The sequence below is a fragment of the Streptomyces sp. NPDC034103 genome, assembly GCF_055575395.1.
Map to the genome: position 1 here is coordinate 131957 of NZ_JBVISS010000006.1, position 110781 is coordinate 242737.

Sequence of the window (110781 nt, forward strand, 5' to 3'; positions counted from 1 at the left end):
CCACGGGCACCCTCATGGGCGTCGGCCGCTACCTGCGCGAGCACAAGCCGGACGTCAGGATCGTCGCCGCCGAACCGCGCTACGACGACCTGGTGTACGGCCTGCGCAACCTCGACGAGGGCTTCGTCCCCGAGCTCTACGACGCCTCGGTCCTGACCACCCGCTTCTCGGTCGGCTCGGCGGACGCGGTGACCCGCACCCGCGAACTCCTCCAGCAGGAGGGCATCTTCGCGGGCGTCTCGACGGGCGCCGCCCTGCACGCCGCGATCGGCGTCGGCAACAAGGCGCTCAAGGCGGGGGAGAGCGCGGACATCGTCTTCGTCGTGGCCGACGGCGGCTGGAAGTACCTCTCGACGGGCGTCTACACCGCGGCGACGACGGAAGAGGCCATCGAGACCCTCCAGGGCCAGCTCTGGGCATGAGCGACCGGACCACGCTCCAGAGCCAGAGCCCGGCCGTGGTCGAAACCTAGCTCGCCAGGTGTCGGACCTGGTCCCACAGGACCGGGTCCACCACCCCCACCCTGCGCCGGAAGTCCCACACCGGGACCTCGCGCAGCTCGTCCGTCTCCAGGAAGCTCGCGCGGCCGTGGGCGTCGCCCACCGAACCCGGGGGCAGCGGGATCACCCCGGCCCGCTCGTCGTGGTACTTGCTGGTGATCTTCGCGACGACCGCGCGCTTCCCGCGCACCGCGAGCACCAGACAGGGCCGGTCCTTGGCCCCCGGCCCGTCCTCGAAGGGCACGTTCGCCCACCAGATCTCCGCGGCCCGCGGCCGCGCCACGGTTCCGCGCCGCTCCGGACGCCCGGGCGGCCGCGTCCTGCGCCCGCCCGGCCGGCTCCCGCGCCCCCACCCGTCCACGAGCGTGGCGACGAGCGCGAGCAACACCACCGCCGCGAGCGCCAACCACCAGGACGTGTCCATGAGGACGACGTTACCGGCGCGCGATGTCCACCGCGCGCCTTCTCTTCAGCCTCATGCGCCCCCGGTCCAGCCGAACCGGTGACAGCACAGGTGAGTTCGCCCACAACAGCCCTTGGCGGAGGAGCGACAGGGGGTTTTGCGCCTTACGCTCGACGGACCGCACGACCCCCGAGTCCCCCCTTCCCGACCTTCTGGATTCCTGGTTTTCCCGGACCACCGCCAGCGGAGGTTTCTGCTTTATGAAGCTCACCGTCGTCGGCTGCTCGGGGTCGTTCCCGTCCGCGGAATCGGCCTGCTCGAGCTACCTCGTAGAGGCCGACGGCTTCCGGCTGCTTCTCGACATGGGCAACGGTGCCCTGGGCGAGTTGCAGCGCCACTGCGGTCTCTACGACCTCGACGCGATCTTCCTCAGCCATCTGCACGCCGACCACTGCATCGACATGTGCGCGTACTTCGTCGCACGCTACTACCGCCACGAGGGCGGCCGCTGCGACCCCCTCCCGGTCTACGGCCCCGAGGGCACCGAACACCGCCTGACCACGGCCTACGCCGACACCCCCTCCGCCTCCTCCATGAGCGAGGTCTTCGACTTCCACACGGTCAAGCCGTCCACCTTCGAGGTCGGCCCCTTCACCGTGCACACCGAGCGCGTGGCGCACCCGGTCGAGGCGTACGGCATCCGCGTCGAGCACGGCGGCAGGTCGCTGACGTACTCCGGCGACACGGGTGCCACCCCCGCGCTGGACGAACTCGCCCGGGACACCGACCTGTTCCTGTGCGAGGCCGCGTTCACGCACGGCAAGGAGGACATCCCCGACCTGCACCTCAACGGCCGCGAGGCGGGAGAGACCGCGGCCCGGGCAGGCGCCCGCCGCCTGGTCCTCACCCACATCCCCCCGTGGACCGACCCGCAGGTCAACCTCACCGACGCCCGCGCGGTCTACGACGGGCCGGTGGAACTGGCGACGCCCAGGGTGTCGTACGACATCTGACTCCCCGTACGTGCGCGAAGGCCCCGGAACCATCCCGGTTCCGGGGCCTTCGTCATGCCGTACGGCGGTCGGGACTCACGCCTTCGTGAGGTCCTCGACCTCCTCCTCGGGCTCGCGGCCCGGGGTGGGGAGGTTCCACCTGGTGATGGCGAAGCGGAAGACGAAGTAGTAGATCGCTCCGAAGACCAGGCCGATCGGAATGATCAGCCACGGCTTCGTGGCGAGGTTCCAGTTCAGCGCGTAGTCGATGAAACCGGCGGAGAAGTTGAAGCCGGCGTGGACTCCCAGCCCCCAGGTGACCGCCATGGAGATGGCGGTGAGCAGCGCGTGGATGCCGTAGAGGATCGGGGCGATGAACATGAACGAGAACTCGATCGGCTCGGTCACACCGGTCACGAACGAGGTCAGCGCGAGCGAGATCATCATGCCCATCACGGCCTTGCGGCGCTCGGGACGAGCGGTGTGAGCGATGGCGATCGCGGCGGCGGGCAGACCGAACATCATGATCGGGAAGAAGCCCGACATGAACATTCCGGCGGTCGGGTCACCGGCCAGGAAGCGGCTGTAGTCGCCGTGGACGACCTCGCCCGCCGCGTTCGTGAAGTCGCCGAGCTGGAACCAGGCCACCGTGTTCACGAACTGGTGCATGCCGATGGGGATCAGGGCACGGTTGATCAGACCGAAGAGGGCGGCACCGAACGAGCCGAGACCGGTCATCCACTCGCCGAAGTTGCCGATGCCCTCGCCGATCGGCTCCCAGACCAGCCCGAAGAAGACACCGACGAAGACGCCGACGAAGGCCATGATGATCGGGACGAGGCGGCGGCCGTTGAAGAAGCCGAGCCAGTCCACGAGCTTCTTGCGGTGGTACCGCTGCCACAGGACTGCGGAGAGCAGACCCATGATGATGCCGCCGAGGACACCGGGGTTGTTGTAGGTCGCGGCTATGTCCGCGCCCGCCTGAACCTTGGCCTCGGTGACCGGGAAGGCTTCCAGGACCTTGCTGTAGACCAGGAAGCCGACCAGGGCGGCGAGGGCGGTCGAGCCGTCGGACTTCTTGGCGAAGCCGATGGCGACGCCGATGCAGAAGAGCAGGGGCAGGCTGCCGGTGATGGCGCCGCCCGCCTTGTCGAAGACCAGGGCGACCTTGTCCCAGCCGAGGCCGTCGGCCCCGAACACGTCGGGCTGGCCGAGCCGCACCATCAGGCCCGCCGCCGGCAACACGGCGATCGGAAGCTGCAGGCTGCGGCCGACCTTCTGCAGGCCCTGGAAAAGACCGGATCCCCGCTTCTTTGCGGGGGCCGCCGTGTCGGTGGCGGTACTCATACGTCCTCCATCGGGTGGTGGTCTACACCACTCAGTGGTGTAGACCTGTTGTAGCACGATGAAGGCGACGTAAGGAACCCACGATTCCGTGACGGGAACCGTGGGTTCTGTAACCGCGTTGAAAGGGGTCTTCGGCCTCAGACCTTCGTCACGTCCTCGACCTCGTCCTCGGGCTCACGCCCCGGCGTCTTGAGGTCGAACTTTGTGATCGCGAACCGGAAGATCACGTAATAGAGGGCCGCGAAACACAGCCCGATCGGGATGATCGCCCACGGTTTCGTCGCCAGGTTCCAGTTGATGACGTAGTCGATCAACCCGGCCGAGAAGCTGAACCCGTCGTGCACCCCGAGCCCCCACGTCACCGCCATCGACACACCCGTCAGCAGCGCGTGCACCGCGTACAGCAGCGGCGCGATGAAGAGGAACGAGTACTCGATCGGCTCGGTGATGCCGGTGACGAACGACGTCAGGGCGACGGAGAGCATGAGACCGCCGACCTCCTTGCGGCGGCCCGGCCTCGCGCAGTGCGTGATCGCCAGCGCCGCCGCCGGCAGGGCGAACATCATGATCGGGAAGAACCCGGACGTGAACTGCCCCGCGTTCGGGTCGCCCGCCAGGAACATGCTGATGTCACCGTGCACCTCGGTACCGTCCGGCTTGGTGTACGAGCCGAACTGGAACCAGATGGGCACGTTCAGGAACTGGTGCAACCCGATCACCAGCAGCGCCCGGTTCGCGATACCGAAGATGCCCGCACCCCACGCGCCCGCGTCGGTCAGCCAGTCACTGAAGTTCTCCAGCCCGTCGCCGATCGGCGGCCAGACCCACAGACACAGCGCCGCGAACACGATCGCCACGAACGCCATGATGATCGGCACCAGCCGGCGCCCGTTGAAGAAGCCGAGCCAGTCCACCAGCTTCGTACGGTGATAACGCGCCCAGAAGAACGCCGCCAGCAGACCCATCACGATGCCGCCGAAGACACCCGGGTTCTGGAACGTGAACGCCGCCACCGTCCCGTCCGCCGACGCCTGGCAGCCGATACCGGTCACCGCCTTCGCCCCGTCGGGACAGTCCTCCGGGAACTGACGCAGCACCGTGTAGTAGACAAGGAACCCGACCACCGCCGCCAGCGCCGTCGAACCGTCCGACTTCTTCGCCATGCCGATCGCCACGCCGATGCAGAACAGCAGCGGCAGCCCGAGCTGGCCGTCCAGCAGCGCGCCACCCGCACCCGCCATCACCTTGGCGACGTTCGTCCAGCCCAACCCGTCGTCCCCGAACACGTCCGGCTGCCCCAGCCGGTTGAGGATGCCCGCGGCCGGCAGAACGGCGATGGGGAGCTGAAGGCTGCGGCCCATCTTCTGCAACCCCTGGAACACCGACTGCCAGCGCCGGCGTGCGGGCGAGATCTCGGCCTCGGTCTCAGAACTCATGAGTTGGCGACCGCCTGTCAGGTGGTGTAGACCAGTTACGGACGATTGGGTTGCTGTGACGTCATCTTTCGGTACGTTCGGCGCAATCGCTCGCGAAGTTGGGCCAACTGTGCATGAGGAGACCGACATGGCCACCAAGGCAGAGAAGATCGTCGCCGGGCTCGGCGGCATCGACAACATCGAAGAGGTCGAGGGCTGCATCACCCGCCTGCGCACCGAGGTCAACGACGCGTCGCTCGTCGACGAGGCCGCCCTGAAGGCCGCCGGCGCCCACGGCGTCGTCAAGATGGGCACCGCGATCCAGGTCGTCATCGGCACCGACGCCGACCCCATCGCAGCGGAGATCGAAGACATGATGTGAGCCCCTGAGGCCACCTGCGCAAGGGGCTCCACCCACCGCGGGAGGAGCCCCTTCCGCATGTGCCGCTAGGCTCAGCGCCATGTCTCGAATCGACGGCCGCACCCCCGAACAGCTCCGCCCCGTCACCATCGAACGCGGCTGGAGCAAGCACGCCGAGGGCTCCGTCCTCGTCTCCTTCGGCGACACGAAGGTCTTCTGCACCGCCTCCGTCACCGAAGGCGTCCCCCGCTGGCGCAAGGGCAGCGGCGAGGGCTGGGTGACCGCCGAGTACTCCATGCTCCCCCGCGCCACCAACACCCGCGGCGACCGCGAGTCCGTCCGCGGCAAGATCGGCGGCCGCACCCACGAGATCAGCCGCCTCATCGGCCGCTCCCTGCGCGCGGTCATCGACTACAAGGCACTTGGCGAGAACACCATCGTCCTCGACTGCGACGTCCTCCAGGCCGACGGCGGCACCCGCACCGCCGCCATCACCGGCGCGTACGTGGCACTCGCCGACGCCGTCACCTGGGCCCAGGGCAAGAAGCTCATCAAGGCGGGCCGCCAGCCGCTGACCGGAACGGTCTCCGCGGTCTCGGTCGGCATCGTCGGCGGCGTACCGCTGCTGGACCTCTGCTACGAGGAGGACGTCCGCGCCGAGACCGACATGAACGTCGTCTGCACCGGCGACGGCCGCTTCGTCGAGGTCCAAGGCACCGCGGAGGCCGAGCCCTTCGCCCGCGACGAACTGAACTCCCTTCTGGACCTGGCCGTTTCGGGCTGCACGGAACTCGCTGTCCTCCAGCGCAACGCCCTTGATACCGTCCTCGAAAAGTAAAGGGCGCACCAAGAAAAAACCGGTCGAACGGGCAACCCGCCGGCCCGCCCTCGCGTCACTACGGGTACGGGCGCACGGCACACCACCGTGCGCCCGGCCAGTACACACACGGGGGCCCTTGGGGCTGAGCAAGGGAGGGCCATCACCATGGCCGAGAGCCGACGCCGTCGAGGTACCGCCATCGCCGCAGTGGTGGCGGCCGTCGGACTGACGGTAGGACTCACGACCGGCTGCGACGCGGTCAACAAGGCCCTGGACTGCGTCCAGACCGCCGAGGCCGTCGCCGACAGCGTGACCGACCTCCAGCAGGCCGTCGAGAACGCGTCCAACGACCCGACGCAGATCGAGGAGTCCCTCACCACCATCGACAACAACCTCGACGACCTCGGCGACAAGACCGACAACGCCGATGTGAACGCGGCCGTCGACGACCTCAACACCGCGGTCGGCAACGTCCGTACGGCGGTGAAGAACGGCGACGAGACACCCGACCTCACCCCCATCACGGACGCGGCGGGCGAACTGACGAAGGTCTGCACGTCGTAGGCGAGCGCCCGACGAGGCCGGGATACTGGACCCCATGACCCGCCTGATCCTCGCCACACGCAACGCCGGAAAAATCACCGAACTCCACGCCATCCTCGCCGACGCGGGCCTGCCCCACGACCTCGTCGGCGCGGACGCCTACCCGGACGTGCCGGACGTCAAAGAAACAGGCGTGACCTTCGCCGAGAACGCCCTCCTGAAGGCCCACGCCCTGGCCCAGGCAACCGGCCTGCCGGCGATCGCCGACGACTCGGGCCTGTGCGTAGACGTACTGAACGGCGCCCCGGGCATCTTCTCCGCCCGCTGGGCAGGCAGGCACGGGGACGACAAGGCGAACCTGCAACTCCTGCTCGCCCAGCTCTCCGACATCGCCGACGAACACCGAGGCGCCCACTTCGCCTGCGCCGCGGCCCTGGCCCTGCCGGACGGCACGGAGAGGGTGGTCGAAGGCCGGCTGAGGGGTGCGCTGCGCCACGCCCCCGTCGGCACCAACGGCTTCGGCTACGACCCGATCCTCCAACCGGAGGGCGAGTCGCGCACCTGTGCCGAGCTCACGGCCGAGGAGAAGAACGCGATCAGCCACCGAGGCCAGGCGTTCCGGGCGCTGGTGCCGGTGGTGCGGGAGCTGTTGGGCTGACGAACGGCGAAGGGCGCGGCGCCCCGTGGGGAACCGCGCCCTGAAGGTGGGGCCGACGAGACTCGAACTCGCACTGTCCACTACCTAAAAGTGGTGCCTCCTGCCAAATTGGGCTACGGCCCCACGTACAGCTTACTGGTACCCGGTCGCGGCCTGTTGCCTCCCCTGCACCAGGTACTGGTGATCGCGTGACAGTTGGGGCACAGCAACCGCAGGTTCTCCCGCCGGTCGTCGCTCCAGTCCCCGTTGATGTGATCGACCTCCAGGGTCATGGGCCTGCCGAGCCACTCGGGGGCGGTGCCGCACTCGGCGCACTCCTCGGGCACGCCCACTTCCAAGAGCGCTCGACGGAGCAGATGGGTCCTGGTCCGGCGCGTGCCGTCGTGTTGGACCAGGATGTCCCCGGCGCGCCTGACGGGCGTGGTCCCCGGTCCGCCGCGTTGGTGCGCCTGTCCCAGGAAGTGGGAGGTGTCGAGACCGTCCTCGGCCACCCAACAGCGCAGCTGGGCGCGCAGCCTGCTGTTGTAGGGCTCCATTCCCAGGGCGCGGAGCGTATCCGCGATGGAGGTTGCTCCCTCGACCGCTTGGCACAACTCGTCAGCGGTCGGTCTCGTGGGCGCAGCCATCATCGCCCGCCTTTGACGGGGCATGTGCGAGACGTCGATCCCGAAGTGCTCGAAGCGCCGGAACAGGTGGCGACGAAGTTGGCCGTACGGCCGGGTGCCGAAGAACGCGATGACCTCGTCGATGTCGGCACACCGCGCGGCGGCCTCGACCAGACGTTCCCGGGTGTACTGCACGCCGCTGCTCATGAAGCCCTGCCTTTCCCGCGCCCCCGGTAACTGTCCGTCGTCGAGTGGCAGTTCGGGCACAGAAACCGCAAGTTCTCGATGCGGTTGTCGCGCCAGTTGCCGTCGATGTGGTCGACCTCCAGGGGGAGCGGGTGGCCCCGCCAGACCGCGTTCATGCCGCACATGGCACAGCGCTCCGCCATGCCCGTGGTCGTCAGCGCCCACCTGAGCCGATCACTTGGGATGCGCCGCGCCTGACCGACCGGCTGCGCGACAAGCAGAGCCTCGGGCGTGCGGGGGCGCCAGACCTTGCCCCGCTGCGTCGGTACCTGGAAGTGCGAGACGTCGATGCCGTACGCCTTGATCCGGCGGCTGATGTGCGTGTGATGACCGCCGACCACCTCAAGCCCGAGATGCCGCAGCACCTCGCACATGTTCGTCGACGCCGAGACCGCCTCCTGAAGGAGTTCCCGCGTCCATCTCACCCCCTCCCGCTCGAAGTGCGAGACATCCACCCCAAGTCTCTTCATCCGCTCAAGCACGTACCGCCGCGTCGAGCTCTTCGGATCCACCCCCAACCTCTGGCACGCCTCCGTCAACGTCCGAGCCCCACGAGCTGCCTCCTCAAGCCGCTCCCTCGGATACGCGCTGGCCCCCATACCGGTCCCCTCCGTTCCCGGCCGCCTGTTCGCAGCCCGTACGGAGTAACGAACCGCTAATCGGACAGTCACGCTCGACCGGGAAGGAGTCAGGGCGCGCCGCACATGCGAAGCCTCCCGGAGCTGGACGGCTCGCCGCTCGGGAGGCTTGGTGGGGTGGGGTGGGGTGGGGTGGGGGCAGGTGCCCTGGGTGTCAGATGCCCAGGTCCTTGATGATCTTCGCTACGTGGCCCGTCGCCCGGACGTTGTAGAGGGCCCGTTCGACCTTGCCCTCCTCGTCCACGACGATCGTGGAGCGGATGACGCCCAGGTAGGTCTTGCCGTAGTTCTTCTTCTCGCCGAAGGCGCCGTAGGCGTCGAGGACCGTCTTGTCCTCGTCGGCCAGCAGCGTGATCCTCAGGGATTCCTTGTCGCGGAACTTGGCCAGCTTCTCGGGCTTGTCGGGGGAGATGCCGATGACGTCGTAGCCCGCGCCGGCCAGGACCTCCAGGTTGTCCGTGAAGTCGCACGCCTGCTTGGTGCAGCCTGGGGTCAGCGCCGCGGGGTAGAAGTAGACGATGACCTTGCGGCCCTTGTGGTCCGAGAGGGACACGTCATTGCCGTCGGCGTCGGGGAGGGTGAAGGCGGGGGCCACGTCCCCGGGCTGGAGTCGCTCGCTCATCGGACCAGCCTAACCGGGGGTGCTGACAGTGCGGTCGCCCGGCGAACTGACAGACTGTCCAGAACAAGCATCAGCAGACACCTCGGAGGCCGTACGGTGGCGGACACGTCGGACACCAGAACCCCGGCGCAGATCGAGGCGGACATCAAGCTCCGCCGCGTGAAGCTGGCCGAGACACTCGACGAGATCGGGGTGCGTGTGCACCCGAAGACGATCGTCGGCGACGCCAAGGCCAAGGTCGTGTCGAACATCGACCACACGCTCGGACGGGCCTACGTCGGCGTGAACCGGGCCGTCAGCAACACCAGGGCCCAGTTCGTCGACGGCGAGGGCGCCCCGCGTCTGGAGCGCATCGTGCCCGTGGCGCTCGTCGCCGTGGGCCTGGTGGGGCTGCTGGTCCTGGGCACCCGCCGTCGCAAGGGCTGACCCGGGCTCGGACGGATTCCCCTCAGGCAGGTAGGTTCTCAGCCGTGAGCGCCAACAGAAACAGCACCCAGGACGACAAGCTGCCCATCCGGATGCTGCACGACCGTGTACTCGTGCGGCAGGACACCGGTGAGGGGGAGCGGCGTTCCGGGGGCGGCATCCTGATTCCCGCCACCGCGGCCGTCGGCAAACGGCTGGCCTGGGCCGAGGTCGTCGCGGTCGGGCAGAACGTCCGGACGGTCGAACCGGGGGACCGGGTTCTGTACGACCCCGAGGACCGTGCGGAGGTCGAGGTGCGGGGCGTCGCGTATGTGCTCATGCGTGAGCGCGACCTGCACGCGGTGGCCGCGGACCGGTTCGAGGGGTCCGAGGATTCGACCGGCCTGTACCTGTAGTTCCAAGGCCGAAGGGGCTGGTGACCATCGTCACCGGCCCCTTCGGTCGCTCTGTTGCTACGTTTGAGACGTCATCCCGACGAGACGCGCCGTACCGGGAGGCCTGGGAAAGGGCCACGCAAAGACGACGCACCCCCGTTCAGAGAAACCTCCGGAGGTGCCCGTCATGGCCTGGGTTCTGCTTGTCGTCGCCGGTCTGCTCGAGGTCGGCTGGTCGGTCGGGATGAAGTACACCGACGGCTTCACCCGGCTCGTGCCGAGTCTGTTCACCGGCGCCGGGATCGTCGCCAGCATGCTGCTGCTGTCCTGTGCCGCCCGTTCCCTTCCCATCGGTACCGCCTACGGCGTCTGGGTCGGGATCGGGGCGGCCGGTGCGGCGGTGGTCGGCATGGTCGCGCTGGGGGAGCCGGCGACCGCCGCCCGGATCTTCTTCGTGTGCCTGCTGCTGGTCGCCGTCGTGGGGCTGAAGGCGACCAGCGGTCACTGAGGCGACCAACGAGACGCGGTCACTGAGGCGACCCGCGGCCCTCAGTCGTCGGTCGGTGGGTCGCCGCCCGCCGTCGTGCCGCCGGTGGTCTGGCCGGTGGTGGTGTTCCCGGTGCCGCCGCCCGTGGTGGTGCCGCCGGTCGTGCCCCCGGTCGTCGTGGTGTCGCCGCCGGTCGTCCCGCCGCCCGTGGTGGTGTCGCCGGTGGTGCCGCCGGTCGTGGTGGTGTCGCCGCCGGTCGTCCCGCCGCCCGTGGTGTCGCCGGTCGTGCCGCCGTCGGTCTCGCCCCCGGTGTCCTGGCCCCCGTCGGTCGTGCCGCCGTCGCCCTCGTCCTCGGTCTCCGCGGGCGGCTCCGCGCTCGGCTGCTGCGGCGGCGTCTCGACGACGTCGGCGCCCTCCTGGAGCTCGAGGTCGAAGTCGGCGGCCTGCTTGCCCTTCAGGGCGGTCCTGGTGAACTGGGCCCAGATCTCGGTGGGCGCCCCGCCGCCGTTGATGCGGGGCAGGCCCATCACGCCGTAGAGCGACTTGTGCTTGGCGGTGACCGGGTCCTGGCCCATCACCGAGACGACGGTGGCGAGGTCGGGGGTGTAGCCGGCGAACCAGGCGGCCTGGTCCTCCTCGGCGGTGCCGGTCTTGCCGGCGGCCGGGCGGCCCGCGGCCAGGGCGGCGGTGGCGGTGCCGTTGTCGACGACGCTCTGGAGGATCGACGTCGTGGTGTCGGCGGCCGCACGGCTGACGACCTGGGAGGTCTTGTGCTTCGGCAGCTCGACGACGTCCTTGCCGTCCTTGGTGAGGCTCTTGATCAGCGTGTACGTGCCGTGCTTGCCGTGGTTGGCGAGCGTGGCGTACGCCTCCGCCATGTCCAGCACGCTGGCGGTGTTCACGCCGAGCGCGATGGACGGCGACGCGGTCAGGTCCGGGGTGCCGGCGGGGATGCCGAGGTCGATCGCGGTCTGCTCGACCTTGTCGGAGCCGACGTCGACGGCCATCTGCGCGTACACCGAGTTCACCGACTTGTCCGTGGCGGTGCGCACGGTGATGTCGCCGTAGGAGACGTCGTCCTCGTTGGCGGGGGCGTAGCTGCCGCCGGTCCAGCCCTGGACGGGACGCTTGTTGGTGCCGTCGTAGATCGTGTTCGGGGTGATGGCGCGGCCGTCCTGGGTGGTGGACTCGTTCTCGACGGCCGCGGTGAACACGAAGGGCTTGAAGGTGGAGCCGACCTGGAAGTCCCGGCGGGTGGCGTTGTTGGTGTACTGCTTCACGTAGTCGATGCCGCCGTACATGGCGACGACCTGCCCGGTCCTGGGGTCGACGGCGGCGCCGCCCGCGCGGACGTAGGTGTCGACCTTGCGGTTCTTCTTGTCGAGCTTGTCCATCAGCTTGTCGTTGACGGCGTCGACGAAGGCGTCCTGCTTGCTCTTCTGGATGGTGGTGGTGATGCGGTAGCCGCCGGCGTCGAGCTCGTCCGCGGTGAGGATCTTGTTGTCGGCCAGGTAGTCCTTGACGGCGTTGACGAGGTAGCCGCGCTGTCCGGACATGCCGGTGGAGACGGTGGCCTCCTTCGGCATCGGGAACTCCAGGCCGGCCCGCTTCGACGCGCTGAGCCAGCCCTCCTTGACCATGCCGTCCAGGACGTAGTTCCAGCGGGCGACGGCGGCCGGCTTGTTCTGCGGGTGGGCGACGACGTCGTACTCGCTGGGCGCGTTCAGCAGGGCGGCGAGATAGGCGCCCTGGGCCGCGGAGAGGTCGGTGGCGTCCTTGCCGTAGTAGGCCTGGGCGGCGGCCTGGATGCCGTAGGAGTTGCGGCCGAAGTAGCTGGTGTTGAGGTAGCCCTCGAGGATCTCGCCCTTGGACTTCTCCCGGTCCAGCTTGATGGAGATGAAGAACTCCTTCACCTTGCGGGTGACGGTCTGCTCCTGGGCCAGGTAGTAGTTCTTCACGTACTGCTGGGTGATCGTCGAACCGGACTGGGTGCCCTTGCCGGTGGCGGTGTTCCAGCCGGCGCGCACCATCGCCTTGGGGTCGATCGCGGACTCGGAGTAGAAGTCGCGGTCCTCGGCGGCCAGTACGGCGTGCTGGGCGTCCTTGGAGACCTGGGCCAGGCCGACGCTCTCCCGGTTGACCTCGCCGTCGCGGGCGAGCTGGGAGCCGTCCGCGTACAGGTAGACGTTGGACTGCTTGATGGCCAGGGCGTTGGCGGGCGGGATCTTCACCAGGGAGTAGCCGAGGAAGAACAGGCCGAACAGCAGCAGTATCCCGATGACGAAGGTGCCGAGCACCATGCGCCAGGTGGGGATGATCCGCCGCCAGCCGGTGCGCTTGGGCCGCTTGGGCTTCTTCCCGCCGGGCTCTTCAGCCGCCTGGGTCTCATGGGGTGCCCAGCCCTGGTTCGGCTGCTGCGGCTGCGGCTCGTCGCTCATGTCGTGCACGGACTCCTGTTTTACGTCTTTACGCTTTACGTCGTACGTCGTCGTCGTACGCCCTCGTACGCCTTCTGCGTCCCCTGATGAAGACTCTCGCACCAGGCGTTCCGTTCCCGCGAAGCGGCACGCGTCTGCCCGGAAATCGGGTGGCGTGCCTCACCACCGGCGGATAGGCTCCTGCGCTTCGGTGTCCGGGCGGGCCGAGGAGGGCTGGGACTGATGGGTTCGGGGCGGTTGTACGTGGCCGTCGCGGCGGGGGGATTCAGACGGTACGCGACCTATCGGGCGGCCACCGCGGCCGGGGTCTTCACCAACACCGTGTTCGGGCTGATCCTCGTCTACACCTACACCGCGCTGTGGGACGAGAAGCCGCGTCTGGGCGGTTACGACCTGGCGCAGGCCCTCACCTACGTATGGCTCGGCCAGTCGCTGTTCAAGACGCTCGCCAACGGGGGCGGGGGTGTGGAGGGCGAGCTCATGGAGCGCATCCGCACCGGTGACATCGCGATCGACCTGTACCGTCCGGCCGATCTCCAGCTGTGGTGGCTCGCCGCCGACCTGGGCCGCGCCGGTTTCGAGCTGCTGGGGCGCGGGGTGATCCCCTTCGTGTTCGGGGCGCTGGTCTTCGACCTGGCGCTGCCGACGCGGGTGTCCGCGTGGGCGGCGTTCCTGGTCGCGGTGCTGCTGGCGATGCTGGTCAGCTTCGGCATCCGGTATCTGGTGGCGCTGAGCGCGTTCTGGCTGCTGGACGGCACCGGGGTGGCGCAGATGGTGATGTTCGCCGGGTGGTTCTGCTCGGGCATGATCCTGCCGCTGAACGTCTTCCCGGGCACGCTGGGCGAGGTCGTACGGGCGCTGCCCTGGTCGTCGCTGTTGCAGGCGCCCGCGGACGTGCTGATGGGGCACGCGGATCCGCTCGGAACGTACGCCTTCCAGGCGATGTGGGCGGTGGTGCTGCTGGCCGCCGGCCGGATGGTGCAGGGGGCCGCGACGCGCAGGGTGGTGGTGCAGGGTGGCTGAGACGAGCCGGGTCGTGGAGGGGCTGCGCGCCTACCGCCTGGTCTCCGCGATGTGGATCCGCTCCACGATGGCCTACCGTGCCTCCTTCGTCATGACCACGCTGGGGAACTTCACGGCGACCGCGCTGGACTTCGTCGCGATCATGCTGATGTTCTCCCGGGTCGACGCCCTCGGCGGCTACGACCTGTCCCAGGTCGCGTTCCTGTACGGCCTGGCAAGCACCGCGTTCGGGCTGGCCGATCTGCTGCTCGGCTCGATGGAGAAGCTGGGCCGGCGGGTGCGGGACGGCACGCTGGACACGCTGCTGGTGCGTCCGGCGCCGGTGCTCGCGCAGATGGCGGGGGACCAGTTCGGGCTGCGCCGGCTCGGCCGGATCACCCAGGGGGTGATGGTGCTGGGGTACGCGCTGGCCACGGTCGACATCGACTGGACGCCGCTGAAGCTGCTGCTGATGCCGGTGATGGTCGTGAGCGGTGCCGGGATCTTCGGCGCGGTGTTCATCGCGGGCGCGGCCTTCCAGTTCGTGGCGAAGGACGCCTCCGAGGTGCAGAACGCGTTCACGTACGGCGGGACGACGATGCTCCAGTACCCGCCGACCGTGTTCGCGACGGAACTGGTGCGCGGGGTGACGTTCGTGCTGCCGCTGGCCTTCGTGAACTGGCTGCCGGCCACCTATGTGCTGGGGCTGCCGCTGCCGCTCGGGCTGCCGCGCTGGGTGGCGTTCCTGTCGCCGCTGGTGGCGGTGGGGTGCTGCGCGCTGGCGGGGCTGAGCTGGCGGGCGGGCCTGCGGACGTATCAGAGCACGGGGAGCTGAGGGGTCATGGACGAGGGACGCGACGAGGCCTTCATCGAACTGGACGGCGTGGAGAAGGTCTTCGAGGTCCGCAAGAAAACCGGCTTCCTGAAGCGGGAGCGGCGCGAGGTGCGGGCGGTCGACTCGATCTCCTTCCGGGTGGCGCGCGGTGAGATGGTCGGCTACATCGGTCCGAACGGTGCGGGCAAGTCGACCACGATCAAGATGCTGACCGGCATCCTCACGCCGAGCGGCGGCCGACTGCGGGTGGCGGGCATCGACCCCTCCCGTGAGCGCTCGCGTCTGGCGCGCCGGATCGGCGTGGTCTTCGGCCAGCGCACGACCCTGTGGTGGGACCTGCCGCTGATCGACTCGTACCGGCTGATGCACCGCATGTACCGCATTCCCGACGCCCGTTACCGCGACAACCTCGACCGTTGTGTCGAACTCCTCGAACTGGCCGACCTGTTGGACGTCCCCGTGCGCCAGCTCTCCCTCGGCCAGCGGATGCGCGGCGACATCGCGGCGGCGCTGCTGCACGACCCCGAGGTGCTGTACCTGGACGAGCCGACGATCGGCCTGGACGTCATCTCCAAGGCCAAGGTCCGTGGTTTCCTGCGGGAGTTGAACACCGAGCGCGGTACGACGGTCCTGCTGACCACGCACGACCTTCAGGACATCGAGCAGCTGTGCTCCCGGGTGATGGTCATCGACCACGGCCGCCTGATGTACGACGGCCCGCTCGCCGGGTTGCACGAGGCGGGGGAGAGCGAGCGGACGCTGGTGGTGGACCTGGAGCGGGAGCTGCCGCCGATCGAGGCGCCGCCGGCGCGGGTGGTGCGGGTGGAGGGGCCGCGGCAGTGGCTGGCGTTCCCGGCGGGGCAGTCGGCGGCGCCGCTGGTGGCGCGGATCGCGGCGGAGTACCCGATGGTGGACCTGTCGGTGCGGGAGCCGGACATCGAGGCGGTGATCGCGAAGATGTATGCCGAGCAATCCGAGAAAGCGGTCTCGTAGCCGCTCGCGCCGGTAGCTCGTAGGCTGCTTCCATGACCGACGAACTCCCGGACCTTCGGGCCTCCGACACTGATCGTGAGCGGGTCGCCGAGATCCTGCGGGACGCCCTCGCGGAGGGCCGTCTCGACATGGAGGAGTTCGAGGAGCGCCTGGACGCGACGTACCGGGCGAAGACGTACGGCGAGCTGACCCCGATCACCCGTGACCTGCCGACCGCTCCGGGCGCGGCGTCGGTGAACCTGGTCAAAGGGCCGGTTGCGGACGGGAGTTGGGTCTCGCGGATCACGGGCGGCGAGGGTTCGTCGACGTGGGCCGCGGCCGTGATGTCCGGGTTCCAGCGCAAGGGCCGGTGGACGGTGCCGAGGCGGTTCACCTGCTTCGCGTTCTGGGGTGGCGGCGAGATCGATCTGCGTGAGGCGAACTTCGCGGACCGCGAGGTCGAGATCAACTGCGTGGCGATCATGGGCGGGGTGCAGGTGGTCGTGCCGCCCGGCGTCGAGGTCGTCGTGCGGGGCATCGGCATCATGGGCGGCTTCGACCACCGTGAGGACGGCGTGCCGGGCGATCCGGGCGCCCCGCGGGTGATCGTCACCGGGTTCGCCTTCTGGGGCGGCGTCGGCGTGGAGCGGAAGCTGACCCGGGCGGAGCGGCAGCGCCTGCGGGCGGAGCGCAAGCAGAGGAGGCCGGTCGGCGAGGAGTCCCGGCGCGAGCTGCACGAGTCCGCCCGTGACGACGTGTGGGACGCGCACCGCCGCCTGCTGGACGGCCACCGGGACCGCCACGATCACCGGGACCGGCGCGAGGAGTACTAGCCGCCGCCGGCTCCAGCCCCCGTCGGTCTAGAGCTCCGCCGGTGCCGACCCCTTCAGGTCCTCCAGGTCGAACACCTCCGCCATCCGCGCGTAGCCCCTGTCGCTGGGGTGCAGATGGTCCCCGGAGTCGTAGTCGGAGCGCAGCCTGCGCGGGTTGTACGGGTCCCGCAGCGCCTCGTCGAAGTCGACGACCGCGTCGTACACCTTGCCGTCGCGGATCTCGGCGTTGATCCGCTGCCGTACGTCCTCCCGCGGCCCGGTGTACCCGCGGTGGCCCTGGAAGGGCATCAGGGTGGCGCCGACGACCTTGATGCCGCGGGCGTGCGCCTGGCGGACCAGGGTGCGCAGGCCGTCGAGGATCCTGTCGGGGACGGCGAGCTCGGGGTTGCGGAGGATGTCGTTGACGCCGAGGTCGACGACGACCACCTTGACGTTGGTGCGGCCCAGCACGTCGCGCGGGAAGCGTCCGATGCCGCTCTGGTTGTCGGCGGGGCGGCCCAGCCCGTTGGCGAGGACCTGGTTGCCGCTGATGCCCTCGTTGACCACGCTGTAGCGGGGCAGGTCGCGGCCGGACTCGATCGCGGTGCGCAGCCGCTGCGCGAGGACGTCGGTCCAGCGCCGGTTGGCGCCCTGGGTGGAGGTGATGCCGTCGGTGAGGGAGTCGCCGAGCGCGACGACGGTCCCCTCGGCCTCGTTGCTGAGCACGTCCAGCGCGGTGAGGTAGCGCCAGTACGGGGTCTGTTCGGTGTACGCCGTCCCCGTGACGTCCTCGGTGAGGTCGCCGGCGGCGACGTAGGAGATCTGCTGGGCGTGCGGGTGGTAGGTGACCGGCCCGGACGGCGTGGGGGAGTAGGTGGTGACCAGGACGTCGCTGCCGTGGGCGATGGCGATCCGCACCGCGTCGCTCATGACCTGTCCGCCGGCCGGGACGACGACCGTGGTGCTGCCGCCGAAGGTGAGGCGCCGCATGCTGTCGCCGGCCGCGGCGGCCGTGTCCTCGCTCGCGGCGACGGCGATCGACGCGTGCGTGATGGTCAGCGGGGACTGACCGTAGAGGTTGGAGAGCGTGATGCGGGCACTCGTACCGCCGATGGCGGTGTGGACGACGTTGCGTACCGAGCGGCCCGCCATGCCCTCGGTCTCCGTGCCGGGCTCGGCGGCCGCCGGGGAGGTGGACCATGCGCCGACCCAGGTGCCGGTGGAGGCCGGGGCGGCGGGGTTGCGCGGGCCGGGGCCCTGGGCGAGTGTCTCGCGCTTGTCCGTGCTGCCGTCGTCGGCTGCGACACCGACGTACAGGGCGGCGGAAAGCATCACGATCAGGGCGACGATCGCGGACAGCAGGGCATAACCGTGACGCCTGGTCATGCGGTGCGGGTCTCCTCGGGCAGATGGGAGCCCCAGGCTCCGATGTGATCACCTCATGATGCGTCATGAGATGAGGGGTGTGTGAACAGACCCCCCATTGGGCCACCGGAGTTCAGCAGTGAGCTCCCCCCGACCTGACAGACGTCGGGAACTCCTGATCCGTTCCAGGAGTCGGTCAGGAAGGGACAATATGTGCGGGGGATCACGAACGGGTGGAGTGGATGGACAGCACGAAACCAGACGAGGCGGATAGCGCGGACGTGGGGCAGCATGCCCCTCCGGTCGCCGCCGGTAACCGCGCGATGACCGCGTTCAGCGCCGCCGACGAGGAGAAGCAGCGCGGCGTGCGCCGGATGAAGCTCACGGCGGCCGGGCTGCTGCTGTTCGTGGCGGTCGTGTACGTGCTCGCCGAGGTCGCCGCGCACCACGGCGCGGGCGCCTGGGCGGGGTATGTCGCCGCGGCCGCCGAGGCGGGCATGGTCGGCGCGCTCGCGGACTGGTTCGCGGTCACGGCGCTCTTCCGCCGGCCGCTTGGCCTGCCCATCCCGCACACCGCGATCATCCCGACGAAGAAGGACCAGCTCGGCGTGTCGCTGGGGGAGTTCGTCGGCGAGAACTTCCTCTCCGGGGACGTCGTACGGCAGCGGCTGCGCGCGGTCGGCATCGGCGGCAGGCTCGGCGCCTGGCTGGCGGAGCCCGAGCACGCCGACCGGGTCACGGCGGAGCTGTCGGCCGCCCTGCGCGGGGCGCTGACCGTGTTGCGGGACTCCGATGTGCAGGCCGTCGTGGGCGAGGCGATCACCCGGCGGGCCGACGCCCAGGAGATCGCGCCCGGCATCGGCAAGATGCTGGAGAAGATCGTCGCCGACGGCGGCCACCGGCGGGTGGTGGACCTGGTGGTGGCGCGGGCGCACGACTGGCTCGTCCTGCACGACGAACAGGTCATGGACGCCGTCCAGGGCGGCGCCCCCGGCTGGACCCCCCGGTTCGTCGACAAGAAGGTCGGCGAGCGCGTCTACCGGGAACTCCTGCGGTTCGTGACCGAGATGCGGGACATGCCCTCGCACCCGGCCCGGGGCGCGCTGGACCGCTTCCTGTCCGACTTCGCCTCCGACCTCCAGTCCGACACCGACACCCGCGCGCGCGTCGAGCGCCTCAAGGGCGAGGTGCTGGGCCGGGGCGAGGTCCAGGACCTGATCGCGTCCGCGTGGACCGCCGTACGCTCGATGATCGTCTCCGCCGCCGAGGACGAGCGCAGCGAACTGCGGCTGCGGGTACGGGCGTCGCTGCTGTCGCTCGGGGCGCGGATGGCGGTCGAGCCCCGGCTCCAGGCCAAGGTGGACGGCTGGGTCGAGGGCGCCGCGGTGTACGTGGTGTCGACGTACCGCCACGAGATCACCTCGCTGATCACGGACACGGTGGCCGGCTGGGACGCCGAGCACACCACCCGGAAGATCGAGGCCCACATCGGCCGGGACCTCCAGTTCATCCGGATCAACGGCACGGTGGTGGGCTCGCTGGCGGGCCTGCTGATCTACACGCTCGCCCGGGCGCTGGGGGCGTAGGGCCTGTGGTGAAAGGCCCTGGACGCGGGTTCGGGCGACGGGCGTACAACGGCTCCTTCCCGGGCACCCGAACCGGGTTCTCACTCGACGTGGAGGGGGCCCATGACCACCGCACAGGCCGGGACCGGCCGGACCGTGACATCGAACATCCCTGCGAGACTCGACCGCCTGCCGTGGTCGCGCTGGCACTGGACGATCGTCATCGGACTAGGAACCGTATGGATTCTCGACGGCCTCGAAGTGACGGTCGTCGGCAACATCGCGGGAAGGCTCTCGGAGCCGGGCAGCGGCCTGCCGATCTCCTCCGGTCAGGTGACCGGGCTGGCCGCGGCCCTGTATGTCGCGGGGGCGTGCGTGGGGGCACTCTTCTGGGGCCGGCTCACCGACACATGGGGCCGCAAAAAACTGTTCATGATCACCCTGGCCGTGTACCTGGCGGCCACGGCACTCACCGCGGTGTCCTTCTCGACCTGGTGGTTCCTCACCTTCCGCTTCCTGACGGGGTTCGGGATCGGCGGCGAGTACGCGGCGATCAACTCCGCCATCGACGAGCTGATCCCGGCGAAGTACCGCGGCCGCGTCGACCTCATGATCAACGGCAGCTTCTGGCTGGGCGCGGTGGGCGGCTCCCTGCTGTCGATCGTCGCGCTGGACACGTCCGTCCTGGCCAAGGACCTCGGCTGGCGCCTGACGTTCGCGCTGGGCGCGGTCCTGGCCCTGGTGATTCTCCTGGTACGCCGTCATGTCCCGGAAAGCCCACGGTGGTTGCTGATCCACGGCCGTGAGGAGGAGGCGGAGAAGATCGTCTCCTCGATCGAGCGGCAGGTGGAGTCGGAACGCGGCGAACGCCTCCCGGAGCCCTCGCCGGACGCCGAACTCACCATCCACCAGCGGGGCGGCGTGACGTTCGCGGAGATCGCCCGCACGGTCTTCTCCAAGTACCGCCGCCGCGCCATCCTCGGCTTCGCCCTCTTCATCGGCCAGGCGTTCCTCTACAACGCCATCACCTTCGGCTTCGGCGCGATCCTGACCAAGTTCTACGACGTGCCGACCGGCAGCACCGGCTACTACTTCGCGGTGATCGCGATCGGCAACTTCATGGGCCCGCTGCTGCTCGGCAAGCTCTTCGACACGGTGGGCCGCCGAGTGATGATCTCCTCGACCTACCTCCTGTCGGGCCTGTTCCTCTTCGGCACGGCCTGGCTCTTCGACCGCGGCGCCCTGGAAGCGACCACCCTGACGGCCTGCTGGTGCGCGGTCCTCTTCTTCGCCTCGGCCGGCGCGTCGAGCGCGTACCTGACGGTCTCCGAGATCTTCCCGATGGAGACCCGGGCCATGTCCATCGCCTTCTTCTACGCCCTCGGCACGGCGGCCGGCGGCATCAGCGGCCCGCTGATCTTCGCCGACCTCACCGAGACGGGGAAGGTCGGCGACACGGTCCTCGCCTTCCAGATCGGCGCGACGCTGATGTGCCTGGCGGGTCTCGTGGCGGCGTTCCTGGCCGTACGGGCAGAAGGCCGGTCCCTGGAGGACATCGCCCGCCCACTGACGGCGGCATCGCCCACCCGCTGACGGCAGGGACTTGGACGGCTTCCACTGTGGGGGCGCGGACCGGGGCGCCGGGGGCGAGAGGCTCCCGGCGCCCCCACGCGCCTCTGGCTCCGGAGGGTGCGGAGGCGCGAGGGTGGGAGGCCGGGGCGCGGACAACAGACAGCCGACGCCGACTGCGAGGAGGCACCACCCATGACCGTCCGCCGGATCGTGCCCGACTTCCAGGTCGACTCCGAGGAGGCGATGAAGGCGAGCACCGACTTCTACGGCCTGCTCGGCTTCCAGGAAGTCATGAACATGGGCTGGGTCGTCACCCTCGCCTCACCCACCAACCCCACTGCCCAGATCAGCTTCTTCACCGAGGAGCGCACCGCACCGGTCGTGCCCGACCTCAGCGTGGAGGTGGCGGACGTCGACGCGGTGTACGCGCAGCTCGTGGCGGCCGGCGCCGACGTCGTACGGGAGCTGCGGGACGAGGAGTGGGGCGTACGGCGCTTCTTCGTCCGGGATCCCAACGGGCGGATCGTGAACGTGCTGACGCACGGGGGGTAGGCGCGGGCGGGGGTGGACCGGGGTGGGGACCGGGGTGTGGGCCGGGCCCCGGTTGCGGTCGGTTTCCGGGGCGGGCCGGTTGCGGTCGGTTTTGGGGTGGGTGGGCTGCGGTCGGTTTCCGGGGCGGGCGGGCTGCGGTCGGGGTTTGGGGTGGGTGGGCTGCGGTCGGTTTCGGCACCGCGCGGCTAACCGCCGGCACGCCCCGCTCCGGCCCGACCGGCGGCACCGCGCGGCTAACCGCGGGCACGCCCCGATCCGGCCCGACCGGCGGCACCGCGCGGCTACCCGCCGGCACGCCCCGCTCCGGCCCGACCGCCCTCGGGCGCGGGCTCCCACTCCGGGCAGTACTCGACGTGCACCAGGGGCACCGTACGGTCCAACAGGCCCGAGGTCGGGTGCAGTTCGGCGCAGGCGTGGCCGTCGAAGCGGCGCAGGCGGCGGTCCCAGCCGGGCCCGGTGTCGGCGAGGTCGAGGAAGTCCGCGGCGGCGTCCGCGAAGGGCAGGGCGCTGCCGCTCAGCACGAGGGTGTCGGCGGCGGTGGTCAGCCGGAGGCGGTCGCGGAAACCGGCGTGGTGGGCGCCGGGGACGGCACGGTCGGTGTCCGAGGGGAAGTCGGCCCGCCGGAACTCGACGGTGTGCGGGCTGCCCTGCCCGAGCCGCCCGCGCACCTCCTTCCACCGGGAAGCCGGGAACTGCGCGGAGTGGTGCACCAGCAGCAGGTCGCGGGCCCGGTACGGCTCGGGCAGCGGTTGCCCGACCGGCCGCTCGTCGTGCCTGCGCAGCGGGAGGTGGACCAGTGAGCGCGGGGACCGGGCGGCCAGCAGCCAGGCCGCGGCCAGCTCGGCCGCCGCGGCCCGGTCCACCCTGAGGTCCAGCCAGTGCCCGGTGTCGTAGCAGAGCGCACGGCGCAGCCCCGTGGTGCGCAGCACCCGGTACTCGTCCGGCCCGAGCCGCCCCCGATGCTCGGTGACTCCCAGTCGCATCGCTCCCCGCCTCCCCACCACCCCGGGCTCCCGACGCTCAGCCCTGCCGGTCCGCCACCGCCCAGGAGGCGAGCGCGACGGCCCCCGCCACCCCGAACACGGCCGGCCACGCCCCCACCTTCTTGGCCAGCGGATGCGACCCGGCGAAGGCGGCGACATACGCGGCGGTCAGCGCGCCGGCCGCCCCGCCGCCGGCCTGCTGCCGCCACTGCCGCGCGGCCGCGGCCCCGGCGACGGCCAGCACGACCCCGCCCAGCTGCCGCTTCCTGGTCCAGCGCGCCACGCCGTACCCGCCGACGAGCCCGCCCGCCGCGACCACCGCGCTGGGAACCTTCGCCATGTCTGCCTCCTGCCGATCGTGACCACCGCGGCCCGCGAGCCTCGACCCTCGGGGTGTTTCCCGAGGTCCGGAGCTTCCGAGGCTAACCTCGGTCCCGCCCTCCGCCCCCGACTTGAGCCGGGGCTTGTCAAGTTTCCTCCTCCGAGTTATATAAGAAGGCGTCAGGGCATCGCACCCCAGTTCCTGAGGAGAGGAGTGACCTGTGATGCTCATGCGTACGGACCCCTTCCGCGAGTTCGACCGACTCGCGCAGCAGGTCTTCGGCGCCACCCGCCCGGCGGCCATGCCGATGGACGCCTACCGGTCGGGGGACGACTTCATCGTCCACTTCGACCTCCCCGGCATCGACCCCGAGACGATCGACCTGGACGTCGAACGCAACGTCCTCAACGTCCGCGCCGAGCGCCGTCCCCGCGCCCCCGAGGGCGCGGAGACGATCGTCGCCGAACGCCCGACCGGCACCTTCACGCGCCAGCTCTTCCTCGGCGACACCCTCGACACGGAACGCATCGACGCCTCGTACGAAGCCGGGGTCCTGACCCTGCGTATCCCCGTGGCCGAACAGGCCAAGCCGCGCCGCATCCAGATCTCCGGCGACGGCCAGGCACGCAAGCAGCTGAGCAACTGATCACACACACACCGGCGAGCGCCCCGCGGGCCACTCCGCGGGGCCGCCGCGCGGGGCGCTCCCAGGAGATGGACGGAGGAGAGACGGCCAGACATGGGCAGCTGGACTGAACTGGTGGAACTCGTAAGGGAATCGGGCCGTTACCCGACGGCGGAGGAAGCGGCACGCGTCACCCGCGTCGTCCTGTCGGCCCTCGGCGGCCATGTCACCGGCGACGAACGCGTCGACCTCGCCCGAGCCCTCCCGGAGCAGGCCGCGAGGATCGTCGCCGACCAGATCCCGGCCCATCGCCCGCTGCCGGCGGCACAGTTCGTGGAGTCGGTCGCGGCCCGCACCGAGGGCGCGACCCCGGCGACGGCCCGCTGGGACGTCAGCTCGGTGCTGAGCGTGCTGCCGGGGGTGGTGGGCGAGGAGCTGGTCGAGTGCATTCTCCACCAACTCCCGTCAGGCTATGCCTTGTTGTTCGGCAGGGCAGAGCTGGTCCAGGCGGCCTGACCAGCGGACGGCCCGGCCGGCGTGCCGCGGGCGCCAGTACGGCAGGACCGCACAACTCACCTCCAGGGAACCGCACTTGCCCCACCTCCCCCTGCCCGACGGCACGCGCCTGGCCTACCGCGACCACCGCCCACCCGGGCCACCGACCCGCACGGCCCTGCTCCTGCACGGCCTCGCGGGCCACATGGGCGAGTGGGACGCCCTCCTGCCGCTGCTCCTCGCTTCCGGGTTCCGCGTGGTCACGTACGACGCCCGGGCCCACGGCGCGAGCACCCGCCGCCCACCGACGGTGACACGCCGGTCCTACGTCGACGACGCGGCCACCCTCGTCGAGGAACTCGGCCTCACCCCCGTCACCCTGATCGGCCAGTCCCTGGGCGGTCATACGGCGATGCTGCTGGCGTCGGCCCGCCCGGAGCTGGTGGCCGCGCTGGTCCTCGTGGAGGCGGGACCGGCGGGCCCGAGCCCGGAGCTGCCCGCGCAGATCGGCGCCTGGCTGGACAGCTGGCCCACGCCCTTCCGGTCCCTGGCGGAGGCCGAGGACTTCCTCGGTCACGAGGGGTGGGCGAGAGGGCAGGAGAAACGCGCCGACGGCTGGTGGCCCCGCTTCGACCGGGACCGGATGGTCGAGTCCCTCACGGAACTCGCCGAGCACGCCTACTGGGCGGAATGGGCGCGCGTCACCTGCCCCACGCTCCTGGTCCAAGGAGAGAAGGGCACAATGCGCCCCACCGAGGCGGCCGACATGCGGGCGCTGCGCCCGGACACCCGCGTGACCGTCGTCCCGGGCGCCGGACATGACGTACACCTGGAACAGCCGGAGCGGCTGGCGTCGGCGCTGGACGAGTTCTTCGGGAGGATCCCATGACGACCCCCAGGTCTCCCTGACCACCGACGGACTCACCCCGCGCGCCGTCACCGACTCCCCGGCCCACACCGACGCCCTGTTCCCCCTGGACAACGACCCGGACGTCATGCGCTACCTCAACGGCAGCCGCCCGACGACCCGCGAGGCGATCCACGCCCAGACCCCGCCGCACCTCCTCCACGCCTACGCCTGCACCGGCACCCGAGGCTTCCGGGCGCAGGAACGCACGACGGCCGTCGAACTCGGCTACCGCCTCAACAAGGCCCGAGTGATGGAGAAGGCGGGCCTGAAGTACCTGCCGTTGTGAGCCGCATCGACGCGCGCCGTTCGCGTCCGGGATGCCAACTTGCACTGTAGGTAAAGGCGGTTGACATTCGTGATCAGTTCCGGTCCAGTGTGATCGCATGGGGAACGAGCGAGTAGTTGGCCACATCGTGGGTGTCAGTCCGGGCGAGACCTTCCCGAGGCGGAGGCAGCTGTTCGACGAGAAGATGCATGGCGACCTCCAGCGAGGCATTTCTCGCATAAAAGATGAAGACGGCAGCTGGGTTTCTGATGCCATTGTGCTGAATGGCGGGTACGAGGACGACGAAGACGAGTGGTATACGGTTCGGTATACCGGCGCCTCGCCTGATGAGGACAAGTACGAGGAAGGGCGCGTCAAGAAACTTAAGCGCAGTCAGTCCTGGGATTACCAAGATAACGACGCTCTAAAGTTGAGCTACGAGCGCGGATACCCGATTCGCGTCATTCGAGGGCATGGCGGAGATAAAAGATACTCCCCCGGGAACTGCTATCGGTATGACGGCCTGTACGAGATCACCGAGATCCGCACAGCAGTTGCCAAGTCGGCGGCACCGGACGGTTCGCTGATCGAGATCTGCCAATACGACCTGGCGCGGCTTCCTGACGATCTTCAGGAGATGACGAGTCTTGAGAGTCGTACGATCGCTGAGTTGCGGCGCAAGGCTGCCGAGGAAGAAGAGCGAGCTCAGGTAGAGAAGTTCCCGGAGAGGCGTCCCTCGCAGATCCAGCGAATAGTTCGCGACAATAAGCTCACTAGGCGCATTAAGAAGCTGTATGAAGATGAATGCCAGCTGTGTGGCCTTCGGTTGGTAGGGGCAGACGGTAAGCCGTACAGTGAAGGCGCCCACATAAAGCCGCTGGGTAACCCGCATGGCGGGCCCGACGTGGAGCCAAATATTCTCTGTCTCTGTCCTAACTGTCATGTGCGGCTCGATATTGGCGCGGTTGTGATAGAGGACGATTGGTCCATTGTTGCGCGGGCGGGATTGTTTGACCCGAATCTGCGAACGAAGCTCAAGAGGCATGGCTCTCACAAGGTGCACCCTGAGTACGTCAGGCATCATCGGGAGTGGTGGCAGCAGAGGGAGGCGTAACCTCTGGCGGCTGCCGGTATTCGGCGGAGAAGTCGCCCAGAAACAAAGGGGGTCCCACGAACCAACCGGTTCGCGGGACCCGTGGCGCCCGGGGGCGTGCTCAACTACCCCCGTGCGCCATGGCACTCGGCATAACCGCGCCCCGACCCGCACCAGCAGGACGCCCCCCGCTGCGGGGGCCATGCCACCGCTCGCCCCCGCGCCGCGAGGGTCGTTGCGTACTGGGGGAGCAGGGTGGCGTCGGCGGGGGAGGCGCTCTCGGAGGCTGCGAAGGCCTCGTAGGAGGGGACCGTGCCGGTCACGATGCCGAGGTTCGGTGTGCCGGAGGCGGCCAGTTCCCGCAGGGAGGCCTCTATCGTCGCCAGGTGCTCCTCGTGCGAGGGGTACTCGTCGGTCAGGGACGGGTACGCCTGCACCAGCTCCGCGAGTTCCGGCGCCGACCAGTGCAGCACCGCCACCGGGAAGGGGCGGGACAGGGCCTGGCGGTACGCGCCCAGCTCGGCGTGGAGCCGGGAGATCTCCGCGGCCAGCTCCGCCGGGTTGTCCGAGCCCAGCGACCAGACGCGCTTGGGGTCGTGGAGCTCGTCCAGGGAGACGGGGGAGGTGTGCAGGGTGTCCGCGAGCATGTCCCACTCGTCATGGCCCATCCCCAGCATCCGGCGGACCCGGTGGCGGCCGAAGAGCAGGGACTGCAGGGAGTGCGAGGGCGGCGTGCCCTCGACGAGGAGCAGCCGAGCGCCCTCGGTGAACGTCTCCTGGGCCGCCTCCAGCTCGTCGTGGGACTCCAGCGCCTCCGCCACGATCACCCAGGGCGCGGGGTCCCGCGGCGCCGCCGTCCGGACGCCCTGGATGATGGCGCGGGCCTCCGCCTCGTGGCCGTACTCCCAGAGGTTCGACGCCTTGAGGGCGCGTACCAGGAAGGGGTTCTCCAGGCCGGTCGGGGAGGCGAGCAGGCTGTCGTAGAGGGCGGTCGCGGCGGGTCGGTCGCCGGCCAGTTCCAGGTGGGCCGCGGCCTGGAGGAGCAGGGCCTCGGCGTCCTCGGGGTACAGGCCGGCGGTCCGCTCCAGGCGTGCCGCTTCGGCGGTGTGGTCGACGTTCTCGGCAGGCGTGTCGGGGCGCATGGGGGACACCGTACTGCCGTTGGCTCACGGAGGAGAGATAGACCCAGGCCAGGCCCTCCGCGGGGAGCCCGGACCGCCGCCCGGGGCGGCTGACCGGCCGCCCGCCGCCCGGGGCCAGCGAGCGGCCCTCTGCCGCCCGGGAGTGAGTGAACCCGCCCGGGCGGCCGGGGCCGCCGCTCCCGTCCTAGATCGTCACCCCGTCGATCTGGATCGTCTGCACCGCCTTCGCCGCGAACGGCACCGCCACCGACTTCCCCTTGAGGAAGGTGTTGGAGTACGAGGCGTACTTGTCACCGCCCGTGGTCACGGTGTTCCAGCGGGGCGTCACGCCGCCGCTCCCGCCCGTCACCGTGGTGAAGCGGGAGAGGTCGAAGGTCAGGGTCTGGGCCGAGGCCGAGGTGTTCAGGGCGACGATGACCAGGCGCTTGGCCGTGGCGTCGTAGGCCGCCGTCGCGTAGCTGACGCCGGTGTCGAGGATCCGCATGCCGGGGCGGATGTGGCGGCTGAACTGGGCCAGCACGTAGTACTTGGTCTCGATCGCGCCGGCCTGAAGGGTGTTCGCGTCGTACTTGATCACGCCCCAGCCCGCGGTCGGGTCCATGACCTGCCAGTAGACCCAGGCCGTCGGGTGCAGCCAGCGGAAGTCGTAGAGGAGGTTGGAGGCCATGGTGTAGCCGGTGCCGTCGCTGTCGCCGGTCTCGGAGTTCCACAGCTTCTTGCCGGAGGTCGTGACGACGTCCGAGTACAGCAGGTCCCGGCGGCCGCTCGAGCCCTGGTAGCCGTGCACGTTGACCTGGTCGACGTACCCCTTGGTGGTGGCGCTGAAGGAGTTCCAGGTGGTGCGGGCGAGGTCGTAACTGGTCTCGTCCGAGGCCGATATCCGCACCCCGTTCAGCCCGCGGCTGTTCAACTCACTGCGCAGGTACGGCAGTACGGCTGCCTGGACCGTCGCGTCCATGTGGCAGCCCTCCTGGGTGCCGGTGGCGGTCCACCAGGACGACGAGGGCTCGTTGAAGGGGTCGACGGTCGCGAAGTTCACGCCCCAGTTGTTCCTGGCGTAGAGGGCGACGGTGGCGAGGTGGGAGGCGTGCTGGCGGTAGTTCCAGGTCTGGAGGTTGTTGCCGCCGCCGGAGGCGCCCGAGGGGTTGTGGTTCTGGCACATCCACCACATGGGGGAGTTGGCGAACAGCTCGGTCGTCGCGCCGCGCGCCACCGCCTTCGTGAGCATCGCGCGCTGGGTGGCGTCCGCGGTCCAGTCCCAGGCGGAGGAGGTGGGGCTCTCGTTGTTCCAGTCCTGCCAGTAGCCCTCGATCTGCTTGAACGCGGGGATGTTGGGGGAGGCCACCATGGAGGAGCCGTTCACCGTGTTCCAGCTGCACGCGCCCAGGTTGTAGCGGGCGATGTTCATCCCGAGGCCGGGCAATGAGGTGCCGTTGTACGTGGTCGACTTGGTGGTGAAGAACAGGTCGGCGAAGTCGTCCCGGGCGCCGAACACGTTCGCCCACCAGGCCAGTGAGGTGCCCCAGCCCTCCCAGGTGCCGTACGAGGTCCCGGGGTTGACGGCGATCGTGGCGTCCGCGCGTGCGGTGCCCGTCGCCATGGCGCTGCCGAGGAGGGTGCCTCCTGCGGCTGTCAGCAGCGTTCTGCGTCGGATCATGGCTGTCCTGTCCGCCTCTCGGTGGCGCTCGACGTAGTGGCTCGCCCACGCGCCCCCCGCGTGCCATCACGAAGCATCGGGTGTGGTGCGCGGGGTTGTCGAGAGGTGTGACAGCGCTTTCTTTCTGCGCTGCTTTCTATTTCTCCAACGGTTATGAGAAGGGGTGGTGGTTGGCGGTGGCCGACCGTCCCCTCCTCGCGGCGGGAGGCGGGAGGCGGGAGGCGGGAGGCGGGGCGGTGGGTGCCACGGACACCTCGGGGACTTCGCATCGACCTACGCGCCCGCCTACGCACCCGTCTGCGTGCTCGCCTACGCGCCCGCCCAGGAACCCGCCTACGCACCCGCCCTCGGGGCCGGGCCTCGGCAGGTGGCGTTCCGGGGCAATGGGGGTGCGGGGCTGGTGAGTTGAGGGGGCAGCGCCTATCGTGCGGGCCCGGTGTGAGCGGTCCGCGCGGTGGAGGGCGGTGGGGTCATGCGGGTGCCCGTCGTGCGGCACGGCACCCTGCGTCGACGAGCCCGTCGGCGGCGCGTGTGGTGGACGGGCGGTGAGCTTCTCGTCACCGTCGGGGTCGTGCTGCTGCTTCTCGTGGCGCACCAGGTGTGGTGGACCAACGAGGAGGCCAGACGGGGCGCCGAGCGCAAAGTGGAGGCGCTGGAACGGCAGTGGGGGACCGACTCGTCCTCCGGGGCCGAAGGCGCGGCCCCCGGGGGCGAGTCCGGGACACCCGCTTACGGTGCCGAGTCCGGGGGTGCGTCCCGGGCGGGCGCCTCACGGCAGGGGGCGTCGGCCACCGCCCGCCGGGAGCGGCCCGAGCGTTCCCAGGCCTACGCCATCCTCACCATCCCCCGCCTCGGCCTCCGCGTCCCCGTGGCCGAGGGCATCGGCAGGCAGGATGTGCTCAACAAGGGGTACGTGGGTCACTATCCCGGCACCCAACAGCCGGGCCAGACCGGCAACTTCGCCCTCGCCGGTCACCGCAACACCCACGGCGAGCCCTTCCGCCACCTCAACCGGCTCGCCCCCAGGGACACCGTCGAGGTCGAGACCAGGGTCGCCGTCTACACGTACGCCGTCGACACCACCCTCGCCGAGACCACCGCCCGCGACTCGGGAGTACTCCGCGAGATCCCGCGCTCGATCGTCCACCCCGCCCACGGCTACACCCGGCCCGGCCACTACCTCACCCTCACCACCTGCACCCCGGAGTACACCTCCCGCTACCGCCTGGTGGTGTGGGGCACGTTGGTCTCGGTGCGTCCCCGGTAGGACGTTGCCCGCACGTGGATGCCGTACGCCGGGCCGGCATGCCCATGACCCCACGGCCCTACGGCCCCGCGGCCTGGGCCCCATGACCTCACGGGCCCCCGGCCCTGGGCCCCGCCTCCGGGCCTCCGGGCCTCCCGGCCTCCGGGCTCCCGCACCTCCGGGCGCCCCCGCCTCCGGGCCTCCGGGCCCCGCAACTCCCCGCCCCCCAGACCGATCGTCGCGTCCCCCGTGACACCGCCTCTCCGGCGGGAGCGCGGTCGTACCCCAGGTGGTAGGCGTCCGGACGCTGGTGTGCAGGCCCCGGCAGCCTGCCGGTACGGTGCCGCCCCGGTCGCCTGGCCGTAGACATACGGGAGGGCCTCCTCACCCCCGCTCCCGCAGTCCCCCCACCAACCCCGCCGCCACCACCGCCAGCCCCGCCGACACCCCCATCGCCACATCCGCACCCCGCGTGAGCCCGCCCTCCGACGACGTCGCGAGGGCGATCGTCAGGGCCACGCCGGCGCAGGAGCCGACGTAGCGGAAGGTCTGCTGTGCCCCCGACCCCATCCCCGCGCGCTGGGCCGGTACGGAGTCCACGGCGAGGAGCGGGAGCGCGGCGTTCAGCAGGCCGCTGCCGATGCCCGCGACCATGAGTCCCGGCAGCAGCCGTACCCAGGAACCCGCGTCGAGCGCGCCCAGCATGGCGAGCGCCCCGGCCGCGTGCAGCAGGAAACCGAGGGCGAGTTGGTGCCGGGGCGAGACGCGTCCCGACAGCCGGCGGACCTGGAGGGCCACCGTGAAGGACAGCCCGGACCACAACAGGAACAGCCACGCGGTGTCCATCGCGGACAGTCCCAGGGTCTGCTGGAGCAGCGTCGGCAGGAAGCTGAACAGGCCGATCACCGCGAGGCCCGTGAACAGTCCGCTGACGGACGAGGCGAGGAAACGGGGGCGGCGGAACAGGTCCAGGTCGATCATCGGGGTCGCGGTACGCCGCTCGACCGCGACGAAGACGGCCAGCAGGACGACGCTCGCCAGCAGCAACAGCCCGACCGGCGCCCGCAGCCAGCCGTCCCGGCCGAGGGTCAGGGCGGCGACCAGACCGACCAGGGCCAGCCCGAACGCCACGGCCCCGCCGAGGTCGGGGCGGCCGCCGCGCGGGGCGCGGGACTCCACCAGCCGCCGTGCGGAGAGGGCGGCCACGATCACGGCGGCCGCGCCGAGCACGACGTACGCGAGCCGCCAACTCGGTATCCCGCCGACGACGACCGGCCCCAGCGCGATGCCGCCGCTCACGAACGCGCCCCACACCCCGGTCGCCCGCAGCCGTCCGGCCGGTGTCGGGAAGGCGTGCACGATCAGGCCGAGGCTGCTCGCGAGCAGTGCCGCGCTGGCCGCGCCCTGGGCGACCCGGGCCAGGGTGAACAGCCAGGTCGTGGTGGCGAGGGCGCCGAGGACCGTGGTGAGCCCGAGGGCGAGGGTGCCGGCGACGAAGACCCGGCGGCGGCCGTAGTCGTCGGCGAGGGTGCCGGCGACGAGCAGGAGGGCGGCGAGGCCGAGCGGGGTGCCGTTCAGGAGCCAGGCCTGCGCGGAGAGCGGGGTGTGCAGGGCGGCGGCGATGTCAGGGAGCGTGACCATCGGCGCGGTGTAGGTCATCAGGGCCACGGCGGTGGCACCGCTGGTCAGGGCGAGTGTGGCGCCCGGTCTCGCGGTGGTCACCGGTGCCGTGTCCGGCGCCACGGTCACGGTTCGTTCACTGAACCTAGTCATGCGGAGTACCGTAACAGTGTCGGTTCAATCACCGAACCAACAATGCGCAAAGTGGCTAAGGTGGACGTCATGGCACTGGGCAAGGACTACGTGACGCAGGAATGCTCGATGGCCCGCGCGCTGGAGATCGTCGGCGAGCGCTGGACGCTCCTCGTCGTCCGCGACGCGCTCTACGGCGTGCGGCGCTACAACGACTTCCTCGTCCATCTCGGCATCCCGCGCGCCGTCCTCGCCGCCCGCCTCCAGACGCTCACGCAGGAGGGGGTCCTCGAGCGACGCCGGTACCAGGAGTCACCGCCGCGCGACGAGTACGTCCTGACCGAGCGCGGCACCGAACTGTGGCACGTGGTCCGCGCGCTCGGTCGCTGGGGCCGTGAGCACTACGACAGGACGGTGCTGCGCGTCTTCCGGCACGCGGAGTGCGGCACCGAACTCGGCGGGCAGGGCGAGTGCCCCGCCTGCGCAACCGTCGTACCGCCCGCCGACGTCCTCATGGTGCCGGGCCCCGGACTCGATCCGGACCCGGCGGATCCGGTCAGCCGGGCGCTGCTGAGGCCCAAGCGGCTGCTGGAGCCGGTTGTCGTCGATCAGGTATAGATCAGGTATAACCGACAGCGGCACCCGAGACGGCCGACGACAGACGGAAGGGAGCAGCCGATGATCCGCAACCCGCGCCCCGCCGTGGCCCTGCTGCTCCTGATCCTCCAGGTCGCCCTGCTCGACACCGGCAGCCTCTCCGCCACCGTCGCGCTCGCCGCGACCGCCGCGGCCGGCTCCGCCTTCGCCGCCTGCTCCCTCGTCGTCTCACGCTGCGCGCCCGCCGTACCGCCCACCCGGGTCCGTACGGCCATCCGCGACCGCGACCGCCGTACGGCCTTCCTGCCGCAACGCGACCCGGACGCCAAGGGCCGCACCAGGCCCCGCGCCCCCGGACACGCCCTCCGGACGACCGCCGCGTAGGGCACCGCACAACCCACAGGTGACCCCACGCGGGTCGTCATGCCGCCTCACCACCCCGGATCGCCGTATCCGGACCCGCCCCGGCACTGACGAGACCCCCGGAGGGCTCACCCATGTCCGTCTTCGCCACCCTGGTCGAGCATCTCGCCGACCTCCTCCAGCCGCTGCTCGGCGCGTCCGCCGCAGCCGGCGCGATCGTCCTGTTCACCGCGCTCGTACGTCTCCTCGTCCACCCCCTGTCCCGCGCGGCGGCGCGGGGGCAGAAGGCCCGGACCGAACTCCAGCCGAAGATCGCCGAGCTGCGCAGGAAGCACGCCAAGCACCCCGAGAAGCTCCAGAAGGCCGTACTGGAACTGCACGCCGAGGAAAAGGTGTCCCCGCTGTCCGGCTGCCTGCCGAGCCTGTGCCAGCTGCCCGCCTTCTTCCTCCTCTACCACCTGTTCTCGAACACGCACAACGAGCTGCTCACCCACCAGCTGTTCGCCGCACCCCTCGGCGCCCACTGGGCGGACGCGCTCGACACCGGCGGAATGTTCGGCGGCGCCGGGCTCGTCTACGTCGGACTGTTCGCGCTGGTCGCCGCCGTCGCCGCGTTCAACTTCCGCCGTACGAGGCGCATGATGGCCGCGAACCCGGCGGTGCCGGTGATGGACGGACAGCCGGTGCCCGGCATGGGGGCGATGACCAAGGTCATGCCGTTCATGTCCTTCTTCACGCTCTTCACCGTGGCGGTGGTGCCGCTGGCGGCGGCGCTGTACGTCGTCACGAGTACGACCTGGAGCGCGGTGGAGCGGGCGTACCTGTACCGCTGAGCCGCGCCGGGTCCGCGAGGGCGGCGGTCCAGTCCGTGAACCGGGTATTGCGGACCGGACGCCGACCTTGGAGGATCGGCCAGTCATCCGATGGCTGCACCCATGGGATGGCGGCCCGCGATCGAGGGAGATTGTGATCATGAAGCTGCTGCGAGTCGGTACGGCCGGAGCGGAGACGCCCGCGCTGCTGGACGCCGAGGGGACGCTGCGGGACCTGAGCGGTCTCGTCCCGGACATCGACGGAAGCCTGCTCGCCGACGACGCCGCGCTCGGGCGGATCCGCAGGGCCGCGGAGGCCGGCGAACTGCCCTCGCTGGACACCACCGGGCTGCGCGTCGGACCGCCGCTCGCCCGCATCGGCAAGATCGTCTGCATCGGCCTGAACTACCACGACCACGCCCGCGAGACGGGGGCCGAGCCGCCCGCCGAGCCGGTGATCTTCTTCAAGGCCGCGGACACCGTCGTCGGCCCGAACGACACCGTGCTCGTACCGCGCGGGTCGGCGAAGACCGACTGGGAGGTCGAGCTGGCGGTGGTCATCGGACGTACGGCCCGCTACCTGGAGTCCGACGCCGAGGCGCTCGCGCATGTCGCGGGGTACGCGGTGGCGCACGACGTGTCCGAGCGGGAGTTCCAGATCGAGCGGGGCGGGACCTGGGACAAGGGCAAGAACTGCGAGACGTTCAACCCGCTGGGTCCGTGGCTGGTCACGGCGGACGAGGTCCCCGACCCGCAGAACCTCTCCCTCAAGCTCTGGGTCAACGGCGAGCTGAAGCAGAACGGCACCACGGCCGAGCAGATCTTCCCGGTGGCGGAAGTGGTGCGGTACGTCAGCCAGTTCATGACGCTCTACCCCGGGGACGTCATCAACACGGGCACCCCGGCCGGGGTCGCGCTCGGCCAGCCCGAGCCGAAACCGTTCCTGCGCGCCGGGGACGTGGTGGAGCTGGAGATCGAGGGGCTCGGACGTCAGCGGCAGGAACTCAAGGACGCCTGAGAGCGGGGGAACCGCGCGGCCCCGGTCGCGCGGTTCCCCACCTCCCTCGGACGGACGACCTAGGCGTACTTCTCGAGGAACCGCTCCAGCGCCTCCACCACGAACTTGTGGTCCTGGAGTTGCGGAAGGCCGCTCACCGTCACCGTGCCCACGACCCCCACGCCCTCCACGTTGATCGGGAAGGAGCCGCCGTGGGCCGCGTACGCGTCCGGGTCCAGGCGTGAACTGTCCTCGAACGTCGTGCCCTTGGCGCGGAAACGGGCGCCGACCAGGTAGGAGGCGGAGCCGTAGCGCTCCACGACCCGGCGCTTGCGGTCGATCCAGGCGTCGTTGTCCGGCGTGGAGCCGGGCAGGGCGGCGTGGAAGAGCTGCTGACCGGCCCGGTGGATGTCGACGGCGACGGGGGCCTGTCGTTCGCGGGCCATCTCCACCAGCAGCGAACCCAGCGCCCACGCGTCCTCGTAGGTGAACCGGCGGAAGACCAGGCGGCGCTCCTGGGCCTCCAACTCCTCCAGGGGCGGAGTCAGTTCCGGGTGGAACTTCGGGGTCAACTCGCCGCTGTGCGTCACAGCTTCACCACCACTTCGTCGTGGGCCGAACGGCGGGCCGCCTCGAGCACGTCGAGAGCGGCGGCCGCCTCCAGTGCGGTCACCGGGTTGGGACCGCCGTCGAGCAGGGCCTTCGCCACGGCCGCATAGTAGGCGGGGTAGTCACCCGGGAGGGTCGGTTCGGCCCGGCCGCCCCCGGTCACCGGCGACTCACCGGCCCCGACCCGGCCCCACATCGACTCGGGCTCCACTCCCCACTCCGTGCCCCGGCCCGGCCGCTCGCCGTCCTTCAGGGCCGCTTCCTGGGGATCGAGCCCGTACTTCACATAACCGGCCCGCGAGCCCAGCACCCGGAAACGGGGCCCGAGTTGGGCCGTGGTGGCGGTGGCGTACAACTGTGTCCGCACCCCGTTCGCATGGGTGAGCGCGATGAAGGTGTCGTCGTCCGCCTCGGCACCGGCCCGCCGGACGTCGGACTCGGCGTACACGGCGCTGACGGGGCCGAAGAGCACGAGCGCCTGATCCACGAGATGGCTGCCGAGGTCGTACAACAGACCTCCGATCTCTGCGGGATCGCCGGACTCCCGCCACCCGCCCTTGGGCTGCGGCCGCCACCGCTCGAACCGCGACTCGAACCGCCACACGTCTCCCAACTCGCCGCGCTCCAGGAGCCCTCGCAGCGTCAGGAAGTCGTTGTCCCACCGCCGGTTCTGGAAGACGGAGAGCAGCAGCCCCCGCTCCTCGGCGAGCGCGGCCAGCTTGCGCGCCTCCGCGGCCGTACCGGCGACGGGCTTGTCGACGACGACAGGCAGACCCGCCTCCAGGGCGGCGGTGGCGAGGGACACATGCGTCTTGTTGGGCGAGGCGACGACGATCAGATCCAGCTCGCCGGCCCGCCGCTCGAAGAGCTCCTCGGCCGAGGCGACCACCGTCACGTCCGGGTACGCGGCGCGGGCCTGCGCCTGGCGCTCGGGATTCGAGGTGACCACCGTGTCGAGCGCCAGGCCCTCGGTGGCGGCGATCAGCGGGGCGTGGAAGACGGAGCCCGCGAGGCCGAAACCGACGAGGCCCACGCGGAGAGGGGTACCAGTCATGAGTCCCACTTTCGCAACGCTGTTGCCAAAGTGCAAGCGCCGGGGAGAATGGCGGCGTGGACAGGACGAAGAAGGCGACGAGCGGCAGGCACCTCCCCGGAGTGAACCTGCTCGGCCTGCGCACCCACAACGCCGCCCTGCTCCTGGACCTCCTGCGCACCGCGGGACCCGAGGGCATCAGCCGCCTGGAACTCGCCGACCGCACCGGTCTCACCCCCCAGGCCGTCAGCAAGATCACCGCGCGCCTCCGGGACGAGGGCCTCGCCGCCGAAGCGGGCCACCGCGCCTCCACCGGCGGCAAACCCCGCACCGTACTGCGGCTGGTACCGGACGCCGGCCACGCGGTCGGCGTCCACCTGGACCGCGACGAGCTCAGGGCAGTGCTGGTCGATCTCACCGGCACGGTGCTGGCCGAGCGAACCGCCCCGCTGGGTCTGGCCGCGGGCGAGGAGGCCGTGGTCCAGGGCGTGGCCCGCGAGGTGGCGACACTCACCGAGCCCCTGACCGCACCCCCGCTCGGAGCGGGCATCGGCCTGCCCGGCCCACTGGACCACACCCGGGGCACGCTGAACCGGGTCACCGGCTTCCCCGAGTGGAACGGCTTTCCGCTACGGCAGACCTTGCAACGAGAACTCGGTGTACCGGTCGTCGTGGACAAGGACACCAACGCGGCGGCCCTCGGACTGGCGGTCGCCGGCGCGGGGGAGTCCTTCGCCTACCTGCACTTCGGAGCGGGCCTCGGCGGAGGCCTGGTCCTCGGCGGCACGGTGCACCGGGGGGCACGCACCGGGGCGGGCGAGTTCGGCCACCAGGTCGTACAACTCGACGGTCCGCCGTGCGGCTGCGGCAACCGCGGGTGCGTGGAGGCGCTGTGCCTGGCCGCGGTGGCGCGCGGCGACATCGAGGAGGCCGCGCGCGTCCTGGGCACGGGGGCCGGCAACCTGGTCGCGCTCCTGGACATCGACGTCGTCCTGCTCGGCGGGCGCACCGTGGCAGAACACCCTGAATGCTTCACGCAGGGCACCGCGGCGGTCCTCGCGGAGCGAGCCCAGAGGGTCGGCGAGGCGCCGGTCCCGGTCCGACTGGCCACCCACACCGGCCGCGAGGTGGCCGAGGGCGCCGCCCACCTCGTACTGGCCCCCCTGTTCGGCAGACCAGAGTCCTGAAACGGGACCGCCGCGCCCTGAGGGCCCGCCCCCACGCACCGTGACCGGTGAGCGTTTTTCTCGCCCCCGCCGCCCCTACCCGTCCCATCCCCAGGGGCTGCCGCCCCTTCGACCCCGCGCCCTGGGGGCTGCGCCCCCAGACCCCCATCGGCCCTGAACGGGCCTCGTCCTCAAACGCCGGACGGGCTGAAAAACAGGCAGGCGCCCCCAGCCGGGAGGCGAGGCGCCCCGCACCGGCGCCACGGCGGGAAGGGACGGCCGGGGATGGAGGGGCCCCACGCACCGCCACCGGCGCCACGGCGGGAAGGGAAACGCACCGGAGCTGGATGGGCCCCCACGAACCGCCACCGGCGCCACGGCGGGGAAGGGGAACGCACCGAGGTTGGAGGCCCTGCCCCCACGAACCGCCACCGGCGCCACGGCGGGAAGGGAAACGCACCGGAGCTGGATGGGCCCCCACGAACCGCCACCGGCGCCACGGCGGGGAAGGGCAACGCGCCGAGGCTGGAGGCCCCGCCCCCACGAACCGCCACCGGCGCCACGGCGGGAAGGGAAACGCACCGGAGCTGGATGGGACCCCACGAACCGCCACCGGCGCCACGGCTGGGAAGGGCAACGCACCGAGGCTGGAGGCCCCGCCCCCACGAACCGCCACCGGCGCCACGGCGGGAAGGGAAACGCACCGGGACCGGATGGGCCCCCGCGGACCGGCCACCGGCGCCACGGCGGGAAGGGAAACGCACCGGGACCGGATGGGCCCCCGCGGACCGGCCACCGGCGCCACGGCGGGAAGGGGACGTACCGGGGGGTGCCCGCCCGCAGTGTCGGGCGTCCGACCTACGGCACAGCTTGGTCCTACAGCACCGCCCGACCGAGGACGGACACCCCCCGGTGCGGCCCCGACCCCCCCACGCACCGCGGAGGCGCAACGCGCACCCGCCGATCGGGCGGCATTCCACTCCCACCCGGAGTGCCACCCCCCAATCCCGCCCCCCACCCGTCATGGTCATGTGTTCATGCGACTGTTCACGCCCCTCTCCTCCTCCCTCCCCCTAGCCGCAGCAGCAGCCGCCCTCCTCCTCCCCACCCCCGCCCACGCGGTGGCCGCGGCCCCGGCCCCCACCACCTGCACCACCCACGACACCCGCACCTTCCCCCTCACCACCCGCATCCACGGCGGCCCGGACACCTACGAGGCCGGCGGCGGCTACGGCACCTGGTACCTGGACCTCACCAACACCACCCGCCGGACCTGCGAGGACATCCACCCGGTCGTCGTCCTGGTCGACAAGAAGCACGCCCTCGAACGCGACCAGCCCCAGCTCGAGTTCTACGATGGCGCAACCCCCCGCCCCGTCCGCTTCGAACCCACCGACCAGGACGAACTCGTCGGCGCCTTCGGCGGAAAGGGCGTCACGGTAGGCCCCGGCAAGACCCTCACCGTGAAGGTCCGCCTGGCCCTCACCTCCGACGCCGTACCGAACGAAATCACCGCCAACGCGGCCGTGGTGCAACGCCACGACCACGACGGCGACTGGGTGGGCCAGTCCAACGACTACCGCTTCACCATCGAGACCGAGCCGGACTCACCCACCACCCCCGACCCCACCCACCCCGGCACCCACCCCAGCACCCACCCCAGCACCCGCACCCCCACCCCCACCCGAACCCACCCCGAAGAACTGGCCGACACCGGCCTCACCGCCCCCACCGGCATCACCCCCACCGCCGCCCGCACCCTGGCCGCCGCCCTCCTCCTGACCACCGGCGGCACCCTCCTCCTGACCCGCCGCCGATGAGCCGACCCGAAGCCGGCCATTCCCTCAAGATCCGGCCACTGTCTAGGCTGGGCCCGACGCAGCACCGCGTACATGCGTACGGCAGGAGATCCCGCACATGGCAGACCGCAGGCCCATCGAATCGTGGCTCACCGACATGGACGGTGTCCTCATCCACGAGGGCGTACCGATCCCCGGCGCCGACGCCTTCCTGAAGAGGCTCCGCGAGTCCGAGAAGCCCTTCCTGGTCCTCACCAACAACTCGATCTACACGCCGCGCGACCTGCACGCCCGCCTGCGCCGCATGGGCCTGGACGTCCCGATCGAGAACATCTGGACCTCTGCCCTGGCCACCGCGCAGTTCCTGGACGACCAGCGGCCCGAGGGGACGGCGTACGTCATCGGCGAGGCGGGTCTGACCACCGCCCTGCACGACATCGGCTACATCCTGACCGACCACGAGCCCGACTACGTGGTCCTCGGAGAGACCCGCACGTACTCCTTCGAGGCCATGACGAAGGCGGTCCGGCTCATCAACGACGGCGCGCGTTTCATCTGCACCAACCCCGACGAGACCGGCCCCTCCGCCGAGGGCGCGCTGCCGGCCACCGGCGCCGTCGCCGCCCTGATCACCAAGGCGACCGGCAAGCAGCCGTACTTCGCGGGCAAGCCCAACCCGCTGATGATGCGCACGGGCCTGAACACGATCGGCGCGCACTCGGAGACCAGCGCGATGATCGGCGACCGCATGGACACGGACGTACTGGCGGGCATGGAGGCGGGAATGCAGACCTTCCTGGTGCTCACCGGCCTGACCCGCCCGGACCAGGTGGAGAACTTCCCGTACCGCCCGTCCAAGATCGTGGACTCGATCGCGGACCTCGTAGACCGCATCTGAGAACCCGAAACGCACCGAAACCCGGAACGCACCGAAACCCAAAACGCGCCCCCGGACCCGAAGCGCGCCCCCGGACCCCAAACGCGCCCCCGGACCCGAAGCGCGCGCCCCCGACACAACTCGACGACTCATACGGAGCAGCGGCGGCCCCCTGCGGATGCGGGCCCGCCGCCCCCGGGGGACTCTCCACATATCTGGAGGTTCACGATGGGTCCACTACGCCTCACGCTCTGCACCGGACTGTTGGCCGTCACCGCGGCAATCACCGCCGTCACCGCCGCCGTAACCACCGTCACCACCGTCACCACCCCAGCGGCACACGCGGCCGAAGACGCCGGCGTCACAGTCACCCCCTCGACCCCCCGCCCCGGCACCGACATCGCCCTCCGGGTGAGCGGCTGCACCACCAGGACGGGCACCGCGACCTCCACGGCGTTCGTCGCCGACGTGCGGCTCGCCGGCACCGCCGGGGGCACCCTCACCGGCGAGACCCGGGTCCGCTCGGACCTCACGGCAGGTTCCTACGACGTCGAGTTCACCTGCGGTGACACGTCCCGCAGGTCGGCACTGAACGTCGTGGAGAAGACCCCGCACGCCACCGCGACCCCCGCGCCTCGCACCACCCCCACCGCGCCCGTCCACGCGGGCGGCGGTGGCGCCGCCCACCTCGCGTCGGTGGACGACGCCGGCCCGGGAACCGCGCAGGCGGTGACCGGCCTGGTGCTGGCCGCGGTGGCCGCGGCGGCGGCGGTGGCGCTGCGAAGGGTCCGCCGGAGCCGTGGGACGGACTGACGTGCGCCCCTTGGGAACGGGCCGCCTGCTGACCGGGGTGGCCTGGGTGATGCTGCTGCTGGGCCTGTGGCTGTGGGGCCGGGAGGTCACGGACGTACGGCACGGGATATCCGCCCCGACGACCGGCGACGTCGCGGCGGTGGGACGCCCGCCCGATGTCGATCTGCCGCCCCCCGTACGGCCGTTGCGCCCGGCGTTGCCGCAGCGCATCGACATCCCCGGGCTGGGCGTGCAGGCCCCCGTGGTGGCGCGTGGACTGGACCGGGACGGCGCGATCGACCCGCCGCCGTACGAGCAGGCGGGCGTGGTCGGCTGGTACGCGGCGGGGGTGAGACCGGGGGCGGCCGGGGCGGCGCTGATGGTGGGGCATGTGGACACCAAGACCCGCCCCGCAGTGTTCTACCGGCTCAGCACGCTGAAGCCCGGGGAGACGGTCCGGGTGATCCGGGACGACGGCAGGGTCGCCGAGTTCACGGTGGACGACGTCCAGGTGGTGGCCCGCGACCGCTTCGACGCCCACCAGGCCTACGCCACCCACGAGCGGGGCCGCTCGGAACTGCGCCTGATCACCTGCGGCGGCACCTTCGACCGGGCGACCCGCAGCTACACGGCGAACGTGATCGTCTCGGCGTACCTGACAGGCACCGGCCTCTGAAACCCCCGCCCCCACGGAGATCCACAGCCCGGAGATCCACCCACCCGGCGATCCGCCCCCCGCGATCCTCCGCTCGGCGCTCCCCAAAACCAGGCCCGGTCGGCGGCCCGCTCCCCCTGAAGCCGCCGACCGGGCTGGTCCTCAACCGCGGGCGCACGGGATGCGGGAGTAACCCGGCGCCGGACGCGGGAGGTTCGCAAGCCAGAAGTGGTGGACACTCGGCCGGGGACTCGGGCCTTCTCCGGGAAACTGTAGAGCTGATGGCCGCTGAGGCCTATAGGCAGTCAGGACCACCACCGCTGTAACAGCTCCCCGACAAGCCCCGGGTGATCTCCTGGCCTCAGGGCACGTATGTCAGGATTGACCCTTGGACTGCCCACCGAGGGGGATTTTGATGTACGGCACGAGGGGGGCCGGAATGAGGACGTCCGCGATGGTGCTGGGGGCGGCACTGCTGATCGCCGGATGCTCCTCCTCCGGGGACAAGGACGATCCGGACGAGTCGGCCGGCGCGAAGATCACGCAACAGCCCAAGGGGACCGACCCGTTCTGGGTGAACCCGGAGGGCAACGCGGCCCAGCAGGTCGCAGAGTACGAGAAGGCCGGCAAGGACGCGGACGCCGAGCAGATCCGCAAGATCGCCGAGCAGCCCACCGGGCAGTGGATCGGCACGGAGAACCCCGAGCAGGAGGCGCGCGGCTTCACCGAGGCCGCCGACAAGGCGGACCGTACGGCTCTTCTGGTCCTCTACAACATCCCGCACCGCGACTGCGGCCAGTACTCGCAGGGCGGCGCCGCCGACGGCAACGCCTACCGCGGCTGGATCGACGGGGTCGCCGCGGGGATCGGGGACCGCGCGGCGACGGTCATCCTGGAGCCGGACGCGATCCTGCACCTGGTCGACGGCTGCACCCAGGACGAGTTCCACGAGGAGCGCTACGACCTCCTCCAGGGCGCCATCACCAAGCTCAAGTCCCTGAAGAACACCAAGGTCTACCTGGACGCGGGCAACGCCGGCTGGGGCCATCCGGACCAGATCTTCGAGCCGCTGAAGTGGGCGGGCGTCGACAAGGCCGACGGTTTCTCGGTCAACGTCTCCAACTTCTACTCCACCGAGGACTCCATCGCCTACGGCAAGCAGCTGTCGGCGAAGGTCGGCGGCAAGCCCTTCGTCATCGACACCAGCCGCAACGGCAACGGCCCGTACACCGGCGGCAAGGCCGACGAACGCTGGTGCAACCCGCCCGGCCGCGCGCTCGGCGAGACCCCGACGACGAAGACGGCGGACCCGCTGGTCGAGGCGTATGTCTGGGTCAAGCGCCCGGGGGAGTCGGACGGCGAGTGCAAGGGCGGCCCGAAGGCGGGCCAGTGGTGGCCGGAGTACGCGCTGAACCTGGCGAAGTCCAGCAAGTAGCCGCCGTACGACGAGGAAGGGCGCCCTCCGTGATGGAGGGCGCCCTTCCTGCTGCGCCGTCTGAGCCCGGCAGGGCCTACGGCACCTTCACCCACTGCGCCTTGGACGGCGTCCCCTGGTCGTCGTCGACGAACAGCATGTACCAGCCCGACTGCACCAGGTTCCTGTTCTTCGGCACCGTCACCTTGATCTTGTCCCCGGACACCTTGTAGTCCAGCTCGATCGACCGCTGGTCGACGTCCGTGACGTGCGTCGCCGCGCTCGGCCGGATCAGCCGCACCTTCTCGATGGTCGAGGCGTGCCGCGAGGTGAACGTCGCGGACCCGCCGCGCTCGACGGTCTGCGGACCGCCGGACAGGGAGGGCCGCGAGTCCCGGTAGAGGTACGGCGGCGTGTAGATCTCGATGCGCTGCTCGAACTCGCCCGGCTTGGTGTTGGCCTTGTCGCTGTAGAGCGAGTCGGAGCCGAAGAACATCACCCGGCCGTCGGGCAGCAGGATGGACCCGGAGTGGTAGTTCCGGCCGACCAGCGGGTCCGCCACCTGATCGAAGGTGTTGGTCTCCGGGTGGTAGATCCGCGCCTGGAGGATGTTGGAGTCACCGCGCCCGCGGTAGTCCTCCGAACCGCCCGACACCAGCACGGAGTCGTCGGGCAGGACCGAGATGCTCGGGTACCGGGTGCCCTTCTCCAGCGTCGGCCCGTCCACGAACTTCGGGTCGTCCGCCTTGAGGTCGATGATCCGGGTCTTGTCGCTGGACAGCTTCGACTCGCCGACCCCGCCGCCGCCGACCACCATGTACTTCTCGTCCTGCGCCGGCGCGAGCAGCACCGTGCCGGAGGTCTCCAGCAGCTTGGCGTCGCTGAGCCCCGGCAGCTTGGTGAACTTGTTGGTGTCGACGTCCCAGACGCCCGGGTCACGCCCGATGTCGTCCGGCCCGTAGCCCGCGTTGGACCCCGAGTAGAAGACCCTGCCGTTCTGCATGAGGAACAGCGCGGGGTACGTCGGGAACTGGCGGGTCTTCGGCAGGTACGTCCAGGTCCTGGTCTTCGGGTCGAAGACCTCGTTCTTGCCCGGCACCAGCTGGCCGATGTCGTCGAGGCCGGAGACGCTGAGGATCTTGCCGTCGCTCAGGGTGGTGAGCGTCGGGTACCAGCGGGCCTCGTTCATCGGGTCGACCTTGATGTACTTCTCGGCGACCGGGTCGAACTCGTAGGCGTCCCGGATCCCCTGGAAGTCCTTCTTGTCGAGGGCGAGCTTCTGCGCGATGCCGTAGGTGTTGCGCGCGTCGGTGCCCGAGAGCCCCTGGATCCGGTAGTTGTCCTGGGTGCCCGTCTCGTACTTCGCGCCGGACTTCTGCGCCTCGACGTAGATCCGGCCCAGCCCCGGGTCGTTGCGCAGGAACACGCCGGTCTTCTTGTCGAAGACCTTGGTGGCCCGCTCCACGACGACCGGGTCCTTGGACACGAACGTCCTGCCGTTCTCCTTGCCGGTGAACTTGGTGCCCGCGGGCAGCGTGATCGGCTTGTCCGGGTTCTCGTTGTGGACGATCATCAGGCCGCCGGCCTTGGTGACGTCACCCTTCAGCTTCTCGTACCGCTTCGTACCGCCCGCGATCAGCAGGTTGCCGTTGGCCAGCTGGGTGTGGCCGGTGCAGAACAGGTCGGTGGGCGTGGGCACCTTCTTGATGGTGCCCTTGACCGGGTCCCAGATCCGGGTGTCGAACTTCTTCGCGTCGAAGTTGTCCTGGTTGTTCCCGGACCCCGCGACGAGCAGCACCTTGCCGGTGCGCAGCAGCGCCGCGTGGATGGTGTTCTGCCGGTACTCCTCCGGGAAGTCGACGACCTCCCACTTGCCGTTCTCGGCCTTGTACTCCGGTTTGTTGATTTGGTACTGGTGGTATTTCTCGGTCCCGAAGCGGTAGAGCCACGGCCCGTTCATCCCGGCCAGTGCGAGTACCACCGCCGTGCCTATCGCTAGGCGACGGGCCCGACGGCGTCCGGCACGGTCGTTCATTCCTTACGTCCCCCAAGTCCACCCAGGGCGATTTGCATGGTCTGGTCGTTGCCCCCGCCTGCGCCGCTCCCGCTGTCGTGCGGGGCGTTCGAGGCGGCCCAGCTCGGCTTCTGCGCCGGGGCGTGCTGGGCGGGCAGCGGCTGCGGCTGGTACTGCGCCTGCGCCGGGGCCGCCGGGCTCTGCGGTTCCTCGGCGGGCTTCTTCCTCTCCTGGCGCAGCATGTGCCGCCAGACGAGGATCGGCGTCGCGGTGATCAGCATGGCGAAGATCGCCCAGATGATCATCGCGGGGTGCGAGTGGCCGTAGACGAAGCCGGCGGCGATCGAGGCGCCGAAGATGGCGATGAAGTACCAGTGGTAGCGGAAGGTCCCGAACCACCGGTCGGGGCTGGCCGAGTCGCCCTTGGGGGTGACGACGAACTTGCTCTTGCGGCGCAGCGCGGAGTCGATCAGAGCCTTGGCGTAGAGCGGGGCGGACAGCGCGGACATCACCATGCCGGCCACACCGCCGGAGCCCTCCGGCTCGTGCGGCGAGACGTTGTGCCGGCGGTTCCAGACGTACAGGCCGATCTGGAGGGCGGAGGCGTTGCCGTAGAGCATCAGCCACACGGTCGGGTCGATGTTCACACCCGAGGCGCCCAGGCCCAGGAACAGCGCGCAACTGAGGGCCGCGAGGATCCAGTTGAGGGCGGACATCGGATAGAAGATGATCATCATGGTGTAGTTGAAGAGCTTGCCCGGAGGCAGGGAGTACCAGCCCTTCCAGTACTGCTTGAGGATCGTCTCGTACGTCCCTCGCGACCAGCGCATCTGCTGGGTGAAGAAGTCCGTCCAGGCGCTCGGGCCCTCGCCGACCGCGAGCACGTCCGGGGTGTACACCGAGCGCCACTTGCGGCCGGTCGCCGGGTTCTTGTGGCGGTGGATCTCGAAGCCGGTGGCCATGTCCTCGGTGATCGAGTCGTACAGGCCGCCGATCTGCTTGAGCGCCCTGATCCGCACCGCGTTGGAGGTGCCGACGAACATCGGGGCGCCGTAGTAGTTGCCGGCGCGCTGGATCAGGGCGTGGAAGAGGAACTGCTGGGACTCGGCGGCCTTGGTGACGAAGTTGTCGTAGTTGCCGTACACCTGCGGGCCGATGACGAAGCCGATGTCCGGGTCGCGGAAGAAGCCGAGCATCCGCTCCAGGTAGTTGGGCAGCGGCACGTGGTCGGTGTCGACCGAGGCGAAGAAGTCGTAGTCGTCGCCGTGCGCGTCGAGCCAGGCGTTGTAGTTGCCGTGCTTGGTCTTGGCGCGGTGCGGGCCCTTGGCCTGGTTCCACTTGGCGATGCCCTTGCGGGAGAAGTGGTGCACGCCGAGCCGGGCGCAGACCTCCTTGACCTCGGGGTCGTCGCCCTCGTCGAGCAGCCACACATGCAGCAGGCCCCGGTGGCGCAGCTTGACGGCCGCCTCCAGGGTCTTGGTGACCATCTCCAACGGCTCCTTGCCGGGCACGAAGGAGGTGAGGAAGGCCACTCTCGTGCCGGTCTCGGGCACCACCGGGATCGGGTCGCGGGCGACCAGGGTGGCGTGCGCGTTGGACAGCACGTTCATGCAGCGGAAGAACTCGATCAGGCCGATCGAGACGAGCATCACGATGTCGAGCGCGGGCAGCCACTTGAAGTCCACGTAGTCGCGCTCGGTCCAGTGCTCGGGCTGGAGCAGCCAGAACAGCAGGACCAGGGAGAGCACCGGCGCGGCGGCCAGCATCAGGGCGACCCGTATGCGGTGCGTCTCCTGCGAGATCAGCGATCGGTACTCCACCTTGTACGGCTTCGACGGATCGGGCTGCGTGAGGGGACCGGCCAGTCGGCTGTAGTGCTCGTAGTCGTACTTCGGCAGCGTCTTCTTGATCCGGCGGAACGCTCCCGTCCGGGTCTGTGAGGCCACCCTGAGCTGGGTGGTTTGAGACGGATCGAAATCTTGCCGGGCGCCCGTCGGCGTCGACGTCATGAGTCATCCCCCCACACGCGCGTCATCGCGTGCTTGGTCGGTTCCTTACGCCTGCTCGAGTCCCCCTCGACTGTCACAGGCGTATCAGTGGTGGGTCGCAGTCACCACATTCTCCACATCCCTAGACATGGAACTGCGACCTTCCGGTTGCATGATGCCCCCCTCGGCATCGACATATCGAACGGGGCCCCTCTCCCCGCCGGACCGGCAACCGGTTCCTTACCCCCCAAGTGCCGCGTATCCGCAGCAACCTGAAAACCAGGTTTCTACGGTGTCAGGCATGATCGCAAGATGCGAAACGCGGTGTTTACCGGTCATACGCGTTCATTGTGGCCCCTGTGAGGGGTCTGCGGGGAGGGTGTGGACAGAAGGGAGCGGAAGGTGCCGAAGTGCTCCCGTATCGCCTCCTCTGCCCGTATCGCATCCTCGGACCGTACCGCATCCGAGCTCGTCGGACGCCCCCGGCGGACCGCCCCCGGAACCCGCGGCACACCCCTGGGACCCGTGCGTACACGGTGCAAGGCGACCCGGCGCCCCGCCCGGCGACACGGCGCCCGGCCCCGGCGCACGGTGGCGTGAAACGTGCGGTCGGTGCCGCCCGGGCCGCCGCCGCCCGCCGTTCCATACGGTCCACGGGCCCGTCCAGTTCAACGCGACCGGGAAAGGGGCCGCGGTCCGTCGCGGATGAGCCGTCCGATCCGCTTGCGGAGGTCGCGCGCTGCCATGGCGAGAGGGTATCCGGCCAGACACCCTGCCCGCCCCTCGTTCCGGTGAGCTACCCGTCCGCCCTGCCCTGACAGCCCCCGACCGTCCTGTCAGCGCGCCCGTCAGCCGTGTCAGCGGGATGTCCGCCCCCTGTCAGCGCGCCCCGGCACAGTCCTGTCCATCGAGAACGACAGGCAGCTGACGAGGAGTTGATGATGTCCTACGCGATCCGCGCCGAGGGGCTGGTCAAGAAGTACGGCGACTTCACCGCCCTGGACGGGGTGGACCTGGAGGTCCCGGCCGGCCAGGTGGTCGGCGTCCTGGGTCCCAACGGCGCGGGCAAGACCACCACCGTGCGCATCCTGGCCACCCTGCTGCGCCCCGACGCCGGCCGCGCGACCGTCGGCGGCCACGACATCGCCGTGGACCCGGTCCGGGTGCGGCAGCTGATCGGACTGACCGGCCAGTACGCCTCGGTGGACGAGACGCTGTCCGGTGCCGAGAACCTGGTCCTGATCGGCCGGCTGCTCGGACTGTCCCGGCGGGACGCCAGGGCCCGGGCCGCACGGCTCCTGGAGGACTTCTCGCTCACCGAGGCGGCCAAGCGCCCCATCGCCACCTTCTCCGGCGGGATGCGCCGGCGGCTCGACCTGGCCGCGAGCCTGGTGGGCCGGCCCCGGATCCTGTTCCTCGACGAGCCGACCACCGGCCTCGACCCGCACGCCCGCCAGGAGGTCTGGGACGTGGTCAGGGGGCTGGTCGCGGACGGCTCCACGGTCCTGCTCACCACCCAGTACCTGGAGGAGGCCGACCAGCTCGCCGACTCCATCACGGTGTTCGACAAGGGCCGCAAGGTCGCCGAGGGGCGGCCCGGTGAGCTCAAGCGCCGCGTCGGCGGTCAGATCCTCCAGGTCCGCCCGACCGTGCCGACCGACGCCCCGCAGGTGGCCGCGATCCTCGCCGAGCTGTCCGGACACGCTCCCGCCGAGGACTCGGGCGTGCTGACCGTGCCGGCCGACGAGCCGCTGCTGGTCTCCGCGGTCGCCCGCCGGCTCGACGGCGCCGGCATCTCGGCCGACGAGCTCGGCCTGCGGCTGCCGAGCCTGGACGAGGTCTTCCTCGCCCTGACCGGCCACGCACCGACGCCGACCACGGCGGAACCGGCGGCGGCCTGACGCGGGCTCACCCCGCGGCCGACTGATCCCAGCCCGTCTGATCCCGCCCGTCTGATCCCCGTCGGGGCTGATCCCCGTCCCTCTCTTCCCCGCCCTTCCCGCCGCCGTCTGACTCCGGCCCGCTCCCGCGGCCGTCAGGCCCCGCCCGCCCCACCGCCGTACGGTTCCCGCGCCTCCCGCGGCCGTCCGGCCCCTGCCCACCCCGCCCCGCTTTCCCGGAAGGACCCGACCGTCATGGCCACCGACATCCTCATCCCCGGCACCACCTCGACACCCGCCCCCGCCAGGCCCGCCCGGGTCGGACTCGTACCGACGCTCCGGCACAGCCTGGCGCTGGCCGGGCGGGGCGCGACCAAGTTCATGAGGTCGCCGCTCCAGCTGGTGGACGTGGTCCTCACCCCGGTCATCTCGCTGCTGATGTTCGTCTACCTCTTCGGCAAGGCGATCTCCGGCGGCGACCAGGACGCCTATGTGCAGCTGATCGTCCCCGGCGTGATGGTCATGACCGTGTTCCAGGCCAGCATCGGCATCGGCGTCGCCCTCAACGCGGACGCGAGCACCGGGATCTTCGACCGGTTCCGGTCCATGCCGATCGCCCGCTCGGCGCCGCTGATCGGCGCGGTCCTCGCCGACTTCGTCCGCTACGCCGTGTGCCTGGGCACCCTGGTCGTCCTCGCGCTGGTGATGGGGTACCGCCCCGACACCACCGTGCCGGCCGCGCTCGCCGCGCTCGGACTGCTCATCGCCTTCGCGATGTCCTTCTCCTGGATGTCGGTGTGGCTGGGGATGGTGGCGAAGACCCCGGGCTCCGTGCAGGGCCTGATGACCATCCTGGTGCTGCCGCTCACCTTCGCCAGCAACGTCTTCGTCCCCGCCGAGGACATGTCGGGCTGGCTGCGCGCCTGGTCCGACGTCAACCCCGTCTCCCTGATGGCCGACACCACCCGAGGCCTCCTCGACGGCGGCCCGGTCGCCTCGCCCCTGGCCGGCAGTCTCGCCTGGATGGCCGGCATGGTCGTCGTCTTCCTGCCCCTGGCCATGCGCGCCTACCGCAGGAACAACACCTGACCCCCCTCACCCCACCCGGACCGGCCGCCCACCCCAGGGCGGCCGGTCCGGCGCGCGCGGCCCGGAACCCCGCCTCCGGTCCCGTGCCGCCCCGGTCCTCAACCCCCCAGCGCCTCCCGCTCCAGCCAGTCCCGGGCCTCCGCCCGGCGCATGGACGACCCCTTCTCGTACGCGGCCCGGTAGCCGTCCTCGCCCAGCGCCTGGACCATCCGCGTCCGATGCCCCCGCAGTTCCGGCTCCCCGGCGTCGAAGGCGCCGCGCATGACCTCGCTGATGCCGAAGGAGGTGGCGCCGGCGGTGGGGTCGCCCTCCAGGGTGCGCAGGCCGCCCAGGAGTTCGGCGACCCAGGCGAGGCCCGCCCCGGCACCCTGGCCGAACAGGGCACCGGCCGCCTCGGGCAGCAGGGCCCGGGCCTCGGCGGCGCGGCCCTCGGCGAGCCGGTTCTCGACACGGGTGCTGAGGACCAGGTCGCGCGCGACTTCCGCGAGGTCGGGGCGGCGACGGGAGAGCGCCTCCAGATGGTCCAGGGTCCGGTTCGCCTGCTCCAGGTCCCCGGACATCCGGTGCGCGTTGGCGAGGCCGACGAGGATGTTCGCCTCCAGCCGCAGCTGGCCGCGCTCCCTGGCCTGGCGGTGCGCGGCGCGCAGATCGCGGAAGGCGCCGTCGAGGTCCCCGCTGCGCCGGCGTTCCCGGGCGAGCCGGGCCTTGCTGAGGTACAGGTGGTCCTCGGTGCCCAGCTCGGAGCTGAGGGCGACGGCCCGTTCGAAGGTCGCGATGGCGGGGGCGTGCTCCCCGCGCAGCGAGTGGTCGCGGCCGATCGGCATCAGGGCGAGCACGATCCCCCAGCGGTCGCCGACCGCCTCGAACCCGCGCAGCGCCTCCGCCCGCGAGTGCGCGCCGGTCTCCAGGTCGCCCTGCTCGGTGAGGGCGAAGTCCCGGGCGAGATGGGCGCTGGCCCGTACCCAGGGGTCGGCCGAGCGGAGGAGGTCGTCGGGGGCCGGGGCGTCGCCCGCGAAGGCGACCTGGGACATCCGCAGCAGCAGCCCGGCGGGACGGAACTCACGGTCCACGGCCGAGTCCCCGCCCGAACCCGCCGGCTCGCCGTCAGGGCCACCCCGCTCACGCCCCGGGTCCCCCAGCTCCGCCAGATGTGTCTCCAGCCGGCTCCCCAGCCCCCGAATGCCCCAGTACCAGAACATCGCGGCGCCGAACCGCACCGCCGTCTCCCGGTCCCCGCTCTCCCGGACGAGCCGCAGCGCGTGGGTGAGGTTGTCGTGTTCGGCGTCGAAGACGGCGGTGGCGCGCAGCTGCTCGCCGGTGCGCAGGAGAGGCTCGTGCCGTTGGGCCAGGTCCAGGTAGTACGCCGTGAAGCGGTCCGTGAGGTCGTCGCCGGACTCGGCCAGGCGGCGGGCCGCGTACGCGCGGACGGTGTCCAGCATCCGGTAGCGCGACTCGTCCCCGGCGCCGCGCACCTCCTGCACCAGCGACTTCTCGATCAGTGCGCCGAGCACGTAGAGCACGTCGTCGGCGGGCAGCTCCGGGTCCGGGCAGACCTCCTCCAGGGCGGCGAGCGTCGCCCCGCCGGGGAAGGCGGACAGCCGGCGGGCGAGGATCCGCTCGGGCTCGTCGAGCAGGTCCCAGCTCCACTCGACCATCGCCAGCAGGGTGCGCTGGCGCGGCAGGGCGGTCCTGCTGCCGGAGGCGAGCAGCCGGAACCGGTCGTCGAGGCGGCGCGCGATCTGCTCCACGCCCATCGAGCGCAGCTTGGCCGCGGCCAGCTCCAGGGCGAGCGGCATCCCGTCGAGGCGGCGGCAGATCTCCAGGACGGCGTCGAGGTTGTGCTCGTCGAGGGTGAAGCCCTGCCGGATGCCGGCGGCCCGGTCCACGAACAGCCGGACCGCGGCCGCCGCCAGCGCCTCGGCGGGTTCGGGCGATCCCGTGGGCACGTCCAGGGGGCCGAGGTGGAACAGCGACTCGCCGTCGATGGCCAGGGGCTCGCGGCTGGTGGCGAGGACGCGCAGCTCGGGAAGGCGTACGAGGAGCTGTTCGGCGAGTGCGGCGGCCGCCTCGACGAGGTGCTCGCAGTTGTCGAGCACCAGCAGGGCGTCGCCGCTGCCGAGGAGCCCGGCCACCCGCTCCACGGGGGAGGCCTGCTGGGCGCCGCCGCCCTCGTACAGGCGTCCGTCGGTGGAGCTGAGGGCGCCGAGCACCGCGTCGGCCAGCCGCTCGGGGTCGCTCACGCCCGCGAGGGGGACGAACCGGACCCGGTCCCGGGCGTGGGCGCCGTCCCTGGTCACGGCCTCCAGGCAGAGCCGGGTCTTGCCGGCGCCGCCCGGGCCGACCAGGGTGACCAGCCGGGCCGCACCCATCAGATCCGCGAGGCGGCCCAGTTCGCCGTCGCGTCCCACGAAGCTCGTCAGCCGGGCCGGCAGCCGGCTCGGGGCGTCGGCGGGCCGGGCGGGCCGTTCCAACTCGCCCCGCAGCAGCGCGAGATGGATGTCGCGCACCTCCGTCGAGGGGTCGACGCCGAGTTCGTCGCCCAGTCCGGCGCGCAGGTCCTCGTAGACGGCGAGGGCGTCCGACTGGCGGCCCGCCGCGGCCAGGGCCCGCATCCGCAGCCCCGCGAGACGCTCGCTGAGTGGATGCCGGGCGCCCGCCTCTTCGAGGTCGGCCAGGACGTCGGCGTACCGTCCCACGCGCAGCTCGGCGTCGAAGCGGTCCTCCATGGCCGCCGCCCGGAGTTCGTCGAGGCGCGTGGCCGCGGCGCCGGCGAAGGGGGCGTCCAGAACGTCGGCGAGGGCCGCGCCCCGCCACAGCCCGAGCGCGGTCGCGAGGGTCCGGGCCGCCTCCTCGGCGCGCCCCGAGGCGAGGGCGCGCCGGCCCCGGCCCGCGAGGTCCTCGAAGCGGTGGGTGTCCACGTCCTCCGGGGCGACGGAGAGCCGGTAACCGCCCGCGACGGCGTCGACGGTGCCGGTGCCGCGCAGCGCCTTGCGCAGCCGGGACACCAGGGCCTGCAGGGCGTTGCCCGCGTCGGCCGGCGGCTGCTCGCCCCACAGCCCGTCCACGAGGGAGTCGACGAAGACGGGGCGACCGCCTTCGAGGGCGAGCCGGGCGAGGAGCATCCGCAGCCGCACACCGCCGATGTCGACGGCCCCGCCCTCGCCGCACACCCGCACCGGCCCCAGCAACTCCACCCTGAACATGACAATCCCCCCACTCCGTCGGGCTGCTGCTCAACCCCAACGCGGCCCAAGGATCACCCACTTGCCGCCCCCGGTAAACCCGGGCCCCGGACTCCGCTGACGCTGCATCTCCTGGGGGATAACCCCCAGACCCCCAGCCGCCCTCCTGGCACCCGGAGTCCCAGCGCTCCCGTACCTCCGGAAACGCCCGAAGGGCCCCTCGTTCTCACGAGAGGCCCTTCTGAGGTGGGCCGCCAGGGACTCGAACCCCGGACCCGCTGATGCTGCATTCTCTGGGGGATAACCCCCAGACCCCCAGCCGCCCTCCCGGCACCCGGAGTCCCCGCGCCTCCCCGCGCTCCCGTACCCCGGAAACGCCGAAGGGCCCCTCGTTCTCGCGAGGGGCCCTTCTGAGGTGCGCCGCCAGGGACTCGAACCCCGGACCCGCTGATTAAGAGTCAGCTGCTCTAACCAACTGAGCTAGCGGCGCCTGCTGGCCCGGAGAACTCTACCCGACCTCCCGGGGTGCTCCTGACCGCCTCACCAGGGGTGGAAGGGGGTGCCGTACATCATTCGGACCGTCAACATGCGCGTCCGGACGACAGTTGAGAAACTGACGAATGTGCACAATCGCGGACATTTCCATCTGGAGTGTGAGGGGCATCGCATGGAGACTCCGGTATTCGAGGAACTCGATCCCGCGAGCGACTGTGACTGCCCCGGATGCGTCCACTGGCGGCGCGTCCTGCCGCACTCCGGCACCGGCCGTCACCCCGCCGCCCAGCGGGCGGTGATCCTCGCGGCGGCGGCCTCCACGGCCCTCGTCGGCCACACCGCCCCCGCCCTGGCCGCCCCGCACACCCCCGACCACCTCACCCACCCCGCCCGTCCCGGCGTTCCCGCAGGTGACGAGCCCGACACCCCGCAGGGCGACAAGGCCCCGCTGCACGGCCCCGGCGGCAAGCCGGCCGTGATCAAGGCGCCGACCACCACCCGCGCCGAGATCATCAGGCGGGCCAAGAAATGGGTCACCGCGCAGGTGCCGTACAGCATGACGGAGTACTGGTCGGACGGTTACCGCCAGGACTGCTCGGGCTTCGTCTCGATGGCCTGGAGCCTGCCCGGCAACGAATGGACCGGCAGCCTCGACCAGTACGGCGTCAAGATCCCCAAGGACGACCTCCAGCCCGGCGACATCCTGCTGTTCCACAACCCGGCGGACCCGCAGGCCGGCTCGCACGTGGTGATCTTCGGCGGCTGGACGGACTACACGCACACCTACTACATCGCCTACGAGGAGACCCGCCCGCGCGCCCGCAAGCAGGCCACCCCGTACGCGTACTGGAGCAACTCGGCCCGCTACAGCGCGTACCGCTACAAGGGGCTGATCGCGGGCGCGGCCGGCAGCGACAAGCCGAGCGAGCCCACCGACACCCCGTACCCCGGCGCCGCCTACTTCGGCCCCGGCGCCAACAACAAGTACGTCACCCAGCTGGGCCGCATGCTCGTCGAGCGCGGCGCCCAGCGCTACTACTCCTCGGGCCCCGGGCCGCGCTGGACCGACAGCGACCGCCGGGCCACCCAGGCCTTCCAGCAGGCACAGGGCTGGCAGGGCGCGGACGCGGACGGGCTGCCGGGGCCGCAGACCTGGACACTGCTGGTGAGCGGCGAGGGCAACGACATCCGCGCCGGGGCGGCCGGCCCACCCGCCCCCACCGCACCGGGGGCACCCTCCTCGCACGGGGTGCCCGGCTACCCGGGGCGGGCGATGCTGCGGCCCGGGGCCGTCAACAAGTACGTCACCCAGCTCGGGAAGCAGCTGGTGAAGAAGGGGTTCGGCAGGTACTACACGACCGGCCCGGGTCCGCGCTGGGGCGAGTCGGACCGCCGGGCCGTGGAGGCCTTCCAGCGGGCCCAGGGTTGGCGAGGCGGCGCCGCGGACGGCTACCCGGGGCCGGAGACCTGGCGGCGGCTGTTCGCCTAGGCCGCCGTCCGGCACCACCCACCCACTGTCATGACGCATCTGGCGCGGAGGCTGGAGCACGCATGAGCACGACGACCACTTCACCCACCCCTGAGTCCCCCGGGTCCGAGGGGCCCGCCGAGACCACGGCCGGCACCCGGCCCGCCCGGCTGATCCAGAACGAGGCGACCACCGAGATCCCCGTCCACCTGCTGTTCCGCGACGACCCGGAGACCGGCTCCGTGCCGTTGAGCCCCGCGATCGTCGGACGCCGGCAGGGCACCGGCGAGCAGCCGCGCTTCCGGCGCCCGGCGCAGGCCGCGCCGCGGCCCGCGCCCCAGGTGGACCCGGCGCTGGCGGAACGGCCCGCCCGGGTGCTGCCCGGCTCGGCGGGGGTGCTCGCCGGGATCTGCGGGATGGCCGGCTGTGTGGCCACCGCGTGGTGGGCGGGCCTGCTCCCGCCGCTCGTGGTGGAGGCGCTGCGGCTGCCCGAGTACGCCGGGGCCGGCCTCGGCCCCGCCCAGTGGGCCGCGTACGCCGGGGCCGGCGCCCTGAGTCTGTTCGGCTTCGGCGGGCTGGCGCGCGGGCGGACCGGGCGGGCGTGGGTGCTCGGACTCTTCGGCCGCTACCGGGGCACGGTCCGGCGCACCGGCCTGATGTGGGTCAACCCGCTGCTGCTGCGCCGCCGCGTGGACGTACGACTGCGGCACTGGCGCAGCGAGCCGATGCCGGCCGCCGACGGCAACGGGGTCGCGCTGCGGGTGGTCGTCCTGGTGGTGTGGCGGGTGCGGGACACCGCGCGGGCCACGCTGGGCGTGGAGGATCACGAGACGTATTTGCGCGAGTGCGTGGAGGCGGCGCTGGTGCGGGTACCGGTGGAACTGCCGGGTTCGGCGCGGATGTCGATGGACTCGGCGGCGGAGGCGCTGACCCGGCTGGTCGCGGCGGACGCGGGGGCGGTGGGCCTGGAGGTGTTCTCGGTGCAGCCGGTGCGCGTCGAGTACGCCCCCGAGGTGGCCGCCGCGATGCACCGGCGCCGGATCGCCGCGCTGGACGCCCAGCAGCGGGCGAGCGTGCTGACCTCGGTCGTGGACTCGGTGGAGGACACGGTGACCCGGCTGACCATGCGCGGCCTGGTGGAGCTGGACGACTACGAACGCAAGGCGCTGGTCAAGGACTTGACGGTGGCGTTCTGCGCGGGGCGGGGGGAGGCGGGCCAGTGATTGGTCTGGACATGCTCAAGTAACGGCAATATTCTGGGACTTGGTCTAGACCTGCACGGCTCACTGAACTTCCCCCACGTTCTCCAGGGAGCGGCAGCATGCGCAAAAAGACCAAGTGGTACGCCGCCGTGCTGGGCCTCAGCACGGCCGGAGCCCTCGTGCTCTCCTCCGGCGGCGCCAGCGGACACGGCTACACCGACCTCCCCATCAGCCGGCAGAAGCTCTGCCAGAACGGCACCGTGACGGGCTGCGGCGACATCCAGTGGGAGCCGCAGAGCGTCGAGGGGCCCAAGGGCTTCCCCGGGTCCGGCCCGGCCGACGGAACGATATGCAGCGGCGGCCACAGCCGGTTCAGCCAGCTCAGCTCGCCGCGCACGCCCTCGGGCGGCTCCTGGCCCGCCACCAGGGTGACGGGTGGTCAGAGCTACATCTTCCGCTGGCAGTTCACCGCCCGGCACGCCACCACGGACTTCAAGTACTACGTCACCAAGGCGGGTTGGAACCAGAGCCACAACCTGGCCCGCTCCGACCTCAACCTGACCCCGTTCCTCACGGTCCCGTACAACAGCCAGCAGCCCCCGGCCACCCTCTCCCACAGCGGCACCCTGCCGTCGGGCCTGAGCGGCCGGCACGTGATCCTCGCGGTGTGGACGGTCGCGGACACCGGCAACGCGTTCTACGCCTGCTCGGACGTGACGTTCTGATCGGCTCCGGGAGGTTCCTCTGATCGACTCCGATCGGGGAGATCCGCTTCAAGGACAGCGGCGGACCTCGCGGCCGTGACACCGGCGGCGAGGTCCTCGCGCTTCGCCACGCCCGGGCGACGGTGCCCGAACTCTGAGCTTGGCTTGAGCAACCCCGGGTCTACCAGTGGGTATGTTCCCCTCACGATCACCACGTCGAGTTCGGGGGAAGTGCCATGGACCTCATCTTCTACGCCGTACCCGGCCTCATCCTGGCCGTGGTCGTCTTCCTGGCCTCCCGTGTACTGCGGCGCTCGATGCAGCTGCGCAGCGCCTGGAACAGCGGGCTGACCGCCGAGGGGCGCTGTCTGCGGACGTTCACGACGATGCACGGCGGCGCCCATGACACGTCCGTGCACACCACGCTGCACCATGTCTACGAGTTCACCGCCCGCGACGGCCGCACGATCCGCTTCGAGGAGGAGGACGGCCCGGCGACGGTCGTCGAGGGCGACTTCGTCACCATCCACTACGCCGAGGGCCACGAGGTCGTCGCCACGGCCAAGGCGCCGACCCGCGGCAGGCTGGCGGTGTCCACCGGCCTCACGCTGGCGTTCCTCGGGGTGGCCGTCGTGTTCTGCATCGGCTTCATGGTCACGTTCCACCAGATGTCGGACGACTTCGTGGACAGCCCGGACGACTCCACCGACGTCGTGGTGGTCGACGGTGTGACGCTGACCCCGTGACCCCCGCTGCCGCGGGGCTCCACATCTGACGCTCCATCAATTACCGTGCGCCGCCATGGAGTCCAACAGCGGCACGGTCGCCGAACTCGTCGCCGCCCGGTGGGGCGACCACCGGCCGGGGCTGTGGTTCGAGGACCGGACGCTCACCCATCACCAGGTCGCGTCCGCCGCCGCGGCCCGGGCGGCCCTGCTGAGAGACCTGCTGCCACCCGGCGCCCACATCGGCGTGCTGCTCGACAACACCCCTGAGTACCCTCTCTGGTTGAGCGCCGCCGCCCTCGCCCGCAACGCCGTCGCCGGCGTCAACCCCACCCGCCGCGGCCCCGAACTCGCCCGGGACATCCTGCACACCGAGTGCCGCATCCTGGTCACCGAACCGGCCCACCTCCCGCTGCTCGCCGACCTCGAACTCCCCGGCGGACGGGTGCTGGTGACCGGCGGCGAGGAGTACGACGCCCTGCTCGCCCCGTACGTTGACACCCGGCCGGACGCCGCCGAGGCCACCCCGCGCGACCGTCTCCTGCTCTACTTCACCTCGGGCTCCACCGGCGCCCCCAAGGCCGCGATCTGCACCCAGGGCCGCCTGGCCGCCGCGGGCCGCTCGCTGGCCGGGCAGTTCGGGGTGCGCCCCGACGACGTCCACTACGTCTGCATGCCGATGTTCCACGGCAACGCGGTGATCGCCGACTGGGCCCCCGCCCTCGCCGCCGGAGCGGGCGTCGCGCTGCGGCGGCGGTTCTCGGCCTCGGGGTTCCTGGCGGACGTACGGCGGTACGGGGCGACGTACTTCACCTATGTGGGCCGGGCCGTGCAGTACGTCCTCGCCACCGAGGAGCGCGCCGACGACCGGGACAACCCCCTGCGGATGGGCTTCGGCACGGAGGCGGGGGCGGCGGACGCGGCCGCCTTCGAGCGGCGGTTCGGGGTGCGGCTGGTGGAGGGGTACGGGTCCTCCGAGGGCGGGGCGGCCGTGCAGTGGTCGCCGGGGACGCCGGCCGGGGCGGTGGGGCGGGCGGGGCCCGGGCTCGTCGTCCTCGATCCGCGGACGCGTGCGGAGTGCCCGGCGGCCGTGTTCGACGGGGCCGGGCGGCTGCTGAACGGGGACGAGGCGATAGGGGAACTGGTCAACCAGGGGCCGAACCCCTTCGAGGGGTACTGGCGCAACCCGGCGGCGGAGGAGGAACGGCGCCGCGACGGCTGGTACTGGACGGGGGACCTGTTCTGCCGGGACGCGGACGGCTACCTCTACTTCGCGGGCCGCACCGACGACCGGCTGCGCGTCGACGGCGAGAACCTGGCCGCCGCGATGATCGAGAACATCCTCGCGCGCTACGAGGGCGCGCACGCCGTCGCGGTGTACGCGGTCCCGGACCCGGTGACCGGCGACCAGGTCATGGCGGCCCTCGCCGGCACCTTCGACCCGGAGGCCTTCACCGCGTTCCTCACCGCCCAGCCCGACCTCGGCACGAAGATGGCCCCCCGTTTCGTCCGGGTCGTGGACCGGATGCCGATCACGGCCACAAACAAGATCCACCGCACCCTCCTGCGTAGGGAGGCCCTCCACTGCACAGACCCACTGTGGTGGCGCCCACCGGGTGAACAGACATACCGGAGCCTGACCGCGCAGGACGTCGAGACGCTGAGCCCCTGAGACGCGGGGGCGCCTTGAGGCCCCCACCCACCCCGCGGCTCCCGGCGCCCCGCGCTCCCCGGGCGCCCGGAGTCCCGTCCCCAGCCGCCCCGGCCCCCGGAGTCCCCGCGCGCCCCGTCCCCCGGGCATGCTCGAAGGGCCCCTCGCTCCCACGAGAGGCCCTTCTGAAGTGCGCCGCCAGGGACTCGAACCCCGGACCCGCTGATTAAGAGTCAGCTGCTCTAACCAACTGAGCTAGCGGCGCATGACTCACGCCCTCCGCTGGATCTGTGTCTCGCGGCTGGCGACAGAGAAAATACTACCCGGTCCCAGGGCGTGCTTCTGACCACGCTCGGGCCGCCCTCAGATGGCCAGGGAGAGCAGGACGGGCGCCGCGTTCCTGTTCAGGGCGTCGGCCGCCTTGCGGAGGCGGTGGGCGTGCTCGACGGGGAGGGAGAGGGCGAGGCAGCCCACCGAGGAACCGGCCGTGACGGGGACGGCCGCGCACACCGTGCCCACCGCGTACTCCTGGAGGTCGAGGTGGGGGACCGTCGGCGGCTGGGACTCGAGCCGGGACAGCAGCAGCTTGTCGCTGGTGATGGTCCGCGAGGTGAGGCGGGCCATCTTGTGCCGGGAGAGGTGGTCGCGCCGGCTGTTGTGGTCGAGCTGCCCCAGCAGGCTCTTGCCGATCGCGGTGGCATGGGCGGAGTAGCGGAAGTCGACCCACTCGTTGACCACGGGGGTCGTGGGTCCGTCGGCGTACTGGGCGATCCTGATCTCGCCGTCGACGTACCGGCTGAGGTACACCGCGGCGCCGACCGAGTCGCGCAGTCGGTCCAGGGTGCGCTGGAGCGTCTCGCGCAGCGCCTGCTCACGGTCGTGCGCGGAGCCGAGGCGGGTCAGCGCGTCCCCCGTGACGTACGCGCCGTCGGTGACCTGCTCGACGTAGCCCTCGCGGCGCAGCATCCTCAGGAGCGTGGTCAGGCGCTCCGGGTCGATGTCGGTCTCTCGGGCGAGTTCGGTGTCGGTTACTCCGGTGGTGTGCCGTGCCACGGTCTCCAGGACGCGTAGGGCGTCCTGGGCCGAGTGGTACGGCGCGGTCGGCTCGTGCTTCAGCGCCACGGTGTTCCCCCTGCGCTCTACTGGGCCGTGATCCGGACAGCGAATCCTCTCCACGATAGCCCGCAAAGGGCTTGAAGTGAGGGCCTGTTGACGAGATTCCGTCCCTCTCAGCTGGGGCGCTGACCTCCTGGCATATGCCAAAGTCATGCCCCAGCCGTTGGACCTCGCCCACAGGCCCCTCCACCTCGTGCGGTCAGAGCACCGCGCTGAGGAATTCCCGCGTACGGTCCTTCTCCGGCTCGCCGAAGATCTTCTCCGGTGGACCGGCCTCGATGATCCGTCCCGAGTCGAACATCAGTACCTTGTCCGAGATGTCCCGGGCGAAGTTCATCTCGTGGGTCACACAGAGCATCGTGATGTCGGTGCTGCGGGCGATGTCCCTGAGCACGTCGAGGACGCCCGCGACCAGCTCCGGGTCCAGCGCCGAGGTCACCTCGTCCAGCAGCAGCACCTTCGGCCGCATCGCCAGTGCCCGCGCGATCGCCACCCGCTGCTGCTGGCCGCCGGACAGCTGCGAGGGCCGCGCGTCACGCTTGTCGGCCAGGCCCACCAGGTCCAGCAGTTCGAGGGCGCGCGCCTCCGCCTCGTCCTTGGACATGCCGAGGACGGTGACCGGGGCCTCGGTGATGTTCCTGAGCGCCGACATGTTCGGGAACAGGTTGAACTGCTGGAACACCATCCCGATCTGCTTGCGGACCTCGCGGACCTGCTTCTCCGGCGCCGGGAACAGCTGCTGCCCGTCGACGGTGATGACCCCCTCGTCGGGCTTGGTCAGCGTCATCAGCAGCCGCAGGATCGTGGTCTTGCCCGACCCGGACGGCCCGATGAGGGTGACGTGCTTGCCGGCGTCGACGGAGAAGTCCAGATGGTCCAGGACGGTGTTGCTCCCGAACCGCTTGGTGACCTGCTCCAGCCGGATCAGCTCACCGCCGGGTCGCTGGTCGGCGGGGTTCTTGTCGGCGGGGTTCATGTCGGGGATGTGCTGTGTGTCAGTGGACAAGACGACGCTCCAGGGCTCGCACGAGGAGGGAGGCCAGATAGGCGATGAGGATGAAGGCCACGCCGATCACGGTCAGCGGCTCGGTGAACTGGAAGTGCTCCTGGGAGAACAGCCGCGCCTGCCCGAGCATGTCGAGGACGGTGATCGCCATCAGCAGCGGCGTGTCCTTGAGCATCGCGATGACGTAGTTGCCGAGCGCCGGCACCACCCGGCGGATCGCCTGCGGCAGGATCACCACCCGCCACGTCCTGGCCACCGGCAGGTTCAGCGCCGTCGCGGCCTCCCACTGGCCGACGGGCACCGCCTCGATGCCGGCCCGGTAGACCTGCATCGTGTACGTCGAGTAGTGCAGGCCGATCGCGAGGACCCCGGTGGTCAGCGCGGAGAAGGTCAGGCCCCACTCGGGCAGCACGTAGAAGAGGAAGAACAGCTGCACCAGCAGCGGCGTGTTGCGGATGAACTCGGTGACCGCGCCCACCGGCCAGGTCACCCAGCGGGTCGGTGCCCGCATCAGCAGCGCCCACACCAGGCCCAGCGCGAACGAGATCACCGAGCCCAGCGCCAGCGCCTGGAGGGTGACCAGCAGACCGTCCCAGAACTGCGGCATGAAGTCGCCGACCGCTTCCCAGTCCCACTTCACGAGACAGCACCTCCGACGCCCGTGGTCTCGGCCCGCTTCAGCTCACGCGCGGTGACCCCGCGCTCCGGAGCCTTGCCGACCCCCGCCTTCAGCCTCTTCTCCAGACCGCGCATCACCCGGGTCAGGGCGAAGGCGATCACGAAGTAGATGACCAGCAGGTACGTGTAGATCTCCGCGCTCTCCTGCAACGCGAGCCGCACGAGGTTGCCGCTGAACGCCAGGTCGCCCATGCCGATGATCGACACCAGCGCGGTGCCCTTGAGCAGCTCGATCAGCAGGTTGGAGAACGAGGGGATCATCTCCGGCACCGCCTGCGGCAGGAGGATCAGCCGCAGCCGCTGCCAGGGCGTGAAGCTGAGCGCGATCCCGCCCTCCTGCTGCGCCGGGTCCACCGCGTTCAGCGCGCCGCGCACGATCTCCGAGCCGTACGCGCCGTACGTCAGCCCGAGGGCGAGCGTGCCCGCCCACATCGGCACCAGCTGCCAGCCGAAGGCCAGCGGCAGCACGAAGTACACCCAGAAGATCATGATCAACGCCGAGGTCCCGCGGAACACCTCGGTGTAGAAACCGGCGAGGAAGCGCACGATCCACAGCCGGTGGGTGCGCGCGACACCGACGACGAACGACACGGCCGTCGCCACCAGCGCGCTGAACACCAGCAGTTGGACGGTGGTCCAGACGCCCGTGAGTACGAGTTCCCAGAGTCCCGTGGTCATCCGCCGCACAGCTCCTTCGCGGTGAGGTCGGTCATCTCGGCCTCGGTGAAACCGAAGGGCCTGAGGATCCGGAGCAGCTCCCCGCTCTTCTTCAGCTTCCGCAGCTCCCCGTTGAAGGCGTCCCGCAGCCGCGTCTCGGTCGGCCGGAACGCGAACGCGCCGCCGTCGACATGCGGCTTGCCGTCCACGAGGGGCGCGAAGGCCTTGGTGGCCTCGGTCTTGGCGGACTTCTTGACGACCTCGCGGGTGGTCAGCGCCGTACCGGCGAAGACGTCGGCCCGGCCGGCCTCGACGGCGTTCAGTCCGGCGACCTGGTCCGGGACGATCAGGATGTCGCTCTCCTCGTACCCCGCGTCGACGGCGTACTGGATCTCGGCATATCCGGTCCCGGTGGCGAACTTGGCCTTCTTCTCCACCACGTCCTGGTAGGTGTGGAGGCCTTTCGGGTTGCCTTTCCGGACGATGAAGGAATCGAGCATCTGGTAGTCCGGATCGGAGAAGATCACCTGTTCGCAGCGCTCGGGGTTGACGTACATCCCGGCGGCCACGACATCGAACTGCTGTGAGTTCAGCCCCGGGATGAGCGACCCGAACTCGGTGGGCACCGGCTGCACCGTGTCCACCCCGAGCCGCTTGAAGATCACCCTCGCCAGCTCGGGTGCCTCACCGGTCAGCCTGCCGTTCTTGTCGATGTACCCGAACGGGATCTCGCCGGCGATTCCCAGCCGTACGACACCCGCCGCCCGGAGGCGGTCGAGCAGATCACCGCCGTCCTTCGTCGAGGCCGTGGCCACCCGCGAGCAGCCGGCCGCCCCCAGCGCACCGAGCGCCGCCACCCCCGCGAGCAGCGACCGGCGAGTGGTTCTGGGTGGGTTCGTGGCGTCTCGGGTGGCGTTGCGAATGTCGTTCCGTATCGGTGGAGCCATGGCGGCGCAGCTACCCGACCGGATGTGACTTATGCCGACCGATTCGAGCCCGATTCCGACCGGCGAGGTCTGGACCGGCGCTTTCTCCGTCACGGGCTCGGAGCTCGGCAGCACGTCTCACGGCTACGACCGCGAGCTGCGCGCGGGCACGGCCGTCGTCGGCCTCGCCCTCTTCCGCGAGCGCCACGACCTCGTCCTGAACGGCGAAGTCGGCTGGGTGCCCGGGACCGTCCGAGTCAGTGCCCTGGTACGTACCCGCGCTTCTTGTCGACCACGTTCGGCAGCGGCTTGCCCGCCGCCCACAGGTCGTACAACTGAAGGAACTGCGCGCCGAGTTCGTCCCGCCAGCCCACCGCGTCACCGCTCATGTGCGGGGACACGATCAGATCGGGGACCTGCCACAACGGGCTGTCGGGGCCGAGGGGTTCGCGCTCGAACACATCCAACGCCGCCCCGGAGATCCACCGCTTGCGCAGCGCGTCCGCCAGCGCCTCCTCGACGACCAGCTGCCCCCGCCCGACGTTCACGAACCGCGCCGACGGCTGCATCACCCCGAACCGCCGGGCGTCGAACATCCCTTGGGTCTCCTCGGTCAGCGGCGCCGCCGCGATCACCCAGTCGGCCCGGCCGATCAGCCGGTCCAGGTCCCCGGGCCCGTGGACACCGGTGCGCGGGGTACGGCCGACGACCGCCGTGGTGACCCCGAGTGCCTTGAGCGTACGGGCGATCGCCCGGCCGATCGGTCCCGAGCCGACGATCACCGCCCTTGTCCCGGCCACCCGTCCCGACTCCCGGTGCCGCCACACCCGCTCCCGCTGGAGGTCCAGCGTCCGCGGCAGATCCTTCGCCATCGCCAGGACGAGCGCGGCGACGTACTCCGCGACCGGCTGGTCGAAGACCCCGCGCGCGTTGGTCACCACCGTGTCGGACGTGGCGAGTTCGGGGCACATCAGATGGTCCACGCCCGCGCTCGCCGTGTGCACCCAGCGCGGCCGCGGCCCCTCGCCCGGCCAGGCCGCGCGCACCGCCGTCGAGGTGAAGTCCCACACCAGCAGGACATCGGCGTACGGCAGCCGCTCGGCCAGCGTCGAGGCGTCCGCGTGCTCGACACGGGCGCGGCCGGTGAGGCTGCCGAGACGGGGGAGGGGATGGGCGTCCAGCACGAGAAGGGTGGGGGCGGTCATCGCAAACCGTTCCTCGGGCGTCCGACATGCGCGGATCGACCACGCTCGCACCCGAACCCACCGCCGTCAACACAGGCGTGTGCACATTCCGTTGCCGCTCTGTCTCTCACCGTGAGCCCGGTGTGCTGCCATGGACGTCTCCTCTCTCGGCGGACCACGCCAACCACCGCGGTGTCGGCGTCGTCACCCCTTCACCAGCGCCTGCGCCTTCACGGGCCTGACCAGGCACAGGAAGGTCCCCTACCGGAGCTGCGGATCCCGGTGATCTCAACCAACCAGGTGACGATGTGGGCGGCGTTGCGCCGATTGGGTACCCGAGCGGTGGGGCCGTACCAGGCGCTGATCGATCGGGCGGCCAGGACCGGCCCCGTGCGCCCCGTACCGCCGGACGAAGAGCAGCAGGAAGGCTGGACATGACCGCACTCGGATTTCTCTACCCGGGCCACTCCGCCGAGGACGACTACCCGCGCATCGAGCAGCTCCTGGGCAGCGACATCCGCCTGGACGTGGTCCACACCGACATCGGCGAGGATGCCCACCGCCCCGACGCCCTGCGCCGCATGGGCTCCGAGGCGCGCCTCGCGGCCGGCGTCGAGGAGCTGCGCCTGGCGGGCGCCGAGTCGGTGGTGTGGGCCTGCACGAGCGGCAGTTTCGTCTACGGCTGGGAGGGCGCCCATGAGCAGGTCCGCACCCTCGCCCGCACCGCGGGCATGCCGGCCTCCTCGACCTCGTTCGCCTTCGTGCACGCCGCCCAGGAGGTCGGGGCGCGGCGGGTGGCGATCGCGGCGACCTACCCGGACGACGTGGCGGAGCTCTTCGCGGACTTCCTGCGGGCGGGCGGCCTGGAGGTGACGGGCCTGAAGGGCGCCGGCATCATCACGGCCGCCGAGGTCGGCGCGTGGGGCGAGGAGGAGGTCTTCACCCTGGCGCGGCAGGCGGACGCGGCGGAGGCCGACGCCCTGCTGCTCCCGGACACGGCCCTGCGCACAGCCGCGCACGTCGCCGCCCTGGAGAAGGAACTCGGCAAGCCGGTCCTCACGGCCAACCTGGTCACGGTCTGGGAAGGCCTGCGCCTGGCGGAGCGCCGGGTGAACGCGCCGAACCTGGGCGCGCTGTTCACCAGGGAACCGATCGTGCAGGTGTAGCCGGTTCCCTCGCGAACGCCGGACGGGCGGGATCGTTTCCCGCCCGTCCCGCGTCCGAGGACGAGGCCCCGTTCAGGACCGAAGCGGGGGTCCGGGGGCCCCGGGGTGGGACGGGATAGGGCGGCGGGGTCGATGGAATAAAACGGAGCCCCCCTCCTGTTATCGGCCGAGGAACAGCGCACGGCACCCACCACAGGAGGCACCCCAGTGACGGCAGACGAGATTCGGGGAACGACCCACGGCACCGCCCCCACCCCCCTCTCCGTACTCGACCTCGTCACGGTCGGCGCCGGCCGCACCGCCACCGACGCCCTGCGCACCAGCGTCGCCCTCGCCAAGCTGACGGAGTCCCGCGGCTTCCACCGCTACTGGGTCGCCGAGCACCACTCCATGCCCGGTGTCGCCTCCTCGTCCCCCGCCGTGATCCTCGCCCACCTCGCCGCCCACACCGACCGCATCCGGCTCGGCTCGGGCGGCGTCATGCTGCCCAACCACGCCCCGCTGGTCATCGCGGAGCAGTTCGGCACCCTGGAGGCGATGGCCCCGGGCCGCGTCGACCTGGGCCTCGGCCGCGCCCCCGGCACCGACGGCGCCACGGCAGCGGCCCTGCGCCGCAGCGAACGCCTCAACGAGGGCGCCGACGACTTCCCCGAGCAGCTCGTCGAGCTGACCCGCTTCCTGGACGACGACTTCCCCGACGGCCACCCCTACCGCCGTATCCACGCGGTCCCCGGCCCCGTCCAGTCGACGTCCCCCGGCGGCGTCCAGTCCCCGCACCGCCCCCCGATCTGGCTGCTGGGCTCCTCCGGCTTCAGCGCCCGCCTGGCCGCCACCCTCGGTCTGCCCTTCGCCTTCGCCCACCACTTCTCGGCGCAGAACACCGTCCCGGCCCTTGACCTCTACCGCGAGTCCTTCCGCCCGAGCGCGGTCCTTCAGGAGCCGTACGCCCTCATCGGCGTCTCCGCCCTGGCCACGGACGACGAGAAGGAGGCCCGCCGCCAGGTGCTGGCCGCGAGTCTGAACATGGTCCGCCTGCGCACCGGCCGCCCGGGCCTCGTCCCGACCCCGGAAGAGGCGGAGGCCTACGACTTCAGCCCCATGGAACGCGAGTTCGTCGCGTCCTGGAACGCCAACGTCGTCCACGGCACCGCCGACGAGGTCCGCTCCGGCCTCGACGACCTGCGCAAGCGCACCGGCGCCGACGAGCTCATGATCACGTCCCACGCCCACAGCGGGGAGCTGCGCCTGCGCTCCTACGAACTGATCGCGGACGCCTACGGCCTGCCGACCGCCTGACCGGTCAGCAACGCGGAGATACGATCCGGCGCCACCGGCCGCGAGTACAGCCACCCCTGGCCGGTGTCGCAGCCGATGCGGCGCAGCCGGGAGGCCTGCGCCGAGGTCTCCACGCACTCCGCGGTGACGGTCAGCCCGAGCCGGTGGGCCAGCTGGATCATCGCCTCGACGACGACCTCGTCGGCGGGGTTGGGCGAGGCGCCCGTCCCCTCGTACTGGAAGCCGCGCACGAAGGAGCCGTCCAGCTTGAGGACCGCGACCGGCAGGCGGCTGAGGTAGGCGAGGTTGGAGTAGCCGGTGCCGAAGTCGTCGATGGCGATGTGGACACCCATGTCGCTCAGCGCCTGGAGCACCTGGAGCGGCCGGCCCGCCGAACCCATGACCGCCGACTCCGTCAGCTCCAGCTGGAGCAGCCCGGGGGCCAGGCCCGTCTCCGCGAGGATCTCGGCGACGTCGGCGACCAGGTCGGAGTCCCAGACCTGGCGGACCGCGACGTTGACGCTGACGAAGATCGGCGGCTCGTCGGGGTGGTCCAGCTGCCACCGCCGTGCCTGACGGCACGCGGTGGCCAGCACCCAGCGGCCGAGCTGGACGATCGAGCCGTCCTCCTCGGCCAGTCCGATGAACCGATTCGGCGTCAGCATGCCGAACTGCGGATGGTTCCAGCGCACCAGCGCCTCGACACCGCGCAGCCAGCCGTCCTCCATCCCGACCAGCGGCTGGTACTCGAGCACGAACTCACCGCGCTCGATGGCCGGGCGGAGCGTGGAGGCGAGGGCCTGGCGGGTCATCTGGTGGGCGTTGCGCTCCGGGTCGAAGAGCGTCCAGCGGGACTTGCCGTCGGCCTTGGCCCAGTACAGGGTCGTGTCGGCGGCCTGCACCAGGGCGGTGGGGGTGGTGCCGGCCGCGTGCCGCTCCACGACGCCGATCGACGCCGAGACCGACAGCCGCCGGCCGGAGATGTCGAAGGGCGCCTGGACCGCCTTCAGGACGGCCTCGGCGAGGTCCGCCAGCTGGTCGGTGCCGGTCGAGTCCTCGACCAGCAGGGCGAATTCGTCGCCGCCGAGTCTGGCCACCAGCGGCACGCTGCCCCGGGTGAGGCCGGCCTCGTCGGCGCAGCGCGTCAGCCGTTCCGCCACCGCCGCCAGCAGCCGGTCGCCGACGCGGTGGCCGAGGGTGTCGTTGATCGCCTTGAAGCCGTCGAGGTCGAGGTAGCACAGCCCGATCCGCCCGGTGCCGCCCTGTGCGTACGACTCCACCTCCAGCGCGGCCGAGAGCCGCTCGAAGAACAGGGTCCGGTTGGGCAGCCGGGTCACCGGGTCGTGCATCTGCAAGTGCCGCAGCCGGGCCTGGAGTTCACGCTGGGAGCTGATGTCGACGAGCGACAGCAGCACACCGGGCTCGCCCGTGCCCAGCGGCGCGACCATGATCTGCACCCACACCGACCGGCCGTCGGGGTGCTTGAGCCGGCGCGTGCAGCGCAGTCTGGCCTGCCGGCCGCGCAGCACCTCCTGGTAGGCGTGCCAGGTCCGGGTGTCCGAGGCCAGGTCGACCAGCTCGGCGGCGCACTTCCCGGTCAGCACCTCGGGCGCGCAGCCGAGGAGCTCGCCCAGCGTTCCGTTGGCGCCGACGACCAGGCCGTCGCGGTCCACGACGGCCATGGCCAGCGGCGCGGCCGTGAACGCCGACCGGTACGTCGGGGTTTCCGTACGAGGAGACGTACTGAAGTCACTGTCCGTGACGACCGCCCGGTCGAGATCTGCCGCGGGCGCCGGCCCTTCGGAGGTTCCGCTCACCGTTCGCTCCCGCAGTGCACTCGATCTCTGTCCGTGCAGGAAAGTGTGCCGATCATAGAGGCTGACCCCCACCCCTTCCAGCCATCGTCCAGTGTCCCGGAACGACCGGCCCTTCTGGCAGATCGTTTCTGCCCTTACCTGGACGGCTTGTTGAGGGCGCTCGACCAGGTGTGACGTTCCGTGAGCGATTCGGGGTGTCGCTTCTGACGCTTCTTCGCCGTACTCACTCGTCTGGTGCAGACAAACAGGACGCAGTACGACAATTAACCACAAGCTGGGTGCGGTGTCCCGCGAACCGCACCCGGAGGTCCCTGTGCCGCGCCCTTTCCAGCGCCCCCGACTGCGCAGCACCGCGGCCGTGTTCACCACCCTGTCGGCATTGGCCGCCACCTCTCTCATCACCGGTCCCTCGGCCGCCGAACCCTTCTCGGCCGAACCGTGTGCCCTGCCCCGCACCCAGGCGCACCACTCCGAGGGTCTGGACACCTGGAACCACACCTATCCGCGTCCGACCCGCGACCTGGACGCGGTGATGGTGTTCCTGTCCTTCCCGGACGCGACCCCGCGCACCACCCCGGACGAACTGGCCGCCGACCACTTCCCGGCCACCAGCCGCTTCTTCGAGCAGGCCTCCTACGGCAGGTTCACCCTGCGCCCGCATCCGCTCCGGCACTGGATCGGGATGCCGCGCTCGTCCACGGCCTACGCCATACAGCGCGACTGGAACGCCTACCACCGGGCCGCCTACCTGCGCGACGCGCTGGCCGCGGCGGACGGTGAGGTGGACTTCTCCCGCTACGACGTCGTCTACTTCGTGGCCGACCCGGACGCGCCCGGCGTGGACTCCGACGCCACGAAGGTCGTCAACCTGGACACCCCGCTGCGCGCGGACGGCACGGACATCCGCCGGGTCGTCACGGTCTTCGAGAACCACCCGCCGGACCGGCTCGTGCTGGCCCACGAGACCGGGCACGTCTTCGACCTGCCGGACCTCTACCACCGCCCGGTGGACGGCAAGGGCGACTGGGACACCTACGTCGGCGACTGGGACCTGATGGGCAGCCAGTTCGGCCTGGCGCCGGACCTGTTCGCCTGGCACAAGTGGAAGCTGGGCTGGCTGGAACCGCGCCAGGTGGCGTGCGTACCGGGCTCGACCCGGCTGACGCTGGAGCCGCTCGGGGCGGGCGCACCGGCCGGGGGCGCCGCCTTCGGCCTGGGCCGGGGCACCAAGCTCGCGGTCGTCCGCACCGGGCCCGACAGCGCGCTCGCCTTCGAGGCGCGCGGCGCGGTCGGCAACGACACGGCGACCTGCCGTGAGGGCGTCCTCGTCTACCGCGTCCACGCCGGCTCCGCCTCGGGCGGCGGCCCGGTCCAGGTGATCGACGCCCACCCCCGCACCGAGGCCTGCTGGGAGGACTCGGTCTACCCCCCGCTCGCGGACGCCCCCGTCACCCTCGGCGAGAGCTTCACGGTGCCGGGGACGACCGTACGGGTGGAAGCGGAGGGCCGGACGGCCTCGGGCCAGTGGACGGTGCGGATCACGACGACCGGGTGAGTTCTGGTCTGGGGTCATTGCGTGCCGGGGAGGGGGTGTGGGTGGCGAAGCCCCCACAGCGCGCGGCGAAGCCGCGCAGAAATGACGACAGCGAGGCATGTTCGCGCTTTCTGCGAACATGCCTCGCTGTCGATGTCGTGCGCCGCCAGGGACTCGAACCCCGGACCCGCTGATTAAGAGTCAGCTGCTCTAACCAACTGAGCTAGCGGCGCCTGCTGACGTCGTAGACCTTAGCATCCTGATCGGCTGGGGGAAAAATCGATATCCGCACGGCCGCGCGGGCCGCCCGTACGGCCGCCCACAGCAGGATCTCGGGGCCCGGCAGCCAGGGGTGACGGGTGTCCGGGGCGACCAGCCAGCGGCTGTCGAACGGGGTCGTGGAGGCGCCCGTGGGCCTCGGCGCGGGGACGGTCACCGCGTCGCCGGTGCCGTGGCACAGCAGTGGCGGAACCGCCCCGGTGCGGCCGAACTCCTCCCACCGCAGCAGCGACGGCAACCGGTGCGCGGTGCGCGGCGCGGCGAACAGCAGCATCCGGCCCCGGAACACCGCGACCGGTCCCGAACCCGGCCCCTCGTCCCACAGCTGGTCCAGCATCCGGCGCCCGAAGACCGCGGGGACGCTGACCACGTCGAAGACGCCGCCGCAGGGCAGGACGACCGGGGCGTCCGGGCGCTCCCGCCAGAAGGCCAGCGTGCTCCGCGGATACGTTCCCGCCGACGCGAGCCAGTCGGCCCCGTCCGCGGTGACCCCGCTGGCGTCCGAACGGTCGGAGAAGAGCTCCTTGCCTGTGTCGCTCATGACTCCAGGTGTACCGCGCGTGAGAGTTCCGTCTCAGAGGGTTGCCGGAAACCGGGACAGGGGAGCGGGCGGGGGAGTATCTTGCTCCCCTGGCATATGCCAGAGCTTTACGCAGGGTCGATGGCGCCCTTGCCCTCGGCGCCCCGCATCAGGTCCCGGCCGAACTCCACCATCTTCTTGGCATAGTCCTCGGTCCACTCGGCCCGCTCCGCGATGTCCGCGGTCGTCAGCCGGTCGAACCGCCGCGGGTCTGCCAGCTGGGCCGCCGCGATCGCCTGGAACTCCACGGCACGGTCCGTTGCCGCCCGGAAGGCGTGCGTCAGCTCCGTCGCCCGGGCCAGCAGCGCCCTGGGGTCGTCGATGGACTCCAGGTCGAAGAAGTGCTCCGGATCGGCGGCCGCCTCCGCGGGCTCGAAGAGCAGGGGCGCGGGGCGTAGCCGCGGTTCATTACGACGCGGCGTGGGCTCCGCCATGTCTTGTCCTCCTCGTACGCTACCGACGACCCTTCTGCGGACCGGGCCGTCGTCCATTGTCTCGCGCCCCCGCAAGTAGGCGTCAGAACCTGACTCAAGGCCGCCCCTCCACCCGCATCGCCTCCGGTGGATCGCCGTCGGGCAGGTGCCGGAGGGGTGGTCAGGGGCGCCAGGCAACCCGGTGCTCGCCCAGTCGGGCCAGGACCGCGTGGTTCGCCTCCCAGCCGTCCGGGGCTGCGACCATCGGCCGCCTCTGGCGGCGTGCCGGACTCCGTCCGGCGGGTGGGGCGGCGTCGCGGTGGTCGTCTGTCCGGCAGGTGCCGGAGCGGCGGTCAGGGGCGCCAGGCGACCCGGTGCTCGCCCAGTCGGGCCAGGACCGCGTGGTTCGCCTCCCAGCCGTCCGGGAACTTCACCAGCGTTCCCAGCTGGACCGGTTCCGTCGACGGGTAGTCGTCCAGGAGGTCGCTCACGCCCGCGCGGCAGACCACGATGCAGGCGTGGCGATGGCGGGAGGCGAGGACGCACAGGCGGCCCGTCTCCAGGTGGAAGGCGGTCGCGTCGGGGCGTCCGGAGAGCGGGTGGAGGACGACCGTGACGTCGTACTCGCGGCCCTGCAACCGGTTCGCCGTGTCGACCGTCACCTGGGTCACGCCCAGCTCGGCGAGGGCCGCGCGGACTGCCGCCGCCTGGTCGCGGTGGGCGGTGCCCACGGCGATGCGGTCGGCGGTGAGCGGGGCCGGGTCCGGTGAGCGCTCCGAGGTCGCCGCGCCGCCCCGGTCCAGCAGCCGGCGCACCACCGTCGCCACCGCCCGCACCGCCTCCGGGTCGGTGCGCGGGGTGTGCCGGGCGGGCAGCTCCAGCAGGCCCCAGCCCGACACCGCCGCCTCGTCGATCACCCGGTCCGGACCCGAGCCGTCCGACGGGACCGCGAAGGCGAGGCTCCGGTCCCCGTGGTCGGTGCCGCTGCGGAACGGCGTGAACGGGTAGAAGGCGTCCGACACCAGCTGCGCCGCCGACGCCGGGAGCCGCCAGGACACCGGCAGGCGGTGCTGCGGCAGCTCCGGGTTGTGCGCCAGCAGTGTCGTCACCGCCGACGCCGACGGGTCGTACGACAGCCCCGCCCACTGCTCGCTGCCCACGATCGCGAACGGGTCCAGCTGCCCCGGATCGCCCACGAACAGCGCCCGCTCGAAGAGGCCCGCCACGGCCAGCAGCGAGTCCGAGCGCATCTGGTACGCCTCGTCGACGATCGCGTGCCGCCACGGCTCGTCGACCTTGACGTGCGCCCACTTCGCGGCGGTGGAGAGCGTGACCGGGAGTCCGGCCAGATCCGCCGGCTTCGCCGACTTGCGTACGTTCGCCAGTTCGTCCAGCGCCTTGTCGTACGGGTCGGCGTCACTACTGTGCAGCCGGCCCACCGGCAGGTCCGGATTCTTCTCGGCGAGCCGCAGCACCAGGTCGTCGACCTGGGCGTTCGTCTGCGCGACCACCATCAGCGGGCGCCCCGCCTCGGCCAGTTCGAGCGCCGCGCGGACGACGAGCGTGGACTTGCCCGCGCCGGGCGGGGAGTCGACGACGACACCCCGCCGGTCACTGTGCAGGGTGTCGTGGAGGATCTCCTCGGTGGCCTGCGTCGCGGCCGCGCCGGGGTCGAAGACCGTGGTCACAGGACGTCCTCCTCGGTCATGCGGTCGGCGGCCTCCTGCACGGCCTCGCCGGGCGGCCCGCCGTGCGTCCAGGGCGTGTCCTCGGGGTCGGGCAGCTTCGCGCCACCCCGCTGCTCGTGCTCGAACAGGGTGAAGCAGAGCCGGTCGCCCTTCTCCGGCAAGGAACCCGCCTCGGGCTCCTTGCCACGGCCCATCCTGTCCAGGACGCGCAGGACGACACAGTCGCCCTGGTGGTCCACGACCTCGGCCGCCTGCGGCTTGCCGTTCAGCGAGCGGTACACCTTCGCGCGCTCCGCGAGATACGGGCGGTCGTCGGTGCGGACCGTCACCAGCGGGCGCGGGCTGGGGCGCCTGCCCTCGCTGTACGCCATCACGACATCCGTGACCTCGCCCGCGAACGCCTCCCCGGCCAGCCGCCGCCCGGCCATCACCAGCGGGTCGTCCAGCGCCTCCTGCGCCTCCAGACGGGCCTGTTCGCGCTCGCGGGTGGCGAGCTTGTTGGCGGCCGTCACCGCGTCGTCGCGGCGCGGCTGCGGGGGCTCGCCGGCCAGGACCCGGTCCCGGTGGCTGGTGAAGGACCAGCGGTCCCGGGTCCAGCGCTCCTCGACGCGCGCCCCCTCCGGCAGCGTCCGCAGCAGGTCCAGGCCGCGCCACACCGCGTCCCAGGTGGGCAGGGTCCGGCTCTCGACCAGCTCCCTGATCGCGCGCTCGGCGGCGGTGAGGTCACCGAGCCGGTCGTCCGCCTCCAGACCGTCCTCGGCGGCGGCGAGCGCGGTCCGCGCGCGGTCGTAGCGTTCGATGGCGGGCGCGAGCAGTTTGTTGTCGAACGCCGGGTCGGTGGCCGGGCCGGCCGGCGGGTGCAGCAGCTGGCCGTGCGCGTCCCGGGCCAGCTCGGCCTCCAGCGCGGCCTGCGCGCCCGTCGCACCCGCCGGGGGGTCGATCCAGGCGAGCAGCGCGCCCAGATGCTGGTCCTCCAGCGTGGACTGGCCGGTCGCCCAGTGCCGGGACAGCAGCTCCGTCGCGGCGAGTAGCAACGAGGAGCCCGGTACCCGGGCCCGCTCCCCGAAGTGGGTCAGCCACCGGCCGAGCAACGGCACGCGCGGGGGCGCGGGGTGCGGGGACTCCGGGTCCTGCTCGGCCGTACGCCGAAAGCGCGTGGAGCGTCCCAGCAGCCGGATGAGGTCGATGCCCGCGCGGCTCGGCACGATCAGCTGCGGGGCGTCCGCGCACAGCTCGACCTCGACCTTGACCCGCTTGCCGGTCTCCGGATCGGTCTCGTTGCGCTCGGCCGCCTCGACGGCCTCCGCGTAGGTGTCGATGTACGGCAGCACGATGTCCGCCAGCTCGGCCAGGAACGCGAACCGCAGATCGCGGTCGCGCGGTTGCGGTACGACCAGCAGGCGCGGGGCGTCCCGGTCGGTGCCGACGAGCGCGCCGAGCGGGGCACCGGCCTCACCGGCGGTGGTGAGCGGCACGAGGACCAGGGGGGCCTCGGAGAGGTGCCGGTGCCGGACGGTGGCGGAGGGCTGGGCGCGGCCGGTGCTGACGGCTTCCAGGCGGGCGAGGGTGGCCATCAGCGACATACCGGTGCCTCCCGTGCTTCCCGTGCCGCCGGAGCCGCCCCCAGCGCCTCGGCCCGCAGCTCCGCCGCCCTGCGCAGGGCCGCCACCGCCGGGTCCCGAGGGTCACCGGCCTCACCGCGGGCCGCCGCCAGGACGTCCGCCACGGTGGTCAGGCCGCCGAGCTCGGCACGCACGGAACGGCCCAGGGCCGTCACCGCGCCGGCCTCGCGGGAGCGCTGCCGGCAGTGGAAGGCCAGCTCGCACGCGGCCAGGCACTCGGGCGCGTAGGTCGCCGGGACCGCCTCGACGGCCGCCGTCAGCTCCTCGGCGGGCCGCGCGGGGTCGAAGCAGGTGCCCTTGGGGAGGGCGTCGGCGATGTCCTGGATGCGGGTGAGCCGGGTCAGCTGCCGGTCGGTCACCGCGCGCTGCTTGCGGATGTCGACGGCGGACGCGGTGGGCAGGTTGGAGAAGTCCTTCGGGCAGACCAGGAGCACCCGCCGGCGCACCTCGGGCGCGGGCTGGAGCCGGGCGGCGACCTGCTCCAGGGCCAGCACGTACACCGCCGCCTGGCGGGCCGCCGCGCCCACCTTCGCCGGGTCCGCCGAGCCGTCCAGCATCGGGAAGGACTTGATCTCCACGACCGTCCAGGTGCCGTCCGGGTGCACCACCACCGCGTCCGGCTCCAGGAAGGCGGGGGAGCCCGCGACGTCGAGGGCGAGCATGGGGTGGTCCAGCAGCGTCCAGACGCCGGCCGCCTCGGTGGCCTCGCGCAGCGCCAGCGCCGTACGCGCCGCGCGCCCCTCGGGGCCGATCGCGGTGAGGTCGGGCACACGCGCGCCGGTGGGCGCCTCGGCCCGGCGGTCCAGTGTCTCGTGGACCAGTCGCAGCAGCTCGGCGCCGCCGTCCGCCTTGACCTTCGCCTCGAAGGCGTTGCCCCGGGTGAGCGCGAACTGCGACTGACCGAACGCCGACGGCGCGCCGAGCGCGCCCGCCAGCGCCGCCTTGTTCACCCCGGCGCCGTCGAGGATGGCGCGCCGTCTGCAGCCCGGGTTGGCGGCGAGGGCGGCCAGGGCGCGGGCATCCAGCGCCTTGGCCGGTACGTCGGGACCGCGCAGCTCAGCGAGCTGTTGCCGGAGCGCCGTCCCCCGCGTCCGTGGGAGAGGCACTCGGCTCGGCTCCGGCTGCGAGCCGTGACTCGCGCTGCCGTGGAATTCGCTCACCCGCGGAAGTCTGGCATCCGGCACTGACAATTGAGGCGTGGGTGCCGGCAGTGGCCACCGCGGCGGGCGTGAGGACCAGCGTCGCGCGCGCCCTGAGCCGGTCCGCGCCCCGCATCACGAACGGCGTCAGCAGCAGTCCGACACCCATGGCGGCGGCGCCCGCGACGGCGTCGAGGAAGTAGTGGTTGGCGGTGCCCATCACCACGATCGTGGTGATCAGCGGGTAGGCGACACCGGCGGCCTTCGCCGTACGCGTTCCGCCGTGGCGCCACAGCATGACGCCGCACCACAGGGCCCAGCCCACGTGCAGGCTCGGCATGGCCGCGTACTGGTTGGTCATGCCGCCCATGCCGCGCGGCGCGCTGGCCTCGCCGCCCCACCAGCCGTACGAGCTGTACTGGGCCATCGTGTCGACGAAGCCGTGGCTCCGCGCGAGCAGTCGGGGCGGGCAGGTCGGCAGCAGGGTGAAGCCGATCAGACCGATGAAGGTCGACGTCATCAGCCAGGTGCGGGCCGCGCGGTAGCGCACCGCGCGGGACCGGAAGAGCCAGATCAGGATCACCGGGGTGACCAGGTAGTGCAGCGACGCGTACCAGAAGTCGGCCGGTACGCCGATCCAGGCCTCGTTGGTGAACAGCCGGTTGAGCGGGTGCTCGGCGTTGATGTGGAGGACCTTCTCCACCTTCAGGATCGCCAGGCCGTGGTCGACGGCGTGCGTGACGTCGCCGCGCGCGAGGAGCCGGCCCGCCGAGTAGCAGGCGTACACCAGGAGGATCAACGGCAGCTCGGTCCACCAGCGCAGGCGAGTGCGCGCGGCTGCCTCGAGGCCTGGTGTCTCGGCGTGCGGCATCCGATCGCCTCCCCCTTCTTGTTGCGGCGTCCGGTTGCCCGGTCTTACCACTTTACGGTGTATGTGTTCGCCCTGCTGAGTGGCCCCCGGCCCTCTAGGACGCAGAGATCGCCCGGCGGGTTGCCCCCGCACAGGGTGCGGGATGATGGGGGGAGCCCGCCCATGTTTTCCTCGAAAGGCGCTCACCCCATGGCACCGCGCATCCTGCTGGCCCGGCACGGACAGACCGAGTGGTCGCTGGCCGGGAAGCACACCGGCAGGACCGATGTGCCGCTCCTGGAGGAGGGCCGCCGCGGTGCGAAGCTCCTGGGCGAGCGCCTGCACCGAGCGCCGCTCGACGGACTTCCGGGTGTCGAGGTGCGCACCAGCCCCCTGTCACGCGCGCGTGAGACGTGCGAACTCGCCGGGTTCGGCGAGCGCGCGAGCACCTGGGACACGCTCATGGAGTGGGACTACGGCGCGTACGAGGGTATGACGCCGGACGCCATCAAGGCCATTCGACCCGGCTGGCTCATCTGGCGCGACGGCGTCCCCGAGGGGGAGACCCTCGCCGAGATGACCGCCCGCGCGGACGAGGTGGTCGCCTGGGCCCGTGCCGCGGACCGGGACGTCCTGGTCTTCGCGCACGGGCACATTCTGCGCTCCATAGGCGCGCGCTGGCTGGGCCTGCCCCTGGACTTCGCCGCCCGCGTCCGGCTGAACCCGACCTCCCTGTCGGTGCTCGGATGGGCGTACGGGGAGCCGGCGATCGAGAGCTGGAACGACCTGGGGCATCTGGCCGGTTAGGCGGATCTCGGCAGACCCGCGTGGCGCTCCAGGAACACCGAGACCCCCGCGGTCCGCCGGTGCGGCGACAGCACGCGCGCGGTTCCCGCCAGCATCGCCTCGATCCGCGACGACTGGACCTCGCCCAGCAGATCCAGCACCCGCATGCCCGCCGCCGCGGCCTCGTCGGGCCGCCCGCCGCGCGCCAGGTCGTCCGCCAGCTCGGCCGTATACAGGGCGATGTTCCGGGTGAAGTGCGGGTCCTGGAGCCGCGCCGCCCGCCGCGCGTGCCGGGCCGCCCGGGGCCAGTCGCCCAGGGTCGACCAGCACTGCGCCTCCAGGCCCTCCAGCTCGGCCTCGCCGTAGAAGCTCATCCATTCGGGGTCGGCGTCCGAGGGGCCCCGCTCGTAGAGGGCCTGGGCGCGGGTGAGCGCCTGTTCGCAGGCGGTGCGGTCGGCGAGCCCGGCCCAGCCGCCCGCCTCGCGCAGCGCGAGCAGCGACATCAGCCGGGCGGAGCCGAGGCCGCGTCCGACCCGCTGCGCGGCCTGCGCGGCGCGCAGGGCCTCCCGCGGGCGTCCCGCATCGCGCGCGAGGAAGGCCGCGTTGCAGAAGGCGTGCGTCTCCAGGGCGGCGTCGCCGGTCACCCGGGCGGTCGCGAGGGCCTCCGTGTAGTGGGAGCGCGCGTCGTCGTAGCGCCCCGAGTCGTGCGCCAGCCAGCCCACCGAGATGGCGAGTTCACCCGCTCCCGAGTGCAGCCGGTCGGCGGTCGTCTGCCGGGTCGCGCCGGCGTCCAGCAGCGCGTACGCGGCGTGCAGCGGGGCCGCCGCGCGCCGGTACAGCCCGTCCGCGCCGTGCCGGTCGTCCAGCAGCCGGATCCTGCGGACCGCCTCTTCCAGGGCGTCCGCCTCGCCCGTGCCGACCCGGCGCACGGGGCGTTCCGCCGCCGCGGCGTCGAAGGCGAGCCCGATGGGGCTCAGTGAGGCGGCGGCCACCGTGGCGCCCCCGCCGGTCATGAATGCGCGACGCAGCACGTCGCTCTCCTCGTTGTCGTACCGCTCGTAGGGGTCCTGCGTGTCATACGGCTCGTACGCTCCCCGGGTCTCACCCGCGGCGCTCGTGATGAGTGCCGGGGGCGCGACCTCGTGGGTGCGCGCCCCACGTCCGCGTACGGACGCGCGGGGCGCGAACCCCAGGTCGGTGAGCGTGCGGCCGGGGAACATGTGCAGGAACACCCGCTCGTACGCGTAGTTGGGGCAGCGGATCTCGCCCGCCTCGACCCGGCCCACATAGCGCGCGTCACAGCTGACCCGCTCGCCGATCTCGCGGGCGGCCCGTCGTACCGCCGCGGCGAACTCGGCCGGGGAGCGCGGTCCGCGCAGTTCCCGGAACGCGAGGTTCGGCCGCGGCGGCCTGGGGTACTGGGACGAGGTCATCGTTGACGACGCCATGGCCGGGTCCTCTCGTGCGAACCGTCGAACCATGCCGGATTCGAGGTGAGTTGTGCGTGTGACACCCTGTTTCCGGCGGGCAAGAACGTACCCGCTGTGCCGGACCCGCCACGCGATGTTTGGCTACAAACCGGATATCTCATCCACGATCCGCCATGAACTGCCATCCTTTGCGGCTGACTTGTGCCGTAGCCGTTGACGCCCTCGCGCGTTGAACCCGACAGGACCGGGAGCCGCCCCCCGCCTCCCGAGCCGCTCGACACGAGGAGGGTTCCGTGGTGAAGGCCGGGTCGGAGACCAGTCAGAGCATCGAAGCGTGTGTGCCGCTGACGGAGTGCGGCGAACCACCGGTCCCGCGGGCCGGGTGCGACCTCGTCACGGTGCCGACCCGGCAGGGCCTGGAGGCGGTCGACATCCTGCGTCGCGGCGGGTCCGCGGACGCGGTGGGCCCCGTCCTGCACGACGACGGCGGGGACACCCTCGGTTTCGTCGTCCCGCCGGGCACCGCGGCCGCCTGGGACGTCCCCGGAAGCACCTGCACGGAGACCGACGGACGCGGCCTGCGGCTGACCCCCGAGCCACCGGTGGCGGGCTCGGACTGGCTGCTGCCCCCCGGGGAGGCGGACCTCGCGACCGACCCGGCGGTGCTGCGGGCGGCGCTGGGCGAGGCCGCGCGGCTGATCGAGGCCGCGGACAACTGCCGCTGACACCGGGCCGGCGAGGTCGCCCCCGGCCGCCGTCGCCCCCGCCCGCCGTCGGCCCCGGCGGCGCCCGTCGCGCCCGTAGCCGGTCCCGCCCGCAGCCGGTCCCGGCGGCGCCCGTCGACCCGTAGCCCGTCGCGCCCGCAGCTGGCCCCCGTCGCGCGCGTAACCCGTACCGCCCGCAGCCAGCCCCGGCGGCGCCGGTCCGTGCCGCTTGCGACAATGGCCCCATGGGAAAGTCCAGGAGCGGCCGGCGGGGTCAGGCGGTCGCCGAAGCCGTGGTGGAGGCCGTCGACGGCGGCCTCGCCGAGCTCATACCCGACCGGGATCGCGCGCGTGCCTGGACGCTGCTCATCGACGGGGCGCCGCAGTCGCACGTCGACCTGGACGACCCCGCGTACCTCTCCTTCGAGTACCAGCGGCGGCTCGGGCACGTCATCGACCTCGTCGCCCCGCCCGGCAGGCCCGTCCACGCCGTGCACCTGGGCGGGGGCGCCCTCACCCTCGCGCGGTACGTCGCCGCCACCCGGCCCCGCTCCACCCAGCAGGTCGTCGAGCGCGACGAGGCCCTCGTCCACCTGGTCCGACGCGCACTGCCGTTGGACCCCGGCGCCCGTATCCGGGTGCGTGCGACGGACGCCCGCGCGGGACTCGCCAAGGTGCCCGACGGCTGGGCCGACCTAATCGTCGCGGACGTCTTCAGCGGGGCCCGCACCCCCGCCCACCTGACCTCTACGGAGTTCCTCGACGAGGTCCGCAGAGCGCTCCGGCCCACCGCCGTCTACGCCGCCAACCTCGCCGACGGCCCCCCGCTCGCCCACCTGCGCGGCCAGATCGCGACGGCCGCCGCCCGCTTCGCAAACCTCGCCCTGATCGCCGACCCGACGGTCCTGCGCGGCAGACGCTTCGGCAACGCGGTCCTGGTCGCTTCCGACGCCCCGCTGCCGGTCGCGGAACTGACCCGCCGGGCCGCCTCCGACCCGCACCCGGGCCGCGTCGAACACGGCAAGCCCCTCACCGACTTCACCGGCGGAGCGGCACCGGTGACGGACGCGGCGGCGGTCGCCTCCCCCGCGCCACCGCCCTCGGTCTTCCGCTAGAACCCCTCAGTACGTCCCGACCTCCACCCGGGGCGCGCTGTCGTGCCACGTGCAGAACACCGACACCCGGTCCGCCCCGGAGGCGAACTCCACCCGGATCCACGTCTCCGTCTTCCACACCTGCATCGACCAGCCCGCCGCCGGCGTCGCCGACACCAGCGTCGCGGAGCTCCTGCCGAGGTCGAAGACCACCCGGCCGCCCTCGGTGTCGTAGCTCTTGACCTGGCCGGACGCGGAGGGTGAGGGGGAGGGGGAGGCGCCGGGGGACTGTGCCGGGGTCCTCGACGGGGACGGCGTGGGGGACGGCTCCGGCTTCCTCGTCGGGCTCTTCGACGGCGTGGGCCGTGCCGTGGACGAGGCCAGCGGTCTGGACTCCTGGGTGGTCGCGTCCGCCGCCGTGATCGGCAGGGCGCGCGGCGGATCGTAGGCCGTGCCCGCCATCACCGTGTGGACACCCCACCACGACAGCGTGACCGCCGCGCCCGTGGCGAGCGACCACGCCAGTACGTGTAGGAGTCCTCTGCGCATCGCGGCCATACTGCCTCAACCGTCCCACCCGTTGTCCACAGATCCGGGTTGTCCACAGGCACCGGATGGCGCTGACCCGCATGGCGTACGGTGCGGCGCATGGCAAGTGTGCTCGTGGTCGAGGACGACCAGTTCGTCCGCTCGGCGCTGATCCGGCATCTCACCGACGCCGCCCACACCGTGCGCAGCGTGGGCACGGCGCTGGAGGCGCTGCGCGAGGTCGCCCATTTCCGTTTCGACGTGGTCATCCTCGACCTCGGTCTGCCCGATCTGGACGGCTCCGAGGCGCTGAAGATGCTGCGCGGCATCACCGACGTCCCCGTGATCATCGCCACCGCCCGGGACGACGAGGCGGAGGTCGTCCGGCTGCTGAACGCGGGCGCCGACGACTACCTGACCAAGCCCTTCTCGGTCGAGCACCTCTCCGCGCGGATGGCCGCCGTCCTACGACGGTCCCGGGCCGCCGTAGGCGAGGCGGCGCCCGAGTCCGTGCTCAGCGTCGGTGGCCTCACCGTCGACCCGCTGCGCCGCCAGGCCGAACTGGACGGTGTCCGCCTCGACCTCACCCGCCGCGAGTTCGACCTGCTCGCCTTCCTCGCCGCCCGCCCCGGCGTCGTCGTCGCCCGCAAGGAACTCCTTGCCGAGGTGTGGCAGCAGGCCTACGGCGACGACCAGACCATCGACGTCCATCTGTCCTGGCTGCGCAGGAAGCTGGGGGAGACCGCCGCGCGGCCGCGCTATCTGCACACCCTTCGGGGCGTCGGCGTGAAGCTGGAGCCGCCCCTCTCGCCGGGATCGGAGCCGGCGCGATGAGATGGGCGCTGGTGAAGGTCTGCCTCGCGGTCACCACCATGGTCGTGGTCGCCTTCGCGATCCCGCTCGGTCTCGTCATCAAGGAGATGGCCCGGGACCGCGCCTTCTCCAACGCCGAGCGGGAGGCCGCCGCCGTCGCCCCCGCCCTGTCCATCACCACCGACCGGGACCAGCTGGAGCGGGTCGTCGCCTCCGCCGGGTCGGAGGCGGAGATGGCCGTGCACATACCGGCGGCCGGGGGCGCCGCGGCCGTCGACATCGGGCGGCAGCGTGCCGTCGGCGCCGACATCGCGACCGTGCGGAAGCTGGGCCGGGCCTCCACCACCGAGGTGGGCGGCGGCTCCACCCTGCTCCAGCCCGTCGCCCTGAGCTCCGGGGAGATCGCGGTCGTCGAGGTCTACGTCCCGGAGTCCGAGGTCAGCAACGGCGTCGCCACCGCGTGGGCGGTGCTCGCCGGGGTCGGGGCCGCGCTGATCGTCGGCTCGGTCGCGGTCGCCGACCGGCTCGGGGTGCGGATGGTGCAGCCCGCCCAGCGGCTGGTCGAGGGCGCGCACGAACTGGGCGAGGGCAAGCTCGGCTCGCGGGTGCCGGAGGAGGGGCCGACCGAACTCCGGCTGGCGGCGGTGGCGTTCAACTCCATGGCCGACCAGGTCGTCCACCTGCTGGCGAACGAGCGGGAGCTGGCGGCCGACCTGTCCCACCGGCTGCGCACCCCGCTGACCGTGCTGCGGCTCAACGCGGCCTCGCTGGGCGAGGGGCCCGCCGCCGAGCAGACCCGGGCCGCGGTGGCCCAGCTGGAGCGCGAGGTCGACACCATCATCCGTACCGCGCGGGAGGCCAAGCCGCAGACCGCGGCCGCCGGGCCCGGCGCCGGGTGCGACGCCGCCGAGGTGGTCCGGGAGCGGATGGCGTTCTGGTCGGCGCTCGCCGAGGACGAGGGCCGCAAGGTGCGGGTGGCCGGTGTGGAGCGGCCGGTGCGCATACCCGTGGCCCGCGCCGACCTCGTGGCCGCCCTGGACGCGCTGCTGGGCAACGTGTTCCGGCACACGCCGGAGGGCACCGCCTTCGCCGTCGACGTGCACAACGGGGAGGACGCGGTGATCGTGCTGGTCTCGGACGCGGGGCCGGGCATACGCGACCCCGAGGCGGCGATGGCCCGGGGGCGGGGGTCCGGCAGCGCCGGGTCGACCGGGCTGGGCCTGGACATCGTGCGCCGGCTGGCGGAGGAGACCGGCGGGGACGTGCGGATCGGCTCGTCGGTGCTGGGCGGTACCGAGGTGCGGATCTGGATCCAGCTGGACGGGCGGGTGCCCGAGCGCCGGGGGCACCGGGTGCGCCGCCGCCGTACGGGCAGATTGGTCTCGACCTTTAACCGTCCCCGATCTCATCCTTAAGCCCGTCCTAAGATCCTCAACCCCCGCCCTGAACAGGCCATTTGCCCGATTCGGGCTCGCTAGCGTGCTGCCGCACCCACCCCGAACGACGAAGGCAGGCACGCGATGAGCACGCACCGGCGCAAGGTCAGCGGCAGGAACAAGGTGATCGCCGGGGCCGTCGCCGCGGCCGTGGCCGGCGGGGGCGCGATCCTCCTCACCGGCACCGCCCAGGCGGCCGGGGTCGCGGCGGCGTACACCAGGACCAGCGACTGGTCGTCGGGGTACACCGCCCAGTACGTCGTGACGAACAACAGCGGCGCGCAGGACGCCGACTGGAAGCTGGAGTTCGACCTGCCCGCGGGGGCGAGACTCAGCTCCCTGTGGAACGCCGAGTCGGCCGTCAGCGGTCAGCACGTCACCGTGACGCCCCCGAAGTGGGACGGGGACGGCCTCGCCGCCGGGGAGTCGGTCACCGTCGGCTTCGTCGTCAACGGCGGCGGTGACCCGCGCGGCTGCCTCATCGACGGCGCCCGGTGCTCCGCCGACGCGACGGCCACGCCCGAACCGACCGGCCGCCCGACGCAGACCGCCACGTCCACACCCACCGCCCGGCCGACCTCGACGGCCACCCCCACCCGAACGGCCACCGCCGTGCCGACCGCCACCACCGGCCCGGGCACCGGCACCACGACGAACGCCGGCTTCGCCCCGTACGTCGACACCTCCCTCTACCCGGCCTTCGACCTGGTCGCCGCCGCCGCGGCCACCGGCGTGAAGGACTACCACCTCGCCTTCGTCACGGACGGCGGCGGCTGCACTCCCAAGTGGGGCGGCGTCAGCGACCTCGCGAGCGACGCCGTGGCCGCGCAGATCGGCGCGCTGCGCGCCAAGGGCGGCGACGTGCGGGTGTCGTTCGGCGGCGCGGCGGGCTCGGAACTGGCGACGACCTGCTCGTCGGCCGACGCGCTGGCGGCGGCCTACGAGAAGGTCGTGGCCGCCTACGACCTCACCAAGGTCGACTTCGACGTCGAGGGCGGCGCGCTGCCCGAGACCGCGGCGAACACCCGCCGGGCCCAGGCGATAGCCAAGCTCCAGCAGCGGCACGCGGGCCTGGACGTCTCCTTCACCCTCCCGGTGATGCCGGAGGGCCTGACCCAGGCCGGCGTCGACCTGCTCGCCGACGCCAGGCGGAACGGGGTCGACATCGCCACGGTCAACATCATGGCGATGGACTACGGCCCGGCCTACAGCGGCGACATGGGCACCTACGCCGAGCAGGCCGCGACGGCCACCCAGGCGCAGGTCAAGAGCGTGCTCGGACTGTCCGACAGTGCCGCCTGGAAGGCGGTCGCGGTCACCCCGATGATCGGCGTCAACGACGTCACCAGCGAGATCTTCACGGTCGAGGACGCCACCCAGCTGGTGGACTTCGCCCGGTCCAAGGGCCTCGGATGGCTGTCCATGTGGTCGGCCACCCGCGACAAGCAGTGCCCGGGCGGCGCGAAGAACCACGCCGACGCCACGTGCAGCTCGATCCTCCAGGACCAGCACGCGTTCTCGAAGGCGTTCGCGGCCTACAAGTAGCCGCCCACGACCGGCGCCCCCCACGGGCCGGGGCGCGGCATCCCCCTCGGATGCCGCGCCCCTCCCCCGTCCCGCGGTGGCTCTAGACCTCGGCCAGGGGAGGCAGGGTCCCGGTGCGGGCCGCCTGGCCGTACCAGAGGGCGCTGGACTTCGGCGTACGCTCCAGCGTCGCGTAGTCGACGTAGACCGCGCCGAAGCGCTTCTCGTAGCCGTACGCCCACTCGAAGTTGTCCATCAGGGACCACAGGTAGTAGCCGCGGACATCGGCGCCGTCCGCGACCGCGCGGCGGACCGCGGCGAGGTGGCCGTGGAGGTAGGCGATGCGCTCCGGGTCGTGGACCTTGCCGTCGGGGTCGGGCTTGTCGTCGTAGGCCGCGCCGTTCTCGGTGATGTAGAGCGGCAGACCCGGGGCCTCACGCGTGTACCGCATGATCAGCTCGTGCAGGCCCGTCGGGTCGATCGTCCAGCCCATCTCGGTGCGCTCGCCCGGAGTCTGGTGGAAGGCCACGTCGTCCGCGGCCGGCCAGGGGGAGGAGTCGCTCGACCCGTGGCCGTCCGCGCGCGGGCCCGCCAGGTCGCTGTCGGCCGCCGAGACCAGCGCGGGCGTGTAGTAGTTGAGGCCCAGCGCGTCCAGCGGCTGGTGGATCGCCCGCAGGTCGCCGTCCTGGACGTAGGACCAGTCGGTGAGCAGTTCCGTCGCCGCGAACAGCGACTCCGGGTACGCCCCGTGCAGGATCGGGCCGTGGAAGACGCCGTTGGCCAGGTCGTCGATCTTCCGGGCCGCGGCCAGGTCCGCCGGGTCCTGCGAGATCGGGCGCACCACCGAGGAGTTGAGGCTCAGCGCCACCGAGTTGCGGGCCGGCATCGCCGAGCGCAGCGCCGAAGTCCCCAGCCCGTGGGCGAGGTTCAGGTGATGCGCCGCCTTCAGGGAGGCCGCCGGGTCCGTGCGGCCGGGTGCGTGCACGCCGGACGCGTAGCCCAGGAAGGCGCTGCACCAGGGCTCGTTGAGCGTGATCCACTGCTCCACCCGGTCGCCGAGCGCCTCGCCGACGATCTGCGCGTACTCCGCGAAACGGTACGCCGTGTCGCGCTCCGGCCAGCCGCCCGCGTCCTCCAGCTCCTGCGGCAGGTCCCAGTGGTAGAGGGTGACGGCCGGCTTGATGCCCTTGTCGAGGAGCTCGTCCACCAGACGGCGGTAGAAGTCCAGCCCGACCTGGACCGCCGGGCCCCGGCCGGTCGGCTGCACCCGCGACCAGGAGATCGAGAAGCGGTACGCGTTCAGGCCGAGGTCGGCCATCATCGCCACGTCGTCGCGGTAGCGGTGGTAGTGGTCGACAGCGATGTCACCGTGCTCGCCGCCCGCGGTCTTGCCGGGCGTATGGCTGAAGGTGTCCCAGATCGAGGGCGTACGGCCGCCCTCCCGCACCGCGCCCTCGATCTGGTACGCCGAGGTCGCGGCGCCCCAGAGGAAGGCGGGGGGAAAGGTCACCGGGGTCGCCGGCGTTGCGGGTTCAGGCATGGAAGCGCTCCCATTGGAGGTCGTGGAGACCGACGGGTAGATGGGGGGAGGGGAGGGGCCGGGGCGGCGGTGACCCGGCCCCTGGGAAGAAGGGATCAGCCCTTGACGGCGCCCTGCATGATGCCGCCCACGATCTGCTTGCCGAAGATCGCGAAGACGATCAGCAGGGGCAGCGTGCCGAGCAGCGCGCCGGCCATGATCAGGGACTGGTCGGGGGTGTAGCCGCGGCCCAGACCCGCGACCGCGACCTGCACGGTCGGGTTGCCGTTCTGGGTCAGGACCAGGAACGGCCACAGGAAGTCGTTCCACGTCTGCACGAACATCAGCATGCCGAGCACGGCCATCGCGGGGCGCGCGGCCGGGAACACCACGTGCCAGATCACCCGCCAGCTGCTCGCGCCGTCCACCCGGGCCGCCTCGATGATCTCGTCGGGCAGCGCCTGGATCAGGTACTGCCGCATGAAGAACACGCCGAACGCGCTGACCAGCGAGGGCAGGATCACCGCCTGCAACTGGTCGGACCAGTCGAGCTCGGCGACCATCATGTACAGCGGGATCACGCTCAGCTGCGGCGGCACCATCATCGTGCCGATCACGATCAGCATCATGGCGTTGCGGCCCTTGAAGCGCAGCTTGGCGAAGGCGAACCCGGCGATCGTGGACAGGAAGACGATGGTGAGCGCCGAGATCCCCGCCACGAACGTGGTGTTGATGAACGCCTCGCCCAGGTTGGCGTCGGTCCAGGCGATCTCGAGCTTGTCGAAGAGTCCGGAACCGAACCAGAACGGCGGCGGGTCCTGCGCGAGCCGCTGGTTGTCGCGCGAGGCGGCGATCGCCGTCCACACCAGCGGGAACAGCGAGCCGATGGTGAACAGGGCGAGGATCACATACGCGATCGGCCCGGCGTGCAGGGTGCCGCCGGCCCGGGCGGCCTTGGGGCGCCGGGCCCGTTTCGGCTCCTTCGGGGGAGTGTCCGAGGGCGGGGTCAGTGTCGTCGTCACGGCCGGTTCTCCTAACTACTGGCGCGCAGCCGGCGCGAGATGACGTAGTTGACGATCCCGATGACGATGAGGATCAGGAACATCGTCCAGGCGATCGCGGAGGCACGGCCGAGGTGCTGGTTGATCCAGCCCTGCTCGTACAGATACAGGCCGAGCGTCTGGAACTGGTGCTGGGCTCCGCCGGAGGCACCCTTGTTGGCGTCGAACAGCAGGGGCTCACCGAAGAGCTGGGAGGCGCCGATGGTCGAGACGACCACCGTGAACAGGATGGTCGGCCGCAGCGACGGCAGCGTCACATGGAAGAACTGCCGCCAGCGGTTGGCCCCGTCCAGCGCCGCGGACTCGTACAGGTCCTGCGGGATCGCCTGCATGGCCGCCAGGTAGATCAGCGCGTTGTACCCGGTCCACCGCCACACGACGATGGTCGAGACGGCGATCTGCGAGGCCCACTTGTCGTTCTGCCAGTCGACGTTGTCGATGCCGACGGAGTTCAACGCCCAGTTGATCATGCCGTAGTCACGGCCGAAGAGCAGGACGAAGACGAGCGAGGCGGCGGCGATCGACGTCGCGTACGGGGCGAGCATCGCGACCCGGTAGAAGGTCGAGGCGCGCAGCTTGTAGTTGAGGATGTGCGCGAGGCCCATCGCCATCAGCAGCTGCGGCACGGTCGAGATGATCCCGATGGTCAGCGTGTTCTTCGCCGCGTTCCAGAAGAAGTCGTCGTCGAAGATCCGCGTGTAGTTGCGGAAGCCCACCCAGTTCATGTCGGTGGGCGCGGTCAGCTCCACCTGGTGCAGCGAGGCCCAGCCGGTGTAGATCAGCGGGAACAGGCCGAACGCGAGGAACAGCAGGAAGAACGGCGAGACGAAGGCGTACGGGCTCCAGCGCATGTCCCGCTGCCAGCGGCGGGACAGCCGGGCGCGGCGGCGCTCGTCGTCGGAGGGCCCCGCGGGCGGGCGGGCCGGGGCCGCGCCCCCCTCCTTGGTGGGGGGCGCGGCAGCGGTTTCGTGCCCAGTGGTCATACGGGTCACTGGTCCAGGTTGTTGTCGATGGTCTTCACGGCGTTGTTCCAGGCGTCCTTGGCGGACTTGCCCTGGGTCACCAGGATGACGCCGTTGTCGGTCAGGCCCTGCTGGATGATCTGGTCCTTCGGGCCGATCGTCTGCACCGGGATGTTCTTGGCGGCCTCGGCGAAGATCGGGCCGATCGGCGCGTCACCGGTCATGTCGTTCTTCGCGCTCTTGACCACGTCCGAGTCGTAGGCGGCCGGGGTGCTCGGGAAGCTGCCCTGCACACCGAACAGCTTGGCCTGCTGCTCGGGCGCGGTCAGCCAGGCGGCCAGCTTCGCGGCCTCCTCGGTGTTCTTGCCGGACTTGGGCACGGTCAGGAAGGAGCCGCCCCAGTTGCCGGACTTCGGCGCCTGGGCGATGTCCCACTTGCCGGCCGCGTCGGGCTTGGACTTGCCCTTGATGTAACCGAGCATCCACGGCGGGCAGGACATCGCGGCGAACTTGCTGTTGGCGATGGTCGTGTCCCAGGCGGGCTGGAACTGCGTCTGGTTGCCGACCAGTCCGTCCTCGGCGGCCTGCGCGGTGAGGTCGAAGGCGGACTTCACGGCCGGGTTCGTCTTGTAGATGACCTTGCCGGAGGAGTCGTAGAACCGGTCCTTCTCACCGCTGAGGATCGCCTGGATCAGACCGCCGGGGGAGTCCAGGAAGGTGGTGCCCTTGGGTGCCTTCTTCTGGAACTGCTTGCCGACGTCGACGAACTTGTCCCAGCTGCCGGCCCACAGCTTGCCGACTTCCTCGCGCTCGGTGGGCAGACCGGCCGCCTTGAACAGGTCCGTGCGGTAGCAGATCGCCATCGGGCCGATGTCGGTGCCGACAGCGATGGTCTGGCCGTCCTTGGTGGTGGCCTGCTCCCACTTCCATTCCAGGTAGTCGCTCTTCTTGCCGTACTTCGACAGGTCGAGCAGCTTGTCGGACTGGGTCTGGACGATCTCGGCGATGTTGCCGACCTCGACCATCTGGATGTCCTGCAGACCACTGTTGGTGGTGAGGTGGTTGATCAGCGCGGGGTAGTAGTTCTCGTTGCGCTCGACGACCGTCTGCTGGATGTCGATGTTCGGGTGGAGCTTCTCGTACTCCTTGTACAGGCCGGACTCCTCGAAGCCGGCGGTGCCGAAGAGGCCGAGCGTGATCTTGGTCTTGCCACCGCCACCCTCGGACGAAGAGCCACCCTCGTCGCTCTTGCCGTCGTCGGCACAGCCGGCCAGCAGCCCGGCGCCCAGTGACGCGACGGCCGCGAGGACCACCACCCTGCGACGGGTGGTTCGGGTACGTGCTCGCATTGAGTCCTCCTGTTGCCCTGACGTGCCGACCCCCCGGCCAACTGCATGGTTGGGCCCGTTAGTTCTCGCGGCGGCTCGGGCGGGGAACGTGCGGGATGTGTATGTGTCAGGTACCGTGGGAGCGCTCCCACCAGTGATGAGTTGAAGACTCTCCGGTCTGGGCGGGGGTGTCAAGGGAGTGGGCACGGAGATACGTCTTCGGTTATCGGGCTGTTAACTAACTCCGAGGGTCGGAACCCGGCCGATGGCTTTCAGCCCTCGTGGGGACCGAGGACCTGGTCCCGCGGGCCGGAACAGGGGTCCGGGGCCGGCAGCCCCCGGGGGCGCCCAGTGTGCCGGTCGGGGCTGTTACATTCCAGGCCAGCGTGAAGATGACGGCGGGAAGGCGGAGCCCATGGCAAGCCACGGAGCGCGGGGCCGGAGCGGTGGCCGACCGACCCTCGAAGAGGTGGCCGCGCGTGCCGGAGTCGGTCGCGGCACGGTTTCCCGGGTGATCAACGGCTCGCCCCGGGTCAGCGACGCCACGCGGGCGGCGGTGGAGGCCGCGGTCGCGGAGCTCGGCTACGTCCCGAACACGGCGGCGCGGGCACTGGCGGCGAACCGCACGGACGCGATCGCGCTGGTGGTCCCCGAGCCGGAGGACCGCTTCTTCGCGGAGCCGTACTTCTCGGACATGCTGAAGGGTGTCGCGGCCGAGCTCTCCGAGACGGAGATGCAGCTGCTGCTGATTTTCGCGGGCAACGACCGTGAAAGGCAGCGGCTGGCCCAGTACTTGGCGGCCCACCGCGTCGACGGCGTGCTGCTGGTCTCGGTGCACGCCGACGACCCGCTGCCGGACCTCCTCTCCCAGCTGGAGATACCGGCGGTCATCAGCGGCCCGCGCTCGGCGGGGGAGACCCTCCCGTCGGTGGACTCGGACAACTACGGCGGTGCCCGCCAGGCGGTGGAGCATCTGCTCTCCCGCGGTCGCACCCGCATAGCGCACATCACCGGACGCCTCGACGTGTACGGCGCCCAGCGCCGTATCGACGGTTACCGGGACGCGCTGCGGGACGCGGGGCTCCCGGCGGACGAGGCGCTGATCGAGGGGGGCGACTTCACGGAGGAGTGCGGCACCCGGGCGATGGCGAAGCTGCTCGACCGCGCGCCCGACGTCGACGCGGTCTTCGCCGCCTCGGACGTCACGGCGGCCGGCGCCCGCCAGGCCCTGCGCGAGGCGGGCCGCCGCATCCCCGACGACGTCGCCCTCGTCGGCTACGACGACTCCGCCATCGCCCGCCACATGGACCCGCCCCTGACCAGCGTCCGCCAGCCCATCGCCGAGATGGGCCGCCACATGATCGACCTCCTCCTCACCGAGATCGCGGACCGCCGTCCGGCGGCGTCACGGGGCCTGGAGCGGCGCCAGGTCGTGGTGGCGACGGAGCTGGTGGAGCGGACGTCGTCGTAGGGGCACCGTAGGGCACCCCCGACCGCGCGGGAACGCAAGGCGGTTGGCGGTCCGCTTCAGTCGTCCAGCGACAGGCGCCAGACCGTCTCGCCGTCGTGCTGTTCGTCGGTGGGGAGCAGGCCCGCCGCTGTGGCGACCGCCGCCGACGCGGTGTGGGCGGGGTGGATGTGAGCGGTGACGGTCCGGACGTACTGACGGACCAGCCAGGTCACCAGCCCCCGGGCCGCCTCCGAGGCCAGGCCCTGGCCCTGCCACGGGGTGCCGACGATCCAGGCGATCTCTGCCTCGTGCTTCCCCGTGACCGTGGCCTGGACGGTGCCGATGAGGCTTTCGTCCGCGTGCCGGCGCAGGACCCAGTTGAGCCAGGAGACGGCCGGGTCGGGGGAACCGGTGACCAGGCGTTCGTAGCGCGCTCTCAGCTTCTCGACGGTCAGGGGCGTTCCGCCGATGAAGGTGTGCAGGGCCGGGTCGGCGAGTACGGTCGACATCTCCCCGGCGTGGTCCACGCGCAGGGGGACGAGGTCGAGACGGGCCGTGCGGATGAGTTCGGTGTGCACGCGGGCTCCCGGGAAAACGAATCAGCCGGTGACCTTTATCAAGGTCACCGGCTGATTACTCAGGGTGAGTGACGGGACTTGAACCCGCGACTTCCTGGACCACAACCAGGTGCTCTACCAGCTGAGCTACACCCACCACGACCGGCTTTACTGCTTTCAGGTTTCCCTGACCGGCCGAGAAAAAGTGTACAGGGTCCGGAGGGGTGCTCGTGCACGCCTTTTACGACGCCCCTTCGGCGGACCCTGACGCACTTACTGAGCGGGCAGGACGTACTTCGCGGCGATCGACTTGGCGGTGTCCGAGTCGGGCCCGGGCTGCGGTACGAAGACGGCCTCGCGGTAGTAGCGCAGTTCCGCGATGGACTCCCGGATGTCGGCGAGCGCGCGGTGGTTGCCGTTCTTCTCGGGGCTGTTGAAGTACGCCCGCGGGTACCAGCGCCGGGCCAGCTCCTTCACCGAGGAGACGTCGACGATCCGGTAGTGGAGGTAGCCCTCCAGCGCCGGCATGTCCCGCAGCAGGAAGCCCCGGTCCGTGCCCACCGAGTTGCCGCACAACGGGGCCTTGCCGGGCTCCTTGACGTGCTCCCGGACGTAGGAGAGGACCTGCTCCTCGGCGTCCGCCAGCGTGGTGCCGGCGGCCAGCTCGTCCAGCAGCCCGGACGCGGTGTGCATCTGACGCACCACCTCCGGCATCGTCTCCAGCGCCCGGTCCGGCGGTCGGATGACGATGTCCACTCCTTCGCCGAGTACGTTCAGCTCGGAGTCGGTGACGAGGGCGGCAACCTCGATGAGCGCGTCGTCGGACAGCGAGAGGCCGGTCATCTCGCAGTCGATCCACACCATGCGATCGTTCATGCGCCCACCCTAAAGCTGGCGTGGCCTTTTGGGATGCCCGGTGTCGCGGCCGGCCGTCCGCTCATGGCGGGACGGCCGGGCGGGATGAGTCGCTCACCCCGCCCGGCCGTCCCGTCAGGCGTCCCCGCCGCGCCGCTACGATCCGCTGCGCTGCCCCGGCAGGCTCGCCGAGAGCTGGGCCGCCGGGCCCATCGCGCTCGCCGCCGCCGTACGCCGGGTCTGCATCGGTACCGGGCCGCTCTCCGGATGGAGGACGGGTGCCGGGCCCACGGGGCCGGCCGTTCCCTCACCCTCGGTCGGCTTGTCGCCCTGCGGACGCCGGGCCCGGTACGCCGCGCGGTACGCCGCCGGGGACGAGCCCAGCTGACGGCGGAAGTGCCCGCGCAGCGCCACCGGCGAGCGGAAGCCGCAGCGGCCCGCGACCTCGTCCACCGAGTAGTCGGACGTCTCCAGCAACCGCTGCGCCTGGAGCACCCGCTGGGTGATCAGCCACTGGAGCGGGGCGGAGCCCGTCAGCGAGCGGAAGCGGCGGTCGAACGTACGACGGCTCATGTAGGCGCGCGCGGCGAGCGTCTCCACGTCGAACTGTTCGTGGAGGTGCTCCAGCGCCCAGGCGACGACCTCGGCGAGCGGGTCGGCGCCGATCTCCTCCGGTAAAGACCGATCGAGGTAGCGCTCCTGGCCGCCCGATCGGCGCGGGGGGACGACGAGCCGGCGGGCCAGTGCCCCGGCCGCCTCGTTGCCGTGGTCCGTCCGCACGATGTGGAGACAGAGATCGATTCCGGCCGCCGTGCCCGCGGAGGTCAGCACGTCACCGTCGTCGACGAACAGTTCGCGCGGATCCACGTGCACCGACGGATAGCGCTTGGCCAGCGTCGGCGCGTACATCCAGTGCGTGGTCGCGGGGCGGCCGTCCAGCAGGCCCGCCGCGGCCAGCACGAAGGCACCGGTGCACAGCCCGACGATGCGGGCACCCTCTTCGTGCGCCCGGCGCAGTGCGTCGAGCGCCTCCTCCGGCGGCGGTGAGGTGATCGAACGCCAGGCCGGCACGACGACCGTGCCCGCCCGCGAGATCGCCTCCAGGCCATGTGGCGCGGTGAGTTCCAGGCCCCCTGTGGTCCGCAGTGGGCCTTCCTCGCCGCCGCACACCAGCAGTCGGTAGCGCGGCACGCCGGCGTCCTGGCGGTCGATCCCGAACACCGACAGCGGTATGGAACTCTCGAAGATGGGGCCGCCGCTGAACAGCAGCACCGCGACGATCTCCTTGCGGCGTCGCCCGGAAAGCTTCCGGGCCGCGGCTTCCGGCGCGGCAGTGGAGTCGTGGCTCATACTGCTAAGCCCCCCTCGGTGGTCGCGGCACCCTTAACCTTTCGGGTCTGTCGCTCCAACACGTTTCCCCTCGGTCCTGCACGAGTCCCCCGCCGTAAGACGTCAAGATCGAATCTACTGTGTCGCGTGGTGCCGGGGTGACCAGTTCGGCAACCGGCACATTGTCGACATGGCAACTTGGCGTGAAGCATTCGATCACGAAGCGTTGCACTCGTGGGCCGTGCAGGGAAGTGCGCCTCGTCGCAGTGGCCAATCCACGTAGGGTGCACCGGGTCCCGGGGACCCTTTCCGTGCAGGTCGAACGGGGAGAGGGGGGTAGTTCGGGCAAGGGATGCGCGGTGGCCGGAAGTTGGCTGAAAAGATACGGGTCCGTGCGCGGAAACCGGTCAAGCGACCGGTGAGTTTCCTCCGGTGTGCCGACCGCCTCTGCGGGACCCGGTCCCGCTCCTGTGGTGGCGTCCGCGATGCGGGGCCCGTTCCTCGGCGAGCAGGCGGGCCGCGCCGCGCTCGGACTGCCGCAGCAGGACCCGGCACACGGCCGTGACGGCGGCGAGACCGAGGGCCGTGCCCGCGGCGCCGGCGAGCGAGGAGCCGTACCAGACGAGGACCACGGGCACGAGGACGCAGCTGAACGCCGCCCAGCGAACCACGTCCGTGGCGGAGTCCTCGGAGGGGGATCGGTGTCCTGTCATGCGGTGCTCCCTGGGGGTGACTGCCGAGTTCAACGCATGTTCGAGCGGTCGGTCACTGCGCGCAGGGCCGTCAGAGGCGCACGGCGCCCTGAATCCCGCGCAAACCGCCTGTACAGCGCAGCAACCATTGCGTTACGGGCGCACCCTCGTGCATGCTCCCTGGAACCCCCCACCGTCCGTGCGCGGGATCTGGGCTAAGGAGGCGTGCCGCCGTACCCTTGGGGGTATGGGGTTGGGAAGATGATTCCCGGACACAGCTCCTCCGCACACGGTCGTCCCTCCCACTAAGGATCACAACGCCGAGACAGCCATGGCCGGTCACGAATTCTTCGAACCCGCGGACCGCAAGCGGCCGGTCGCCGACCCGACGGCGGCAGAGCCCCTGGCGGCGGAAGAGCCACGCCACTCCTGCGACCCCGCTTTCCAGCACGGCGTAGTGGTCGGCTTCGACGGCTCCACCTCCAGTGAGCGCGCTCTCGCGTATGCCATCGGCATGGCCCACCGCTCCGGCTCCGGCCTGATCATCGTGCATGTCGCCAACCGGCTGCCCACGACCGTGTGGGCGGGCTGCGAGCCGCCGGTCTTCGTCGACGTACCGGACCACCGCACCGAGGTGCTCGGGCTGGAGCTCGCCTGTGCGGACTACCTCGCCGAGGTGCCCTGGATCCTCGTGGAGCGCGGTGGCGACATCTGCCACGAGCTCGAAGAGGTCGGGCGGGAGTACGAGGCGGACGCGATCGTCGTCGGCTCCACGCACGGCATCGTGGGGCGGCTCTTCGGGTCCGTCGCGGGGCGGCTCGCGAAGCGGGCGAAGCGTCCCGTCGTGGTGATTCCCTAACTCACCCTCGACCCGGGCGAGATGAGCCCCGGAGTTCCCCGGTCCCCTGTGCGTGGCGCATAAATCTACTGGCGCGTAGAGGTGTTTGTGCCTTTGTGAAGGGCATATATCGCTCACCGCACCACCGCACGGCACGCAGGGCATGGCCCGCCGCCGCCGACGGTGCTTTGAGGCGGGCTGCGGGCCGGGGCGTGACGGCAACCGGCCAAGTGGCAGCCGACGCCGGGGTATTGGGCGGCCCCGGCGAGGAGAACGGACCCCCACGTGCGGGTGGCACACGTGGGGGTCCGTTCATCTCTGTGCGCCTGAACCGGCGCGGGGCTTTTCTACTCCACCGTCACGGACTTGGCGAGGTTCCGGGGCTTGTCGATGTCCCGGCCGAGCGCCAAGGCGGTGTGGTACGCGAGGAGTTGGAGGGGGATGCCCATCAGGATCGGGTCCAGTTCGTCCTCGTTCTTCGGGACGACGATGGTGTGGTCGGCCTTCTCCTGGTGCTGGTGGGCGACGGCGAGGATCTTGCCGCTGCGGGCCTTGATCTCCTCCATGGCGGCGCGGTTCTTCTCCAGCAGGTCGTCGTCGGGGACGATCGCGACCGTGGGCAGGGCGGGCTCGATCAGGGCCAGCGGGCCGTGCTTGAGCTCGGAGGCGGGGTAGGCCTCGGCGTGGATGTAGGAGACCTCCTTGAGCTTCAGGGAGGCCTCACGGGCCACCGGGTAGCCCCGGACGCGGCCGATGAAGAGCATCGAGCGGGCGTCGGCGTAGGCCTCGGCCAGCTTCTTGATGTCGTCCTCCGCCTCGAGGATCTCGGTGATCTGCGCGGGCAGCTTGCGCAGGCCCTCGATGATCCGCTTGCCGTCACGCACCGACAGGTCGCGGGTGCGGCCCAGGTGCAGGGCGAGCAGCGCGAAGGCGACCGTGGTGTTGGTGAAGCACTTCGTGGAGACCACGCAGACCTCGGGACCGGCGTGGACGTAGATGCCGGCGTCCGCCTCGCGGGCGATCGCCGAGCCGACCACGTTCACGACGCCGAAGACCCGGGCGCCCTTGCGCTTGAGCTCCTGGACCGCGGCGAGGACGTCGTAGGTCTCGCCGGACTGGGAGACCGCGACGTACAGGGTCTCGGGGTCGACCACCGCGTTGCGGTAGCGGAACTCGGAGGCCGGCTCGGCGTCGGCGGGGATGCGGGCGAGCTCCTCGATCATCTGGGCGCCGATCATGCCCGCGTGGTACGAGGTGCCGCAGCCGAGGATCTTCACGCGGCGGATCTGGCGCGCCTCGCGGGCGTCCAGGTTGAGGCCGCCGAGGTGCACGGTGGAGAAGCGGTCGTCGATGCGGCCGCGCAGGACGCGGTCCACGGCGTCGGCCTGCTCGTGGATCTCCTTGTGCATGTACGTGTCGTGGCCGCCCATGTCGTAGGAGGCCGCCTCCCACTCGACGGTGGTGGGCTCGGACGTCGTACGGGTGCCCTCGGTGGTGTACGTGCGGAAGTCGTCGGCCTTGAGGGTGGCCATCTCGCCGTCGTCGAGAGTCACTATCTGCCGCGTGTGGGCGACCAGCGCGGCGATGTCCGAGGCGACGAACATCTCCTTCTCGCCGACGCCGAGGACGACCGGGGAGCCGTTGCGGGCCACGACGATGCGGTCGTTGAAGTCGGCGTGCATCACGGCGATGCCGTAGGTGCCCTCGATGACGCGCAGCGTCTCGCGGACCTTGTCCTCCAGCTTCTCCGCCTGGGAGCGGGCGATGAGGTGGACGAGGACCTCGGTGTCGGTCTCGGAGAGGAACTCGACGCCGTCCGCCTCCAGCTTGCGGCGCAGGTCGGAGGCGTTGTCGATGATGCCGTTGTGGACGACGGCGACCTTGAGGTCGGCCGACATGTGCGGGTGGGCGTTGACGTCGGAGGGGGCGCCGTGGGTGGCCCAGCGGGTGTGGGCGATGCCGGTGGTGCCCTTGAAGCGGGCCGGGACCTTGGCCTCCAGGTCACGGACCCGGCCCTTGGCCTTGACCATCTTCAGCCCGGCCGTCTTCGGCGAGGTGACGACGATGCCCGCCGAGTCGTAGCCGCGGTACTCCAGACGCTGGAGGCCCTCCAGGAGGAGGGGGGCGACGTCACGCTTGCCGATGTATCCGACGATTCCGCACATGTATGTGTATTTCCGTTCCCCGGTCGTGGCGACTCAGCCGTAGACGATGCGGCGCAACTGCCTGAGCGTAAGCTCCGGCGGCGCGACCGCCCGGTATTTCAGGTCCGCCTCGATCCGTTCGAAGATCTCCGCGTTCACCAGGCCCTGGGCCTGGAGCTCGCGGTGGCGGCGACGGACGTAGTCCTCGGTCGTCTCGTCGAAGTAGGCGAGCACGTCCTGGACCACCCGCAGCGCCTCGCCCCGGTTCAGGGCCGTGGAGCGCGTCAGGTGATCAACAAGGTCGTCGTGCACTCGGTAGATCCTGGGGTATCGGCGATGGCTTCGCAAGAATCCTGCCCGATTTCGGGCACGCGTCTGGGGAGAACTCTTGGAACACCATTGAATCTCTTATGAGGCCGTGTTCGTGAACCGGCCACTCCCCGTCCTGCCTTTCGTTGCCTGAGGGGACGAGTTTCGGACGCCATGGACATCCCTCGCATGGGCGTACCCGAGCGGCTCGCCGACCGCATGAGCATGGCCGAACAGCACGAGTACCTGCGCGCCAGATTCTCCCGGCGCACGATGATCAGGGGCGGTGCCGTCACCCTGGGCGCCGTCACCGGTGGCGCGTTCGTACCCGGCGCCACCGCACAGGCCACCCCCATGGCCGCTCCGCGCACCGAGACCGTCGACGGCGCGCTCGTCGCCCCGTTCGGCCGCCACCTCGCCTACGGCAACGACCCGCGCACCGAGATGACCGTCTCCTGGCAGGTCCCCGTCGCCGTCAAGCGGCCCTTCCTCCGCGTCGGCGCCCACCCCTGGGACCTCTCCCGCAAGATCGAGGCCGAGGTGCGCACCCTCCACACGCCCGCCGGCGTCGGCGTGAGCGCCGACCACACGCAGTACTACGTGCACGCCAAGCTGACCCACCTCAAGCCCGGCCGGACCTACTACTACGGCGTCGGCCACCAGGGCTTCGACCCGGCCGCCCCGCACCTCGCCGGCACCCTGGGCACCTTCACCACCGCCCCCGCGCACAAAACGCCGTTCACCTTCACGGCCTTCGGCGACCAGGGCGTCAGCTACCACGGCCTGGCCAACGACAGCCTGCTCCTCGGCCAGAACCCGGCCTTCCACCTGCACGCCGGCGACATCGCGTACGCCGACCCGGCCGGGCAGGGCAAGCCGGCCGACACCGGTTTCGACTCGCGGGTGTGGGACCAGTTCCTCGCCCAGACCGAGTCGGTCGCCAAGTCGGTGCCCTGGATGGTGAGTTACGGCAACCACGACATGGAGGCCTGGTACTCGCCCAACGGCTACGGCGGCGAGGAGGCCCGCTTCACGCTCCCCGACAACGGACCGGACCGCAAGAACCTGCCGGGCGTCTACTCCTTCGTCTACGGCAACACCGCGATCATCTCGCTCGACCCCAACGACATCTCGTACGAGATCCCCGCCAACCTCGGCCTCTCCGGCGGTACCCAGACCACGTGGTTCGAGCGGCAGCTCAGGAAGTACCGGGCCGCGAAGGACATCGACTTCGTCATCGTGTTCTTCCACCACTGCGCCTACTGCACCTCCACCGCGCACGCCTCGGAGGGCGGGGTGCGTCAGGAGTGGGTGCCGCTGTTCGAGAAGTACACGGTGGACCTGGTCATCAACGGCCACAACCACCAGTACGAGCGCACCGACGTCATCAAGGGGAACAAGGTCGCCAAGAAGCTCCCGATCGGCGAGACGGCGTACCCCGAGACCGAGGGCGTGGTGTACGTGACGGCGGGCGCGGCCGGGCGCAGCCTGTACGCCTTCTCCGCGCCGGACTCCTACGAGGGGCACCAGAACGAGGTCGACTCCGTCGCCTCCTTCGTCAACACCAAGGACGGCAAGGTCGACGAGACCGTCGACTGGTCCCGGGTGCGCTACCTCGACTACTCCTTCCTGCGGGTGGACGTGGAGCCCGCCCCGAGCGGTCACCACGCCCGGCTGAAGGTGTCGGGCATCGCTGAGACCGGTGAGCGGATCGACCACTTCACGGTGGCCCGCAAGGCCAAGTAGCCCTTCCCCGAGGGCGGTCACATCCGCTTGAGGACCGCCTGTTTGGCCAGGGTGAACTCCTCCTCCGTCAGCACCCCGGTGCGGCGCAGCTCGCCGAGCTCGCGCAGCCGGCGCAGGAGGGCGTCGTGGCCGTCCTCGGGGGCGGCGACCGCGGCAGAGGGCGGCTCCGGTCGGGTCCCGGGGGTCTTCGTCACGTCCGTGGCGGCCGCCCGGGCCGGGTGAGGGAGCCTGGCCTGGACGGCCGCCGCGACCAGGGCCAGCAGCGCGTCCTTCTTGAAGCCCCACAGCTCCACCGCGTTGGGGTCGTACTTCGCCGGCGCCTCGGTGGGCGCGTCGCGCAACCGGAAGCGCAGGCAGCCGTTCTCCAGGCCGACCGCCGGACGCCACTCCACGGCGGCCAGGTCGGCGAGGGCGAGGGTGCGGATGCCCGCGGCCGCCTTGGTGTCCTCCGTCCACCAGTTCCACTCCAGCCGGACGTGCTCCCCGTCGAAGCTCGCGGTGCCGTCCCCGGCGGAGAAGGACAGCGGCACCGCCGGGCCCGGCAGCAGGTACTCGGCGACCGGCACGGCGGGCACCCGGTCCAGCGCCAGGGCGGCGCGCACCTGCTCCACGACGTACTCGGCGACGCCGTAGCGGTCGGCCTCGACGATGAGCTGGTACGGGTCGTCGGGTTCGGTCAGCCGGCCGCCGACGGCGTGCAGCAGCGGGTCGGAGCCGTCGCGCAGCCGCAGCCTGAGCCGTCCCGCCCGGCGCCCCTGCTCGAAGGAGACACCGGCCAACGCGCCGAGCGGCACGACCAGTTCACCCAGGGTCCGGCGGAACAGGCTCACGCTCTTGTCGCGTCCCGGGGTCAGCCGCAGGGCGTCGCCGTCGAAGGCCCAGGTGCCGTCCCGCTGGATGATTTCCGCCATGGGCAAAGTCTGGCATTCCAGGCCCGGTTGCCCAGGGGCCGTCGGCTTGATGGCAGTGGGGTGGACGCCGACGGGGTGGCCGTCGCAGAGTTGGTCTCTACCAATTCAGGGCCGAAGGGGGCCAGCCGTGAGACCGCGCCACCGCACCACTCCCCGTATGACCCGACTGCTCGGCTCGTTGCTGCTGATGGCGGCCGCGGGCTCCTTCACCGTCGGGGCGGCACCCTCGGCGTCCGGCGCCGGGGCGCGGCCCCTCGACGAGGTGGTCCCGGCGCCCGCGTCGGTCGCGCCGGGCGGTTCGCCGTACCGCATCACCCGCGGCACGCACATCCGTGTCGACGGCGGCCGGGAGGCGCGCCGTGTCGGGGAGTACGTCGCGGACGTCCTGCGCCCCTCGACCGGGTACCCGCTGCCGGTCACCTCCGGCGGCCGCGGGGGCATCCGGCTGCGGCTGGCCGAGGGCCCGTTCGGCGCCGAGGGCTACCGGCTCGACAGCGGCGCCCGGGGCGTCACCATCACCGCCGCCCGGCCCGCGGGCCTCTTCCACGGTGTCCAGACCCTGCGCCAGCTCCTCCCGGCCGCCGTCGAGAAGGACTCGGTCCAGCCCGGGCCCTGGCTGGTCGCGGGCGGCACGATCTCGGACAGCCCGCGCTACGGCTGGCGCGGCGCGATGCTGGACGTCTCCCGGCACTTCTTCACCGTCGAGCAGGTCAAGCGGTACATCGACCAACTCGCCCTGTACAAGGTCAACACGCTGCATCTGCACCTGAGCGACGACCAGGGCTGGCGGATCGCCGTCGACTCCTGGCCGCGCCTGGCCACCCACGGCGGCTCCACGCAGGTCGGCGGCGGGCCCGGCGGCCACTACAGCAAGGCCGACTACCAGGAGATCGTGCGCTACGCCGCCTCCCGCTATCTGGAGGTCGTGCCCGAGATCGACATGCCGGGCCACACCAACGCGGCCCTCGCCTCCTACGCCGAGCTCAACTGCGACGGCGTGGCACCCCCGCTGTACACCGGCACCGAGGTCGGCTTCAGCTCGCTGTGCGTCGGCAAGGACGTCACGTACGACTTCGTGGACGACGTGATCCGGGAGCTGGCCGCGCTCACACCGGGCCGGTATCTGCACATCGGCGGGGACGAGGCGCACTCCACGAGCCATGAGGACTACGTGAAGTTCATGGACCGGGTGCAGCCCGTCGTCGCGAAGTACGGCAAGACCGTGGTCGGTTGGCACCAGCTGACCGGGGCGACCCCGGCGAGGGGCGCGGTGGCCCAGTACTGGGGGCTGGACGGGACGAGCGCGCAGGAGAAGGAGCGGGTCGCGGCGGCCGCGCGCGCCGGGACCGGGATCGTGCTGTCCCCGGCGGACCGGGTCTACCTCGACATGAAGTACACCGCGGACACCCCGCTGGGGCTGGACTGGGCGGGGTTGGTCGAGGTGAGGCGGGCGTACGACTGGGATCCCGGCGACTACCTGCCGGGTGTGCCGGACGAGGCGATCCGCGGTGTCGAGGCGCCGATGTGGACCGAGACGCTCACCACGTCCGACGACATCGAGTACATGGCGTTCCCGAGGCTGGCGGGGGCGGCGGAGCTCGGCTGGTCGCCGGCCGCCACGCATGACTGGGAGCGGTACAAGGTGCGGCTCGCCGCGCAGGGGGCGCGGTGGGAGGCGCTGGGGATCACCTACTACCGGTCGCCGCAAGTGCCCTGGCCCGCGGGCTAGCTGACCGTACATGGACGGGCGCCCCGGGGGACCGTACCCCGGGGCGCCCGTCTGTCTCCGGCTCAGAACCCCGCGATCGGGTTCTTCAGGGTGCCCACCAGCTGCAACGCGCCCGCCGGGTCCGACAGGTCCACCATCTGCCGGTTGTCGCGCAGTTGGAGGCGGTTGAGGCAGGACAGGGCGAACTCCGGGGCGAACATGTCGTACTGCCGGAACCTGTCGGCGAGTTCGGGCACCGACGCCTGGTACGCGCGGGTGACCTCCGCGACCGTCCGCCAGAAGTCGTCCTCCTGAAGGACGCCCTCGGCGGCCAGGTTCGCGGCGAGGAAGCGGAAGAAGCAGTCGAAGACGTCCGTGAAGATCGACAGGAGCTTGGTGTCCTCCGGGACGTCCACGCGCAGCCGTTCGACCGCGGGCGGCAGCACCGCGTCGACGTCCATGACCGCGATCTCCTCGGCGATGTCCTTGTAGATCGCGCGCTCGACGACGCCGTCCTTCAGCACGAGGATCACGTTCTCGCCGTGCGGCATGTAGACCAGGTCGTAGGCGTAGAAGCTGTGCAGCAGCGGGGTGAAGTACGCCGTCAGGTAGCGGCGGAGCCATTCGGCCGGCTTCAGGCCCGACCGCTCGATCAGCGCGCCCGCGAAGGACCTGCCCTCGTGGTCGACGTGGACCAGGGAGGCCATGGTGGCCAGGGACTCGCCGTCCCGCAGCTGGTTCACCGGGCTCTCGCGCCACAGCGCGGCCAGCATCTTGCGGTACGGCGAGTAGCGGTCGGTCGCCGCCTCGTACTCCAGGTGCCGGTAGCCGACGGCGGCGCGCTCGCGGATGATCGACAGGCCCGTCGACTTCAGCACGGGGTCGTTGTCGATGAGCTGGGCCAGCCAGTCGTTGATCGCCGGGGTGGCCTCCATGTACGCCGCCGAGAGGCCGCGCATGAAGCCCATGTTGATGACGGACAGGGCCGTCTTCACGTAGTGCTTCTCGGGGCTGGAGCGGTTGAAGAAGGTCCGGATGGACTGCTGGGCCAGGTACTCGTCGTCGCCCTCGCCCAGACAGACCAGGTGCCGACGGGCGACCTCGGCGGCGAAGGTGACGGACAGCTTGTTCCACCACTGCCAGGGGTGCACGGGGATGAGGAGGTAGTCGGCCGGGTCGAGGCCCTGGGCGGTGAGCGTGGCGTGGAGGCGCTCGACCGTCCCCTCGCCCAACTCCTGCCGTACGAAGGTCTCGTACTCGACCCCGACACCGGCCGTGAACGCGGCGCGTGAGCGGTGGGCGGCGAGCCAGACCAGGCGGACGGGGCTCGCGGTCTCGGGGGCGTACGCCAGGTACTCGTGGATGCCGAAGCCGAGCCGGCCGTTGTTGGCGACGAAGCAGGGGTGGCCCTCGGTCATGCCGGTCTCGATGGCCTGGAAGCCGCTGGTGGCGAGCTCCGCCACCGGGACCTGGGGCTTGGTGAGCTTGTAGCAGGTGCCGGAGAGGGTGGAGGAGATCTCCTCCAGGTAGACCGGCAGGATCTCCTCGCTCAGGCCCAGCGCCTGCCTCAGCTCGACGAAGAAGTCCAGCGCGGCGAGGGGGAGGTCGACGCCGTCCCGGCGACGGGAGATCGAGTCGGCGTCGACCTGCCAGTGGTCGAGGGCGCGGCGGACGGCGGTGAACCCGTAGCGGGTCAGACCGTCGTCGCTGCGGACCTCGAAGCGGCCGTCGGCGGTGGCCTCGGGCGTGATGAGCCGCTCGTGGGCGAACTCGGCGAGCGCCTTGCGCAGGAGGAGGCGGTTGGCCTGCTCCCAGCGTTCGGGGGAGAGGTGGGCGACGGAGTCGGTCAGGCTCATGCGGAGACCTCCGCCCTCTTCGCCGCCGCGCGGAACTGCTCGCGGGTGCAGAAGCTGAGCAGCGCCTTCTTCTCCGGCTTCTGGATCTCCCGCTCGGGCACGAACCCGACGGCCTCGTTCAGGGCGTGGACGGCCTTGTTGGAGACGTCCGGCTCGACGACGACCCGCTCGACGGCCGGGTCCTCGAAGAGGTGGGCCATGACGGCGGTGATGACGGACCGGGTGAAGCCGTGCACCGGCCTGTCGGTCGCGGGCGTGAGGAAGTGCATGCCGACATCGCCCGGCCGGGGCTCGTACAGGCCGACCAGCTCGCGGTGGGCGGGGTCGTACCTCTCCATCAGGAAGGCGGGGACGCCGTGGCTGTCGAGGCCCAGCAGCGCGTGGTGGTGCTCGTCGGCGGCGATCTCCATGTACGCGCGCTCGACGTCCTGAAGTTTCGCGTCCTGCATCATCCAGAACGCGGCCTTGGGGTGGGTGACCCAGCCGTGCAGCAGCTCGGCGTCCCTCAGCGGGTCGAGCGGGCGGAAGGTGAAGGTGCGGGGGGTGGTCATACGGAGAACTCCTGGAACGCGATGGTCTTCTCGACCGGGTAGTACTCGCTGCCGAGCAGCTCGCGGATGATGTAGCTGTTGCGGTACGCGCCCATGCCCAGGTCGGGCGAGGTGATGCTGTGGGTGTGCACGCCGGCGTTCTGAAGGAAGACCCCGCGGCCGGTGACATCGATCGAGTAGTTGCGGGCGACGTCGAAGTTGCCGTGCGCGTCCCGCACCAGACGGTCCTGGACCGGCGCGAGGAACTCCGGCTCGGCGTACCGGTAGCCGGTGGCGAGGACCAGGCCCTGGGTCTGGAGGTCGTAGTCCTTCTCCTGCTCCTCCTGGCGGAAGGAGAGGGTGTACGTGCCGTTCTCGTACCGGGCGGCGTTCAGGGAGGAGTTGGTGAGCAGCCGGGTGGGGACGGGGCCGCCGAGGTTCTTCTGGTAGAGCAGGTCGAAGATCTCGTTGATGAGGTCGCCGTCGATGCCCTTGAACAGGCCCTTCTGCTCGGCGGTGAGCCGGTAGCGGGTGCTCTCCGGCAGCTCGCGGTAGTAGTCGATGTACTCCGGGGAGGTCATCTCCAGCGTGAGCTTGGTGTATTCGAGGGGGAAGAAGCGCGGGGAGCGCGTCACCCAGTTCAGCCGGTAGCCGTGGACGTCGATCTCGCCGAGCAGGTCGTGGTAGATCTCGGCGGCGGACTGGCCGGAGCCGACGATCGTGATCGAGTCCTTCTTCTGGAGCTCCGCCTTGTGCTGCAGGTAGCGGGAGTTGTGGAAGAAGTCGCCGCCGAGGCCCCGCACGGCCGCCGGGTAGTGCGGGGAGGTGCCGGTGCCGAGGACGAGGTGGCGGGCGCGGAAGACCTCACCGGCCTCGGTCCTCACCACGTACAGCTCGTCCTCGTGGGTGACCTCCGCGACGGTCGTGGAGAAGCGCACGCTGCTCAGCTTGTTCGCGGCCCAGCGGCAGTAGTCGTCGTACTCCACCCGCAGCGGATAGAAGTTCTCGCGGATGTAGAACGAGTACAGCCGGCCCTTCTCCTTCAGGTAGTTCAGGAAGGAGTACGGCGAGGTCGGGTCGGCCAGGGTGACCAGGTCCGACATGAACGGCGTCTGGAGGTGGGCCCCTTCGAGGAACATGCCCGCGTGCCACTCGAAGCCGGGCTTCGACTCCAGGAAGACACCGTTGAGTTCGTCGATGGGCTCGGTGAGACAGGCCAGGCCGAGGTTGAAGGGGCCGAGCCCGATCCCCACGAAGTCGAGGGTCGTGGTCGGGTTTTCAGGACGCGCGGTCAAGGGACTCTCCCAGGTACTGCTCGGCGTGGCCGGCGATCAGGTCGAGGACGGCCGCGATGTCGTCGGTCGTCGTCTCGGGGTTGAGCAGGGTGAACTTCAGATAGTGGCGACCGGCGACCTTGGTGCCCGCGACCACCGCGTCGCCGGAGGCGAACAGGGCCTTGCGGGCGTACAGGTTGGCGCGGTCGATCTCGGCCGGGTCGGTCACGGCGGCGGGGATGTAGCGGAAGACCAGGGTGGACAGCGTGGGCTCGACGACCACGTCGTAGCGCGGGTCGGCGGCGAGGATCCGCCAGCCCTCCACCGCGAGGTCGCACACCTCGTCGAAGAGCTGCCCGATGCCGTCGGCGCCCATCACGCGCAGGGTCATCCACAGCTTGAGGGCGTCGAAGCGGCGGGTGGTCTGGAGGGACTTGTCCACCTGGTTGGGGATGCGTTCCTGCACCATGCGGCGCGGGTTGAGGTACTCCGCGTGGTAGGTGGCGTGCCGCAGGGTGGCCGCGTCCCGGACCAGCACGGCGGAGGAACTCACCGGCTGGAAGAAGGACTTGTGGTAGTCGACGGTGACCGAGTCGGCGCGCTCGATGCCGTCGATCCGGCCGCGGTACTTCACCGAGGCGAGCAGTCCGCAGCCGTAGGCGGCGTCGACGTGCATCCAGGCGCCGTACTGCTCGCACAGCTCGGCGATCTCGGGCAGCGGGTCGATGGAGCCGAAGTCGGTGGTGCCGGCGGTGGCGACGACCGCCATGGGGACGAGACCGTCGGCCTTGCAGCGCTCCAGCTCGTGGGCGAGCGCGACGGTCTGCAGGCGCTTGTTCTGGTCGACCGGGAGGGTGACCACGGCGTCCTGGCCGAGGCCCAGCAGCTTCGCGGACTTCTTCACGCTGAAGTGGCTGACCTCGGAGGCGAAGATGCGCAGTTTGCCGAGGGAGTCGGTCTTGGCCTCCTCCCGGGCGAGCAGCAGGGCCTGGAGGTTGGACTGACTGCCGCCGGAGGTGAAGACGCCGTCGGCGTTCGGGCCGAGCCCGATCCGCGCGTTCGTCCAGTCGATGAGCTTGCGCTCGATGAGGGTGCCGCCGGCCGACTGGTCCCAGGTGTCCAGGGAGGAGTTGACCGCGGAGAGGATCGCCTCGCCGAGCACGGCCGGGATGACGACCGGGCAGTTGAGGTGGGCGAGGTAGCGCGGGTGGTGGAAGTAGACCGCGTCGCGGAGGTAGACGTCCTCCAGCTCGTCGAGGACCGCCGCGGTGTCGAGCAGCGGCTTGTCGAGGTCGATCGCGTCGATGGTGGGGGCGAGGGCGTCGACGGTGACACCGGTGAACGGACGGTCGGTGGCGGCGAGTTTGGCTGCCACCCGCTCGATACCTTCGGTCACGGAGCGGCGGTACTGCTCCGCGGTCGTGTCATTGAGCAGGTGCGAGCGCATGCTGGGGGTCCTCCGGTGGGGAGCAGTCCGTGCGGGGCGGACGGGGGTGGGGACGCGATCTTCGATCTCGCTTGACCTTACTTAGGTTAGCCTAACCTAAGTAAGGTGGGTCAAGTGTGGCGTCATCCGTGACGACGATCACGTCCGCTGCGGTCGGCACCGCCTGGGCAGCAGTCACCGCCGCGCGCCGGGGAGCCGGGGGCGTGCGGCGGTGGGTGTCGCTTTCCGTGGGTCACTCCGCGGCGCGGAGCTGCTCCTCGGTCAGGCCCTGTCGCCAGTAGCCGACGAAGGTGACGCTGCGGCGGTCCACCCCGCGCTCACCGACGAAGTGCCGGCGCAGCTGCTTCACGCGGCTCGACTCGCCCGCGATCCAGACGTACGGGCGCTCGGCGGGCGGGAGGTGGGCGGCACGGAGGGCGCCGAGGGCCATGGGGGACCCCTCGGCGCCCTCCTGGTCCGCCGCGAACCGGTCGCGCACGAACCAGGTGATCTCGGCGTCCGCCTCGGTCACCAGGTCCTGGATGTCCGCGGCGTGCTGCACCTCCAGCCAGACCCGGGCCCGGGTGCCGGCCGGCAGCGACTCGACGATCGCGGAGGCGGCCGGAAGGGCGGTCTCGTCACCCCAGATCAGCACGAGGTCGGTGCCCTCGGCGGGCCGGAACCGGATGGCCCGGTTGTCGGCGATCGCCGGGCCCAGCAGCAGGACGCGGTCACCGGCGGCGGCGCGGGAGGCCCAGCGGGAGGCGGGGCCCGCCGGGGTGGCTGCGCCGGGCTCGACGCCGTGCAGGACGAAGTCGATGTCGATCTCGGTGGTGTTCCCCAGCGGGTCGCGGCGCAGGCCGCGGAGCGTGTACGAGCGCATCACGGCCCGTACGTCGTCGGGGAGTTCACGCCACGCCTGCCACCAGCCGTCACCGAGCTCGATCGGGACCGCGGGCTCGGTCTGCCCCGGGTGGGGCAGGAACAACGACAGCGACTGGTCGCGCCCGTGGGAGCAGAACTCCCGCAACTCGTCCCCGGCGAAGGTGATCCGGACCAGCGACGGCCCGAGCCGCAGCGTCCGTACGACCGTCAGGGAGAAGAAGCGGAACGGGGCGGCGACGGCGGTGGTCATGGGGTGCGCTCCTGATCAGGGGGCGAAGTGACGTTTTCAGGGGCGCGGGGAACTGCGCGACCAGCCACGACGGGCCCGCAGTTCACCCGCTGCATCGAGCCCGTTCCTCAGCTGACCTTCTTCGCGTTCTCGAGAGCCTCGGCGAGCGTCTCGAGCAGCGGTGTGCACTTGTCGTAGGACAGGATCGGCTCGGGCGAACGGGAGATGACCTGCCCGGCCTTGACCGCGGGCAGCTTCTTCCAGGTGGCCTCGGTGATGTCGGCCGGCTGGATCGTCGAGGAGCGGTCGTCCATCATGATGATGTCGGCCTGGTACTTGTCGACGTTCTCCCAGCTCAGCGACTCGTACCAGCCGCCGCCCTTCGCCTTGGACTTCTCCGAGGGCTCGACGAAGTTCACGCCGAGGGCCTTGAAGTACTCCAGGTCGATGGAGAGGTTGGTGCCGGAGACGTAGAAGAGGTCCTGGCTCGCGGAACCGGCCAGCACCTTGATGTCGGGCTTCGCCTTGGCGGCGGCGCGCAGCCGGGTCGCGGCGGCCTCGAACTTCTTCTTGGCCTCGGTCACCTTCGCGGCCGTCATGTCGGCGCCCAGGGACTCGGCAAGCTCCCACATGCGCTGGAGCGGCGCGGTGATCTGACGGTCGTAGACGGAGATGCCGACGCTCGGGGCGAGCTTGGCGATCTTGTCGGCGGAGGCCGCGGGGACGTACCAGAGGGTGCCGGCGTCGTCGAACATCGTGGTGATGAGGACGTCCGGGGCGAGCGCGGCGTACTTCTCGACGTTGAACTGGTCCCAGACGTTGCCGAGGATCTCGACCTTGGAGATGTCCATGTCGCCGGCCTGCACGTCGGCTTTGCCGTCGGTGGTCTTGGTGGGGCCGAAGACGCCCTTCACGGAGATGCCGTAGTCGTACAGCGCGGCGGCGACACCGGTGAACGCGACGATGTTCGCGGGGACCTTGTCGAGCGAGACGGTCTTGCCGCGGTCGTCCTTGAACGTCCAGGGGCCGGACTTCGCGGCGGTCGTCCCCTTGTCAGAACCACCGCTTTTCGCGTCGTCGTCACCGCAGGCTGCGAGCACGGCACCGAGACCGAGGGCGCCGCCCGCGGCGAGGATGCCACGGCGGGTGAGGTGGGTGGCTCTGGCGTTGGACATGTGTGTGGCTGCTTTCGAACGGGGCGGATCGCCCGCCGGACAAGTTCGAATGAAGGTTAGCCTAACCTCATCACTTGTCCAGGGGCGGGACCCCTTTGATCGGAAGCTGTGCGACCCCTGTGGGGTGGGCGGTCAAGGCTTTCAGGACCCAACTTCCCTGCAAGTCACGCCCGTTGGGCTGCTTGCATTTTCAGGTAAGG

The 110781-nt window shown here is 71.1% G+C and carries 102 protein-coding genes, 5 tRNA genes, 1 pseudogene and 1 riboswitch (1 of these 109 running past the window's edge); of the genes and pseudogenes, 53 read left to right on the forward strand and 55 right to left on the reverse strand.

The genetic code is table 11. The features are described 5' to 3' along the window. Positions 1 to 422 carry the 3' portion of a PLP-dependent cysteine synthase family protein gene (locus tag ACZ56U_RS14680; RefSeq protein WP_469084378.1) on the forward strand. 529 nt of this gene lie to the left of the window's left edge, so only the last 422 of its 951 coding nucleotides appear in the window; the start codon falls outside the window, past its left edge; its stop codon occupies positions 420 to 422. A gap of 46 nt (positions 423 to 468) precedes the next feature. On the opposite strand, the gene ACZ56U_RS14685 is transcribed toward ACZ56U_RS14680, so the two are convergent. Further along, positions 469 to 924, reverse strand: a complete 456-nt coding sequence (locus tag ACZ56U_RS14685) for a type II toxin-antitoxin system PemK/MazF family toxin (protein WP_469084379.1) — start codon at positions 922 to 924, stop codon at positions 469 to 471. Between the two features lie 239 nt (positions 925 to 1163). Between ACZ56U_RS14685 and ACZ56U_RS14690 the strand changes: the two genes are divergently transcribed. After that, positions 1164 to 1916 carry an MBL fold metallo-hydrolase gene (locus ACZ56U_RS14690; protein WP_469084380.1) on the forward strand — a complete coding sequence of 251 codons (753 nt, stop codon included), beginning with the start codon at positions 1164 to 1166 and terminating at the stop codon, positions 1914 to 1916. Positions 1917 to 1991: 75 nt separating this feature from the next. On the opposite strand, the gene ACZ56U_RS14695 is transcribed toward ACZ56U_RS14690, so the two are convergent. After that, positions 1992 to 3242: a PTS transporter subunit EIIC gene (locus tag ACZ56U_RS14695; RefSeq protein ID WP_469084381.1), complete on the reverse strand. Its 1251-nt coding sequence runs from the start codon at positions 3240 to 3242 to the stop codon at positions 1992 to 1994. 137 nt (positions 3243 to 3379) lie between these two features. Continuing rightward, entirely contained in the window at positions 3380 to 4678 is a 1299-nt protein-coding gene (locus ACZ56U_RS14700; protein WP_469084382.1) for a PTS transporter subunit EIIC, read from the reverse strand. Positions 4679 to 4805: 127 nt separating this feature from the next. On the opposite strand from ACZ56U_RS14700, the gene ACZ56U_RS14705 reads away from it, so the two are divergent. The 4 genes from ACZ56U_RS14705 to rdgB all read left to right on the forward strand — a co-directional run bounded on the left by ACZ56U_RS14705 (position 4806) and on the right by rdgB (position 7039). Beyond that, positions 4806 to 5039: a PTS sugar transporter subunit IIB gene (locus ACZ56U_RS14705; protein ID WP_391236103.1), complete on the forward strand. Its 234-nt coding sequence runs from the start codon at positions 4806 to 4808 to the stop codon at positions 5037 to 5039. 79 nt (positions 5040 to 5118) lie between these two features. Continuing rightward, positions 5119 to 5856 (forward strand): ribonuclease PH, encoded by a 738-nt coding sequence (gene rph / locus ACZ56U_RS14710; RefSeq protein WP_469084383.1) that lies wholly within the window; start codon positions 5119 to 5121, stop codon positions 5854 to 5856. A 147-nt stretch (positions 5857 to 6003) separates the two neighbouring features. Continuing rightward, positions 6004 to 6402 carry a hypothetical protein gene (locus ACZ56U_RS14715; protein WP_391236097.1) on the forward strand — a complete coding sequence of 133 codons (399 nt, stop codon included), beginning with the start codon at positions 6004 to 6006 and terminating at the stop codon, positions 6400 to 6402. A gap of 34 nt (positions 6403 to 6436) precedes the next feature. Further along, on the forward strand, positions 6437 to 7039 hold the full coding sequence (gene rdgB / locus ACZ56U_RS14720; RefSeq protein WP_469084384.1) for an RdgB/HAM1 family non-canonical purine NTP pyrophosphatase: 603 nt from the start codon (positions 6437 to 6439) through the stop codon (positions 7037 to 7039). Positions 7040 to 7086: 47 nt separating this feature from the next. Here the strand turns inward: rdgB and ACZ56U_RS14725 are convergent. From ACZ56U_RS14725 to bcp, 4 genes are all read right to left on the reverse strand, one after another. Then, positions 7087 to 7162 (reverse strand) — tRNA-Leu (locus ACZ56U_RS14725). After that, positions 7153 to 7851, reverse strand: coding sequence for an HNH endonuclease (locus ACZ56U_RS14730; protein WP_469084385.1), 699 nt, complete (start codon positions 7849 to 7851; stop codon positions 7153 to 7155). Before ACZ56U_RS14730 ends, ACZ56U_RS14725 begins: the two co-directional genes overlap by 10 nt. After that, on the reverse strand, positions 7848 to 8489 hold the full coding sequence (locus ACZ56U_RS14735; protein ID WP_469084386.1) for an HNH endonuclease signature motif containing protein: 642 nt from the start codon (positions 8487 to 8489) through the stop codon (positions 7848 to 7850). Before ACZ56U_RS14735 ends, ACZ56U_RS14730 begins: the two co-directional genes overlap by 4 nt. Before the next feature lie 193 nt (positions 8490 to 8682). Continuing rightward, a complete protein-coding gene (bcp, locus tag ACZ56U_RS14740; RefSeq protein ID WP_391236091.1) occupies positions 8683 to 9150 on the reverse strand; it encodes a thioredoxin-dependent thiol peroxidase in 468 nt (155 codons plus the stop codon). A gap of 96 nt (positions 9151 to 9246) precedes the next feature. Here bcp and ACZ56U_RS14745 point away from each other — a divergent pair, with 96 nt between their 5' ends. The 3 genes from ACZ56U_RS14745 to ACZ56U_RS14755 all read left to right on the forward strand — a co-directional run bounded on the left by ACZ56U_RS14745 (position 9247) and on the right by ACZ56U_RS14755 (position 10458). Further along, complete coding sequence (locus ACZ56U_RS14745) at positions 9247 to 9576, forward strand: DUF3618 domain-containing protein (protein WP_469084387.1); 330 nt, start codon at positions 9247 to 9249, stop codon at positions 9574 to 9576. Positions 9577 to 9620: 44 nt separating this feature from the next. Further along, a complete protein-coding gene (locus tag ACZ56U_RS14750; protein ID WP_391236085.1) occupies positions 9621 to 9971 on the forward strand; it encodes a GroES family chaperonin in 351 nt (116 codons plus the stop codon). A 53-nt stretch (positions 9972 to 10024) separates the two neighbouring features. Beyond that, positions 10025 to 10105: riboswitch (guanidine-III (ykkC-III) riboswitch) on the forward strand. Between the two features lie 32 nt (positions 10106 to 10137). After that, positions 10138 to 10458 (forward strand): DMT family transporter, encoded by a 321-nt coding sequence (locus ACZ56U_RS14755; RefSeq protein ID WP_469084388.1) that lies wholly within the window; start codon positions 10138 to 10140, stop codon positions 10456 to 10458. Positions 10459 to 10499: 41 nt separating this feature from the next. Here the strand turns inward: ACZ56U_RS14755 and ACZ56U_RS14760 are convergent, their stop codons facing one another. Continuing rightward, the gene (locus ACZ56U_RS14760; protein WP_469084389.1) at positions 10500 to 12875 is read right to left on the reverse strand and encodes a transglycosylase domain-containing protein; all 2376 of its coding nucleotides are present in this window, start codon (positions 12873 to 12875) and stop codon (positions 10500 to 10502) included. Positions 12876 to 13097: 222 nt separating this feature from the next. Between ACZ56U_RS14760 and ACZ56U_RS14765 the strand changes: the two genes are divergently transcribed. Genes ACZ56U_RS14765 through ACZ56U_RS14780 form a run of 4 tightly spaced genes read left to right on the forward strand, consistent with a single transcriptional unit; the run spans position 13098 to position 16517 of the window. Next, complete coding sequence (locus tag ACZ56U_RS14765; protein WP_469084390.1) at positions 13098 to 13898, forward strand: ABC transporter permease; 801 nt, start codon at positions 13098 to 13100, stop codon at positions 13896 to 13898. Between the two features lie 49 nt (positions 13899 to 13947). Further along, on the forward strand, positions 13948 to 14712 hold the full coding sequence (locus ACZ56U_RS14770) for an ABC transporter permease (RefSeq protein ID WP_469084668.1): 765 nt from the start codon (positions 13948 to 13950) through the stop codon (positions 14710 to 14712). 6 nt (positions 14713 to 14718) lie between these two features. After that, complete coding sequence (locus ACZ56U_RS14775; RefSeq protein WP_469084391.1) at positions 14719 to 15705, forward strand: ABC transporter ATP-binding protein; 987 nt, start codon at positions 14719 to 14721, stop codon at positions 15703 to 15705. 32 nt (positions 15706 to 15737) lie between these two features. Continuing rightward, positions 15738 to 16517: a DUF1707 SHOCT-like domain-containing protein gene (locus ACZ56U_RS14780; RefSeq protein ID WP_469084392.1), complete on the forward strand. Its 780-nt coding sequence runs from the start codon at positions 15738 to 15740 to the stop codon at positions 16515 to 16517. Positions 16518 to 16544: 27 nt separating this feature from the next. Here ACZ56U_RS14780 and ACZ56U_RS14785 read toward each other — a convergent pair whose 3' ends face one another. Next, positions 16545 to 17882 carry an SGNH/GDSL hydrolase family protein gene (locus tag ACZ56U_RS14785; protein WP_469084393.1) on the reverse strand — a complete coding sequence of 446 codons (1338 nt, stop codon included), beginning with the start codon at positions 17880 to 17882 and terminating at the stop codon, positions 16545 to 16547. Positions 17883 to 18103: 221 nt separating this feature from the next. Here ACZ56U_RS14785 and ACZ56U_RS14790 point away from each other — a divergent pair, with 221 nt between their 5' ends. From ACZ56U_RS14790 to ACZ56U_RS14800, 3 genes are all read left to right on the forward strand, one after another. Beyond that, positions 18104 to 19447 (forward strand): DUF445 domain-containing protein, encoded by a 1344-nt coding sequence (locus ACZ56U_RS14790; RefSeq protein ID WP_469084394.1) that lies wholly within the window; start codon positions 18104 to 18106, stop codon positions 19445 to 19447. A 102-nt stretch (positions 19448 to 19549) separates the two neighbouring features. Next, complete coding sequence (locus ACZ56U_RS14795; RefSeq protein ID WP_469084395.1) at positions 19550 to 21019, forward strand: MFS transporter; 1470 nt, start codon at positions 19550 to 19552, stop codon at positions 21017 to 21019. Positions 21020 to 21190: 171 nt separating this feature from the next. Then, positions 21191 to 21550: a VOC family protein gene (locus ACZ56U_RS14800; RefSeq protein ID WP_469084396.1), complete on the forward strand. Its 360-nt coding sequence runs from the start codon at positions 21191 to 21193 to the stop codon at positions 21548 to 21550. 281 nt (positions 21551 to 21831) lie between these two features. Here the strand turns inward: ACZ56U_RS14800 and ACZ56U_RS14805 are convergent, their stop codons facing one another. Further along, complete coding sequence (locus ACZ56U_RS14805; RefSeq protein WP_469084397.1) at positions 21832 to 22533, reverse strand: hypothetical protein; 702 nt, start codon at positions 22531 to 22533, stop codon at positions 21832 to 21834. 37 nt (positions 22534 to 22570) lie between these two features. Further along, positions 22571 to 22873 (reverse strand): hypothetical protein, encoded by a 303-nt coding sequence (locus ACZ56U_RS14810; RefSeq protein ID WP_469084398.1) that lies wholly within the window; start codon positions 22871 to 22873, stop codon positions 22571 to 22573. Positions 22874 to 23078: 205 nt separating this feature from the next. Here ACZ56U_RS14810 and ACZ56U_RS14815 point away from each other — a divergent pair, with 205 nt between their 5' ends. The 5 genes from ACZ56U_RS14815 to ACZ56U_RS14835 all read left to right on the forward strand — a co-directional run bounded on the left by ACZ56U_RS14815 (position 23079) and on the right by ACZ56U_RS14835 (position 26264). Further along, positions 23079 to 23501 (forward strand): Hsp20/alpha crystallin family protein, encoded by a 423-nt coding sequence (locus tag ACZ56U_RS14815; protein ID WP_469084399.1) that lies wholly within the window; start codon positions 23079 to 23081, stop codon positions 23499 to 23501. A 93-nt stretch (positions 23502 to 23594) separates the two neighbouring features. Continuing rightward, positions 23595 to 23996, forward strand: a complete 402-nt coding sequence (locus ACZ56U_RS14820; protein WP_469084400.1) for a DUF2267 domain-containing protein — start codon at positions 23595 to 23597, stop codon at positions 23994 to 23996. 76 nt (positions 23997 to 24072) lie between these two features. Further along, positions 24073 to 24864, forward strand: coding sequence for an alpha/beta fold hydrolase (locus tag ACZ56U_RS14825; protein WP_469084401.1), 792 nt, complete (start codon positions 24073 to 24075; stop codon positions 24862 to 24864). Then, positions 24794 to 25171, forward strand: a complete 378-nt coding sequence (locus tag ACZ56U_RS14830; RefSeq protein WP_469084402.1) for a hypothetical protein — start codon at positions 24794 to 24796, stop codon at positions 25169 to 25171. The genes ACZ56U_RS14825 and ACZ56U_RS14830 overlap by 71 nt, the downstream gene beginning before the upstream one ends. Positions 25172 to 25268: 97 nt before the next feature. After that, on the forward strand, positions 25269 to 26264 hold the full coding sequence (locus ACZ56U_RS14835) for a YDG/SRA domain-containing protein (protein ID WP_469084403.1): 996 nt from the start codon (positions 25269 to 25271) through the stop codon (positions 26262 to 26264). Between the two features lie 104 nt (positions 26265 to 26368). Here ACZ56U_RS14835 and ACZ56U_RS14840 read toward each other — a convergent pair whose 3' ends face one another. Continuing rightward, positions 26369 to 27385, reverse strand: coding sequence for an SEC-C metal-binding domain-containing protein (locus ACZ56U_RS14840; RefSeq protein ID WP_469084404.1), 1017 nt, complete (start codon positions 27383 to 27385; stop codon positions 26369 to 26371). Positions 27386 to 27569: 184 nt separating this feature from the next. Next, entirely contained in the window at positions 27570 to 29042 is a 1473-nt protein-coding gene (locus tag ACZ56U_RS14845) for a glycoside hydrolase (RefSeq protein ID WP_469084405.1), read from the reverse strand. 472 nt (positions 29043 to 29514) lie between these two features. Here ACZ56U_RS14845 and ACZ56U_RS14850 point away from each other — a divergent pair, with 472 nt between their 5' ends. Further along, a complete protein-coding gene (locus tag ACZ56U_RS14850) occupies positions 29515 to 30309 on the forward strand; it encodes a class E sortase (RefSeq protein ID WP_469084406.1) in 795 nt (264 codons plus the stop codon). Positions 30310 to 30672: 363 nt separating this feature from the next. Here the strand turns inward: ACZ56U_RS14850 and ACZ56U_RS14855 are convergent, their stop codons facing one another. Next, entirely contained in the window at positions 30673 to 32061 is a 1389-nt protein-coding gene (locus tag ACZ56U_RS14855) for an MFS transporter (protein ID WP_469084407.1), read from the reverse strand. A gap of 69 nt (positions 32062 to 32130) precedes the next feature. On the opposite strand from ACZ56U_RS14855, the gene ACZ56U_RS14860 reads away from it, so the two are divergent. The 4 genes from ACZ56U_RS14860 to ACZ56U_RS14875 all read left to right on the forward strand — a co-directional run bounded on the left by ACZ56U_RS14860 (position 32131) and on the right by ACZ56U_RS14875 (position 34830). Beyond that, complete coding sequence (locus tag ACZ56U_RS14860; RefSeq protein WP_469084669.1) at positions 32131 to 32658, forward strand: winged helix-turn-helix transcriptional regulator; 528 nt, start codon at positions 32131 to 32133, stop codon at positions 32656 to 32658. A gap of 60 nt (positions 32659 to 32718) precedes the next feature. Beyond that, complete coding sequence (locus ACZ56U_RS14865; protein WP_469084408.1) at positions 32719 to 33021, forward strand: DUF6412 domain-containing protein; 303 nt, start codon at positions 32719 to 32721, stop codon at positions 33019 to 33021. A gap of 113 nt (positions 33022 to 33134) precedes the next feature. Then, complete coding sequence (locus ACZ56U_RS14870) at positions 33135 to 33833, forward strand: YidC/Oxa1 family membrane protein insertase (RefSeq protein WP_469084409.1); 699 nt, start codon at positions 33135 to 33137, stop codon at positions 33831 to 33833. Between the two features lie 139 nt (positions 33834 to 33972). Continuing rightward, a complete protein-coding gene (locus ACZ56U_RS14875; protein WP_469084410.1) occupies positions 33973 to 34830 on the forward strand; it encodes a fumarylacetoacetate hydrolase family protein in 858 nt (285 codons plus the stop codon). A gap of 59 nt (positions 34831 to 34889) precedes the next feature. Here ACZ56U_RS14875 and ACZ56U_RS14880 read toward each other — a convergent pair whose 3' ends face one another. Beyond that, on the reverse strand, positions 34890 to 35399 hold the full coding sequence (locus ACZ56U_RS14880; protein WP_469084411.1) for a heme-degrading domain-containing protein: 510 nt from the start codon (positions 35397 to 35399) through the stop codon (positions 34890 to 34892). After that, positions 35396 to 36472, reverse strand: coding sequence for a Gfo/Idh/MocA family oxidoreductase (locus ACZ56U_RS14885; RefSeq protein ID WP_469084412.1), 1077 nt, complete (start codon positions 36470 to 36472; stop codon positions 35396 to 35398). Before ACZ56U_RS14885 ends, ACZ56U_RS14880 begins: the two co-directional genes overlap by 4 nt. Positions 36473 to 36528: 56 nt before the next feature. Here ACZ56U_RS14885 and ACZ56U_RS14890 point away from each other — a divergent pair, with 56 nt between their 5' ends. The 6 genes from ACZ56U_RS14890 to ACZ56U_RS14915 all read left to right on the forward strand — a co-directional run bounded on the left by ACZ56U_RS14890 (position 36529) and on the right by ACZ56U_RS14915 (position 43175). Next, on the forward strand, positions 36529 to 37638 hold the full coding sequence (locus tag ACZ56U_RS14890; RefSeq protein WP_469084413.1) for an ROK family transcriptional regulator: 1110 nt from the start codon (positions 36529 to 36531) through the stop codon (positions 37636 to 37638). A 1016-nt stretch (positions 37639 to 38654) separates the two neighbouring features. Next, positions 38655 to 39437, forward strand: coding sequence for a hypothetical protein (locus tag ACZ56U_RS14895; RefSeq protein ID WP_469084414.1), 783 nt, complete (start codon positions 38655 to 38657; stop codon positions 39435 to 39437). A 97-nt stretch (positions 39438 to 39534) separates the two neighbouring features. After that, positions 39535 to 40314, forward strand: a complete 780-nt coding sequence (locus ACZ56U_RS14900; protein ID WP_469084415.1) for an HAD-IIA family hydrolase — start codon at positions 39535 to 39537, stop codon at positions 40312 to 40314. A gap of 207 nt (positions 40315 to 40521) precedes the next feature. After that, positions 40522 to 41106, forward strand: coding sequence for a hypothetical protein (locus tag ACZ56U_RS14905; protein ID WP_469084416.1), 585 nt, complete (start codon positions 40522 to 40524; stop codon positions 41104 to 41106). A 49-nt stretch (positions 41107 to 41155) separates the two neighbouring features. After that, positions 41156 to 41761, forward strand: a complete 606-nt coding sequence (locus ACZ56U_RS14910; RefSeq protein WP_469084670.1) for a class F sortase — start codon at positions 41156 to 41158, stop codon at positions 41759 to 41761. A gap of 394 nt (positions 41762 to 42155) precedes the next feature. Beyond that, positions 42156 to 43175 carry a glycoside hydrolase family 6 protein gene (locus tag ACZ56U_RS14915; protein WP_469084417.1) on the forward strand — a complete coding sequence of 340 codons (1020 nt, stop codon included), beginning with the start codon at positions 42156 to 42158 and terminating at the stop codon, positions 43173 to 43175. Between the two features lie 76 nt (positions 43176 to 43251). Here ACZ56U_RS14915 and glxA read toward each other — a convergent pair whose 3' ends face one another. Beyond that, entirely contained in the window at positions 43252 to 45189 is a 1938-nt protein-coding gene (gene glxA, locus ACZ56U_RS14920; RefSeq protein WP_469084418.1) for a radical copper oxidase GlxA, read from the reverse strand. Further along, the gene (locus ACZ56U_RS14925; protein ID WP_469084419.1) at positions 45186 to 47177 is read right to left on the reverse strand and encodes a glycosyltransferase family 2 protein; all 1992 of its coding nucleotides are present in this window, start codon (positions 47175 to 47177) and stop codon (positions 45186 to 45188) included. The genes glxA and ACZ56U_RS14925 overlap by 4 nt, the downstream gene beginning before the upstream one ends. 920 nt (positions 47178 to 48097) lie before the next feature. Here ACZ56U_RS14925 and ACZ56U_RS14930 point away from each other — a divergent pair. Continuing rightward, positions 48098 to 49057 (forward strand): ATP-binding cassette domain-containing protein, encoded by a 960-nt coding sequence (locus ACZ56U_RS14930; protein WP_469084420.1) that lies wholly within the window; start codon positions 48098 to 48100, stop codon positions 49055 to 49057. A 234-nt stretch (positions 49058 to 49291) separates the two neighbouring features. Further along, positions 49292 to 50125, forward strand: a complete 834-nt coding sequence (locus ACZ56U_RS14935) for an ABC transporter permease (RefSeq protein ID WP_469084421.1) — start codon at positions 49292 to 49294, stop codon at positions 50123 to 50125. A 98-nt stretch (positions 50126 to 50223) separates the two neighbouring features. On the opposite strand, the gene ACZ56U_RS14940 is transcribed toward ACZ56U_RS14935, so the two are convergent. Both ACZ56U_RS14940 and ACZ56U_RS14945 read right to left on the reverse strand, forming a co-directional pair. Next, entirely contained in the window at positions 50224 to 53328 is a 3105-nt protein-coding gene (locus ACZ56U_RS14940) for an AfsR/SARP family transcriptional regulator (protein WP_469084422.1), read from the reverse strand. 395 nt (positions 53329 to 53723) lie between these two features. Further along, positions 53724 to 53797: transfer RNA gene (locus tag ACZ56U_RS14945), tRNA-Lys, on the reverse strand. A gap of 177 nt (positions 53798 to 53974) precedes the next feature. On the opposite strand from ACZ56U_RS14945, the gene ACZ56U_RS14950 reads away from it, so the two are divergent. The 5 genes from ACZ56U_RS14950 (at position 53975) to ACZ56U_RS14970 (ending at position 59573) form a co-directional block, all read left to right on the forward strand. Further along, positions 53975 to 55291, forward strand: a complete 1317-nt coding sequence (locus ACZ56U_RS14950) for a peptidoglycan-binding protein (RefSeq protein WP_469084423.1) — start codon at positions 53975 to 53977, stop codon at positions 55289 to 55291. 62 nt (positions 55292 to 55353) lie between these two features. After that, positions 55354 to 56493, forward strand: a complete 1140-nt coding sequence (locus ACZ56U_RS14955) for an SPFH domain-containing protein (protein WP_469084424.1) — start codon at positions 55354 to 55356, stop codon at positions 56491 to 56493. Between the two features lie 98 nt (positions 56494 to 56591). Continuing rightward, the gene (locus ACZ56U_RS14960; RefSeq protein WP_469084425.1) at positions 56592 to 57197 is read left to right on the forward strand and encodes a lytic polysaccharide monooxygenase auxiliary activity family 9 protein; all 606 of its coding nucleotides are present in this window, start codon (positions 56592 to 56594) and stop codon (positions 57195 to 57197) included. A gap of 215 nt (positions 57198 to 57412) precedes the next feature. Beyond that, entirely contained in the window at positions 57413 to 57922 is a 510-nt protein-coding gene (locus ACZ56U_RS14965; RefSeq protein WP_469084426.1) for a DUF3592 domain-containing protein, read from the forward strand. A 55-nt stretch (positions 57923 to 57977) separates the two neighbouring features. After that, the gene (locus ACZ56U_RS14970; RefSeq protein ID WP_469084427.1) at positions 57978 to 59573 is read left to right on the forward strand and encodes an AMP-binding protein; all 1596 of its coding nucleotides are present in this window, start codon (positions 57978 to 57980) and stop codon (positions 59571 to 59573) included. 170 nt (positions 59574 to 59743) lie between these two features. On the opposite strand, the gene ACZ56U_RS14975 is transcribed toward ACZ56U_RS14970, so the two are convergent. The 7 genes from ACZ56U_RS14975 to ACZ56U_RS15005 all read right to left on the reverse strand — a co-directional run bounded on the left by ACZ56U_RS14975 (position 59744) and on the right by ACZ56U_RS15005 (position 65140). Continuing rightward, positions 59744 to 59817 (reverse strand) — tRNA-Lys (locus tag ACZ56U_RS14975). 98 nt (positions 59818 to 59915) lie between these two features. Then, positions 59916 to 60674 carry an IclR family transcriptional regulator gene (locus tag ACZ56U_RS14980; protein WP_469084428.1) on the reverse strand — a complete coding sequence of 253 codons (759 nt, stop codon included), beginning with the start codon at positions 60672 to 60674 and terminating at the stop codon, positions 59916 to 59918. 193 nt (positions 60675 to 60867) lie between these two features. Continuing rightward, positions 60868 to 61674, reverse strand: coding sequence for an ectoine/hydroxyectoine ABC transporter ATP-binding protein EhuA (gene ehuA / locus ACZ56U_RS14985; RefSeq protein ID WP_469084429.1), 807 nt, complete (start codon positions 61672 to 61674; stop codon positions 60868 to 60870). Beyond that, positions 61664 to 62314 carry an ectoine/hydroxyectoine ABC transporter permease subunit EhuD gene (gene ehuD, locus ACZ56U_RS14990; RefSeq protein ID WP_469084430.1) on the reverse strand — a complete coding sequence of 217 codons (651 nt, stop codon included), beginning with the start codon at positions 62312 to 62314 and terminating at the stop codon, positions 61664 to 61666. Before ehuD ends, ehuA begins: the two co-directional genes overlap by 11 nt. Next, on the reverse strand, positions 62311 to 63030 hold the full coding sequence (gene ehuC, locus ACZ56U_RS14995) for an ectoine/hydroxyectoine ABC transporter permease subunit EhuC (protein WP_469084431.1): 720 nt from the start codon (positions 63028 to 63030) through the stop codon (positions 62311 to 62313). Before ehuC ends, ehuD begins: the two co-directional genes overlap by 4 nt. Further along, positions 63027 to 63866: an ectoine/hydroxyectoine ABC transporter substrate-binding protein EhuB gene (gene ehuB / locus ACZ56U_RS15000; protein ID WP_469084432.1), complete on the reverse strand. Its 840-nt coding sequence runs from the start codon at positions 63864 to 63866 to the stop codon at positions 63027 to 63029. Before ehuB ends, ehuC begins: the two co-directional genes overlap by 4 nt. A 326-nt stretch (positions 63867 to 64192) precedes the next feature. Beyond that, the gene (locus tag ACZ56U_RS15005; protein WP_469084433.1) at positions 64193 to 65140 is read right to left on the reverse strand and encodes a D-2-hydroxyacid dehydrogenase; all 948 of its coding nucleotides are present in this window, start codon (positions 65138 to 65140) and stop codon (positions 64193 to 64195) included. 246 nt (positions 65141 to 65386) lie between these two features. On the opposite strand from ACZ56U_RS15005, the pseudogene ACZ56U_RS15010 reads away from it, so the two are divergent. From ACZ56U_RS15010 to ACZ56U_RS15020, 3 genes and pseudogenes are all read left to right on the forward strand, one after another. Then, positions 65387 to 65557 (forward strand): annotated as a pseudogene (locus ACZ56U_RS15010) (maleate cis-trans isomerase family protein); the annotation flags it as partial. Then, on the forward strand, positions 65554 to 66285 hold the full coding sequence (locus ACZ56U_RS15015; protein WP_469084434.1) for a maleate cis-trans isomerase family protein: 732 nt from the start codon (positions 65554 to 65556) through the stop codon (positions 66283 to 66285). The pseudogene ACZ56U_RS15010 and the gene ACZ56U_RS15015, both read left to right, overlap by 4 nt. A 207-nt stretch (positions 66286 to 66492) precedes the next feature. Further along, positions 66493 to 67581, forward strand: coding sequence for an LLM class flavin-dependent oxidoreductase (locus ACZ56U_RS15020; RefSeq protein WP_469084435.1), 1089 nt, complete (start codon positions 66493 to 66495; stop codon positions 67579 to 67581). Here ACZ56U_RS15020 and ACZ56U_RS15025 read toward each other — a convergent pair. Then, a complete protein-coding gene (locus ACZ56U_RS15025; RefSeq protein ID WP_469084436.1) occupies positions 67560 to 69377 on the reverse strand; it encodes a putative bifunctional diguanylate cyclase/phosphodiesterase in 1818 nt (605 codons plus the stop codon). The genes ACZ56U_RS15020 and ACZ56U_RS15025 overlap by 22 nt on opposite strands. A 283-nt stretch (positions 69378 to 69660) precedes the next feature. Here ACZ56U_RS15025 and ACZ56U_RS15030 point away from each other — a divergent pair, with 283 nt between their 5' ends. Continuing rightward, complete coding sequence (locus ACZ56U_RS15030) at positions 69661 to 70932, forward strand: M6 family metalloprotease domain-containing protein (RefSeq protein ID WP_469084437.1); 1272 nt, start codon at positions 69661 to 69663, stop codon at positions 70930 to 70932. Positions 70933 to 71070: 138 nt separating this feature from the next. Here ACZ56U_RS15030 and ACZ56U_RS15035 read toward each other — a convergent pair. From ACZ56U_RS15035 to ACZ56U_RS15065, 7 genes are all read right to left on the reverse strand, one after another. Further along, positions 71071 to 71144 (reverse strand) — tRNA-Lys (locus ACZ56U_RS15035). After that, complete coding sequence (locus tag ACZ56U_RS15040; protein WP_469084438.1) at positions 71135 to 71731, reverse strand: bifunctional DNA primase/polymerase; 597 nt, start codon at positions 71729 to 71731, stop codon at positions 71135 to 71137. Before ACZ56U_RS15040 ends, ACZ56U_RS15035 begins: the two co-directional genes overlap by 10 nt. A gap of 107 nt (positions 71732 to 71838) precedes the next feature. Continuing rightward, a complete protein-coding gene (locus ACZ56U_RS15045) occupies positions 71839 to 72204 on the reverse strand; it encodes a hypothetical protein (protein WP_469084439.1) in 366 nt (121 codons plus the stop codon). Between the two features lie 332 nt (positions 72205 to 72536). Next, positions 72537 to 73871: an AAA domain-containing protein gene (locus ACZ56U_RS15050; protein ID WP_469084440.1), complete on the reverse strand. Its 1335-nt coding sequence runs from the start codon at positions 73869 to 73871 to the stop codon at positions 72537 to 72539. Further along, complete coding sequence (locus ACZ56U_RS15055; protein ID WP_469084441.1) at positions 73868 to 75454, reverse strand: hypothetical protein; 1587 nt, start codon at positions 75452 to 75454, stop codon at positions 73868 to 73870. Before ACZ56U_RS15055 ends, ACZ56U_RS15050 begins: the two co-directional genes overlap by 4 nt. After that, the gene (locus tag ACZ56U_RS15060; RefSeq protein WP_469084442.1) at positions 75445 to 76599 is read right to left on the reverse strand and encodes a hypothetical protein; all 1155 of its coding nucleotides are present in this window, start codon (positions 76597 to 76599) and stop codon (positions 75445 to 75447) included. The genes ACZ56U_RS15055 and ACZ56U_RS15060 overlap by 10 nt, the downstream gene beginning before the upstream one ends. Beyond that, positions 76550 to 77503 carry a phosphatase PAP2 family protein gene (locus ACZ56U_RS15065; protein ID WP_469084443.1) on the reverse strand — a complete coding sequence of 318 codons (954 nt, stop codon included), beginning with the start codon at positions 77501 to 77503 and terminating at the stop codon, positions 76550 to 76552. Before ACZ56U_RS15065 ends, ACZ56U_RS15060 begins: the two co-directional genes overlap by 50 nt. Positions 77504 to 77692: 189 nt before the next feature. Here ACZ56U_RS15065 and ACZ56U_RS15070 point away from each other — a divergent pair, with 189 nt between their 5' ends. Beyond that, positions 77693 to 78289 (forward strand): histidine phosphatase family protein, encoded by a 597-nt coding sequence (locus tag ACZ56U_RS15070; RefSeq protein ID WP_469084444.1) that lies wholly within the window; start codon positions 77693 to 77695, stop codon positions 78287 to 78289. Here the strand turns inward: ACZ56U_RS15070 and ACZ56U_RS15075 are convergent. Next, positions 78286 to 79716 carry a hypothetical protein gene (locus tag ACZ56U_RS15075; RefSeq protein WP_469084445.1) on the reverse strand — a complete coding sequence of 477 codons (1431 nt, stop codon included), beginning with the start codon at positions 79714 to 79716 and terminating at the stop codon, positions 78286 to 78288. The two genes, ACZ56U_RS15070 and ACZ56U_RS15075, sit on opposite strands and share 4 nt — an antisense overlap. Before the next feature lie 275 nt (positions 79717 to 79991). Between ACZ56U_RS15075 and ACZ56U_RS15080 the strand changes: the two genes are divergently transcribed. Next, positions 79992 to 80423 (forward strand): hypothetical protein, encoded by a 432-nt coding sequence (locus ACZ56U_RS15080; protein WP_469084446.1) that lies wholly within the window; start codon positions 79992 to 79994, stop codon positions 80421 to 80423. 224 nt (positions 80424 to 80647) lie between these two features. Further along, a complete protein-coding gene (locus tag ACZ56U_RS15085) occupies positions 80648 to 81517 on the forward strand; it encodes a spermidine synthase (RefSeq protein ID WP_469084447.1) in 870 nt (289 codons plus the stop codon). A 6-nt stretch (positions 81518 to 81523) separates the two neighbouring features. Here the strand turns inward: ACZ56U_RS15085 and ACZ56U_RS15090 are convergent, their stop codons facing one another. Then, entirely contained in the window at positions 81524 to 82045 is a 522-nt protein-coding gene (locus ACZ56U_RS15090) for a hypothetical protein (RefSeq protein WP_469084448.1), read from the reverse strand. Between the two features lie 99 nt (positions 82046 to 82144). Here ACZ56U_RS15090 and ACZ56U_RS15095 point away from each other — a divergent pair, with 99 nt between their 5' ends. The 3 genes from ACZ56U_RS15095 (at position 82145) to ACZ56U_RS15105 (ending at position 85818) form a co-directional block, all read left to right on the forward strand. After that, a complete protein-coding gene (locus ACZ56U_RS15095; protein ID WP_469084449.1) occupies positions 82145 to 82858 on the forward strand; it encodes a response regulator transcription factor in 714 nt (237 codons plus the stop codon). Continuing rightward, positions 82855 to 84252 (forward strand): HAMP domain-containing sensor histidine kinase, encoded by a 1398-nt coding sequence (locus ACZ56U_RS15100; RefSeq protein ID WP_469084450.1) that lies wholly within the window; start codon positions 82855 to 82857, stop codon positions 84250 to 84252. The genes ACZ56U_RS15095 and ACZ56U_RS15100 overlap by 4 nt, the downstream gene beginning before the upstream one ends. Positions 84253 to 84357: 105 nt before the next feature. Continuing rightward, entirely contained in the window at positions 84358 to 85818 is a 1461-nt protein-coding gene (locus ACZ56U_RS15105) for a glycoside hydrolase family 18 protein (RefSeq protein WP_469084451.1), read from the forward strand. Between the two features lie 82 nt (positions 85819 to 85900). On the opposite strand, the gene ACZ56U_RS15110 is transcribed toward ACZ56U_RS15105, so the two are convergent. From ACZ56U_RS15110 to ACZ56U_RS15125, 4 genes are all read right to left on the reverse strand, one after another. Then, entirely contained in the window at positions 85901 to 87337 is a 1437-nt protein-coding gene (locus ACZ56U_RS15110; RefSeq protein ID WP_469084452.1) for a GH1 family beta-glucosidase, read from the reverse strand. Between the two features lie 95 nt (positions 87338 to 87432). Continuing rightward, on the reverse strand, positions 87433 to 88338 hold the full coding sequence (locus tag ACZ56U_RS15115; RefSeq protein WP_469084453.1) for a carbohydrate ABC transporter permease: 906 nt from the start codon (positions 88336 to 88338) through the stop codon (positions 87433 to 87435). Between the two features lie 11 nt (positions 88339 to 88349). Further along, entirely contained in the window at positions 88350 to 89360 is a 1011-nt protein-coding gene (locus tag ACZ56U_RS15120; RefSeq protein WP_469084454.1) for a carbohydrate ABC transporter permease, read from the reverse strand. A 5-nt stretch (positions 89361 to 89365) separates the two neighbouring features. Then, positions 89366 to 90688 carry an ABC transporter substrate-binding protein gene (locus ACZ56U_RS15125; RefSeq protein WP_469084455.1) on the reverse strand — a complete coding sequence of 441 codons (1323 nt, stop codon included), beginning with the start codon at positions 90686 to 90688 and terminating at the stop codon, positions 89366 to 89368. A gap of 394 nt (positions 90689 to 91082) precedes the next feature. Between ACZ56U_RS15125 and ACZ56U_RS15130 the strand changes: the two genes are divergently transcribed. Then, positions 91083 to 92138 (forward strand): LacI family DNA-binding transcriptional regulator, encoded by a 1056-nt coding sequence (locus ACZ56U_RS15130; protein WP_469084456.1) that lies wholly within the window; start codon positions 91083 to 91085, stop codon positions 92136 to 92138. A 56-nt stretch (positions 92139 to 92194) separates the two neighbouring features. Here the strand turns inward: ACZ56U_RS15130 and ACZ56U_RS15135 are convergent, their stop codons facing one another. The 5 genes from ACZ56U_RS15135 to ACZ56U_RS15155 form a co-directional block, all read right to left on the reverse strand. After that, positions 92195 to 92695: a GNAT family N-acetyltransferase gene (locus ACZ56U_RS15135; protein ID WP_469084457.1), complete on the reverse strand. Its 501-nt coding sequence runs from the start codon at positions 92693 to 92695 to the stop codon at positions 92195 to 92197. Between the two features lie 63 nt (positions 92696 to 92758). After that, positions 92759 to 92831: transfer RNA gene (locus ACZ56U_RS15140), tRNA-His, on the reverse strand. A gap of 116 nt (positions 92832 to 92947) precedes the next feature. Continuing rightward, on the reverse strand, positions 92948 to 93550 hold the full coding sequence (gene orn, locus ACZ56U_RS15145; RefSeq protein ID WP_469084458.1) for an oligoribonuclease: 603 nt from the start codon (positions 93548 to 93550) through the stop codon (positions 92948 to 92950). A gap of 135 nt (positions 93551 to 93685) precedes the next feature. Then, positions 93686 to 94879 (reverse strand): helix-turn-helix domain-containing protein, encoded by a 1194-nt coding sequence (locus ACZ56U_RS15150; protein WP_469084459.1) that lies wholly within the window; start codon positions 94877 to 94879, stop codon positions 93686 to 93688. Between the two features lie 386 nt (positions 94880 to 95265). Further along, positions 95266 to 95571 carry a hypothetical protein gene (locus ACZ56U_RS15155; RefSeq protein ID WP_469084460.1) on the reverse strand — a complete coding sequence of 102 codons (306 nt, stop codon included), beginning with the start codon at positions 95569 to 95571 and terminating at the stop codon, positions 95266 to 95268. A 310-nt stretch (positions 95572 to 95881) separates the two neighbouring features. Between ACZ56U_RS15155 and ACZ56U_RS15160 the strand changes: the two genes are divergently transcribed. Continuing rightward, positions 95882 to 96409: a universal stress protein gene (locus tag ACZ56U_RS15160; RefSeq protein ID WP_469084461.1), complete on the forward strand. Its 528-nt coding sequence runs from the start codon at positions 95882 to 95884 to the stop codon at positions 96407 to 96409. A gap of 326 nt (positions 96410 to 96735) precedes the next feature. Here ACZ56U_RS15160 and glmS read toward each other — a convergent pair whose 3' ends face one another. Both glmS and ACZ56U_RS15170 read right to left on the reverse strand, forming a co-directional pair. Beyond that, entirely contained in the window at positions 96736 to 98553 is a 1818-nt protein-coding gene (gene glmS, locus ACZ56U_RS15165) for a glutamine--fructose-6-phosphate transaminase (isomerizing) (protein WP_469084462.1), read from the reverse strand. Positions 98554 to 98586: 33 nt separating this feature from the next. Next, positions 98587 to 98844, reverse strand: coding sequence for a hypothetical protein (locus ACZ56U_RS15170; protein WP_469084463.1), 258 nt, complete (start codon positions 98842 to 98844; stop codon positions 98587 to 98589). Between the two features lie 186 nt (positions 98845 to 99030). Here ACZ56U_RS15170 and ACZ56U_RS15175 point away from each other — a divergent pair, with 186 nt between their 5' ends. Further along, positions 99031 to 100587 (forward strand): purple acid phosphatase family protein, encoded by a 1557-nt coding sequence (locus tag ACZ56U_RS15175; RefSeq protein ID WP_469084671.1) that lies wholly within the window; start codon positions 99031 to 99033, stop codon positions 100585 to 100587. A 17-nt stretch (positions 100588 to 100604) separates the two neighbouring features. On the opposite strand, the gene ACZ56U_RS15180 is transcribed toward ACZ56U_RS15175, so the two are convergent. Then, a complete protein-coding gene (locus tag ACZ56U_RS15180; protein WP_469084464.1) occupies positions 100605 to 101498 on the reverse strand; it encodes a DUF4429 domain-containing protein in 894 nt (297 codons plus the stop codon). A 157-nt stretch (positions 101499 to 101655) separates the two neighbouring features. On the opposite strand from ACZ56U_RS15180, the gene ACZ56U_RS15185 reads away from it, so the two are divergent. Next, positions 101656 to 103227 carry a beta-N-acetylhexosaminidase gene (locus tag ACZ56U_RS15185; RefSeq protein WP_469084465.1) on the forward strand — a complete coding sequence of 524 codons (1572 nt, stop codon included), beginning with the start codon at positions 101656 to 101658 and terminating at the stop codon, positions 103225 to 103227. Between the two features lie 62 nt (positions 103228 to 103289). Here ACZ56U_RS15185 and ACZ56U_RS15190 read toward each other — a convergent pair whose 3' ends face one another. From ACZ56U_RS15190 to ACZ56U_RS15215, 6 genes are all read right to left on the reverse strand, one after another. Then, a complete protein-coding gene (locus ACZ56U_RS15190) occupies positions 103290 to 105062 on the reverse strand; it encodes an IucA/IucC family protein (protein WP_469084466.1) in 1773 nt (590 codons plus the stop codon). After that, a complete protein-coding gene (locus ACZ56U_RS15195; RefSeq protein ID WP_469084467.1) occupies positions 105059 to 105613 on the reverse strand; it encodes a GNAT family N-acetyltransferase in 555 nt (184 codons plus the stop codon). Before ACZ56U_RS15195 ends, ACZ56U_RS15190 begins: the two co-directional genes overlap by 4 nt. After that, the gene (locus ACZ56U_RS15200; RefSeq protein WP_469084468.1) at positions 105610 to 106887 is read right to left on the reverse strand and encodes a lysine N(6)-hydroxylase/L-ornithine N(5)-oxygenase family protein; all 1278 of its coding nucleotides are present in this window, start codon (positions 106885 to 106887) and stop codon (positions 105610 to 105612) included. The genes ACZ56U_RS15195 and ACZ56U_RS15200 overlap by 4 nt, the downstream gene beginning before the upstream one ends. Beyond that, entirely contained in the window at positions 106871 to 108313 is a 1443-nt protein-coding gene (gene desA, locus ACZ56U_RS15205) for a lysine decarboxylase DesA (protein ID WP_469084469.1), read from the reverse strand. The genes ACZ56U_RS15200 and desA overlap by 17 nt, the downstream gene beginning before the upstream one ends. 232 nt (positions 108314 to 108545) lie before the next feature. Beyond that, positions 108546 to 109427 (reverse strand): siderophore-interacting protein, encoded by an 882-nt coding sequence (locus tag ACZ56U_RS15210; protein ID WP_469084470.1) that lies wholly within the window; start codon positions 109425 to 109427, stop codon positions 108546 to 108548. Between the two features lie 107 nt (positions 109428 to 109534). Continuing rightward, positions 109535 to 110581, reverse strand: coding sequence for an ABC transporter substrate-binding protein (locus tag ACZ56U_RS15215; RefSeq protein ID WP_469084471.1), 1047 nt, complete (start codon positions 110579 to 110581; stop codon positions 109535 to 109537). Positions 110582 to 110781 lie beyond the last annotated feature (200 nt).

Bases quoted from the DNA above. Each gene is read 5' to 3' on its own strand.
- ACZ56U_RS15185 (WP_469084465.1), top strand. From the start codon at position 101,656: ATGACCCGACTGCTCGGCTCGTTGCTGCTGATGGCGGCCGCGGGCTCC.
- ACZ56U_RS15085 (WP_469084447.1), top strand. From the start codon at position 80,648: ATGGGAAAGTCCAGGAGCGGCCGGCGGGGTCAGGCGGTCGCCGAAGCC.
- ACZ56U_RS14755 (WP_469084388.1), top strand. From the start codon at position 10,138: ATGGCCTGGGTTCTGCTTGTCGTCGCCGGTCTGCTCGAGGTCGGCTGG.
- ACZ56U_RS14860 (WP_469084669.1), top strand. From the start codon at position 32,131: ATGGCACTGGGCAAGGACTACGTGACGCAGGAATGCTCGATGGCCCGC.
- ACZ56U_RS14695 (WP_469084381.1), bottom strand. From the start codon at position 3,242: ATGAGTACCGCCACCGACACGGCGGCCCCCGCAAAGAAGCGGGGATCC.
- ACZ56U_RS14690 (WP_469084380.1), top strand. From the start codon at position 1,164: ATGAAGCTCACCGTCGTCGGCTGCTCGGGGTCGTTCCCGTCCGCGGAA.
- ACZ56U_RS14970 (WP_469084427.1), top strand. From the start codon at position 57,978: ATGGAGTCCAACAGCGGCACGGTCGCCGAACTCGTCGCCGCCCGGTGG.
- ACZ56U_RS15120 (WP_469084454.1), bottom strand. From the start codon at position 89,360: ATGACCACTGGGCACGAAACCGCTGCCGCGCCCCCCACCAAGGAGGGG.
- orn (WP_469084458.1), bottom strand. From the start codon at position 93,550: ATGAACGATCGCATGGTGTGGATCGACTGCGAGATGACCGGCCTCTCG.
- ACZ56U_RS14955 (WP_469084424.1), top strand. From the start codon at position 55,354: ATGAGCACGACGACCACTTCACCCACCCCTGAGTCCCCCGGGTCCGAG.
- ACZ56U_RS14765 (WP_469084390.1), top strand. From the start codon at position 13,098: ATGGGTTCGGGGCGGTTGTACGTGGCCGTCGCGGCGGGGGGATTCAGA.
- rdgB (WP_469084384.1), top strand. From the start codon at position 6,437: ATGACCCGCCTGATCCTCGCCACACGCAACGCCGGAAAAATCACCGAA.
- ACZ56U_RS14775 (WP_469084391.1), top strand. From the start codon at position 14,719: ATGGACGAGGGACGCGACGAGGCCTTCATCGAACTGGACGGCGTGGAG.
- ACZ56U_RS14850 (WP_469084406.1), top strand. From the start codon at position 29,515: ATGCGGGTGCCCGTCGTGCGGCACGGCACCCTGCGTCGACGAGCCCGT.
- ACZ56U_RS14870 (WP_469084409.1), top strand. From the start codon at position 33,135: ATGTCCGTCTTCGCCACCCTGGTCGAGCATCTCGCCGACCTCCTCCAG.
- ACZ56U_RS15175 (WP_469084671.1), top strand. From the start codon at position 99,031: ATGGGCGTACCCGAGCGGCTCGCCGACCGCATGAGCATGGCCGAACAG.
- ACZ56U_RS14875 (WP_469084410.1), top strand. From the start codon at position 33,973: ATGAAGCTGCTGCGAGTCGGTACGGCCGGAGCGGAGACGCCCGCGCTG.
- ACZ56U_RS14805 (WP_469084397.1), bottom strand. From the start codon at position 22,533: ATGCGACTGGGAGTCACCGAGCATCGGGGGCGGCTCGGGCCGGACGAG.
- ACZ56U_RS15155 (WP_469084460.1), bottom strand. From the start codon at position 95,571: ATGACAGGACACCGATCCCCCTCCGAGGACTCCGCCACGGACGTGGTT.
- ACZ56U_RS14685 (WP_469084379.1), bottom strand. From the start codon at position 924: ATGGACACGTCCTGGTGGTTGGCGCTCGCGGCGGTGGTGTTGCTCGCG.
- ACZ56U_RS15195 (WP_469084467.1), bottom strand. From the start codon at position 105,613: ATGACCACCCCCCGCACCTTCACCTTCCGCCCGCTCGACCCGCTGAGG.
- ACZ56U_RS14895 (WP_469084414.1), top strand. From the start codon at position 38,655: ATGCGACTGTTCACGCCCCTCTCCTCCTCCCTCCCCCTAGCCGCAGCA.
- desA (WP_469084469.1), bottom strand. From the start codon at position 108,313: ATGCGCTCGCACCTGCTCAATGACACGACCGCGGAGCAGTACCGCCGC.
- ACZ56U_RS15005 (WP_469084433.1), bottom strand. From the start codon at position 65,140: ATGACCGCCCCCACCCTTCTCGTGCTGGACGCCCATCCCCTCCCCCGT.
- ACZ56U_RS15110 (WP_469084452.1), bottom strand. From the start codon at position 87,337: ATGCCTGAACCCGCAACGCCGGCGACCCCGGTGACCTTTCCCCCCGCC.
- ACZ56U_RS15160 (WP_469084461.1), top strand. From the start codon at position 95,882: ATGGCCGGTCACGAATTCTTCGAACCCGCGGACCGCAAGCGGCCGGTC.
- ACZ56U_RS15210 (WP_469084470.1), bottom strand. From the start codon at position 109,427: ATGACCACCGCCGTCGCCGCCCCGTTCCGCTTCTTCTCCCTGACGGTC.
- ACZ56U_RS14855 (WP_469084407.1), bottom strand. From the start codon at position 32,061: ATGACTAGGTTCAGTGAACGAACCGTGACCGTGGCGCCGGACACGGCA.
- ACZ56U_RS14910 (WP_469084670.1), top strand. From the start codon at position 41,156: ATGCTGCTGCTGGGCCTGTGGCTGTGGGGCCGGGAGGTCACGGACGTA.
- ACZ56U_RS14900 (WP_469084415.1), top strand. From the start codon at position 39,535: ATGGCAGACCGCAGGCCCATCGAATCGTGGCTCACCGACATGGACGGT.
- ACZ56U_RS14960 (WP_469084425.1), top strand. From the start codon at position 56,592: ATGCGCAAAAAGACCAAGTGGTACGCCGCCGTGCTGGGCCTCAGCACG.
- ACZ56U_RS14865 (WP_469084408.1), top strand. From the start codon at position 32,719: ATGATCCGCAACCCGCGCCCCGCCGTGGCCCTGCTGCTCCTGATCCTC.
- ACZ56U_RS15125 (WP_469084455.1), bottom strand. From the start codon at position 90,688: ATGCGAGCACGTACCCGAACCACCCGTCGCAGGGTGGTGGTCCTCGCG.
- ACZ56U_RS14935 (WP_469084421.1), top strand. From the start codon at position 49,292: ATGGCCACCGACATCCTCATCCCCGGCACCACCTCGACACCCGCCCCC.
- ACZ56U_RS15015 (WP_469084434.1), top strand. From the start codon at position 65,554: ATGACCGCACTCGGATTTCTCTACCCGGGCCACTCCGCCGAGGACGAC.
- ACZ56U_RS14815 (WP_469084399.1), top strand. From the start codon at position 23,079: ATGCTCATGCGTACGGACCCCTTCCGCGAGTTCGACCGACTCGCGCAG.
- ACZ56U_RS15095 (WP_469084449.1), top strand. From the start codon at position 82,145: ATGGCAAGTGTGCTCGTGGTCGAGGACGACCAGTTCGTCCGCTCGGCG.
- ACZ56U_RS14790 (WP_469084394.1), top strand. From the start codon at position 18,104: ATGGACAGCACGAAACCAGACGAGGCGGATAGCGCGGACGTGGGGCAG.
- ACZ56U_RS14780 (WP_469084392.1), top strand. From the start codon at position 15,738: ATGACCGACGAACTCCCGGACCTTCGGGCCTCCGACACTGATCGTGAG.
- ACZ56U_RS14845 (WP_469084405.1), bottom strand. From the start codon at position 29,042: ATGATCCGACGCAGAACGCTGCTGACAGCCGCAGGAGGCACCCTCCTC.
- ACZ56U_RS14715 (WP_391236097.1), top strand. From the start codon at position 6,004: ATGGCCGAGAGCCGACGCCGTCGAGGTACCGCCATCGCCGCAGTGGTG.
- ACZ56U_RS14760 (WP_469084389.1), bottom strand. From the start codon at position 12,875: ATGAGCGACGAGCCGCAGCCGCAGCAGCCGAACCAGGGCTGGGCACCC.
- ACZ56U_RS14800 (WP_469084396.1), top strand. From the start codon at position 21,191: ATGACCGTCCGCCGGATCGTGCCCGACTTCCAGGTCGACTCCGAGGAG.
- ACZ56U_RS15130 (WP_469084456.1), top strand. From the start codon at position 91,083: ATGGCAAGCCACGGAGCGCGGGGCCGGAGCGGTGGCCGACCGACCCTC.
- ACZ56U_RS14885 (WP_469084412.1), bottom strand. From the start codon at position 36,472: ATGACTGGTACCCCTCTCCGCGTGGGCCTCGTCGGTTTCGGCCTCGCG.
- ACZ56U_RS14795 (WP_469084395.1), top strand. From the start codon at position 19,550: ATGACCACCGCACAGGCCGGGACCGGCCGGACCGTGACATCGAACATC.
- ACZ56U_RS15215 (WP_469084471.1), bottom strand. From the start codon at position 110,581: ATGTCCAACGCCAGAGCCACCCACCTCACCCGCCGTGGCATCCTCGCC.
- ACZ56U_RS14810 (WP_469084398.1), bottom strand. From the start codon at position 22,873: ATGGCGAAGGTTCCCAGCGCGGTGGTCGCGGCGGGCGGGCTCGTCGGC.
- ACZ56U_RS15040 (WP_469084438.1), bottom strand. From the start codon at position 71,731: ATGAGCGACACAGGCAAGGAGCTCTTCTCCGACCGTTCGGACGCCAGC.
- ACZ56U_RS15105 (WP_469084451.1), top strand. From the start codon at position 84,358: ATGAGCACGCACCGGCGCAAGGTCAGCGGCAGGAACAAGGTGATCGCC.
- ACZ56U_RS14840 (WP_469084404.1), bottom strand. From the start codon at position 27,385: ATGCGCCCCGACACGCCTGCCGAGAACGTCGACCACACCGCCGAAGCG.
- ACZ56U_RS14820 (WP_469084400.1), top strand. From the start codon at position 23,595: ATGGGCAGCTGGACTGAACTGGTGGAACTCGTAAGGGAATCGGGCCGT.
- ACZ56U_RS14925 (WP_469084419.1), bottom strand. From the start codon at position 47,177: ATGACGTCGACGCCGACGGGCGCCCGGCAAGATTTCGATCCGTCTCAA.
- ACZ56U_RS14700 (WP_469084382.1), bottom strand. From the start codon at position 4,678: ATGAGTTCTGAGACCGAGGCCGAGATCTCGCCCGCACGCCGGCGCTGG.
- ACZ56U_RS15075 (WP_469084445.1), bottom strand. From the start codon at position 79,716: ATGGCGTCGTCAACGATGACCTCGTCCCAGTACCCCAGGCCGCCGCGG.
- ACZ56U_RS14785 (WP_469084393.1), bottom strand. From the start codon at position 17,882: ATGACCAGGCGTCACGGTTATGCCCTGCTGTCCGCGATCGTCGCCCTG.
- ACZ56U_RS14915 (WP_469084417.1), top strand. From the start codon at position 42,156: ATGTACGGCACGAGGGGGGCCGGAATGAGGACGTCCGCGATGGTGCTG.
- ehuC (WP_469084431.1), bottom strand. From the start codon at position 63,030: ATGACCACGGGACTCTGGGAACTCGTACTCACGGGCGTCTGGACCACC.
- ACZ56U_RS15045 (WP_469084439.1), bottom strand. From the start codon at position 72,204: ATGGCGGAGCCCACGCCGCGTCGTAATGAACCGCGGCTACGCCCCGCG.
- ACZ56U_RS15055 (WP_469084441.1), bottom strand. From the start codon at position 75,454: ATGTCGCTGATGGCCACCCTCGCCCGCCTGGAAGCCGTCAGCACCGGC.
- ACZ56U_RS15100 (WP_469084450.1), top strand. From the start codon at position 82,855: ATGAGATGGGCGCTGGTGAAGGTCTGCCTCGCGGTCACCACCATGGTC.
- ACZ56U_RS14905 (WP_469084416.1), top strand. From the start codon at position 40,522: ATGGGTCCACTACGCCTCACGCTCTGCACCGGACTGTTGGCCGTCACC.
- ACZ56U_RS14705 (WP_391236103.1), top strand. From the start codon at position 4,806: ATGGCCACCAAGGCAGAGAAGATCGTCGCCGGGCTCGGCGGCATCGAC.
- ACZ56U_RS14830 (WP_469084402.1), top strand. From the start codon at position 24,794: ATGACGTACACCTGGAACAGCCGGAGCGGCTGGCGTCGGCGCTGGACG.
- ACZ56U_RS14730 (WP_469084385.1), bottom strand. From the start codon at position 7,851: ATGAGCAGCGGCGTGCAGTACACCCGGGAACGTCTGGTCGAGGCCGCC.
- ACZ56U_RS14930 (WP_469084420.1), top strand. From the start codon at position 48,098: ATGTCCTACGCGATCCGCGCCGAGGGGCTGGTCAAGAAGTACGGCGAC.
- ACZ56U_RS15065 (WP_469084443.1), bottom strand. From the start codon at position 77,503: ATGCCGCACGCCGAGACACCAGGCCTCGAGGCAGCCGCGCGCACTCGC.
- glxA (WP_469084418.1), bottom strand. From the start codon at position 45,189: ATGAACGACCGTGCCGGACGCCGTCGGGCCCGTCGCCTAGCGATAGGC.
- bcp (WP_391236091.1), bottom strand. From the start codon at position 9,150: ATGAGCGAGCGACTCCAGCCCGGGGACGTGGCCCCCGCCTTCACCCTC.
- ACZ56U_RS14835 (WP_469084403.1), top strand. From the start codon at position 25,269: ATGGGGAACGAGCGAGTAGTTGGCCACATCGTGGGTGTCAGTCCGGGC.
- ACZ56U_RS14950 (WP_469084423.1), top strand. From the start codon at position 53,975: ATGGAGACTCCGGTATTCGAGGAACTCGATCCCGCGAGCGACTGTGAC.
- ACZ56U_RS15070 (WP_469084444.1), top strand. From the start codon at position 77,693: ATGGCACCGCGCATCCTGCTGGCCCGGCACGGACAGACCGAGTGGTCG.
- ACZ56U_RS15190 (WP_469084466.1), bottom strand. From the start codon at position 105,062: ATGAGCCTGACCGACTCCGTCGCCCACCTCTCCCCCGAACGCTGGGAG.
- rph (WP_469084383.1), top strand. From the start codon at position 5,119: ATGTCTCGAATCGACGGCCGCACCCCCGAACAGCTCCGCCCCGTCACC.
- ACZ56U_RS15150 (WP_469084459.1), bottom strand. From the start codon at position 94,879: ATGAGCCACGACTCCACTGCCGCGCCGGAAGCCGCGGCCCGGAAGCTT.
- ACZ56U_RS14940 (WP_469084422.1), bottom strand. From the start codon at position 53,328: ATGTTCAGGGTGGAGTTGCTGGGGCCGGTGCGGGTGTGCGGCGAGGGC.
- glmS (WP_469084462.1), bottom strand. From the start codon at position 98,553: ATGTGCGGAATCGTCGGATACATCGGCAAGCGTGACGTCGCCCCCCTC.
- ACZ56U_RS15180 (WP_469084464.1), bottom strand. From the start codon at position 101,498: ATGGCGGAAATCATCCAGCGGGACGGCACCTGGGCCTTCGACGGCGAC.
- ACZ56U_RS14965 (WP_469084426.1), top strand. From the start codon at position 57,413: ATGGACCTCATCTTCTACGCCGTACCCGGCCTCATCCTGGCCGTGGTC.
- ACZ56U_RS14735 (WP_469084386.1), bottom strand. From the start codon at position 8,489: ATGGGGGCCAGCGCGTATCCGAGGGAGCGGCTTGAGGAGGCAGCTCGT.
- ACZ56U_RS15090 (WP_469084448.1), bottom strand. From the start codon at position 82,045: ATGCGCAGAGGACTCCTACACGTACTGGCGTGGTCGCTCGCCACGGGC.
- ACZ56U_RS14770 (WP_469084668.1), top strand. From the start codon at position 13,948: ATGTGGATCCGCTCCACGATGGCCTACCGTGCCTCCTTCGTCATGACC.